Below are 115,343 nucleotides of genomic sequence, written 5' to 3' on the forward strand. Positions count from 1 at the left end.
CTGGACGAGTTTTAATTTCTTTTAGCGATTCTTCAAATAATTGAGCAAAAGATTCATTCATATTAATAATTTTAAGAAATTTTTATTAAACGTTCATTTTAACTTCATGTTAAAATGAGCCTATTTTATATATCTTGTAATAATCCTTATCAAAGAGTGTAGTTTTTAAAATATTAAATTAATTTTTAAGTATATTTTTATTGTTTTCAATAATACATTCCATTAACTTTTTTATAACTTCTGATAAACTCATATAAGTCGAATCTAATATTATAGCATTTTTTGCTATGCATAAAGGAGAAATTAATCGATTTTGATCACGTTGATCACGATTTTTCATTTGTTTAAATAATTTCTTAAAATCAATATCATGACCATTGCTTTTTAATTCTAACATTCTTCTTTTTACACGTGTTTCTAAATTAGCATCTAAAAAAAATTTAAGCACAGCATCTGGAAATACTACTGTACCCATGTCCCGTCCTTCTGCTACCAAACCAGGCGAACGTCTCATTAATCTTTGTTTTTTTAATAAAATTTTTCTAACACGAGGATAAACTGATAGTTGAGAAGAAACCTCACTTATTATCTCAAGATTTTTTGATTTATAAAAACAATTGATAGTTTTTTTTTAATTAATGAAAAATCTAAATTTTTTAACAATCTAATGATATTATTTTCAATAATAGTAATATTTTTATTTAATGCTAAAAATGCAACTAATCGATATATTTTACCTGATTCCAATAAAGACCAATTCAACTTATATGCTATTATTTTAGAAATTGTGCTTTTACCAACACCACTAGGACCATCAATAGTAATAACAGGAATTTTATTTTTCATATTTTATCTTTCTAATGTGCAAAAAGTTCTATTAAAAAAATTTTATAAAATTTATCAGATATTACTGATAGACAAAAAATCTTTAAAATAAGATGGAAAAGTTTTTGAAATACAATTAGGATTAAGTATGTTTACACCTATTCCAGATAAAGATATAAGAGAAAAACACATCGCCATACGATGATCGTTATAAGTTTCAATATTTGAATATTTAAAAATGACAGGAGGGGTAATAGATAAAAAATCTTTTCCTTCTTCAACTTTAGCACCAATTTTTCTTAACTCGATAGTCATTGCAGATAAACGATCAGTTTCTTTGACTCGCCAGTTGTATATATTTCTAATAGTCGTAGTACCTTTAGAAAAAAGAGCTACTATAGCAATCGTCATTGCTGCATCAGGAATATGATTCATATCTAAATCTATTGCATTTAATTCATTGCGAGTACAAGTAATAGAATAATCTTCCCAATAAATTATCGCGCCCATTTTTTTAAGAATATTTGCAAACTCTATATCGCCTTGAATACTTTTTTTACCAACACCAGTAACTTTAATTGAACCACCTTTAATAGCAGCAGCAGCTAAAAAATAAGAAGCTGAAGAAGCATCTCCTTCAATTATATAGTTTCCAGGTGTTTTATATTCTTGTTGACCCTTGATATAAAATACAGTATAAGAATCATGTTTAATATTTACGCCAAAACATTTAATTAAATCGAGTGTAATATCAATATAAGGTTTAGAAACTAAATTTCCTTTAATAAAAATAGTAGTATTTTTTAGAGCAAGCGGAGCACTTATTAATAATGATGTTAAAAATTGACTAGAAATATTACCGTTTAAAAAAATAGATCCACCAATAAAACCACCTCTTGTTAGTATTGGAGGATATCCTTTATTTTCCTCATATTCTATAACAGCACCTCCTTGTTTTAAAGCATCAACAAGATGTTCAATAGGTCTTTCACGCATTCTATCATCTCCACTTAATAAAACCTTATTTTTATGTAAAGATAATACAGAAAGAAGAGGTCGTATAGCAGTACCTGCATTACCTAAATATAATGAAATAGGCTGAGATAAATGAAAAGCTTGACCGATACCTTGAATACAACATGCTTTTTTATCATCTGATAAAGAATACTTCACACCTAATTTTTTTAAAGCATTTAACATGTGTTGTGTATCATGACTATCTAATAAATTATCTAAATATGTTATACCCTTAGCTATTGAAGAAAGCAACAAAACTCTATTCGAAATACTTTTTGAACCTGGCAAAAAAACGGTTCCATTAACATAAGATATTGGTTTTAAATTAAAAGAATCTTGCATAATAAATATACGCTCTATTTAATTAAAGTTAAAATAGCATTTTAAAAATTAAATTAGATATAATCTATCCATATCGATTTTCAAAATAGGACATAAATTTTATTAAAGATTTAATACCTTCTAACGGCATAGCATTATAAATAGATGCACGCATCCCACCTACTATACTATGTCCTTTTAAATAATTTAAACCTAATTCAGAAGCTTCTTTCAAAAAAATTTCATTTAATTTAGGATCAATTAAATGAAATACAACATTCATTTGCGATCTATTTTTACTATCTATCTTATTAATATAAAAATCACTATCATCTATTTTTTTATATAGCAAGTCTGATTTTTTTTGGTTTAATTTTTCAATTTCTTTTAATCCTCCTTGTTTTTTCAACCATTTAAAAACTAATCCTGACAAATACCAGGAAAATGTCGGGGGCGTATTAAACATAGAATTATTTTCTGATATTTTTTGATAATCTAAAATAGAAGGAACAATATTAGACGAATATCTTATAAGTTTTTCTCGTATAATAATTATTGTTATACCTGCAGGACCAATATTTTTTTGAGCACCTGCATAAATAAGATCATAATTTTTAACATTAATTACACGTGATAAAATAAAAGAAGAAAAATCTCCGATAATAATTTTATCTTTAAACACTGGTTCTTCATAAATAGATAATCCATCTATTGTTTCATTGGGACAATAATGAACATATGCTGCATTTTTGTTGATATTCCACTGATTCATGGGTAAAAGAGATTCTTTTTCATTATAATTTTTTTTAATAAATACAGATCGAGGAGTACAATATTTTTTAGCTTCTATAAATGCACAATTTGACCAATAACCACTATTTATATAATCTGCTGTTCCTGAATTATTTAATAAATTCATGGGAATAGCAGAAAATTGTCCTCTGGCACCGCCTTGACAAAATAATACTTTAAAAGAATCAGGTATTTTTAATAAATCTCTTAAATCTTTTTCAGCCTCTAAAGCAACCTGGATAAATTCTTCACTACGATGACTGATTTCCATTATAGAACAACCTATTTTTTTCCAGTTTTGCAACTCTTTTTTAGCTTGATAAATGACATCTTTTGGAATCATAGCTGGACCGGCACTAAAATTATAAACTTTATTCATTCTTTCACCAATTATATTAATGTTATACTTATAAACTAGTTTATAAATTTTAAGCCTTGCATATATTTTTTTTGAAGAATTTTAGGAATCTCTACACGACCATCAGAATGTTGATAATTTTCTAGAATAGCTGCTAATGTTCTACCTATTGCTAAACCTGAGCCATTTAGTGTATGTACAAAAAAATTTTTTTGTTTAGATTTGTTTTTATAACGAGCTTTCATACGACGCGCTTGAAAATCATTCATATTAGAACAAGAAGAAACTTCTCTGTATTTTTCTTGAGAAGGAAACCAAACTTCTAAATCATATGTTTTTACAGCTGAAAAACCTATTTCTCCTGTACATAAAAGCATTTTTCTATATGGTAAATCTAAAAGTTGTAAAACTTTTTCAGCATGATTAGTTAGGTTTTCTAATGCTTCCATAGATTTTTCTGGTGCAACGATTTGAACTAATTCTACTTTATCAAATTGATGCAACCGAATTAATCCTTTAGTATCACGTCCATAAGAAGATGCTTCTGATCGGAAACAAGGAGTATGCGCGGTCAACATAATAGGTAAATCTTTCTCATCTATTATTTGATTATAAACTAAATTAGTTAATGGAACTTCTCCAGTAGGAATTAATATATAATTTTTTTTATCCGAAAAATTTATATGGAATAAATCATCACTAAATTTTGGCAATTGTCCTGTTCCATATAAAGCTTCAGAATGAACTAAATAGGGGACGTAAGATTCAATGTAACCATGATCTATAGTATGCAGATCCAACATAAACTGACTGAGTGCACGATGTAAAAGTGCAATTTTTCCTTTCATAAAAACAAAACGTGATCCTGACATTTTTGCTGAAGATTTCCAATCTAATTCATTAAATTTTTTTCCTATTTCCACATGATCTTGGACTATGAAATTATACTTCTTTTTTTGACCCCAATATTTAATTTCTTTATTATTAATACAGGTTTTTCCTTCTGGAACATCATCAGAAGGAATATTTGGAATACACATAGAAAAATGATGTATTTTTTCTTTTAAAGCGTTAAGTTCAATTTTAGAAGCATCTAAATCTTTACCTAACTGTATAACTTTATTTTTTAATAATTCATGTTCATTTTTAATAATCTTAGCTTCTTTAATAAGATTAGATAAGGAATTGCGCTTAAATTGTAAATTTTCAGTTTGTATTTGCAATCTTTTTCTCTTATCTTCCATATGAGATATTTTAGAAATATCTAATTTATAACCTTTTTTTAATAGCTTTCTAGCTGTTAAATGCAATTCATTTCGTAATAAATAAGGATTTAACATAGAATTTTTTTGCTCTTTTTAATTATCAATAAATATTATTATTTAATAAAGTTTATAAAATATTTTATCAGTGAATAATACAAACAGTAAAAATTTTAGATTTTTTTATTTAGATTTTTAATATATATAAAACAAATATTTTTTTAATCAAGACATGTAATTTACATATATTAAGACGTATTTTATAAAATTAAAACAAATATAATAGTATTGTGAGAAAAATTTTTATCAAAAATAATCTTACTTATTTTTTGAAAATATCTTATATAAAATATACCATATAAAAAATATTTGATTGTTAGTAATGTATAAAAAATATAATATTTATTATATTCTTCGATTAAATTAATTGCAGAGATATTTATTTTAAGGAAATTCAAAATGCATAATGTTAAACATAGCAAAATAATTATTCTAGGGTCTGGTCCAGCAGGATACACTGCGGCAATATATGCTTCAAGAGCTAATTTAAATCCTATTTTAATTACTGGAAAAAATAAAGGAGGACAACTAATGAACACTAGTGAGATTGAAAATTGGCCAGGAGATGGAGGTAAAATCAGTGGTTCAGAATTAATGAACCGTATGCATAAACATGCTATTCAACTCAAGACTAAAATCATTTCTGATACTATAACTTCAGTGGATTTTAAAAAAAAACCTTTTTATTTAATAGGGGAAAACAATAAATATACTGCTGATTCAATTGTTATTGCAACTGGAGCAAATCCTCGTTATTTAGGACTAAAATCAGAGGATGATTTTAAAGGAAAAGGCGTTTCCACATGTGCTGTATGTGATGGTTTTTTTTATAAAAATAAAGAAGTTGCAGTTGTAGGGGGAGGAAATACAGCTATAGAAGAAACTTTATATTTGTCAAACTTTGTTAAAAAAGTTTATTTAATACATCGTGGTGTTAATTTTAGTGCTGAAAAAATTTTATTGAACAGATTAGAAAAAAAAATAAAAACTCAGAAAATCATAATTTATTTAAATTCTACTGTAAAAAACATATTAGGAAATTCTTCTGGTGTTACCAGTTTATTGGTTGAAAAAAAAAATTCACAAGAAAAAATAGAACTAAAAATCCAGGTTTCTGGACTATTTGTTGCTATTGGATACACTCCTAATACAAATATATTTGTTAATAAATTAAAAATGAAAGATGGTTATATTGAAGTAATACATGAAACACATGGAAATTACACTCAGACAAGTATACCTGGTGTATTTGCTGCTGGAGACGTAATAGATCATGTATACAGACAAGCAATTACATCGTCTGCTAGTGGTTGTATGGCAGCACTAGATAGCGAACGCTATCTTAATTCCTTAACATAAAAAAAGTTGTATAAGAAACATTGTATCATAAAAACATACTAGTCAAAATGACTAGTATCTGATATAATAATCCTAAAATTTTTCAATATATTATTGATGAGGATAAAATGGCTAAAGAAGAAAATATTGAAATGCAAGGAATTGTAATAGACACATTGCCAAATACCATGTTTCGTGTTGAACTAGAAAATAAACACATTATTACAGCACATATTTCAGGAAAAATGAGAAAAAATTATATTAGGATATTAACTGGAGACAAAGTAACTATAGAGCTAACACCTTATGATTTAACCAAAGGAAGAATTATTTTTAGAAGTCGCTAATAAAAATTTAGATAAAAAATAAAATTAAAAAACATAAAAAATCATAAAAATCAATTACTTCTAAAAAATAAAATTCATTTCCTAAAAACTTATCTAAATTAATAAATCTTCTAAAAAAATAAAACGAAATAAATTTTTTTGTTTTTTAAAAATAAAAAAATTTTAAAGAGAATTTATGCGTACTAAATATTGTGGAAATATTCGAATAATTCATTTAAATAAAATAGTAAAATTATGTGGTTGGGTAAATAAAATCAGAAATTTTGGTCAATTTATTTTTATTGATATGAGAGATTATACTGGTCTTGTTCAAGTCATTTTTGAATTAAAAAATAATATAGTTTTTAAAAAAGCTTTAACTTTAAGAAATGAATTTTGTATTCAAGTTTCTGGTATAGTTCAAAAGCGAGAAGAAAAAAATAAAAATACAAAAATGAATACTGGAGAAATAGAAATTGTAGCAAAGGAAATAAATATTTTAAATACTTCAAAATCATTACCATTAAATTATACACAAAAAAATAATGATGACTCAAGATTGAAATACAGATATTTAGATCTACGTTCTTTAAATATTTTAGAAAATCTTAAAATTAGAAATAAAATCACTTATTTAATAAGAAATTTTATGATGAAAAGAAATTTTCTAGATATTGAAACTCCCATTCTTACGAAATCTACACCAGAAGGTGCAAGAGATTATTTAGTACCAAGTCGCAATCATCTTGGAAAATTTTATGCGTTACCTCAATCTCCTCAACTATTTAAACAAATGTTGATGATTGGAGGTATAGACAGATATTATCAAATAGTAAAATGTTTTCGTGATGAGGATTTACGTTCAGATCGACAACCAGAATTTACACAAATTGATATTGAAGTTTCTTTTATGAATGCCCAAAAAGTTCGTAATTTAATAGAAAAACTTGTAGTAACAATTTGGTCAAAAATAATAAACTTTAATTTAATTAAATTTCCTAAATTATCTTTTTATGAATCAATGAAAAAATATGGATCGGATAAACCAGATTTACGAAATCCAATAAAAATTATTGACATTTCTGATATTTTTAAAGATGAAAAATTTATATTATTTTTTAATTTAGATTCAAAAAAAAATAATCGAATAGCATTGCTATGCATTTCTAGAGGCGCAGATATAAGTCGAAAAAAAATTGATGCTTATACTAAATATATACAGAAATTTAATGCAAAAAAATTATTTTATATAAAAATAATAGAAAGCAATTTTGGATGCAGAAGTATTTATAGTTCTATAAAACATATCTTAGATGAAATTACTTTAAAAAAAATAATAGAAAAAAGTAAAGCTAAAAATGGAGATATATTATTTTTAATTGCTGATCAAGAATCTATTGTTAATAAATCTCTTGGTATGTTACGTTTAAAATTAGGAACTGATCTTAATATTACTAAAAAAAATAGTTGGAAACCAGTTTGGATAGTTAATTTTCCTATGTTTAGTAAAGATGTTCATGGAAATTTTTCTTCTGTTCACCATCCATTTACTGCCGTCAAAAACATGAATATAAAAAATTTAAATAATTCACCTGAACTTGCTGTGTCAGATAGTTATGATCTTGTGATAAATGGCTATGAAATTGGTGGAGGTTCAGTACGTATTCATGATGTTAATATACAGAGAAAAGTATTTGATATTATTGGAATAAAAAAATCAGTACAAAATGAAAAATTTGGATTTTTGATAGAAGCATTAAAATATGGAGCTCCTCCACATGCGGGAATAGCTTTAGGATTAGATAGAATAGTCATGCTTTTAACCAATAGTGCAAATATTAGAGATGTTATTGCATTTCCAAAAACAACATCAGCAACTTGTTTAATGACTAATTCTCCTAGTAAAATAAGTAATTCAATATTACAAGAATTGGCTATAAAACTTTTAAAAAATAAATGTTAAAAAATTTTATTTTTAATAAAAACATTTTTTATTTTGCTTAATAAGAAAAGGATAAAAGAACACAAAACAATAGATGGACTAGATGGTGTATTGTAAAAAAAAGATAAAAATATTCCTCCTGTAACAGATAAAATACTTACTATTATAGCAATAATAACCATTTTTTCTGGAGAACCTGAAAAATGCTGTGCGGTTGCAGGTGGAATGATTAATAAAGAAGTAATCAATAAAGCACCTACAAATTTCATTGCTATAGAAATAGTAAAAGCAGTCATTAACATAATAGCTAAACGAGCATAAAAAACGTTTATACCGTCTATTTGAGCTAATTCTTCATTGATGGTTGCCGATAAAATCATATTCCACTGACAAAGTAAAATGCTAAGTATTATTATACTACTTATTGAGATAACAATTAAATCATGTTCTGTAACAGATAGTAAATCACCAAATAAATAATGTGTGATGTTTACTTCTTTATTATTAGAAATTAAACTAATAAAGACCATTCCTAAAGATAACGAGCTATGTGATACTATACTTAATATAGTTTCTAATGAAACAGGTAATAATTCTTCTAACCATGCTAAAATAATGGCAATTAAACTCATAAGAAGAAAAAGAGCACAAAACGAGTTAATATTAAATGCAATAGATATTGCTATACCAAGCAAAGAAGAATGTGATAAGGTATCACCAAAAGATGACATCCGCCGCCAAACTACAAATGAGCCTAATGGACCAGTTGTTAAAGATAGAATAACACCTGCTAACCATCCTGGAAAAATTAGTTCGAACATAAAAACCACTCTATAATTACATTGTTGTATATTTAAAAATTATGTACATGATTATGGTCATGATGATAAACTGCTAATTCTTGGACACGTTTAAATCCAAATATAGAAATAAATTCTAAATTATTACAAACAGTTTCTGGTGTTCCAGAACAACAAATATGATTATTTAAACAAATTACATCATCTGTTTTAGCCATAACAAAATCTAGATCATGAGATACGATTAAAATGGAACATTTTAACTCATGTCGAATTTCATTAATTAGTTTGTATAAAGCTAATTGTCCCATTGTATCAACTCCTTGTATAGGTTCATCTAGAACCAAGAGATTAGGATTATTTAATAAAGCTTTAGCTAAGAGAATGCGTTGCATTTCTCCACCCGACAATTTTTGTAATTGGTAAGTTTTTAAAGATTCTGCATTAACACGTTTTAACATTTCTGATATTTTTTTGTTATTTGTTCTTTGCGATAATTGCATAAATCGTTCTACTGTAACAGGTAATAAAGTATTAAGATTTAATTTTTGAGGAACATAGCCAACAGATAAATTATATGAGCGGATAATTGAGCCTGAACTAGGCTTGATTAATCCTAAAATAATACGTACTAGAGTAGATTTTCCAGCTCCGTTAGGTCCAATTAAAGTAAGAACGCGATTAGGAATTAAAGATAATGATATATTAGTGAGAATAGAACGATTAGATAAATTGACATAAACATTGTTTAATTTTACTAATTGCAACATAGTTTTATGAATTATTTTTTTTAATCCTAGTATTATAAGATATATTTTTTAAGTTGAATATAAATATTATATTAATTATCAATTTATTTTTTTAAATTCTAATATGCATATAAATATAATTAAAATGTCAGAATTCTGAACATGTATTTTAAACAAATCATTCTTGAAAAGATTGACTAAAATTGACTGTACTAAATAACTTTATACGTATAAGGGTAGTTCTTAACATAAATCACATATTCTAAAAAAAAAATCTATTTTTTTAAATTAAAGTAAAAAAAACAATGCTAAATATTTTTTAAAGAAGTATATCTTAGGAAAGCTTTATTGATAAATATAACTGTATTAATTTAAAAAAATAACTCTCTTTGAAAATCGATTTACATGTAAGTAAAAACGAATCTAAGATAAATAATAGTATATAAACTATTCAATGATAAATATATTTTTAAAAATTTAAAATAAGAACTGTTATAATTTAGTTTATTCATAAATTCTTAAAAAATAAAGCTACATATAAAAACTAATAATTTTGTAAAAATATTATTACATCTATAAATTTAATGATAATTTAAAATGATACTAATAGTTTGAGCAAAGTATTTTTTTAACTTTTATTCTTTTAAAATACAGAATTTCTTCTGAATTAAATTTATATCATCTCAATCTAGTAGATCATTATAATTATCAATCATTTAAAAGTAGATTCAGATATATTTTGAGATAGTTTTATATCTTAATACTAGTGATAAAAAACATAAAATTATTTTTTAAGAAAAAAACTTATTTTTATATCTAATTAAAAAATAAAAATCAATATTGCAACTCAATATATATTTAAAAAAAATTTTATAAAACTTTTAAAATTCTACTCGTGTTAGTTTTTCCTATTCTTCCCATAATATCACCTTGAGTTATAATAACTAATTCACCACTACACAAAAAACCTTGATTATATAAAAGAATAATTGCTTCGTTAGCAGCTTCAAAACCGTTTTTTTTGCTATCGAAATATATGGGAGTAACACCTCTATAAAGAGTTGCTAAATTTAAAGTTTTTCTATTTTTTGATAAAGCAAAAATAGGTAATCCAGATGTAATTCTTGATGTCATAAGTGCAGTTTTTCCCGATTCTGTCATCGTTATAATTGCAGTAACTCCTTTTAAATGATTAGCAACATACATAGCTGACATAGCAATTGCTTCTTCAATATCATTAAATTTTGCATTAAGGCGATGTCTTGATACATTAATACTAGGTACTTTTTCTGCACCTTTACAAATTTTTGCCATTTTTATAACAGTTTCAGCTGGATATTTTCCAGATGCTGTTTCAGCAGAAAGCATAACTGCATCACTACCATCTAAAACAGCATTAGCTACATCCATAACTTCTGCACGAGTAGGTAGTGGGTTTATAATCATAGATTCCATCATCTGTGTTGCAGTAATTACTATTCTATTTAATTGTCTAGCAGTTCTAATTAATTTTTTTTGAATTCCTGCTAGTTCAGAATCTCCGATTTCTACACCTAAATCACCTCTTGCTATCATAATTGCATCTGATGATAAGATTATATCTTCTATAATATTTTGATTTATTACAGCTTCAGCACGTTCTATTTTTGCAATAATTTTAGCATTACTACCAGATTTTTTAGCTAATTCTCTTGCTTGTTTTAAGTCATTACTGCATCGTGGAAAAGATATTGCTAAATAATCAACATCAATTTCAGCTGCAAGAATTATATCTTTTTTATCTTTTTCAGTTAATGCGTTTGCAGATAGACCACCACCTAATTTATTAATACCTTTATTATCAGAAAGAATTCCGCCTATAACAACTTTTGTTAATATTTCAGGATAAGTTGATTTTATAACCTTTAATTGTATTCTTCCATCATCTAATAATAATATATCACCTATTTTTAGGTCATATGGTAAATGTTTATAATCAATACCTACGCGTTCTTCATTTCCATCATTTTGTCCTAAATTTGCATCTAATATAAAAAATTCACTAATATTTAAAAAAATATTATTTTTTCTAAATTTAGAAATACGAATTTTAGGACCTTGTAAATCACCAAGTAATGCAATATGACAATTTAAATTTGCCATTATTTCCCTTGCTTTATTTGCCCTGAATTTATGTTCATGTTCTAAACCATGAGAAAAATTAAATCGAAGAACATTTGCTCCAGAACGAATTATTTTTTCTAAATTATTATTAATATCTGTAGAAGGCCCTAAAGTAGCTACAATTTTTGTTCTTCTTAATCGATTTAACATAAAAACACACCTTGTTAAAAGTTTTTAAAAGATTTTATACTGCTAAATATTAGTAAATATAAAATATTTATTTGTATTTATTGAGTTATTTAGTAAAATTAATAAAGACAATTTTATTATTGATAATATATTATAAAAAATAAAAAATCTTAAATAATAGTACATTTTAAAGAATTTTGTGTATACATCTAAAAATTTTTATGAAATTCTTATACGAATATTACTATTTAAATTATTGCATTAAAATTTTAAATTTTATATGTAAATTTTAAAAAAGAGAAGATTATGATTATAGAAACAAATCAAGCTTGTGATTTAGTCATTTTTGGTGCAAAAGGAGATTTAACGAAAAGAAAACTATTACCTGCTTTATATAAATTAGAAAAATCTAAAAAAATACATGAACATACACGCATAATTGCTACTGGTCGTGCTGATTGGAATACACAAAAATATATAAAAATAGTACAAAAAGAAATAACACATTTTTTAAATGAAGAAATTAACAATTTTGTTTGGAAAAAACTTAGTTCTCGTATATTTTTTTGTAATATCGATGTCTATAAATCATCAGATTTTTTTAGATTAAAAGACATACTAAATGAAAAAAAAAATATAATTATTTATTATTGTGCCGTACCTCCTAATACATTAGATTCTATTTTTATAGGCTTGGGAAATGCAAATTTAAATCTTATTTCATCACGTATAGTTTTAGAAAAACCATTAGGAATTTGTTTAAAAACATCTAAAAAAATTAACAATCAACTTTCTAAATATTTTCTAGAATCACAAATTTTTCGTATTGATCATTATCTCGGAAAAGAATCAATACTTAATCTGCTTGCTTTACGATTTGCTAATTCATTTTTTTCTTGTAATTGGAACAATAAAACAATTGATCATATTCAAATTACTGTATCTGAAGAAGTCGGAATTGAAGATCGATGGAATTATTTTGATACGATGGGTCAAATGAGAGACATGGTACAAAACCATCTTTTGCAAATATTAACAATACTTACAATGGATGAACCAAAAGATATTACTTCTGAAAGTATTCGGCATGAAAAAGTAAAAATACTACGTGCTCTAAATCCTATTGATATTAGTAATATAAATAAAAACACTGTTCGAGGACAATATTGTTCCGGATTTATTAAAGGGAAAAAAGTACCTTCTTACTCAGAAGAAAATGGTGCAAATAAAAATAGTCAAACTGAAACTTTTATTGCTATAAAAGTCAATCTCAATAATAATAAATGGTCTGGTGTTCCATTTTATCTAAGAACAGGAAAACGTTTAGCACATAAATATTCTGAAATAGTAGTTTTTTTTAAGAAAAATCCTATAAATTTATTTAAAAGTTCTAAATTAGAATTATTACAAAATAAATTAATTATACGTTTAGAACCAAATACAAATATTAAATTCGATTTTATACATAAAATACCAGGATTAGAACAAGAATATAAATTAGAAAATTCTCAAATGAAATCTAATGATTTTTATCAAAAATATTCTCAAAATGTAATTGATGCTTATGAAAGATTATTATTTGAAAGTATGAGAGGTATACAATCTTTGTTTGTATGTCGAGATGAAGTAGAAGAGGCATGGAAATGGATAGATCCAATTATAGAAGGATGGGAAAACACTAAAAATAATCCTCCTCAATTATATATGTCTGGAACTTGGGGTCCTAAAAATTCAGATTTATTACTTGCTCATGACAATCGTTATTGGCATGAATTTAATTAAAAAAATCTTAAAAAATTTATCTATCTTGACTTGATTAAGATAATTATGATAGCTTAAAAATTAATTTTTTAATATTTTTATAAACAAAAAACAATATAAAAAAAACTTATATATTTTAACATAAAAAAATATTTAATTTTACAAAATATTTAATTTTACATTGATGCAAAATACCCATTTTGCTAATCGAGGAAGATAATATCTTATGATGCGTATTATTCTTTTCTTATTAACTAATTTAGCGGTTATGTTAATATTTAGTCTGATTCTTATCTTGACAGGTATTCAGTCTGATAATGTTTACGGTTTATTAATTATGTCAAGTCTATTTGGTTTCAGTGGTTCTATTTTATCTTTAATTCTCTCAAAATGGATTGCATTGCGATCAGTGAATGGTGAAATTTTAACTCATCCTCGAAATGAAATAGAAAATTGGCTCATCAATACAGTTCGAAAACAATCTATTCAAAAAGGTATTATTATGCCTCAAATTGCAGTATATCAGGCAACTGATATTAATGCATTTGCAACTGGTGCGCGTCGTAATTCTGCTTTAATTGCCGTTTCAACAGGATTGTTAGAAAACATGACTCGTCATGAAGCAGAAGCAGTAATTGCTCATGAAATTAGTCATATTGCAAATGGTGATATGATTACTATGACCTTAGTTCAAGGTGTCGTTAATACTTTCGTAATTTTTATATCTCGTATTCTTTCACAAGTTATAAGTAGTGTTCTATCAAGCAATCGAAATGAAAATAACACAGAAATAAAAAATCCATTTATATATTTTTTAATTTCTACATTTTTAGAATTAGTTTTTGGTATTTTAGCTAGTATTATTACAATGTGGTTTTCTAGACATCGAGAGTTTTATGCTGATGCTAGTTCTGCAAAAATGGTAGGACGTGAAAAAATGATTTCTGCTCTAAATCGTTTAAAAACAAGTCATGAACCTCAAGAATCTGATTGCATGATTGCATTTTGTATAAACGGAAAATCTAACTCTTTTTTAAGTTTGTTTGCATCTCATCCTTCTTTAGACAAAAGAATACAAGCACTACATAATAAAGAATATATGTAGTAAAAACACACTCTTTCTTAATAGAAATATATTTTCTTGTTTCTATTAAGAAAATTTAAAATCGAAAATATAAAACCATTTTTTAAGTAAATTTAAACTTGCTTTTGTCATAAAAAAATGATATATATATAAAAATATCGTGCTTTTTATTATTAATTAAATTTTTTAGGTAAAATAAGTTACAGTTCTGTTTATGCATAGAATGTTAAATTTAAAAAAGTTTAGAGTAAAGACGTTGACACAGCTTCTCTTGCCAAATCTTAAATTCATGCCGCATACAGTGATGTTTCTTTTTTCTACATAAATTAGCAATAAGACTGATAAAATATTCTTAAGGAAGTTACGAAATGGCTAAGATTAAAGGTCAAGTTAAGTGGTTCAACGAATCTAAAGGTTTTGGTTTTATTACGCCATCAGACGGAAGCAAAGATGTTTTTGTTCATTTTTCTTCAATTCAAGGAAATGGATTTAAAACATTAACTGAAGGGCAAAATGTTGAATTTGAGATTCAAGATGGACAAAAAGGTCCTGCCGCAGTAAATGTTTTTTCTATATAAAACACACAAGCATTAACAAGAAAAATTTTTAAAAGCCCTCTGTTAAAAAATCAGAGGACTTCGTTTTTTAAAAATTAAAAAATTATAAAATTTTTTTATTAAAATACTTATTTTTAACCTCTAAAAAATCTATTATTTTACTATAATTTTAAATAAATACTAACTCACAAATTAATTCTTCAAAATATATTCATTCACATGACCTGTTTTTATCAAAAATATTTTTAATCTTCTAGATATAATAAATCGATACATCCTATTTTTTATGGAGTTTTTCTGATGGAGTTTTTTTTAGACCCGTCAACTTGGGCCGGCTTATTAACACTAGTTATACTAGAAGTAGTATTAGGAATAGATAATCTGATATTTGTAGCAATTTTATCAGAAAAACTGCCACCTAATCAAAGAGATAAAGCACGTTTAATCGGTTTGGGATTAGCTCTAATAATGCGTTTAGCATTATTATCATTAATATCTTGGGTTGTTACACTCAATTCTCCTATTATTCATAATAAGTTTTTTTCTTTATCAATACGTGATGTCATTCTTTTAGTTGGTGGTTTTTTTTTATTATTTAAAACTACAATGGAACTACATGAAAGATTAGAAAATAATCATCATGAAAATTCAGAAAATAAGAATTATGCAGGTTTTTGGGCTGTAGTCATTCAAATAGTTGTATTAGATGCAGTTTTTTCTTTAGATGCCATAATAACAGCTGTAGGAATGGTTAATCAATTATTAATCATGATGATAGCAGTTGTAATAGCAACTCTGCTAATGTTATTAGCATCGAAAGCATTAACTAATTTTATTAACGTACACCAAACAGTAGTAGTACTATGTCTTAGTTTTTTATTAATGATTGGTTTTAGTTTAGTTACAGAAGCATTAAGATTTTGTATTCCAAAAGGATATTTATATGCTGCAATAGGATTTTCAATCCTAATCGAAATTTTTAATCAAATAGCACGCCATAATTTTATGAAAAATCAATCTAGAAGACCTATGCGACAAAGAGCTGCTGAAACTATCCTACGTTTGATGGTAGGAGAACAAAATAAAAAAGAACAAACAAAAAACATAGTAAATGATAATAAAAAAACTACTTCCATTCACGCTTCAAAAGAAATGGAAACATTTAAAGATGAAGAAAGATACATGATTAATGGTGTTCTTACATTGGCTGGAAGATCTATTAGAAGTATTATGACTCCACGAAGCAATATTTCCTGGGTAAATACAGAAAAAAATACTGATGAAATTCGCATGCAATTATTGGATACACCACATAGTTTATTTCCGGTATGTAAAGGAGAGTTAGATGAAATAATAGGTATTGTACGTGCTAAAGAATTGTTAGTAGCTATTGAAAAAAAAATAGATGTATCTACCTTTTCAAGCAAAATCTTACCAATTATTATACCAGATACGCTTGATCCAATTAATCTTCTTGGTGTACTACGTCGTGCTCAAGGTAGTTTTGTAATTGTTAGTAATGAATTTGGAGTAGTCCAAGGATTAATTACTCCTTTAGATGTTTTAGAAGCTATAGCAGGAGAATTTCCAGATGCTGATGAAACACCCGATATTATCAAAGAAAATAACAGCTGGTTAGTAAAAGGTGAGACTGATTTACATTCATTACAACAATTACTTAATACCGAAGAACTTATTAAAGAAAATAATTATGCATCCTTAGGAGGTTTATTAATTGCTCAAAAAGGTCAATTACCTCTTCCTGGAGAAATAATTTATATTTATCCTTTTCATTTTCATATTGTTAAAGCAACAGAATATCGCATTGATTTAGTAAGAATCATTAAAAATCAAGATGAAAACCAAGAAACGTCTAAAATAATGTAGGAATAATTAAAAAAATATATACTTTTTTAAAATAAAAAAAATTAATTTTTTGAGAAAAACATGTCTAATATAATCTTAGCAATTGATAGTTCAATTGATTGTTGTTCAGTTGCTATATATAAAAAAAAACACATTTATTCTCTATCAGAGAAATGCGAAAAAAAGCATACCAAACGAATATTGCCCATAATTCAAAAGATATTGTTTCAAACACAAACAGAATTTAAGGAATTAGATTATGTTTGTTTTGCTAAAGGACCTGGAAATTTTACAAGCATACGTATTGCAGCAAGTATTGTACAAAGTTTATCTCTTAGTTTAAATATTCCCATAATAAGTATTTCTACTTTAGCAATTATGGCCGAAAAAGCATGGCGAAAATATCAAAAAAAACAAATAATAGTTGCAATCAATGCAAAAAAAAAAGAAATATATTGGGCTAAATATATAAGAAACAAGGAATCTATTTGGATAGGAGGACACACTGAATGTTTAATGAAAAAAAAATTAATTATAAATGAAATTAATAATCTAAAAAATGAATGGATTCTTGTAGGTGATGCATTTAAATTAATTGAATTTGAAAATATTTCACATATAAACCAGACGAAAATTTTTTTTCCTAACGCAAAAGATATAATTCCATTTGCTTTATTAAAAATAAAAAATAAAAAATTGCTCCTCTCTAAAGAGAATAGTATTAACTATTTATATAATAAATTTTAGAAAGAAAGTTTTCATTTATATAATATAAAAAGCAATCAATGCTGAAATATTTAGTATACTTCAGTATTGATTGAACTAAATTAGCAAGAAGCTATAAAATATAAATTAACATATTAATATTAATGTTGGTGTTTTTATTTAAAAAAAACATATTTTAGTTTAAAAAATTTAATCAGGTAAAATAATATTTAATTCTAATATAGAAATATCTTGATTTTTTTGGTCTAACTGAACAGTTACCATATTTGGTTCTATATTTACATATTTACAAATTACAGATAATATTTCACGTTTTAATTGTGGGAAATAATCTGGTTCATCATTATATTTTCTTTGTTCTGCAACAATGATTTGCAATCTCTCTTTTGCAACATTGGCAGTATTTTTTTTCCGGGATAAAAAGAAATCTAATAAAGCCATACCTATCTCCCGAATAAACGTTGTAAAAAACTTTTTTTTTCTTCTTCAATAAAACGAAATCGATGTTCTTCACCTAATAATCGATTTACAGTATCACTGTAAGCATGTCCTGCCTTTGAGTTGATATCTAATATTATAGATTCACCTTGATTAGATGCACGAAGAACAGACCCATCTTCAGGTATCACACCTATTATAGGTATTTGAAGAATATCTAAAACATCTGTCATACTTAACATTTCCCCTTTTTTAACACGTCTAGGATTATAACGTGTTAATAAAAGATATTCTTTTATAGGAGTTATATTTTGTTCTGCTCTCTTTGATTTAGATGCAATTATTCCCAAGATTCGATCAGAATCTCGTACTGAAGAAACTTCGGGGTTAGTAGTAATAATAGCTTCATCTGCAAAATATATCGCTAAAATAGCACCAGCTTCAATTCCAGCTGGTGAATCACAAATAATAAAATCAAATTCCATTTTTATCAGCTCTGTTAAAACTTTTTCGACTCCTATTCTCGTCAAAGCATCTTTATCGCGAGTTTGTGATGCAGGAAGTATGAATAAATTAATTATTTTTTTATCTTTAATAATAGCTTGATTTAGTGTTGCATCACCTTGAATAACATTAATAAAATCATATACCACTCTACGTTCACATCCCATAATTAAATCTAAATTTCTTAATCCTATATCAAAGTCTATAACAATCGTTTTCTTGCCTTTCTGTGCTAAACCGGTTGCAATAGCTGCGCTTGAAGTAGTTTTACCTACACCTCCTTTCCCTGAAGTTACTACAATAATCCGTGCCATATAAAAATGTCCTTAAAAAAACACACTTAACTGAGAGAATTGATAGTTAAAAATTTATTTTTTAAGTAAATTTGAGCTGATTTCCCAATAAATTCTGATGGTATCTGGTCTGATAACCAATATTCACCAGATATAGAAACTAATTCAGCAAATAATCCTGTGCAAAATATTTTTCTTGATGTATCTCCATTAGCACCTGCAAGAACTCTACCACGAACTATACCATAAATATGAATATTTCCGTCTGCTACTAATTCAGCTCCTGCACTGACATTATTAATAACTATTAAATCAGCATGTTTAGCATAAATTTTTTGACCTGAACGTACAGGTATATCGATAATATGAGTTTTTTCTACTTTATTAAAAATTTCTGTTTTTTTATTTTTGGTGGAATTAATAAAAAAATTAGCAACAAAATTAGATTTGTTCTTTTTTCTTTCTGACAAAATAGGTAATCCTGAGTCAATGATATTTTTTTTTAATATACTATCTTGACAACCACTTACGCCTACAACAAAAAAACCATGAGAAATTATAATTTCTTGTATTTTTTTCCAATTTACTGTATTGCATAATTTTGAAACATTAACAATAACAGGTGCATTCTTAAAAAATTTTGGACATTCTTGAGTTTTTTTATATAATGATTGATCAATTAAATCTATATTCTGATTGTTTAAATACAGTACTAATAATGTAAAATTGTTGCTTTTAAGTTCGATATATTTTTTTTGCATATTTATTGCTCAATAATATTGACTTATATGCACATAAAATTTACATGTCAATATAAATTTTATTTTTATATTTTATAGAAATTAATAAAATTTTATGCAATGAAATTATAATATAAATACTATATGATAACAATTTCTATTTTTATATTAAAAAAAATATATAAAACAATCTTATTAAATCAATAAAACATATATTTATTAAACTTTATAAGGAAGAGTATTATTTTGTTACTATCTAAAAATAGTCAACTCATACTGCGTCATAGTAAAATATTTCAAACAAAAAAAGTTTTTTTTTCAGGAAATATACAAGATGAATTTCCTTTACATTTAGATACTATTAGTACAAAAATAAACATTCAAAGATATGATGATTATATTAATTTAAAAAAAAAAATATTAAAAATATTAAAATTTATAATAATATACTAGTTTCTAAAGAAATGATCAAAAACTGTAATACAATAATTTATTATTGGCCCAAAGATAAATCTGAGGCAAAATTTCAATTAATGAATATTATTTCATATTTTTCTATTAAAACTGAAATTTTTATTGTAGGAAATAATTCTAGCGGAGTAAGAAGTGCTCCAGCAATTTTAAAAAAATGGATTAAATTAGATAAAGTAGATAATGCAAAACATTCTATTTTAATTTCAGGGTTTATTCAAAATAAGATAGTTTTTATGTTAGAAAATTTTTTTAAAATACATACATGGAAAAACTTAATTATAAAATCATTACCAGGAGTTTTTGGTCATAAAAAAATAGATCCAGGCAGTAAATTACTTGCTTCTACTTTTTCAAATCAGATAACTGGAAAAGTTTTAGATATTGGTTGTGGAACAGGTTTTTTATCAGCATCTCTACTATATTCTTCACCTAATGCAATTTTAACATTAGTTGATAACAATATATTTGCATTAAAATGTAGTTATTCTACACTTGATTCTAATAAATTAAAAGGGGAAATAATATGTAGTGATTTATATTCGAATATTTTTAAAAAATTCGATTTAATTATTTCTAATCCGCCTTTGCATTATGACTTAAAAATGAATTTTAATATAATAGAAAAAATCATACGTTGTTCAATAAAATATTTGAAATCAAAAGGAGAATTAAGATTTGTAACAAATAGTTGTTTTAACTATGATGGTTTATTAAAAAAAATTTTTAAAAAATATTGTGTTCTAAAAAAAACAAACAGATATAAGGTGTATCAAGCTTTTTTATAAAGTCGTTTTTCAAACTTTATTTATTACCCGGAGCGGGACTTGAACCCGCAAAGCTATAAAGCCGAGGGATTTTAAGTCCCTTGTGTCTACCAATTTCACCATCCGGGCGTAAAAGTTTTAGAGGCGTATCCCGGAATCGAACCGGGTTATACGGATTTGCAATCCGCTACATATCCAATCTGTCAACACGCCTATAACATTATTATAGAAAAAAAAAATAAAAATTACAAACAAAAAAATAATTATTTTAAAAAATATACTTAAAATAATTATTTACGTAAAAAAAAATAAAATTACCTTTGCAATAAATAATATAATGATTTATTATAAAATTAATATTTTGTTTAAATTATTTTTTATATATTTATATCGGAGAGGTGGCCGAGCGGTTTAAGGCAGCGGTCTTGAAAACCGCCGACGAGAAATCGTCCGAGAGTTCGAATCTCTCTCTCTCCGAAAATTAATACATTATGATATTTTTGATCAATTTAACTTAAAAAATTTGATATATTAAAAACGATTTATTGAATATCAGATAATACTTCAATTTCTACACGACGATCCGGAGCTAAACAACTAACTAGTAAAGGCTTGTTTTCTATATCTTTACATACTTCATTAGTTAACGGATATAAATTCCCCAAACCCTTGACAGTTATTTTATCTCTAGAAAAACCTCGTGATGTTAAGTAATTTTTAACACTATAAGCACGATCTTCAGATAATTTTTGATTATATTCTTGATTACCTATTTTATCAGAATGTCCTAACAGAATAATAGAAATATTTTTTAGTTTCATATCTTTTATATCATCATCTAACTTATTAAGTTTGTCACAAGCGATTGGTTTTAATTCTGTACTATTAAAAGGAAAATTTATATTTTCATTTAATACAGTATATTGTGAATTAAACAATTCAGAATCATTAGATGAAAAAATATTACTTATATTCGATGTCCCAAACTTCCATCCAATAGATAAAGTCGCATCTCCTAAAGAAGGTTTAATAGATGAATTTAATATATTTTTAACACTATTTTTCCAATTGTAATCTAATCTAGTAATAAATTTTTCATTAAAAACATACTCAGCACCTAAAGAAACACTAGGAAGTAATGGACTTTTTTTGCTAAAAAAATTTTTTAAACTATTTTGAGAAGAGAGATCATCCCATAAAACTATTCCACCTAATTTAGTATAAAGATGAAAATTATCTGTTAATGGATATGATAACTTAGTTGTTAGTTGAACACTATTAGACTGCATATGTTCTTTATTTTTTTGAAACATGAAATGAGGGAAAAAACCATTAGTATCATTTGCTATTTCAAAACCAAAATACGGATTAAATTCATAACCTAAAAATAATCCAATAATTGGAGCACTAAAATTCTCTGTTACAAAATCATCATCACTAACTTCGGAATTATTAATATCATATTTTAAAGGATTAAAATGAGACCATCCCATCTTTGTACCTAGATACCATCCATTTTTTTCTTCAGCTTGAACATAGGTAACTAAGCTTGCTAATAAAAATACGATAGCAAGAGCTCGTTTTTTCATTTGAAACTCCATTTTTTTAGATGAATTATAAGAAACATGAAATTTATATAATATTATATAATAAATATTATATTAATCATATATCAATGATCATATATGAGTGATATATGATCAATACAATATTACTATCCTTAAGAATTTTTATAAGAAAAATTTAATAGACGTATTCCTAAAATATTTAACATAAACAAATATGTAATTCCAGACACTAATAAAACAAAAGATAAACGAATAATTTTGTTAAAAAATGAACCAACATTCCAAAGTGGCATTATATGTAATGTAAAAAATAAAATTAAAATCATTACTGACGTTGATAAAATTACACAAATGATAAAAATTAGTTCGCTATATTTAAAATATATAATTTTTCTTTTATATAATTTCCAATAAAGTAAAGAAAAATTTATCCATCCAGATATACTTGAAGACAAAGCAAGACCAGCATGTTGAAAATAGAAAATTAAAATTGGATTCATTAATTGAGTTAAAAAAAGCGTGAATAATGAAACCTTCATAGGAAAATTTATTTCTTCACAAGCATAAAAAGCAGAAGATAAGACCTTTACTAAAATAAAAGAAACTAAACCAAAAGCATATAATTTCAATACTTTTTCTGTCATTAAAACATCAAAATTTGTAAATTTACCATATTGAAAAAGAACTATAATTATTGGTTTAGCAAGAAAAAACAATATTACTGAACTTGGCAAAGACAAAATTAAACTAATACGGAATCCCCAATTAAGCAATTTTTTGTATTCTGATAGTGTTCTATTTTTGTAATTTTTAGCTAAAGACGTAAATAAAATAGTACTTAATGATACACCTAATATACCGACTGGAAATTCTATTAATCGATCAGCATAATATATCCAAGATATTGATCCAGAATTAAGTAATGAACTAAAAATAGTATTAATAATTAAAGAAATTTGATTAGCAGAAGCCCCTAAAATAGCAGGTCCTATTTTTCTTAAAATTCTTAAAAGACCAATATTATTCCAATTAAAACTCGGCATAACTAACATGTTTATTCTATATAAAAACGGAAATTGATAAAATAGTTGAATAAAACCACCTATAATAACTGCCCATGCTAAAGAAATAATCGAAGGATGAAAAAAAGAACTAAAAAATATAGAAAAAATAATAATGCTAATATTTAAAAAAATTGGAGAAAAAGCTGGAATAGAAAAATAATTCCAACTATTTAAGATAGATGAAAACAATGAAGATAAAGAAACTAATAAAATATAAGGAAACATTATTGTTAACAAATTTGACGATAATATTAGTTTTTCAGGTGAATTTCTAAAACCTGGTGCACTTATTATAATTATAGATCGAGAAAAAAATATCCCTAAAATAGTTAATCCAAATAAAAAAAAGATCATAAAACCAAATGTAGAAGAAATAAAAACTTGTATATCTTTCTCGTTTTTATTAGTTTTGTATTCCATTAATACAGGTACAAAAGCTTGAGAAAACGTGCCATCAGAAAAAATACGACGTAATAAATTAGGGATTTTAAAAGATATAAAAAAAGCATCGGTAAAAATAGAAGCGCCAAAAATACTAGCAATTAAAATATCTCGAATAAAACCTAATACACGAGAGATAAAAGTCATCAAACTCACTGATATTAAAGATTTTACAAGATTCATGCCAAACTAACCTGCTAACTATAAAAAAAATTTTTTACTCTTTCAAAGAAAGAAAGTAAAAATTAGATTTAATTTTTTAAATTACTTAAAAAATATTGAAGTATATAAATTATAAAAATCAACTTAATTATTAATAAAAATTTTTTATATTAAATATGTATTTAAAAAAACAAACCAATTAAAAATCAAAATAATTTGTTTGAAATAGTTTAAAAAAATTTTATTAATACTTAAAATAAGATAAATAATTACAACTAATAAAAAAAGAAAATGTCTAAATTTATAAAAAAAATAAAAATTAAAAAGCCTGATGATTGGCATGTTCATTTAAGAGACAATGAAATTTTAAATAAAGTTATTAAATATACTGGTAAATTTTATAAAAGAGCTGTTATTATGCCAAATCTTGATAATCCTATTACAAATTGCTCAAAAAGTATTGCTTATCGTGATAAAATTTTAAAATCAATGCATGTAAATTATAAATTTCAACCACTGATGACTTGTTATTTAACTAATTTTACAACACCTAAAGAATTAGAAATTGGTTTTTCTAAGAAAATATTTATAGCAGCTAAATTTTATCCTAATTTCTGTACAACTAATTCCAAAACAGGCATAAAAACAATTAACGATATTACTTCTGTTCTAGCATGTATGGAAAGCATAGGAATGCCGTTATTGATTCATGGTGAAGAGATTAATCAAAATATTGATATATATGATAGAGAAGCAAAATTTATCGAAACAACATTAGATCCCTTACGAAAAAAATTTCCAAAATTAAAGATAGTTTTAGAACATATTACCACTAAAGAATCTGTCGAATATATTAAAAAAAATGATTTTAATTATTTATCAGCAACTATTACGCCACATCATTTAATGCTAAACCGAAATGATATGTTTTCTGGTGGAATTCAACCATATCTTTATTGTCTGCCAATTTTAAAAAAAAACATACATCAAACAGCATTAAGAAAAGCTATATCTAACGGAGATAAGCATTTTTTTTTAGGAAGCGATACAGCGCCACATCTTCATAAAAATAAAATTAATATTCTTGGTTGTGCTGGTATATTTAATGCTCCATCTTCTTTATTATCTTATGTTAAAGTTTTTGAAGAAATGAATGCTTTGAAACATTTAGAGTCTTTTTGTTCTGAAAATGGTCCTAAATTTTATAATATGCCTATCAATAAAGAAACTATAACAATAGTAAAAAAACCATATAAAATTATAAAAAAAATTAAAGTTGGAAGAGACGCAATTATTCCATTTTTATCAGGTGAAACTTTAAATTGGTCTCTTGAAAAATAAACGCTAATCCAGTATTTTTTATACTAAATTTTTAGATCACCCTGGAAATTATAGGTAATTGCTTTGTTATGTGTTGCAAATAATTCTAAGAAATATTGATTTAAATACAGTCTTTTATTAATAAGAATTTTATTTTTAAGGTTGAATTTTCGCAATAAAAAAATTTTTTCTGTAATTTTGCTCCAGCAATCATGTAACTCATTAACATTTTTATAAGGTGCAAATATACTATATTTTTTTTCAAGAGATAATCTATCTTTATTTAAAATTACAAATTTTTTAAGTAATGTTGTTTTTTTTTCAATTGGCTTCAAAATAATACTTATATTATTACAAGTTTCAGGATTTAATAAATTATTATATTCTTCCTGCAGTATAAATTCTAAAGAAATTAAAACATTTTTTATTTCTTTTATTGTTTCTATTAATTTTTTCATTTTAATATAAAATGTATACAAATGTATATAACATATTTACATAAAAACGGGATTACATCAACAAAAAAACAATTTTTTTATAGAGAAACTAAAACTTCACCATTTTTATTAATAACGCCATGAATAATTTTTCCAGTTTTAGTTTTAACACGTATAATATCGTTTTTAGCACCATTGCTTAATGATTTTGCTTCAGAAGAAATCATAAAATTTTTGTTATTGATAATAACTGTAACTTTCTGATTAACTGTAACTAACCAAAATGGTCGCGTCATAAAAGATGTTATTGGTTGTAATGGAACAAAATCACGTAAATTTATTCTATTTATGACATCTTTCTTTTTACGATATGTATTATTAGGCAACATATCTAAACGTCCTATTAAAATTTTTAAATCTGATTCTGTTATTTTAGTACCCCTAGGAATTGGTCTATTGGCTACAATATATTCGCCTTCAAGTTGAATTTCTACTTTTAGATAATAATGTTCTTGATTACAAGTTAAAAGAACATCAATCAAACCAAAAGCATGAACATTTCTTAAAAGAGAAAAAACAGGTTTTTTACAATACATATTTTTTTTTAATGGAGTACGTATTATGATACTGATATTATCTTTATTAAAGGGATATTCCTTTTTAAAAAAAATATTTAATTGTTTGCTTAAATCAAAAAAATTAAATTTTTTTATATTTGAACTGGTAGCATTAACTGCAAAAGATATAAATAATAAAAAAAAATAAATCATCATCTTCATTATTATCATTCTTTTCCTTGATTTATGTTCATTAAATGATTTATAAATGTAGAATTTTAAGAACATTTTCTTGATAGAAAATGTTTAATAAAGGTATAATATAAATATATATTTACATTTTTAAAATTTTTCATTTGTAATTTTATTAAAATTTTTCATAAAAAAATAGATATTCTAAAAAAAACAAAATAAGATGTTATTTATTACTAACGATATTTTCTTTAAAATAATTTTTTATATGTAAAATTAAAGGATAAAAATATGTTTGATAAAATAAATCAAATTTTTAATTTCAATCAAAAAGCATTAAGCCTTTATTCTAAAAGACAGGAAATACTATCTGCTAATATCGCTAATTCTGATACACCTGGATATAAATCAATAGATATTAATTTTAAAGATGAATTAAGAAAAATGTTAGATAAAAAAAATACAAAAGATACAAGTATTTTTTTAAAAAAAACGTCTCCTTACCATTTAGATGCAAAAAATAAAAATGCATTTTTATTAAAAATGGTTCCTGTAATTACTCATCAAATCAAGGAAGACGGCAATACAGTAAACATGGATAGAGAAAGAATTGAATTCATAAATAATAGTTTAAAATATCAATCAAGTTTAGCATTCATAAAAAACGAAATTAAAAATATGATGCATGTTTTAAAAGGATAATATAGATTATGTCTCTGCTAAACATATTTAATATTGCAGGTTCGGCAATGACTGCTCAGTCACAAAAAATAAATGTAATTGCTAGTAACTTAGCTAACATGGATAGTACAATATATAAAAATGGAAAATTTTATCCATATGTCGCAAAAAAAGTTGTTTTTGAATTAGATACATTAAAAAATTCAAAAATAGGTGGAGTAAAAATATCTGGTATAGTAGATGATCCCAGTCCTATGAAGTTGATATACGACCCGAATAACCCTATGGCTAATAATAAAGGATATTTTTTAACATCAAATGTAAATCCTATTACAGAAATGGTAAATAATATCTCGGCAGCAAGAAGTTATCAAGCTAATATAGAAGTATTAAAGACAGCTAAAACTATGATAATAAAAACATTAACAATCGGTGAATAAGGAAAAAAAAATGAGCACTATTGATATTAATTCACCAATAAATTTTATCGAAACAAATGATAATAATTTACAAAATAACACTAATTCATTAAATTTACAAAAAAACTTTTTAAACTTATTAGTTGCACAAATTAAAAATCAAGATCCTACTAATCCTATTAAAAATTCTGATTTAACATCACAATTAGCTCAAATTAATACAACAAATGGAATTGAAAGACTAAACAGCATTGCACTTCAATTTTCGAACCAAATTAGCAAAAATCAAAGTATTCAATTATCTTCATTAATTGGGCGTCATATTATAATACCTAATAAAAAAATAATACATACTAAAGACACTGAAACAAAATTTGGAATACAATTGTTTGAAAATGCAACTTCAGTAAAAATAAAAATTACAGACGAAAATAATAAAGTTTTACATATAAAAGAAATAAAAGATATAAAATCCGGTATATATACTTTTGCATGGGATGGAAAAGATTTAGATAATAAAAGTGTGATAACTGGAAAATATAATATATCAGTAATAGCTAAAAATAAAGATAAAGATGTTCCTGTTAAAAGTTTAAGTGAAGTGGTAGTTAATAGTATTATTATGTCTGCTAATGATCCTATTATTGATTTAGGAGACGCAGGAAAAATAAAAGCTTCAAATATTCGCGAAATTCTTAAATAAAAAATATTTTATTTAAAACAAATAAAAGGGGTAAATTTATGTCTACTATGGCAGCTGTAAGTGGCTTACTAATTAGCAGTGACTATATCAATATTATATCAAATAATATTGCTAACGCATCTACTATAGGATATAAATCTAGTAGACCTATTTTTTTTGACATGTTCACTCATTCATTTTATTCAAATATTGGCAACGGGTATGGTGTTGGAATTTCAAATATTGTACAGAACTTTAATAATGGAATGTTAGTTGAAACTGGTAGAGATTTAGATTTAGGAATCACACGAGACGGGTTTTTCCGTGTTTTGGATAGTCAAGGTCATGTATATTATACAAGAGATGGTCAATTTTCGATCGATAAAAATCAGAATATTATTAATATGCAAGGAATGTATCTCACTGGAAAAAATAAATCTCATTCAAAGAGTACTTCCAATAGCAAATCTAACTCAGAACCTATTAATTTACGAAATACTTTTATACTAAAAAAAAAACCTACTTCTGAAATAAAATTAAAAGCTATTTTAAACAGTAATTTTGATCTAAATAATATAGATGGTCCTGATAATAAATTGTCTAAATCAGGAGAATACGTCAAGTATATTAATATATATAATAAAAAGGGTGAACAAGAAGAAATTAAAATTTCTTTTAGTAAAACAGAAAAAAACAAATGGAAAATGAATCTAGAATCAAATGATTCTAATGATGAAAAAAGAATAAATGACAGTTTTGATTTAACGTTCAACTCTAATGGTGAATTAACTTCTAATACTAGTTTAAAAATTCAATCCAAAAACCCTGAAAAATATGAAAATATTACTCTTGATTTAGCTGATACTACAGAACAATTCAATACTAATAGTTCTTTTGAAAACACCTCTCAAAATGGATATCCTCAAGGCACTTTAAAAACATTTAATGTTTTCCCAAATGGTGACATTATTGCAACTTATTCAAATCACCAAAAACAAAGAGTAGGTCAAATATTATTATCAAAATTTATTAACCCTGAAAAATTACAACCTGAAAGTGGTAATCTATGGTCTGCTACTGTAGAATCAGGCGAAGAAATTATAGGAATAGCTGGTGATCAAGGATTGGGAAATCTAAATAATAAAGTTTTAGAAACATCAAACGTAGATTTAAATAAAGAATTAATAAATATGATCATAGCACAACGTAATTATCAATCCAATGCTCAATCTTTTAAAATGGAAGACAAAATAATTAACACATTAATAAATTTACGATAATCTATATAAATAGGATTAAAGAATATAATGGAGAGCGCAGTATATAAATCTATGATTGCTGCTAATCAATTATTAGAAAAACAAAGTATTATTTCTAATAATTTAGCAAATATTTCAACTACTGGTTTTAAAGAAAAATTTATTTTTGCAATACAAAACCAAAATGTAAAAAATTTATACAATAATTATAATAAAATTACAAAGGAATATCACAATCTTTCTTCAGGAACATTAAATCATACAAAAAGAAATTTAGATGTGTTTGTTAAAAATGACGGTTGGTTAACAGTTAAAGATCTTAATGGTCAAGAAGCATACACTAAAAATGGTCATTTAAAAGTCAATTCAAATAGAAAGCTAACTATTCAAGAAAATGAAGTAGTAGGAAATAATTGTAATATAGAAATACCGAATAATATCACTTTAAAAATTTTATCTAATGGAACAATTACATCAACAATAAAAAAAAATAAGCATATTATTGAAAATAAAATAGGGGCATTAAAATTAGTCCGTCTTCCTTCACAAGATCTTGTGCAAAAAGAAAATGGATTATTTTATATAAGAAAAAATAATGACCTACTTAATAAATATAGTCACACGATAAATCATGATAATGAAATACGTATACAATCAGGCATGTTAGAAGAAAGTAATGTGAATGCTTCTCAAAATATGATAGAAATGATATCAAATGCTAGACAGTTTGAAATGCAAATGAAAATGATATCTATGTGCGATCAAAACGCAGAATATGCAAATCATCTAATCAATATTAACAATTGATAATAAATAGGATAAAAACATGATTCCTTCTTTGTGGATTTCTAAAACTGGTCTTGATGCTCAACAAATTAATATGAATGTTATTTCTAACAATTTAGCTAATGTTAGTACAAATGGATTTAAACGATCCAGAGCAGTTTTTGAAGATTTAATGTATCAAACAATACGAGAAGCAGGAACAAATTCATCACTTGAAACAAATTTACCATCAGGATTGCAGTTAGGAACTGGAGTAAGACCTGTGTCTACTGAAAGAATTCATAGTCAAGGTAATCTTTCGAAAACAGAGGCTGAAAAAGATATAGCTATTCACGGATCGGGATTTTTTCAAGTGCAATTACCAGATGGAAATATGGGATATACGAGAGACGGATGTTTTCAATTAGATCAAAACGGTCAACTAGTAACGAATAGTGGCTTTCCTATTATACCTGAAATTATCATTCCGCCTAATTCTACAAATATTAGTATAGCAAGAGATGGTGTTATTAGTGTTGCTGTTCAGGGACAAACACAACCTGTTTTACTTGGCCAATTAAATTTAATTACTTTTGTTAATGATGCTGGATTAGAAAGTTTAGGCGAAAATTTATATCAAGAAACTCAAGCATCAGGAGCTCCGATTGATACTGTTCCAGGTTTAAATGGTTCAGGATTATTATATCAAGGATATATTGAAACTTCTAATGTCAATGTAGCCGAAGAATTAGTGAATATGATTCAAACACAAAGAGCATATGAAATTAACAGTAAATCTATTAGTACATCAGATCAAATGTTACAAAAACTATCACAATTATAATAATTAAATTTTATAATATGTTTATAAAAATATTTTAAGAAAATTTTATATATTAAACGTCTATTATCAAAGGTAACTTTTTCGTGATAAAGTTATTTATTAGTCAAATAAAATACTATTTAACTGCTATTTTTTTATTAACAATTCAGAGTTGTGCTAATGTTGAATACAAACCTTTAGTAGAAGGCAACACAACTGCTGTAGCACCTAATATATGGCCTAAAGTAATAAATGGTTCTTTATTTCAAGAAAAAATACCTCTAAATTATGGGTATCAACCATTATTTGAAGATCATCGACCACACAATATTGGAGATACAATAACTATTGTATTACAAGAAAATATCAGTGCTAGTAATAGTTCTGCTTCAGACATGAGTAGGAATGGAACTACTAATCTAGGAATAAAAATGACACCTGGGCAATTAAATCCTATGTTAGATATTGATGTAAAAGATAATACAACGAGTTTAGATAGTACGGGAAGGAATAATTTTTCTGGGAAAGGTAGCAACTCAGCTAAAAATAAATTTACTGGTCTTATTACCGTTACTGTCAAAAAAGTATTTTCCAATGGAAATTTAAAAGTTGTCGGAGAAAAACAAGTTGCTATTAATGAGGGTACAGAGTTTATTCGTTTTTCAGGTGTAATAAATCCTAACAACATTAATAAAAATAATTTAATTGCATCCACTCACATCGCTGATGCACGTATTGAATATTTAAGTCATGGACGTATTAACGATGTTCAAAAAATGGGTTGGCTGCAAAGATTTTTATTAAAAATTTCTCCTATATAAATGTATATTTTGAAATGGAATAATTTAAAAAAAACTATCAGGAAATTATATTTCTTCTAAATTTAATTAAATCTCATAAAGAATGTTTTTTATTCTTTATGAGAAAAAATTATTTTTTTTAAAAAACAATTAAAAAATAAAAAAATTTTTTATAATTATAATGTTTTTCGAAAAATAACATATTTATATATACTATAACACTTTTTCAAAAGCACATGGATAAAGGTTTTTATGTCTAAAAAAATATTATTATTGATGAAATTAATTATGTTTATATTTATAATTTTTTCATCACCTTCTTTATATGCTGAAAAAATACGCGATTTAACTAGTATTCAAGGAATTCGAGATAATCCGCTTATTGGTTATGGTTTAATAGTTGGTTTAGATGGAACTGGTGATCAATCAACACAGGCTCCATTTACTAATCAATCATTAAATAATATGTTATCACAATTAGGTGTTAGTATTCCTTCAAATACTAATATGCATCTAAAAAATGTAGCAGCAGTAATAGTTACAGCAAACTTGCCACCATTCAGTCATACAGGTGAAAAAATAGATGTAGTGGTCTCATCTATGGGCAATGCAAAAAGTCTTAAAGGAGGAACACTTTTAATGACTCCTTTAAAAGGTACTGATAATCAAATTTATGCTATTGCTCAAGGTAATATATTAGTATCTGAAAAAAATAATCAAAAAAACAGAATCCGTTATCTTTATGCAAATCAAGTTAATTCCGGAAAAATTCATCATGGTGCAACAATTGAGCGTGAAATAATCAATAACTTTGGAAAACAAAAAACAATAAATTTACAGTTAAATCAAGAAAACTTTAGTACAGCACAACGCATTAGCGATATGATTAATATAAAATATCCGGATACAGCTACTCCTGTTAATTCTAAAACAGTGCAATTAAATACTTCAGCCAATAATGATGTGCAAGTACATATGCTTTCTAACATTCAAGATATAGATATTTCATTACCATCACAAGAGGCTAAAGTTGTAGTGAACTCTCGTACTGGTTCCATTGTTATTAATCAATCAGTAAAATTAGGATCATGTGTAGTTTCAAATGGAAATACGTCTATAATAGTACATGAAATTATAAATAAAAAAAGAGATTTAAATTTTTTAAAATCATTTAAAGAAGTCGAAAAAAAAAATAAATCTAAAGAAGATATAGTCGATAAAAATTATATGGACGATATTTCTAAAAATAGAGAAAATTTACATAATATAGTTAGAGCTTTAAACACATTAGGTACTAAACCTGATGAATTAATGTCTATTTTACAATTAATGAAAAGTGCTGGTTGTCTTAACGCGAAATTGGAAATTGTTTAAATGAACGATAATTTATTATTATTTAAAACATCAAATTATAACATGCAATTTATTAACGAACTCAAGTATCAAGTTCGTCTTAATCCAAAAAAATATGAATTACAAACGGCTAAGGAAGTAGAAGGTGTCTTTATTCAATTGCTACTCAAAAACATGAGAAATTCTTTATCAAAAGATAATTTATTAGATAATAATCAAAGTCGTCTCTACACTGATTTTTATGATCAACAGTTGTCTCAAGAAATGAGTAAAAAAGGTATAGGATTATCCGATATCATTTTAAAACAAATTCAACTACAAAAAAATGTTATATAATAATAAAATATATTTTAAGATAAATATCTTATGAAAATAAGGAAAAAAAATGGGTTCTATATTCAATACTGCTATTGCTGGAATTAATGCAATGAAAGTTATGATTGATAACACTGTTAATAAAATTAATAATCCTACTGGAAAAAACTCAGGGAAACGTCTTGTTTTAGAAAATACTGTTCAAGATTCAAATATAAATACTACAGTAAAAGTAAAAGAAATATATGATAATTATAATGATTTTATTGCAGAAGAAAAACGTAAAACTGATGTACAAGTTCAAGATGAACAAACTAAAATTGAACAATTATTAAAACTTGAAGATTTATTATGTGAAAAATCAAATATTTTTAATGAACTAATAAATGATTTATATCGGCAAATAGACAAAGATATCGTTTTAGATAAAAAAAATTTTTTCAATGAAAATATACAAAATAAATTAAGCAATATAGTTGATCAAATACAAGATTTTGACAAAAAATTAAAATTTTTAGAACAAGATATTAAAAAGTCGGTTATAAATAAAATAGAAAAAGTTAATACTTTAATTGATGAAATTCATAATATTACTATAGATATTCATCATTTTCCTATTTTAAAATTTTCTGATAAAGCTGATAATTTCATAGAAAAAAGAGATAATCTAGTAGATGAATTAAATAATTTAATTGGTATAAAAGTTGTCAAAGATCATGATAATTATCAACTTTATTTAAATAATGGAATAGCTGTTATAGATAACAATAAAAAACAAAACTTAATTCCACTAACATCTAAATCAGACGATAGATATATTAGTATAGGATATATTGATCATCATGATAAAATAGTAAAAAAAATAGAAGATATGATCCCAAGTGCTACTTTAGGAGCGCTTCTTAAATTTCGCAGGGAAGAACTAACAAATGCAAGAAATAAAATTGGACAGTTAACAATTAATTTTGCTGATAGTATAAATTCATATCATAAAATAGGATATGACATGTTTGGACATATTGGTAGACAAATTTTTAATATTAGTTGTCCAGAAGTAATATCTAGTTCCAGTAATCATTCATCTCCTACAATATCTGCAAAATGGTTTTCTACTAGTAATGCAAAAGATACTAATTATGTTATATTTTTTAAAAACAATAATTGGACAGTAACAAGACTGTCAGATCATACTACAATTCAGCCTGATATAGATAAAAAAAATAATAATCTATCAATCAATTTTGATGGGATTAAACTTTCAATACAAGGCGAAATTTCTGATGGTGATATTTATATGGTTAAACCATATTCTAAAACATTAGAAGAATTGCAATTACTAATCAATAAAAATGAATTATTTGCATTTTCATCAACAAATGACGTAAATTATTCAAATAGAAATAACGCCATGATAATAGATAAATTGCATCAAGACTTGCTTGTTGATAATAAAGACACACTTGATCAAGCTTATCAAAAATTTTCTCAATCTATAGCTCACAAATGTAATGCACTAGAAGAAGAACTCCCTTTCAAGAGAAATATGATTAATATACTTCAAAATAAAAAAATATCTATGTCTAATAACATTGAAAAAGACTATCAAGATTTAAACTATCAACAAGAATGTTATCTTGCAAATGTTAAAGTTTTACAAACAGCAGAAAAAATTTTTAATGAAATAATCGAACGTTATAGTTAAGCGTATTTTATTAAAAATTTATAAAAAATAAAAACTTACTTTAAAAGTAAGTTTTTATTTTTTATTTTAATAGATTATTTAATGAATATAAAATATTACATATTTTAAAAAGATTTAATAGTTAAATTTTTTTACTAAAAATGCTTTTTTATATAAAAAAATGTTTTATTTAGGTTTTGAAACAGGTGAATTGGAAAAATTTGTTGCAGAATGTGCTCCTGCAGATTTTTTTTTTCTAAAATTTAATTTCATAATTAATAAATTTAAATTAAACGTTTTTTCTTTTTTATTGAAATATAAATTTTCAGAAATTTGTGTTATAGGTGCACTTGATTGATTTTTTTGATTTTCTCTAACATGTATTTTTTTGTAAAGAAAATTTTTCTTATCTGAAATAAATAAATCTTTTTTTTCGTTTCTTTTTGGGAATTTAGGTTTTGCAATTTTTTGGATTTGAAGATTACTATTTATAGATTTTTTGAATAAACACATTTTATTTTTAGTCTTTTTGATATCAAAATAATCATTTTTTTTAAGGATCTTATTTTTTTCAATAATAGAAAATGTATATAATTTTTTCTTTTTTATGATTTTTTTTTGGTTTTTTATTTCATCTGATATAACTGGTGGATACTTAATCCAAACTTTTCCTGATGCTAATTCTAATGAAAATACTGAAGATAATATTAATGTTGGAGATTTAACAGAATAACAATGTAAAAAACTATTATGTAAATTTCTATTTTTACAAATTTTAGAACTATTAAAAAATTTATGAAATATTGAATTGTTTTCAATAATGTTGATAGAATTATGTTTGTGTATTAAAATATTTTTTAAAGAAGTATTATCATCTATTTTTTTTTGTGTTAATTGAAATTTTTTTATAATGTTTTTCTTATAAAAATAATTAGATTTTGTTGAGGAAACATCATAATAGTTTTTAACTAATTCTAAATTAGTATTTTTTAAAGGTGTATTTTCAATCTTTTTTTTAAAAATTTTAGATAAATCTGTTGTCTTTTTTTGATCAGAATTTTTTTTATGTGAAGAACAATGTTTTTTTTTTAAAAAAATATTACTTTTATTTTTAAAAGTATTCTTTTTAATGATTTCACTTCGAATCAAAATATGTTTAATTAAAAAAGAGTTTTTAAACCAATCTATCATTTTAAATATAAAGTTACTATTATTTGATAAAAGTTTTAAAAACACATTATGACAGTTATTTTTTTTAAAAATATTTTCTTCTTTTTTTATTTTTTTGCGATTGTTATCAGATAAACTAAAATTAGTAAATTCTAATTTTTTTTTCGGTTTTTTTTTCAATATATTTTCTTTTAGAAAATTTCGAATTTTGCTTTTTCGGATATTAGAAAGACCATAACTTGTAGAATTTATACTTTCACCTCTTCTGATCCTAGAAACAGAATAATGCGGAGTTTTCATTTTTTTACTTGGAACAATAATAGTTTTTCCACCAGCTTGACGTTTTTCAATAGCATGAACTGCCTCTCTTTTTTCATTTAATAAATAACAAGCTATTTCTACAGGCACAATAGCACGTACTTCATATGTATTTTCTTTTAAAGCTTCTTCTTCAATCAAACGTAAAATAGATAAAGATAAGGATTCATTATCTCTAATCGTTCCTGTTCCTGTACATCTTGGACAAACATGATGACTAGATTCCCCTAAAGATGAACTCAGTCTTTGTCGAGACATTTCTAACAAACCAAATCTAGAAATCTGGCCAATTTGAATACGTGCTCTATCATCACGTGCAATTTCACGTAATCTATTTTCAATAGCTCGTTGATGATGAATATCTGACATATCTATAAAATCAATTACTATTAAACCCCCTAAATCTCGTAAACGCAATTGACGAGAAATTTCTTCTACTGCTTCAAGATTGGTGTTAAATGCTGTAGATGCAATATCTGTTCCACTTGTGGAACGAGAAGAATTAATATCAATGGCAGTTAAAGCTTCAGTACTATCCACCATAATTGAACCGCCAGAAGGTAATCTCACTTTTCTTTGGAAAGCGGAATTAATTTGTGTTTCAATTTGAAAATAACTAAACAATGGAATTTCTCCACTATATAGCTTAATTTTATTAGCAAAATCTGGACGACCTAAAAAGGTAATATGTTTCCGCGCTAAATCTAATACATTAGGGTTATCAATTAAAATTTCTCCAATATCTTGACGTAAATAGTCTCTGAAAGCACGAAAAATTATATTGCTTTCTTGATGAATTAAAAATGGTGCAGTTCGACTTTTTGCTATTATCTGAATTGTATTCCAATGCTGTAATCTAAGAGATAAATCCCATTTTAATGATTCTATAGATTTTCCAGCACCAGCAGTTCGAATAATTAAACTCATATCTTCAGGTAATTTTAACAACGTTAGCAACTCTTTTAGTACTATTCTGTCATTTCCTTCGATTCTTCTTGATATACCACCAGATTTAGGATTATTAGGCATAAGAACCAAATAACTTCCTGCTAAGCTGATAAACGTTGTTAAAGCAGCACCTTTAGTACCTCGTTCTTCTTTACTTATTTGAACGATAACTTCTTGTCCTTCTTTTAAAATATCTTTGATATTAAGATCTAAAGGATAGATATTGTTTTCTGGAAAATAATTTTTAGAGATTTCTTTTAACGGTAAAAAACCGTTTTTTTCTTCACCATAATCTACAAAAGCAGCTTCTAAGCTAGGTTCTATACGGGTAATCTTTCCTTTGTATATATTTGATTTTTTTTGTTCTGATCCAGAATTTTCTATGTCAAGATCATATAAGCGTTGACCATCAACAAGAGCAACACGCAACTCTTCCTGCTGAGTTGCATTAATTAACATTCTTTTCATTATAACTTTTTCTCTCTTATTTTTATAAATAAGTAAATACATCAACAGGAAATATAAACTATTAAAAAATGAATTTTTTATGATCATATTATGATTTTTATTTAAAATATCTATAAAAATAATTTTTTTTAAAAATTTCAAATTTAAATAAACTTAAAAATATAAATATATAATCAATTATTATATATAAATATATATAAAAATATTTAAAATTGTTATATAAAATACAATACAAAATTTATTTGTATTATATATTTTAACAAATAATTTATTTAATATATTTATGTAAATAATTATATTATAATAAATAAAAATTAAAAAAATTACTTAAAATAGAGATTTTTTTAATGAAACACAAAATACTACCTATATCTATTATATACATTAATAAAGATATGCTAAATCAACGAATAGATAATTTTATACATAGTAAGTTCAAAAATGTACCTAAAAGTATGATCTATCGCATTATAAGAACAGGAAAGATTCGAGTTAATAAAAAAAGAATCAGACCACATTATAAATTAAAAATTGGAGATATGCTGAAAATTCCACCAATAAAAATTTCATGTAATGTAAAAAATAATTTCTTCCCCTTAAATCATGCCAAAAATTTACTAAATAGTATTTTATATGAAGATAATCATTTGTTAATTATTAATAAACCTTCAGGAATCGCGGTACATGGTGGAAGTGGATTAAGTTTTGGAGTTATAGAATATTTTCGAAAATTACGTCCACTAGATAAATTTCTTGAACTTGTACATCGTATTGATCGTGAAACATCAGGTGTTTTAATATTAGCAAAAAAACGAACCTCTTTAGCATCACTACACGAACAATTGCGAGAAAAAAAAATTAAAAAAGAGTATATAGCATTAGTTCATGGATTATGGCCTATTAGTATAAAAAAAATTTCAGAACCTCTTTTAAAAGTTAGATTAAAAAATCAAAAAAAAATAGTTTTAATCGATCAAAAAGGCAAACCTTCAGAAACTCGTTTTCAAATCAAAAAAAAATTTTCCTCTTCAACTTTGCTATCAATTATACCTAAAACTGGTCGGACACATCAAATTCGCGTGCATGCTTTATATGCAGGACATCCAATATTATTTGATAAACGTTACGGGAAAAGTGATTTAGATACTAATATAAAAAATAAAAAAAATATTAATAGACTCTTACTTCATTCTTCTGGAGTTCATTTTATCCATCCAAAAAATGGCAATAAAATTTATATACAAGCGCCATTAGATATAGATTTTAAAAATTATTTAAATAATATGATATAGTTTATTTAAAACACAAGTTAATAGAAAAAATATTATTTTTATTAAACTACTTTTTAACATATTAAATAGAGACATGTGATATGGCCGTTCAAAAAAATAAACCTACTCGTTCTAAAAGAGGAATGAGACGTTCTCATGACTCTTTATCAGTACCAACTTTATCCATAGATAGATTTTCTGGAGAAACACATATCCGACACCATATTACTACGAATGGTTATTATAAAGGAAAGAAAGTTATTTAAAAAAAATTCCACAAAAAATGGTGCTTTCGCAAGTACCATTTTATAAAAAACAATATAAATATGAAATTTATTCAATAAATAAAAAAATTATTATAAAAACTAAGAAAAATATACCACACAAAAAATCTTATTTCATTAATACAATTATTTATTAAAAATTTAATTTTTTATATATGTCAAATAAATATAATATATTTATATTAATTAAAAAAAATAAATTTAATATGAAATAATTAATATAAAAATATTTAAAAATAATACACATCTATTATATTAAAGATATTTATAAAATGTAAAAATTAACGAAATAAAAAAAAATAATAAAACAAGTTAAAAAATATTTCATAAAAATATTGCAAGATTTCATTTTAAAAAGAAGGTGATTATAATGACTTTATTCGCAATGTTATTTCCAGGACAAGGTTCTCAATATGTAGGTATGTTATCTTCATTTTTCTATAAAAGTAATAATATTATTCAAAAAACTTTTAATGAAGCATCAGAACATATTCATATTAATTTGCTTAAATTAATACAAGAAGGACCTAAAATAAAACTAAATCAAAGCCAATATACACAAGCAGCAATATTAACTGCATCAGTTTCAATTTATCGTTTTTGGAAGGAAAAAAATGGAAGAAATCCATCATTTATGTTAGGGCATAGCCTTGGTGAATATTCTGCTTTAGTATGTTCTGGTGCAATAGAATTTTCTGATGCATTAAAGATTGTTTTTTTACGTGGTCAACTTATGGAAGAAGCAACTACAAATAGACCTACTTCAATGCAAGCGATTATTGGTATAGACAAAAAACAAGTTCAAATGGCATGTTTAGTAAAACATCAAAAAAAAAATTGTTTCTTTAGCAAGTATAAATTCTCATAATCAAATTGTAATTTCAGGAGATAAATCTGCTGTATACAAGGCTAGTCTAAATTGCAAAAAAATGGGTGCTAAACATATCTTTAAACTTAAGAATAAAATACCAGCACACTCTGAATTAATGAAACCAATATCTGAAAAACTAAAAAAAATATTAAAAATTGTTACTATAAACCCACCAAAAATTCCAGTTATCAATAACGTTGATGTAAAATTTGAAAATACTAGCAAAAACATTAAAAAAGCATTAATTAGACAAATCTATAATACTGTAAGATGGAAAGAAATCATAGATTTTATAAAATTAAAAAAAATTTTTGTAATGTTAGAAATTGGGCCTAACAAAATACTAACTAATTTAAATAAAAAAGATAAAAATATTATCTCATTTAGTACAAATAATTTAAAAAATTTTTTAATAGCATTCAAAAAAATCAATAAAGGAAAAAATGAAAAAGAATAAAAAAACTGCATTAATAACAGGTGCAAATCGTGGAATAGGAAAAGCGATTGCTAAAAAATTAATAAAAAAAGGGATTCAAGTTATTGGGACATCTACTACTAAACATGGAGTAGATGCTATTAATTCTTATTTAAAAGAAAATGGATTTGGTATAATTTTAAATTTAAATAATACTGATTCCATTACAGAAAAAATTCAAGAAATTTATAAAAAAAAAATATCTATTGATATATTAATTAACAATGCTGGAGTTAAAGAAGATAATTTATTAATAAAAATGAAAAACAAAGAATGGGAAGATGTAATAAAAATTAATTTATCATCAGTGTTTTATCTTGTAAAATCTGTTATTCGATCAATGATTAAAAAACGACAAGGTAGGATTATTACTATCAGTTCAATAATTGCTTATACAGGTAATAAAGGACAAGTGAATTATAGTGCTTCAAAATCAGGACTGGTTGGATTTCATAAATCACTAGCATTAGAAGTAGCATCTAAAGGTATTACTGTTAATATTGTATCTCCAGGTTTTATTAAAACAGATTTCACTAACACATTAAATTTAATTCAACATAAAAAATATATATCTAATATTCCTATGAAAAGATTAGGAAAAACAGAAGAAATAGCAGACGCTGTTATTTTTTTAACTTCAAATAAATCATCATACATAACAGGTCATACATTGCATGTAAATGGTGGCATGTATATGATATAATATATTGTATTATATAAATTTTTGAAATACCAAGGAAATAATAAAAATGAAAAATATCGAAAAACGCATAAAAAAAATAATTATTGAAAAACTAGATATAAAAGAAGAGATGATTTTTAATGAAGCATCTTTTATAGATGATCTTGGTGCAGATTCGCTTGATACAGTAGAATTAATTATGGCTTTAGAAGAAGAATTTGATATTGAAATATCAGATGAAGAAGCAGAAAAAATTAACACAATACAAAAATCAATTGATTATGTTAAAAATCACTATTCAAAAAAATAAATAATATTAATATTGTTTTAAGAAATAAACATTAAATACTTCGATTTTTTATAAATATAAATTTAATATAAATTACACATCACCATAATTGAATAATAAAAATTTTACAAAATAATGATAAAAAATAAATTTATTGCAATCGAAGGCTTAGAAGGTGCAGGTAAAACTAATGCATGTATATGTGTTAAAAATATATTAAAAAAATATAATATTAAAAATATACTGTTAGTACGTCAACCAGGCAGTACCCCTATTGCTGAAGATATAAGAAAATTAATAAAAAAACAATTTAATACTGATAATCTTATTAAAGAAACTGAATTATTATTAATGTATGCTGCAAGAATACAATTGGTTGAAAAAAAAATAAAACCTGCATTAAAAAATGGAGCATGGGTAATTTCTGATCGTCATGATTTATCTTCTTTAGCTTACCAAGGCGGAGGTTTAGGTATTAAAAAAACAAAAATTACTAAATTAAAATCTTTATTTTTAAATAATTTTATTCCAGATTTAACTATTTACTTAGATGTATCTCCAAAAATCGGTTTAGCAAGAGCATCAAAACGCAATACATTAGACTTAATTGAAAAAAGATCTTTGAAATTTTTTAATCAAACTAGAAAATGTTATTTAAAAAATGCAAAATTAGATAACAAAATTATAACAATCAATGCTAATTTAAATATTAAAAAAGTGACTCAAAATATCAAAAAAAAAATATTAGATTGGCTTAATAAACAAGTGATATGAAATTATACCCCTGGTTAATAAAACCATATAATAGTATTATACGACAATATCAAACAAAAAAAGCTCACCATGCAATCTTGATAAATACTCAAAGAGGCATAGGAGCATCATTATTAGTTTGGTTTATTAGTAAGTGGCTATTATGTCTAAAACGTGTAGGAATAAATTTTTGTAATAAATGTCATGGGTGTAAATTAATGTTATCAAATAATCATCCGGATTGGCATAATTTTATAGCTGAAAAAAATAATATATTTAGTGTCGAAAATATAAGAAAAATTAATAAAAAAATATTTAAATGTGCTCAACAGGGTGGTTCTAAAATCATTTTTTTATCAGATACTGAAAAATTAACAGAATCAGCGATTAATGCTTTTTTAAAAACATTAGAAGAACCACCTAAAAAAACTTGGTTTTTTCTTGTAAATTATAAAAAATTAACTTTACATTCTACACTTAATAGTCGTTGTCTTATCTATAAATTATTTACTCCAACAGAAAAAGATAGTTTAAAGTGGTTAGAAACAGAAAACATAAAAAAAACTAGATCAAATTTAACGGCACTACGTATAAATCAAGGTTCTCCTCTATTTGCAAAAAAATTTCTTAATAGCAATTTATGGGTGGATAGAATAAATTTTTATAAATACTTATATAATGCTTTTAAAAATAAAGATTTATTAAACATTTTACCACTACTACAAGAAAAAAATAATACAATTAAAATTGATTGGATATGTTTTATATTATTCGATTCTATTAAATTTAATTTTAATGAAAAAAACCATTTAACTAATTTTGATCAAATAGAATTTATTAAATTTCTTGCTTGCAATTATACAAACATTATTTTAGATGTTAGCATTCGGACTTGGATGCATTGTAAATATAGATTATTAAATATACCCGGAATCAATCATGAATTATTATTATTAGAACAATTGCTAAAATGGGAAAAAATTTTAAATTTGACATTAGAAATTTAATTTTTATATAAAAGAGAGAAGATTATGTTCTTAATTGACTCACATTGTCATCTTGATAGATTAAATTATCATTTATTACATAAAAATATAGATGATGTAATAAAAAAATCTTATAAAAATTATGTAAAAAATTTCTTAACGGTATCAACTTCTATAAATAATTTTTATAGAATTACAAAATTATTTAAAAAATACAAAGTTATTTTTTATTCTTGTGGTATACATCCCTTAAATTGTCAAAAAGAACTTGATACTTTTCATAGAATAGAGAACTTATCTGATAAAATAAAAGAATTATCTTTAATAAAACGTGTAATAGCTATAGGTGAAACTGGTTTAGATTATTATTATTCATCTGAAACTAAAAAAATACAAAAAGATTTTTTTCGAGAACATATTAGAATTGCAATAAAATTAAAAAAACCCATTATAGTGCATTCTCGTGATGCTATAAATGACACTATAAAAATATTAAAAGAAGAAAATGCAGATAAATGCATCGGAATATTACATTCCTTTACCGGAAATTGTGATGCTGCATTTAAATTATTAGATATCGGTTTTTATATTTCTTTTTCTGGCATAATTACGTTTAAAAATTCTATAGAACTTTGCGATACAATAAAAAAAATACCATTAGATCGTTTATTAATAGAAACAGATTCACCATATTTATCACCAGTGCCTTATCGAGGCAAAGAAAACCAACCTGCATATTTATTTAATATAGCAAAAAAAATTTCTATATTAAAAAAAATAGATGTAAATATACTCGCAAAAATCACAACAAATAATTTTTATACATTATTTAATGTATAGTAAATTTAATATTTAATCTTACACTTAATATAAAATAAGTTTTTCAAAAAAAATATAATATATATTATTTACAATTCATCTTAACAATTTTATATATAATTAGGAGTTTTTTTTATATGTTTAAAAATGTATTTGCAAACCTTCAAAAGGTTGGTAAATCACTTATGTTACCTGTTTCAGTATTACCTATTGCAGGAATACTTCTGGGAATAGGATCTGCACATTTTAGTTTATTACCAGAGATTCTTTCTCAAATTATGGCTCAAACAGGAGGTTCTGTTTTTAGCAACATGCCGTTAATTTTTGCAATTGGTGTAGCTCTCGGCTTTACTAAAAATGATGGTGTTGCAGCATTAGCTGCAGTTGTATCTTATGGAATTTTAATACAAACATTAACTTCAGTTGAACCAATTATTTTGAATACAACTATTGATGTCATCAAAGATAAACATCTTTCTGATACTGGTATATTAGGAGGTATTATTGCAGGTGCAATTTCAGCATATATGTTTAATAAATTTTATCGTATTCAATTACCTGAATATTTAGGGTTTTTTGCTGGAAAAAGATTTGTTCCTATTATTTCAGGATTATCTGCGATATTAATAGGTATAATATTATCTATAATCTGGCCTCCAATAGGTCATGGAATTCAAATTTTTTCTGAATGGGCTGCTTATCAAAATCCTATCCTTGCTTTTGCTCTATATGGATTAGTAGAAAGAGCACTGGTACCATTTGGATTGCATCATATATGGAATGTTCCATTTCAAATGCAAATTGGAGAATATACTAATTCTATAGGGCAAGTATTTCATGGAGATATTGCTAGATACATGGCAGGTGATGCTACAGCTGGAAATTTATCAGGAGGTTTCATTTTTAAAATGTACGGTCTTCCCGGTGCTGCATTAGCAATTTGGCATACAGCTAAAAAAGAAAACAAAACTAAAATAGGTAGTATTATGATTTCAGCTGCATTAACTGCTTTTTTAACTGGAATCACTGAACCGATTGAATTTTCATTTATTATTGTTGCACCAGTACTATATATTATCCATGCATTTTTAGCTGGATTATCTTTTCCATTATGTATTTTTTTAGATATGCGCGCAGGAACTAGTTTTTCACATGGTTTTATAGACTTTGTAGTGTTAAGTGGAAATAGTAATCATATATTTCTTTTTCCAATTATTGGTATACTTTATGGATTATTATACTACATTTTATTTTATTTATTAATTATTAATTTTAATTTAAACACACCAGGACGAGAAAATATTAAAAATAATATACTAGAAAAAAATGATAATGAAATTGCACCGTATATTATCACGGCATTAGGTGGAAAAAATAATATTAAAAATCTAGATGCCTGTATTACCAGATTAAGAATTACAATTCTAGAAATATCAAAAGTAAATCAAAAAGATTTAAAAAATATTGGGGCAGCAGGAGTAATAATTGCAGGTTCAGGAATACAAGTTGTTTTTGGAACAAGATCTGAAAACATTAAAACAGCAATGGATGAATATATAAAGAAAGTGTAAAAATAAGGAATTTTAATTATGCAAGATCATTTGATTTTTAAAAATATTATAGAAAAAAAAACACCAGCAAATATTATTTATCAAGATGAAACAATTACTGCCTTCAAAGATATACAACCAAAAGCACCAGTACACATATTAATTGTACCTAATGTTTTTATTGCATCATCAAATGATATTCACAAGAAAAATAAATGGGTTATAGCGCATATGTTTGATATTGCTGTTCAAATTGCAAAAAAAGAAAATATTAGTCAAGAAGGATATAGAATTGTTATTAATTGCAATAAAAATGGAGGTCAAGAAATCAATTATCTTCATATGCATTTACTAGGAGGTGCAAAACTTAAATCGTTTTCTTGATTTTTATATTTTAAAACTTCTTAAAATGCTATTTATTTTATAAATTGAAGGATAAAATTTGAGTAAAAATTTACTATCTATATTATTTTTTATATTTTTTATACATGGTTGTGATTTTTCTAAAGAAATCAAGAAAGATTTTAAAAAAACAAAAACATCAAATTTTTCTCTTTTAAACTTTGATTCAACTATAGAAAATATTGTTTTAGAAATATTAAAATCTAAAAATATATTTATTGTTAATAATACATTATTTTTTATTGATTTACTAAAAAATGAAACTAACATGTTTATAGATACAAACAAACTAACAGATTCAATCAAAAATAAAATTACTGAAAAAAATCATAAAATTAATTTGCTTAAAACAGAAATAATTGAAAATTATAAAAAAGAATTAGGTGTATTGCAAATAAAAAATACACTAGATACCAGTACTGCACTATTATTATCTCGTAATAATCACGTAAAATATTATCTTCATAGCTGTATTTCCGGTAAAAATAAACTTTTTTCATTAAAAATAGAATTAATACTAGTTGAAACAGGAGAAATAGTATTTATGAAAAAAGAAAGATTGTACTTATAAAAATATTATATATAGAAAAATATTTTTTATATCCTAAAAATTAATTTTCTTGCTATATAAAAAAATTGAAAACTAGTTTTTTTTAATAAGAAAAAGTGTTTTATTGTCAAGAAGAGTAGCCCTTTCTACTGAAATTTATATAATTCAAAAAATTAATTATTTTTTGAATATAAAAAAATAGATTTCTCTATTTTTATGCCAGTAGAAAGTTCTAACTCTTAATTGTTATTAAAAATTTTTAAATTAATTTTAAAAAAATATATATTCTCAAAAAATTAGAAATGATAAACTATTCCAGCACCAATAGTGTTATCTATAGGATTCTTAGTTTTTTTACTAGGATCATCACTCTTTAACAAATTAATTTTATAATTCATATATGTGGAAATATTTTTATTAAACTCATAGCGAGTAGAAATATTAATTTGTCTTGCTAATTCCAAATCTGAATTATTAGATGAATCTTTTGTATTTGAATTTTGTCCCTTAGAATCTAAATAACTTAAGGAAGGATGAAAGCCGGAATGAAAATCATATTCTGCAATAGCTTCAATATTTTGTGTTTTATTGATATATGGTTGTTCATTAGGCGCATTATTTTGATCAATAGATGGTGTTGTTAAGTTACGTGCTTCACCATAAAAAGCTGCGATATATATATCATTAGCATCATATTTAAAACCCAATCCATATGCTCCTGCAGAAGGAAGCTTTTCGTCTTGATTACCTTTATCAGATGGAGATCTTTCAGAAGAAAAACAGGAACCAATAGCAGTCAGTCCAACATCAGTTTCATACTTTAAAGAAGCACCCCAGCCAGTACCATTTTGCTGAAGTTCTGCTCTATTTTTATCTTGATTTTGATACTGTAATGCAAAACTGACTCCATTAACTAAACCAAAAAGATCATTATTTCTGTAAGTAAGTAAGCTATTATTTCTTCCTATCATATAATTATCATTATAAGAAAATACACTGTCTTTATTAATATATGGCGTATGATTAGTTAATGATTGTACATCATGAAAAATACCATAATTACGACCATAATCTATCGAACCCCAATTACCATATTTAAAACCAGCATATCCTAACCGTACAGTATTAGACTGTTGTTTATTTAATAGTTCCTCTGGTGCGGAAAAATCAGTTTTATATTCAATAGTAGCATAACTTAATAATTCATCAGTAATATTTATTTCTCCTGAAAGACCTAAAATAGCATTTGTATCATCGTTATGAGATGTAATTTTAGTCGATAAAAAACCATGAGATAACTCATGATTAGGATTAATACTACCGTATAATTTAAGTTTATTACCGTTTTTATTAAATATATCTAAAGCATTAACTCCATTACTGGCAGCTAATAACATTGGTATTACAATTGCTAAAGATTTATGATTTGTCATAATTTTTTATACTACCTTTTAGTAAAAATAATTTAAATCAATATCAATATATTATTAAAAAATAACTATGAATTTTATATATTTTTTATATTTATATAAATACTTAAATAAAAAAATTATTTAGTAAATATTAAATATTTTAGTTAAAAATGAGCATTATTAACAGTACGTGGAAATGGAATAAGATCTCTTATATTTGTTACTCCAGTGACATAAGAGATTAATCGTTCAAAACCCATTCCGAAACCTGAGTGGGGTACTGTACCGTATCGACGAAGATCTCGATACCACCAATAATCTTCTTTTTTTAATCCTAATTCTAACAAACGTTCGTCTAAAATTGAAATACGTTCTTCACGTTGAGAACCACCTATTAGCTCACCAATATTAGGAACTAATAAATCTATTGCTGCAACAGTTTTTTTATCGTCATTCAATCTCATATAAAATGCTTTTAATTCTTTTGGATAGTTTTTTATTATTACTGGAATTTTAAAATACTTTTCTACAAGAAAACGCTCGTGCTCAGAAGACAGATCAACACCTAAAAAAACAGAATTATTAAATTGCATCTTAGAATCAAGTAAAATGTTCACAGCATCTGCATAATCTATACGCACAAAATCTACTGACAATAGTTGTTCTAGACGATTAACTATATCATTATTAATATACGTTTTAAGAAAATTAATATCTGACATACAATTTTTTAAAAGAGATTTGCAAACATATTTTAACATAGACTCAGCAAAATCTGATATATCATTTAAATTAGTAAAAGCTGATTCTACTTCTAGCATCCAAAATTCTGCTAAATGACGACTAGTATTAGAGTTTTCAGCTCGGAATGTAGGACCAAAAGTATAAACTTTAGATAAAGCACAAGCATATGTTTCTATGTTTAACTGTCCCGAAACAGTTAAAAAAGACTCTTTTCCAAAAAAATCTTTTTTAAAATCAACGGATCCATCTTTATTCTTAGGAACATTTTTCATGTCTAATGTTGAAACACGAAACATTTCTCCAGCACCTTCAGTATTTAAACTAGTTATAATAGGTGTTGGAACCCAAAAATAATCTCTCTTATAAAAAAAACGGTGTAACGATTGTAATGTATGATTTCTTATTCGCGTTATTACGCCTATTAAATTTGTTCTAGATCTCAGATGTGCTACTTCTCTTAAATATTCTGCACTGTGTTTTTTAGCAGATATCGGATAAGTCTCTGGATTTTCAATCCAACCTAAAACCTCAATTTTTGTTAACTGAATTTCATATTTTTGTTTATCTCCAATTGATAATATTAATGTACCAGTTAGTATAACAGAGCATCCAATAGTTAAATGCAATATTTCTTTGTGATAATTAGGTAAATTATCATTCGCAATCGCTTGTATCGAATCAAAACACGAACCATCATAAATTGTAATAAAAGAGAAGCCAGATTTTGAGCTTCTGCGGCTCCGGACCCATCCACATACAGTAATAAAACTATTTACTATAATATCATCTTTATATATATCTGATATTGATACTGTACTCATAAATTCTTCCCTTTTATACTTATTACTTATTTTTAAAAATAGACTATTATAGAAATAAAATTTTAAAATAGTAAAAATTTTTTTATATTTTAAAAAAATGTTAATCGATAATAAAAAAATTATAGTTTACCTATTTTTTAATGGTACATTAAACACTTCACATAAATGCTTTAAAAAATTACGATCTAAACAAAATGTTTTTCCTGGACTATCAGATATTTTAGCAACAGGTTTTCCATTGCATTTTACTAATTTAACAACAATGTTCAGTGGTTTTACATATGGAATATCACAAGTTAATTTTGTTCCCATTCCAAAAATAACATTAATTCTCTTATTAAACTTTTTATATAAAAATATAATCTTATTAAAATTTAAATTGTCAGAAAATAGTAACGTTTTAGTACAAGGGTCTATTCCTAATTTTTCATAATGCTTAAGAGCTTTTTCACCCCATTCTACAGGATCTCCTGAATCATGTCTGATTCCCTGATAAGCAGAAGTAAAATGTAAGTTAAAATCTTGTAAAAAAGCATCCATAGTAATCGAATCTGTAAGAGCAATACTCAAATGATTCTTGTATTGATATAACCATGTTTGTAATGCTAAAATTTGACTATCTTGTAAGTTTTTTCCAATTTGTTGATGCGCTTGAAACCATTCATGAGCTTGTGTTCCAACTGGTTTAATCTTTAATACACGAGCTATATGATAATTACTAGATCCAATTAAAAAAGGAAAATTCTTTTTTAACCTTTTAACAATAGAATACTGCACATTATAAGAAAATCTTCTTCTTGTACCAAAATCAACAATTTTCAAACGAGATAAATCTATATATTTAGTATGCTTAAAAAATTTTATCAGTTTATTATCTAAATATTGTACAGCAGATTTAGAACTAATTTCTGGAGAAAAATTTCCATGAAAAACCTCACTAATTAAAGCTAAAATCGGGACTTCCCATAATATTACTTCTTTCCATAGCCCACTTATGCGAATATGTAATTGACCTTGATAGTTATTGATTTTTACTTGTGAAACATTATAACGAAATTTTCTTAACCAATGTAAATATTCTTTCTTAAAAAATGGGAAAGAGGTCATATAAGTATATTCTTCATGACTTAAAGATAAAGATCTCATCATGTTAATCTGTTCTAATAAAATATTTGCATAACAACCTAAAAAATTATCTCCTCTACAAAGAAATTCAGCAACTACATCTACATTTTTATAATGATAAAAAACAGCTTGTTGCATATGAAGTTTATATGCATCAGTATCGAGCAATGTTTTTACTATTGGATAATCATATCTTTTCATAATATTCGTTTATTTTTTATTCTATTATTTTTTCATCTGCAATAACCATATATACGACAATCATCATGCTCATTTTATGTTTTAATAAAATATGTTTTAATAAAATATGTTTTAATAAAATATGTTTTAATAAAATAAAAGAATTCAAAAGAAATATTATTTAGGTCTTTTATAAAAATATAACATAAATAAAAAAGTTATCAATTTTTCAAAAAAATAATATCTTTAAAAAAAATAGTATATAAAATAAAATTATTCTAATTTATATATTTATAGAATATGTTTATTATAATTTTTTTAGAATTTTATCCTACACCAAAAAGGAATTATAATGTTTTATTATTTAATTCGTAAACTGTTATTTTTAATAGAACCTGAAAAAGCTCATTTTTTAACATTAAAATATCTCAATATTAAAAATATTCTGCTATTTAATTTTTTTTTTGTAAAACTAGAATACCATCAAAAAATATTCAATGCATGGGTTTAACTTTTAAAAATAAACTTGGTACTGCAGCAGGAATAGATAAAAATGGAGAATATATACATTCTTTATCAAAATTAGGATTTGGTTTCATTGAAGTAGGTACTGTTACTCCTTTACCTCAAATTGGAAATCCAAAACCTAGAGTTTTTAGAGTAATTCCTATGGAAGGTATAATTAATAGAATGGGATTTAATAATCTGGGGATAGACAATTTAATTAATAATATAAAAAAATCAAATTTCAAAGGAATCATAGGTGTTAATATTGGAAAAAATAAAAATACTAGGATTGAAAATGCAATTCATGATTATTTAATATGTATAGAAAAAATTTACTGTTATGCTAGCTATATCGCAATTAATATTTCTTCACCTAATACTATAAATTTAAGAAATTTACAATATGGAATTCTTTTTAAGAATTTATTATATCAAATAAAAAAAAAACAAAAAGAACTTCATAAAAAATATTTAAAATATGTTCCTATAGCAATTAAAATCTCACCAGACCTATCAACAAAAGAATTGATTTATATTTCAAAACAATTAATTAAATATAAAATAGATGCAGTGATCGCAACTAATACAACAGTAGATCACTCATCAGTATCTGGATTAGAAAACAGTTTACAAAAAGGAGGTTTAAGTGGATTTCCTTTGCAAAAAAAAAGCACTGAGATAATTTCAATATTATCAAAAAATTTACAAAAAAAAATCCCTATTATTGGAGTCGGTGGTATTAATTCTATAAAATCAGCTAAAGAAAAAATTGCATCAGGAGCTACTCTAATACAAATTTATTCTGGATTAATATATCATGGTCCTAAACTAATAAAAAAAATTATTAATAAAATATAAAATTTCTATTGGTAATTTCTTAAAATTAAGTTTTTTAAATCTAAAGAATCAATTAAATTTTATAAAAAACTTAAAATAAATATAATTATTAATTTAACTATATAGTTAGCGTATATTATATATCTAAAAATATTAAATATGTCATCAAAATAGTTTTTAATTTTATATAACTAATAATAAAAAATAAAAATGAATAATTTATTTGCAAGTACAAATTTTGGAACTGAAAAATTGCTAGAAAAAGAGCTTTTATCTTTAGGCGCTAAAAATATAAAGATAATAAATGGAGGAATTTATTATGAATCTAATGATTTATTATTATATAAAAGTTTAATGTGGAGTCGAATTGCTTCACGTATTTATTTATGCATAAGAAAATTTACTATAAAAAATAGCGATGATCTTTATCAGAATGTATATAATATTAGTTGGACTGAAATTTTTCATATAAACAATACTTTTTTAGTTAATTTTAAAGGAACTAATGATACTATTCGCAATAGTTTATTCGGAGCACTAATAACTAAAGATGCAATTGTTGACCAATTCCAAAAAAAATATTCTTCTCGTCCGAGTGTAAACCTTATCAAACCTGATATTCGAGTCAAAGTATTATTAAACAATAATATATTACATATTATGTTAGATCTAAGTGGAGAATCTTTAAATAAAAGAGGATATCGTGAATTTTGCAATTCTACTCCTATTAAAGAAAACTTAGGAACAGCGATTGTATTAAGTTCAGGTTGGAAAAAAAATACACCCATGATAGATCCTATGTGTGGTTCAGGAACACTTTTAATTGAAGCAGCTATGATAGCTTCTGATAGAGCTCCTGGATTAAAAAGATTAAAATGGGGATTTCAATCATGGAAAAAATATGATAAAAATATATGGAAAGAAGTTGTCAAAGAAGCAGAAGAAAGATTTAAAATTGGAATAAAAAAATATTTTAAAAATTATTTTATAGGATATGATTATAACTCTGAAATTATAAAAAAAGCTAAAATAAATGCATCAAATGCAGGCGTGTTAAAAATAATTCAATTTTCAACAAAAAATTTAAATAATTTAAAAAATATTTATAATAAAGAGCAAGTAGGAATTATATTAAGTAATCCACCGTATGGAGAAAGATCTCAAACTGAAAGTCAATTAGTCGGTTTATATATACAATTAGGCATAGCATCAAAAAAATATTTTAAAAATTGGAAATTATCGATATTTAGTTCATCAATATTTTTGTTAAAATTTTTGCAAATGCAATCATATGAAGAATATTGTTTTAGAAACGGACCATTAAATTGTTTTCAAAGAAATTTTTCAATTTTCTTGAAAAACTCAAATATTAAAAACAATGAATTTAAAGATAGATTAAATAAAAACTTTAAAAAATTAAAAAAATGGGCTAATCTAGAAAAATTAGAGTGTTTTCGTGTTTATAACGCAGATTTACCAAATTACAATATAATAATAGATATTTATCATCAATGGATAGTAATTCAAGAGTATAAAGCACCAAAACTAATCAATTATAATAAAGCATTCAAAAGACTATGCCATGCTATTTATTATACTAAAAAAATATTATCTATTCCTATAAATAATATTATATTAAAAACTAGACAAAAGAACAAAAATAAAACACAGTATAAAAAATTATTTAATAGTAATAATTTTATTACTATTCAAGAATATCATGCGAAATTTTTAGTAAATTTGACAGATTATTTAGATACTGGTTTATTTTCAGATAAACGACTCGTGAGAAAATTATTAGGAACAATGGCTAAGGGAAAAGATTTTCTTAATTTATTTTCATATACTGGAACTGCCACTGTTTATGCTGGATTAGGAGAAGCAAATAGCACAACTAGTGTAGATATTTCTAATACTTATATAAAATGGTCTATGCGTAATATGTCTCTTAATAATTTAACAGGTTCTCAACATCGTTTTATTCAATCAGATTGTTTAACATGGATCAAAAAAACTAATCAAAAATTTGATTTAATATTTATAAATCCACCTACTTTTTCTAATTCTAAAAAAATGCAACAAGATTTTGATTTAACAAGAGATTATCTAGATATAATCATTAACTTAAAAAAAATTTTACGTTATGATGGTTATATTATCTTTTCAAGTTCTACACGAAATTTTGAAGTTAATTTTAATTATATTAAAAAAATAAAATTACATATACAAAAAATTACGAAAAAAATACAATCAAAAGATTTTTTAAAAAATTCCAATATTTACCATTCCTGGTTAATAAAACATGTAAAATAAATTCAAGGATAGAAAAATTTATGTCTTTAATTAATATTCAAGATGCTTGTCTATCATTTAGTAATTTAGAAATATTAAAAAATAGCACACTATATATCAATGAAAATGAGAGAGTATGCTTGATTGGTAAAAATGGTGCTGGAAAATCTACTTTATTAAAAATTATTAATAAAAAACAAGAATTAGATCATGGAAATATTATTTATAAAAAAAATATAAAAACAGCTTATTTGCCACAAGAAAATCCTAAAAATCTTAATATTTCTATATATGATTTCATTAGTTCAGGATTAAGCAAATATAAAATAAGTAAAAAAAAAAATATAAAAGAAGCTGTGAAAATAGAAAAAATGATTGAAATGATTAAATTAAATAAAAATACTTTATTATCTCATCTATCAGGAGGTCTATTAAGAAAAGCCGCATTAGGTCGTATTTTAATAAAAGAACCTGATATACTACTACTTGATGAACCTACAAATCATTTAGACATTAACACAGTTAAATGGCTTGAAAAATTTTTAAAAAAATTTTCTGGAAGCATATTGTTTATATCACATGATAGAAATTTTATTCAAAATATATGTACACGTATTGTAGATCTTGATCGAGGAAAACTAATTTCTTGGCCAGGTAATTATAAAAATTTTATAAAGCTAAAAAATGAAAGTAATCGTATTGAAAAAATACAAAAAAAATTATTTGATAAAAATCTAGAAAAAGAAGAAGAATGGATTAGAAAAGGTATTAAAGCACGTTCTACTCGTAATGAAGGAAGAGTCAAAAACTTAAAAATATTGCGAAGAAAATATGAAAATTATACAAAAATAGAGAAACTAAATGATATCAAAATTAATCAATCTAAAAATTATTTAGGAAAAATACTGTTTAAATTAGAAAATATAGATTTTTTAATTAAAAATAAAGTCATTATAAAAAATTTTTCATCAATTATTCAACATGGTGATAAATTAGGATTAATTGGTGATAATGGGTGTGGAAAAAGTACATTAATCAAGATTATTATAGGGGAACATAAACCCTATAAAGGTAAAATTTACACAGGTACAGGATTAAAAATATCATATTTTGATCAAAATAGATCTATATTGAATCCAAACAAATCTATTTTAGAAAATATAGCTTGCGGAAAAGAAAAAATCATATTAAATGGAAAAGAGCAACATATAATAGGATATTTGAAAAACTTTCTTTTTAAACCTAATCAATTACAATCTTTAGTAAAAACATTATCAGGTGGTGAGTGTAATAGATTACTTTTAGCTAGATTGTTTTTAAAACCAAGTAATGTTTTAATTCTTGATGAACCTACAAATGATTTAGACTTAGAAACTCTACAGTTATTAGAAAAAATTATTATTGATTATCAAGGTACTGTTATAATTGTTAGTCATGATGAAACATTTATCAATAACACAGTAAAAAAATGTTGGTATTTTGAAGGAAATGGATTAATCAAGACCTATTTTGGAAATTATACTGATTTAAAAAAAGAAAAAAACAATTTAAAAAAAGAAAAAATACAAAAAAATAAATTAAAAACAAATCTAAATATCAAAATTAAAAATAATTTTAAAAAAGAAATTGATATGATATTATATAGGATAGAAACAATTGAAATTAACATTAAAAAATTACAAAAACAAGTGAATGAACCTAATTTTTTTAAAAAAAAATTAGAAGAAAAATTACCAATGCTAAAAATGTTAGCTCAACAAGAAAAAAAATTAGAAAAAGAAATACTATTTTGGGAAAATTTAGAAAAAAGTATTATAAATACTAAAATGTAAAAACTAGTTTTTAACATGTATAAAATATATTAAATACATTATTAGAGGCATTAGTTTATAAAATAATACCTTTCTCAAAATTATGCATGCATAGATCGCAATTATATTTTTTCCATACAGTTTGAAGAACAGCAATTTTTAAAATTAATAGAACATTTTTCACATTGAATAAATAGAAGATGACACGAATTATACTTGCAATTAACATAAGTATCAGAAAGTTGATTACATTGTTTACAAAATGATATAATTTCATCTGAAATTTTTTCACCCATTCGATTATCAAAAACAAAATTCTTTCCTTTGAAAAGAACTGGTAATCCATTTTTTCGAGCATCATGCACATAACCAATAATACCTCCTTTTATATGGTAAATATGTTTAAAACCATTAAAACGCATCCAAGCACTAGCTTTTTCGCATCGAATACCACCTGTACAGTACATAACAATTTTTTTATTTTTAGCATATTTCATCAATGGTATTAATTTTTTTAATTGTTCTCTAAAAGTTAAGCTTTTAATTTCTATCGCATTCTCGAAATGACCAATAGCATATTCATAAGAATTTCTCATATCAATAAATATTATTTTTTTATCACTTAACATTGAATTAACTGTTTTTGATTTAATATAAGTTCCAACATTTTTTGGGTTAAAAAAATCCTGTTTAATTCCATCTTGTACAATTTTCTCTCTAACTTTGACTGAAAGAAACCAGAAAGATTTTTCATTATTTAATGATTTATTAATACGTAAATTCTTTAACTCTAAATTAAAATTATATAAAAAATTCTTTAGAAGAAAATAGTTTTTTTTTGGAATACTAATTTGCGCATTAATACCTTCAGTAGCTATATAAATTCTTCCTAAAACATTATATTTATTGAAATTTTTATAAAATTCATCACGATATTCTTGAGTGTTTTCAATAGAAAAATACTTATAAAAAGATAATGTTAAACGCGGTTCTGTTTCAGAAAAAATACGTTTTTTTAGTTCTTTTTTAGAAATCAGATTATATAAAATCGACATGTTAAATTTCCTATAATTACTATAAATAAAAAATAATATAGACACGAAAATACTACAAACATTATTTTTTTCAAAATGAATCTGCTAATATTTTTATTTGTTCAGATAATTTTACGTGTGTTTCATTTAATTTTAATAACTTGTTTTTTTCTTGAATTACTATATTTTTTGGAGCGTAATCTAAAAAATCTTTATTTAATATTTTATTTTTAAGTTTTAATATATTAATTTGAATTTTTTTTTCTTCTTTTAATAATCGTTTTAATTCTACCTCTCTATCTATTAATTTTAGTATAGGAATTAAAATTTCTGCTCCATCTATTATCTCTTTTATGCATAAATCTTTATCATATTTTTGATACAGTATTGTAACACTATCTAAAAAAGATATGTTTTTTATCAGTAAAATATTTTCTTTAATAATCTTATTTTGTTCGGAAGTAGTATTGTATAAAAATAACGGTAACAATTTTTTAGAACTAATATTCATATTAATTCTAATATTCCTTAAGAAAGTAACTATTTTTTTAATCCAATTCATATTAATCAATGTTTTTTTATCAAACAATTCCGAGTTATATTTCGGAAAAGATTGCAACATAATTGTATTTTCTTGAATATTTTTAACTAATTTGACACGTTGCCAAATTATTTCTGTGATAAAAGGAATAATAGGATGAGCTAATCTCAGAAGCAATTCTAGAATATGCAAAAGCATATTTTTAGTAAAATGTATCTCTTCAGAAGAACCTGTTTTAATAACTATTTTTACAAATTCTAAATACCAATCACAAAACACACTCCAAATGAAATCATACAAAATATTTGCTGCAATATCAAAACGATAGGTATCTAATGACTCACGATATAATTTTACCGTGTCATTAAATTCTATTAAAATCCATTTATTTATTAACAACATCTTATCTTTCACATCAAACTTTGAAAAATTATGATGTTCTGTATTAATTAAAACAAAGCGACTAGCATTCCAAAGTTTATTGCAAAAATTACGATACCCTTTTAATCTATTCATATCCCATTGTATATCGCGTGTACTGGATGCTAATGCAGAAAAAGTAAACCGTAATGCATCTGTACCAGTAGATTTAATGCCTTCAGGAAATTGCTGAATAGTTCGTTGAATAATTTTACTTGATAAATTTGGTTGTAATAAATTATTTGTTCTTTTTTTGATTAAGTCATTTAAAGAAATTCCATCTATCATATCTAAAGGATCAATTACATTTCCTTTTGATTTAGACATTTTTTTCCCGTATTCATCTCGAATTAATCCTGTTATATAAACATTTTTAAAAGGTACTTCAGGATTATTATGTATATCTTTAACAAAATACATTGTTAACATAATCATTCTAGCAATCCAAAAGAAAATAATATCAAAACCACTTACTAAAACATCAGTAGGATGAAAAAGTTTTAAAAATGTAGTTTTTTTAGGCCATCCTAATGAAGAAAAAGTCCATAATCCAGAAGAAAACCAAGTATCTAATACATCACTTTCTTGTTTTAATAATGTATTTTCTGATATAGAGTATTCCTGACGTATTTCTTTTTCATTTTGTCCGATATATATATTTTTTTTATTGTCATACCATACTGGGATACGATGACCCCACCATAATTGACGAGAAATACACCAATCTTCAATATTATTCATCCAAGATGTATACATACTTTCATACTGTTCTGGTATAAATTTAATTTTTTTATCTTTTACAGCATGTAAAGCTACTTTAGCTAATTTTGACGTTTTTAAATACCATTGATTTGTAAGCATTGGTTCAATAATAACACCACTTCTGTCACTATAAGGAATAGTGATATTACATTCTTCTATTTTTTCTAATAACCCTAATTTTTTAATTTCTTTAACAATTTCAATACGTGCAGAAAAAATATCTAATTTTTGAAATTGATATGGAATAAATGTACTATATTCATCAGATTTCTCGCCTTTATAATTATAAATTTCAAAAATAGAATTAATTCGTCCATCAAAAGTAAAAATATTAATCATTGGCAATTTATGATACAATCCTACTTTGTAATCATTGAAATCATGTGCCGGAGTAATTTTTACACAACCAGTTCCTTTTTCTGTATCAGCATATTTGTCTCCAATAACAGGAATTTTTCTATTCGTTAAAGGACATATAACAGACCGTCCAATATATTTATTATATCTATTATCTTTAGGATTTATAGCAATAGCTGTATCGCCTAACAAGGTTTCAGGTCGAGTTGTAGCAACTACTAAATGTTTTAATTCATTTTTTACATAACTATTATTTTCAAGAATGGGATAACGAATAAACCATTTTTTCCCTTTTATTAAACGATGTTCAACTTCTAAATCTGAAATTACAGTTTCTAATTTTGAATCCCAATGTACTAATCTTTTTTTCTGATAAATTAAGTTGTTTCTATAAAATATAATAAAAGCTTCTCTAACAGCAACAGAAATATCAGGATCTAATGTGAATTTTTCATGATCCCAATCAACAGATACTCCTAAACGTCGCATTTGTTTTGTAATAATATTACTAGATTTTTTTTTCCATAACCAAATTTTTTTGATAAAATCATCTCTACTATAATCTTTTTTAGTTTTTTTTTCTTCTAAAAAAATTTGACGTTCAACTAAAATTTGTGTCGCAATTCCTGCATGATCTGTTCCAACTTGCCAAAACGTATTCTTACCCTGCATTCTATGATAGCGAATTAATATATCCATAATCGTTTGTTGAAATGCATGACCCATATGCAAGCTTCCTGTAATATTAGGCGGAGGCATCATCATGCAAAAAGTTGATTTCCCTAAATTGTTAGGTTTAAAGTACCCATTTTCTTCCCAAAAACTATATAAAGATTGTTCAATATTTTTAGGGTTATAAGTTTTTTCCATTTTATTTGACTATTTTTTAATAAAAAAAGGCGATATTGCCATGTTACAAAGATAGTATTTTAATTAAAAAAAATTTTATTTGATAAAATTAAGAATAAATGTAATTTGACTGATTTAATAAAAACTGACATAACAATTCAACAGGACGTCCTGTTGATCCTCCATTTTTTCCAGATTTCCATGCAGTTCCAGCGATATCTAAATGTGCCCAATTATATTTTTTTGTAAATTTAGAAAGAAAACAAGCAGCAGTTATAGCACCTGCTTGGCCTTGTCCTACATTAGAAAAATCTGCAATATTAGAAATTAATTTTTTTTGATATTCTTCAAACAATGGCAAAGACCATATTTTATCATCTGTTTCTTCTGAAGCATAATGCAATTGATTTGCAAGTTCTTGATTATTGCTAAAAAGTCCACTCACTGATTCTCCTAACGCTGTAACACAAGCTCCAGTTAATGTAGCAATGTCAATTACTATGTTTGGAGAAAAACGTTCTAAATATGTTAACGAATCACATAAAACTAAACGTCCTTCAGCATCAGTATTTAATATTTCTACTGTTTTACCGGACATAGTAGTTAAAACATCTCCAGGTCTAAAGGCATAGCCTCCTGGCATATTTTCACAACCAGATAGAATTCCTATTATTTTCAAAGGCAAATTTAATTCAGCTGCCATAATTAAAACTCCATATACTGCTGCAGCACCACACATATCATACTTCATTTCATGCATGTTAAATGAAGGTTTAATAGATATACCACCAGAATCAAATGTTAAACCTTTCCCTACAAAAGCGATTGTTTTATTATTAATAATATTATTTCCAGAATATTTTATTACAGACATAAATGGTTTATTTTTTGCACCATCGCCCACTGCTGCATAAGCATTCATTCCTAATTCTTTCATTTTTTTTATATCAATTACTTCAACAATAATGTTATTTTTATATTTTTCAGAAAGTTCTTTAGCCTTACGAGATAAATACAGAGGATTACAAATATTAGGTGGCAAATTACTTAAATTTTTTGCTGATGTAATGGCATAATCAATTGCCAAAGCATGTTTTAAAGCTATTTCTGCTATAAATAAATTATTTTTTTTTGAAATATCTAATGTAATATAATCTATATTAATATTATCTACATTAGTGTTATTTATTTTAATAACTTTATATAAAAATTCTTTTATTGAAAGTACAGCTATTCTAATCATCCAATATATATTATTATTAATGTTTAGTTCAGACAAAGAATAGATAACATTTTTTATAGAAAGTTTTTTTAAAATATTTATAGTATTTTTGAATATTTTTTTTAAATGTACTTTATTTATTTCATCTTTTTTTCCACAACCTACTAGCAATATTCTTTTTGAAAAAATTTTAGGAATTTTATATAACATCAATGTATCTCCTATTTTTCCTTGAATATCACCTAATTTTATTAAGGAAGTTATATAACCATTACTGCATTTATCTAAATAACAACCAGAATGAGAAAGTTCACATAGATCAAAAACGGGAACTACTATACAATCAGTTTTCTCTTTATCTAATTTGCAATTTTTTATAAAAAAATTCATAATGCTTTCTCTATTTTTAATAAAATTGATTAATTAATGTAATAAAAAACATTTAATATAAAAAAATATTTTTGAATTACTATATTTTTATCAAATGAACAACATTTATTTATCTATATTGCTATATATTCTAGATTTTTAAAAATATAATTTTTATTTTTGTATTAACAATTATGATAATTTTAAGTTTAGTTAAAAATATTATATACTATAAAAATACTTTTTCTTCAATTTCAAGTTGTGAGAAATATATTTTTATTTGATGCCGAGACTTTAATATGAATGATCTTTATCAACGCGATTTTTTGAGACTACTAGATTTTACTTCTTTAGAACTACAAAACATAATTATATTAGCTCAAAAACTTAAAAAATATAAAAAAAATAATCAAGAAATTCAATTTCTTAATAAAAAAAATATTGCTTTAATTTTTGAAAAAGAATCAACTCGTACAAGGTGTTCTTTTGAAGTAGCCGCATTTGATCAAGGAGCTAATGTTACGTATCTTGGTCCTGGCAGTACACACCTTGGAACTAAAGAGTCAATCGAAGATACAGCAAAAATACTCGGACGTTTATATGATGGTATTCAATATCGAGGTCATAATCATAGAACAGTAGAAATTTTAGCTAAATATTCAAAAGCGCCAGTATGGAATGGTTTAACTGAAAAATTTCATCCCACACAATTACTTGCTGATCTACTTACTATAAAAGAAATTTTTCCAGAAAAAAAATTCCATAAAATAAAATGCGCCTATGTTGGAGATGCACATAATAACATGGGAAATAGTTTATTAGAAGCTGCATCATTAGTTGGATTAGATCTACGTTTAGTTGCTCCTAAAGAATGTTGGCCAGAAAAAAATCTATTTAAACTTTGTCAAGAACAAACAAAAAAGAAAAAAGGAAATATAATATGTACTGAAAATATTATTGAAGGAGTTAATAATGTAGATTTTATCTACACTGACGTTTGGGTTTCTATGGGAGAATCTCAAAAAGTATGGGAAAAAAGAATTAATTTATTAAGTTCTTATCAAGTAAATCCTTCAATGTTAGACATGACTAATAATCCACAAGTAAAGGTGTTACATTGCCTTCCAGCTTTACATGATCAAAAAACTTATGTTGGTAAATCTATATTAAGAAAATATGGTTTTGAAAACGGCATGGAAATAACAGATGAAGTCTTTCAAAAAAACCAAAAAATTATTTTTGAACAAGCGGAAAATAGATTGCATACTATAAAAGCTATCCTTGTATCTAGTTTATTAAAAACGGTTAATTTTTAAACAAATATAATAAATTATTTAAAATAATTATAAAAAACTCAATATTTTTTAGTTTCTTTATACTGTTGAGAAGCATTTAATATTATGTTTTCTTCAATAATCAAGGAAAATAAAATTTGAGAAATTCTCTATATAAAAAAAATATTATCTCAATTAATGATCTTCAACGTAATGAATTAGAATTAGTGTTAAATAAATCTGCAATGCTTAAGAAAAAACCACAACCTCATTTATTGAAAAACAAAATTATTGCTAGCTGTTTCTTTGAAGCCTCAACTCGTACTCGTTTATCATTTGAAACTGCAATTTATCGATTGGGAGCTTCAATAGTAGGGTTTTCTGATGGAAATAATATTTCTTTAGAAAAAAAAGGTGAAACATTAGCAGATACTATTTCAGTCATTAGTTCTTATGTAGATGCAATTATTATTCGACATCCTCAAGAAGGATCCGCACGTCTAGCTGTAGAGTTTTCTAATAAAATACCAATATTTAATGCAGGAGATGGAGCAAATCAACATCCTACACAAACACTTTTAGATTTATTTACTATACAAGAAACTCAAGATAGACTTACCCATTTAAACATAGCTATAGTCGGAGATCTTAAATATGGAAGAACAGTACATTCATTGACACAAGCATTAGCTAAATTTAATAATAATAAATTTTATTTTATTTCACCTGATGCTTTAAAAATGCCGAATTATATTAACAATATGCTTGATAAAAAAGAAATTTACTGGAAAAGACATAAAAATATTGAAGAGATAATTTCTGAAATAGATATTCTTTATATGACTCGAATTCAAAAAGAAAGATTAGATTCTACTGAGTATGCAAATGCAAAATCAAAGTTTGTACTACATGCTAAAATTTTAAAAAATGCACGTAGTAATATGAAGATATTACATCCTCTTCCTCGTATAGACGAAATAGACCGTGATGTTGACTACACACCTTATGCTTGGTATTTTAAACAAGCAGCAAATGGTATTTATGCACGTCAGGCACTGTTATCTCTAGTACTAATAGAAAAACACTTATAAAAAATGGAAATAAACAAACTTCAAGTAGAAGCCATAAAATCTGGTAGCGTTATTGATCATATTCCTGCACACATTGGTTTCAAATTACTATCTTTATTTAGATTTACTGAAACAGAAAAACGTATTACTATAGGTTTAAATTTACCTTCTAAAAAATTAGGAAAAAAAGATATTATAAAAATTGAGAATACTTTTCTCAGTGATGATCAAATTAATCAATTAGCAATTTATTCTCCACATGCTACTGTAAATTATATTAATGGGTATAATCTAGTAAGAAAAGTATTTCCAACTTTACCTGAGAAAATTGATAGAATTTTAATTTGTCCAAATAGTAATTGTGTTAGTAATCATAATCTTATAGCTTCTAGTTTTATTTTTAAAAAAGATCAATTTTGTAATATGAACTTAAAATGCAAATATTGTGAAAAAGAATTTTCTAAAAACATAGTTTTATCATATCAATAATATTTTTAACTATACCAGTTATTAAACATATAAGCGACACTCTATGAATCATATAATTAACACTAAAAATTCTCCTAAACCTATTGGACCCTATTCACAAGCTATTCAAATTGACAATTTTATTATATTATCAGGACAAATACCTATTGATGTTGTGTCTAATCATATACCAGAGAATATTGCGGAACAAACATATCTTGTATTAAAAAATATAAAATCAATTTTAGTTCATTCAGGATTTGAAGTGCAAAACATTATAAAAACTACAGTTTTTACTACTAATTTAAAAAAAATTGATATTATTAATGAAGTTTATAAAAAATTTTTTATCGATCATAAGTCAAAATTTCCGGCTCGATCTTGTATTGAAGTTCAAGCACTACCTAAAAATGTAAAAATAGAAATTGAGGCTATCGCATCCAAGAAATAATCTTATGGATATTATTTATTTTATAAGTTATTTGATTTTAGATAAAAATCTATTTAATATGCCGCAAAGCGGCATAAAAACTAAAAAATTAAATATTTCTACGACGAAAAAAAGATGACTTAAGTTCATTTTTTTTAGATACATGAGATTTATTCAAACTATTTTCAGAAACACGACGATTACTATTTTTATCTCTATTAAATGCAGAACGATTGGATATCTTAGTTTCATAGCTTCTTGAATCTCGTAATAGTTTCATACTAATTGGTTTATTTAAAATTCTAGTACGAGTGAAGATTTGCAATAAATCTTTAGAAATTCCTTTAGGTAATTCAATCGTTGAATAAGAAGAAAAAAGTTTTATATTACCAATATTACGACTATTAATGTTGCCTTCATTAGCAATTGCACCAACAATATGACGTACTTCAACTCCATCATTGCGACCCACTTCAATACGATATAAGTCTATTTCTTTATTATCACGACGTTCACGACGTGGTCGATTATTTCGATTATCTTCACGTCGACGGTCATCTTTAAATAATGAATCTCGAGATTGACGCTTTATTAAATCTGGTTTAATAATTAACGGACGTTCGCCTTGAGCCATTTTTAGTAAAGCAGCAGCTAAAGTTTTTATATCTAAATCATCTGTAGAATATAACTTGTCTAATAAAGCACTATATTCATCTAAATCACGACTTTCTAATTGTTGTTGTACTTTTTTGGCAAATTGTTCAAGACGTCTTCGACATAATAATTCTATTTTAGGTAATTGAACTTCTGGGATAGACTGTTTAATAGTGCGCTCTATATTACGCAACAAACGACGTTCACGGTTTTCAACAAATAATAGTGCTCGACCTGCTCGACCTGCTCGACCTGTACGACCTATACGATGAACATAAGATTCTGAGTCCATAGGAATATCATAATTAATAACAAAACTAATACGATCAACATCTAAACCACGTGCTGCAACATCTGTAGCAATCAGGATATCTAATCTACCATTTTTTAATCTTTCTAAAGTTTGTTCTCGTAATGCTTGATTCATATCTCCATTTAATGCTGCACTATTGTATCCGTTACGTTCTAATGCTTCAGAAACTTCTAAAGTTGCATTTTTCGTTCTAACAAAAATAATTGTGGCGGAAAAATCTTCTGCTTCTAAAAAACGAATTAATGCATCAGTTTTTCGACCATATACCATCCAATAACTTTGTTTAATATCTGGTCGTGTAGTAATATTAGACTGTATTTTTATTTCTTGGGGATTTTTCATAAATCGTTTTGAAATACGCCGGATTGCTTCAGGCATTGTTGCTGAAAATAATGCAGTTTGATGTTCCTTTGGAATTTGGGCCATAATTGTTTCTACATCTTCTATAAACCCCATGCGTAACATTTCATCAGCTTCATCTAAAACTAATCCATGTAAATTTGAAAGATTAAGTGTCCCTCTTTTTAAATGATCTAACAATCGACCTGGTGTTCCTACAACAATTTGAGGTCCTTGTCGTAATGCACGTAATTGAAGTTCATATCTTTGACCACCATACAAAGGTAAAACATGTATTCCAATCATATATTTAGAAAAGTCTGAAAATGCTTCCGCTACTTGAACTGCTAATTCTCTTGTGGGAGCTAATACTAATATTTGAGGCGCTTTTAAATTAATATTAAGATTATGTAATAGTGGTAATGAAAAAGCAGCTGTTTTACCACTTCCAGTTTGCGCCATTCCTAATACATCTCGTCCTTCTAAAAGTAAAGGAATACAAGCTGCTTGAATAGGAGAAGGTTTAACATATCCCATTTCAGTTAAAGATTGAATAAGAAAAGGATTTAAACCAAGAAAAGAAAATGTGCTTTCAATATGAGTCATGCAGTAGATATGCCTTTTAAGTTACAGCAGCCAGTCTACATAGCTCATTATGAAAATATTTATTTATTCTCATTGAAAAGTGTGAACCGGCTCAAATTAAATGATCTAAAAAATAAAATAATTGAAATTTTTAAAAATCAATAATAATATTTATTAGTTATTGCTAATGATTTTTTATATATTAAAATGTTTATAAAAAACAACATTAGCAACTTATTGAAGTTTATTTTTTTAAAAATTATATATCTATATTATATAATGATTATAGTAAAATAAAATGAATTAATTTTTATATTGTTTCTATTCATATGGTACTATTTGAAAAGATATAAATCTATATTTTATTAAAAAAATATAAATAATATTAAACTAAAATAATTATATCAGATAATAGTATTATTTATTGATTTATTAGAAACAATTGAATCATCTATTTCTTTAATACTCAATCTTAAACGACCTTGACGATCTATTTCTAAGACTTTTACAGATATTATTTGATCAATTTTTAAATGATTAGATACTTTATCCACTCTTTTATTAGAAATTTGTGAAATATGCACTAAACCTTCTTTTCCTAAACCAATAGAGACAAAAGCACCAAAATCAACAATTCGAGTAACTTTTCCAGAATAAATACGACCTACTTCAATTTCCGCTGTAATTTCTTCAATTCTGCGGATAGCATTTTTTGCTTTTTCTCTAACAGAAGATGATATTTTTACTGTCCCATCATCTTCGATTTCAATGATAGTTCCAGTTTCTTCAGTCAGCATACGAATGACAGAACCTCCTTTTCCTATAACATCTTTAATTTTTTCAGGATTTATTTTTATAGTATGAATGCGCGGTGCAAATTCAGAAATTTCACTTCTAGATTGATTTAATGCTTGATTCATTACATTTAAAATATGTAATCTAGCTAATCTCGCTTCATTTAAAGCTGAATGTATAATTTCATTAGTAATTCCTTCTATCTTCATATCCATCTGTAAAGCTGTAATTCCTTCTTCTGTACCAGCAACTTTAAAATCCATATCACCTAAATGATCTTCATCACCTAAAATATCTGAAAGTAATACATATTTATCCCCTTCTTTGACTAAACCCATCGCTATTCCAGCAACAGCAGATTTTATCGGAACTCCTGCATCCATTAAGGCTAAAGAAGCACCACAAACAGAAGCCATAGAAGAAGAACCATTAGATTCAGTAATCTCAGATACCACTCGAATAGTATAAGGGAAACTATCTAAGTTAGGCATTACAGCTAAAATACTCCTTTTTGCAAGTCGACCATGACCAATTTCTCGTCTTTTAGGTGAACCTACCATTCCTATTTCTCCAACAGAATAAGGTGGAAAATTATAATGAAATAAAAAATTATCTATTCTATCTCCTAATAATTCATCTAAGTTTTGTGCATCTCGAGATGTTCCTAAAGTTACAGAAACTAAAGATTGAGTTTCTCCTCTAGTAAATAGAGCAGAACCATGTGTTCGAGGTAAAATACCAGTACGAACATCTAAAGCACGAATCATATCTTTTTCACGTCCATCAATACGTGTTTGATTACTTAATATACGTTTGCGCACAATTTTTTTTTCAATTTTTTGAAAAATATCTTCTATTTCTAATGTATCTATATTTGAATTTTCTTCTAAAAACAATTTAATTATATTGTCTTTAAGATTATTTAATTTTTCAACTCTTTCTTGCTTATCAAAAATAAAGTAAGCATTGCTTATGTCTTTTTCAGATAAATCAATTATTTTTGATTCTAATGTTTTATTTATTTCTGGATAAGATACAACCCAAGGCAACTTGCTAGCTTCATTTGATAAAGAACGAATATTATTAATTACTACTTGTTGTTGTTGATGACCGAATACAATAGCCCCAAGAATTTTTTCTTCACTAAGTATTTTAGACTCAGCTTCTACCATAATAATAGCATTTTGTGTCCCTGAAACTACTAAATCTAAAGAACTATTTTTCATGTCATCACTAATAGGATTTAAAATATATTGGTTGTTAATACAACCTACTCTAGCAGCACCTACTGGACCATAAAATGGAATTCCTGATAAGCTAAGAGCTGCAGATGCACCTATAATTGAAATTATATCGGGATTAATCTGAGGATTAACTGATACTACTGTAGCAATTATTTGGATTTCATTAAAAAAATTTTTAGGAAATAATGGACGAATAGGTCGATCTATTAATCGAGCTGTTAATATTTCATTTTCACTTGGTCGTCCTTCTCTTCTAAAAAAACCACCAGGTATACGACCTGCTGCATATGTACGTTCTTGATAATTAACAGTAAGTGGAAAAAATTTTTGTCCTGCATGTATTTTTTTTTGTCCTACAACAGTTACAAAAACAGCTGTATCATCCATGCTAGCCATGACAGCCGCTGTAGCCTGTCGAGCGATCACCCCTGTCTCTAAAGTGATTGTATGTTGCCCATATTGAAATTTACGTACAATTGGATTTAGCAAAATAATATCCTTAACATGAAACTAATTTTTCAATAAAATAAACTACATTCTTAAAATTTTTTTATGAACGACAAAAAAATTAGTGTTTAACCAGAAAATTTAAATAAAAATGTAAAAAAAGGGCTAATAAAGCCCTTTGTAAAAAATCTATTTTTTATTAATATAAAATTTTTAATTTTATCATTTTTATAAAAATTATTTATCGTCTTAAATGTAGATCTTCAATTAAAGCAGTATAACGAGATATATTTTTTTTCTTTAAATAATCTAATAACTTACGACGTTTTGAAACCATGTTTAAAAGACCTCTACGACTACAATGGTCTTTTTTATGTTCAGAAAAATGTGTTTGAAGATGATTGATTTGATTTGTTAACAATGCAACTTGTACTTCTGTCACTCCACTATTATGCTCGGATTTACCATATTTTAAAATAATTTTTTTTGTGTCTATTGTAGATAAAGACATATAATAACACTCCATGATATTTAAAACTCTATTAAATCACTCTTAACTTGATTAAGTTATTTTAAAATAATATCATGCTAATCTTAAATTTAATAGTGAATAACTTAATTAGTAAATTCAGAAACCAATCGGTATGGAATTAATAATTTTCCCATATTAATTTTTCCTAAACCAATAAATTTTTTATTTTCTTCTTCTATTACACGCACTAAACTGTTTTCTGTAGTAGAACAAAAATTTACTATTTGTCCTAATCTAAAATTATATGATTGTTTGCAAGAAAGATATACTTTAGGCAAAAAAGATACAGGACTATCTACTGGCATTAATAAATTATCTATATTTTCAAAAGAATTAAAATTATTTATATTTTTTTCATTTAATAATTTATATAAATCAGAAATTGTTACTAATTGAGTATAAGGATATGAAGCTACTTGTAAGCGCCTCAAGAAAATAACATGAGCACCGCAACCTAATTTTTCTCCTAAATCATCAATTAATGTACGAATATATGTTCCTTTTGAACAGAATATTTTAAATTCAATTAAATTATTTTCTTGACATATAGAATATATATCATAAACTGTCACTTTTCTGCTATTACGTTTAATAATCAAGCCTTTACGTGCATATTTATATAACGGTATGCCATTATATTTAATAGCTGAATACATTGAAGGAATTTGTTCAATTGAGCCAATTAATTCCTTAATAGATAAATCAAGTTTATAAGAATTAAATAAAATAGGACGCTTTTTTATGATAATTCCATCAGAATCAGATGTAGATGTTTTTTCACCTAATTTAGCAATGACATGATATCGTTTATTAGATTCAGTCAAGTAATGTGCAAATTTTGTACATTCTCCGAAACAAATTGGCAACATACCTGTAGCTAAAGGATCTAGAGTACCAATATAGCCTGCTTTTTTTGCATTAAAAATAATTTTAACTTTCTGTAAAGCGTTATTAGAAGAAATACCTTGAGGTTTATCTAGTAAAAATAACCCATGAACACTGCGTTTTTTATAAAAAAACATCTATTTTCCTTTTATTTTATTGATACAAAATATATTTTTTACTCTTTTTTTTCTAAATTTTCTAAAATAAAAGAAATTTTACTACCTTTTAAAAAGGAATCATCATGATAAAAAATAATATTTGGAATAATTCTCAATCTCATTTTTTTGCATAATAACCTACGAATATAACTAGAAGATTTATTTAAGATCATTATTTTTTTTTTTATATTTAATTTATTATCACTTTGTAAAAAACTGACAAATATTTGAGCATGAGATAAGTCTTTAGAAACTTGCACATCAGAAACTGTTATAATCGTTTTAATACGCGGATCTTTAAGTGAATACTGTATAATTAAAGCTATTTTTTTTTGCAATTCTTGAGCAATACGAAGAGATCGATTAAACACTTTTTCCATAACTATATTACCAAATTAAATATTTTATAAAATATACATCATAGTTTATAATATTCTTTTAACTTCTTTAACCTCAAAAACTTCTATAATATCTCCAATGCGTATATCATTATAATTTTTTATCCCAATTCCGCATTCTAGTCCATTACGTATTTCATTTAAATCTTCTTTAAAACGACGTAATGATTCTAATTCACCTTCATATATTACTATATTATCTCTTAGTATATGAACAGGATTGCTACGCTTAATTATTCCCTCTGTAACCATGCAACCAGCAATCAAACCAAATTTAGGAGATTTAAATGTATTTCTTACTTCAGCTAAACCAATAATATTTTCTTTGTATTCAGGTGATAAAAGACCTGTCATAGCAGATTTCACTTCATCAAGCAAATCATAAATCACTGAATAATATCGAAGATCTAAATGTTCGGAATTAATTATTTTTTTGGCAGAAGAATCTGCACGAACATTAAATCCTAAAATAATAGCATTTGAAGCTAATGCTAAAGAAGCATCTGTCTCTGTAATGCCTCCAATACCTAATCCTATTATTTTTATTTTTACTTCTTTAGTAGATAATTTTAATAAAGCTCCTGAAATCGCTTCTAAAGAACCTTGTATATCAGATTTAAGAATAATTTTTAATTCAGAATTATTATCTTTTTTTATATTATCAAACATATTTTCTGACTTTATTCTATTCTGATTCGATAATTTTATTTCACGTGATTTTTCTTTACGATAAGAAGCTACTTCTCTCGCCTTTTTTTCATCGCGAACCACAGTAACTACATCTCCTGAAAAAGGTACTTTAGATAATCCTAGAATTTCTACTGGTATAGATGGTCCAGCACTTAAAACTTCTTCTCCATTTGCGTCACGTAAAACTTTAATACGACCATATTCAAAACCACATAATATTATGTCTCCTTTGTTTAATTTTCCTTTTTTTACTAACACAGTAGCTATTGGTCCTCGACCTTTATCAAGAAAAGACTCTATAACAACACCTTCGGCCATACCGGTAGGCACTGCTTTTAATTCTAACATTTCTGCTTGTAATAAAATCACATTTAATAGTTTATTGATACCTTTTCCTGTTTTAGCGGAAACAGAGACAAATATATTTTCACCACCCCATTCTTCTGAAAGAATATTATATTTTGTTAAATCATTTTTTACCTTATCAATGTCAGAATCTATTTTATCAGTTTTATTAATAGCAACTATGACTGGTACACTAGCTTCTCTTGCATGTTGAATAGCTTCAATTGTTTGTGGCATTACTCCATCATCTGCTGCTACAACTAAAACAACAATATCAGTCACTTGAACACCACGAGACCTCATTGCAGTGAATGCTGAATGTCCAGGTGTATCTAAGAAAGTAATTGAACCCAAATCAGTCTTTACATGATAAGCACCAATATTTTGTGTAATTCCACCGGCTTCATGAAACGCTGTTTTTGTTGAACGGATATAATCTAACAACGATGTCTTTCCATGATCAACATGTCCCATTATAGTTACCACTGGTGCTCTAATAACAGAAACATTGTTTCCTGTATCACGATCTTTCATGATTAATTCTTCTAATGCGTTTTCTCGATGTATAATGACTTTATGACCCATTTCTTCTGCAATAAGTTGAGCTGTATCCTGATCAAGAATATGATTAATCGTACCTGTAATTCCCATGTTCATCATATTTTTAACAACTTCAGCGCTTTTAATAGCCATTTTATTTGCTAAATCAGATACAGAAATTGCATTGCCAATAACAACATCTCTATTCACAATAGATTCAGGTTTTTGAAAAACTTGTCGTAATAAAACAGGTTTATTTTTTTGTTTGTTATTTTTTTTATTTCGATTAGAAATGCGTATTTCTTCTTTATAGTATTTTCCATTATGAAAATTTTTATTACTTTTTCTTTGACGATGATTTTTTAAAACTCGACCATGATTTCTTTTATCTGTTTCTACTTCTCTATCGTTGTCATCTTCAGCTTGACGTGCATGTAAAAATGTTGTTAAATGATAATCTTTTTTTCCTTCTTGATGAGAAGACCAGGTCTCTGTATTTTCTTTAGTTCTTTTTTTATTGTTTAATTCAAAAGAATTAGATTCTACCTGTCTTTTAAATTTCTTATTTTTTTCATCTTTGTTTAAAATTTTTTCTTTATTCAATTTTTTTAAGTTGAAAGATTTTAAATCAGTTGTATTTGATTCTATCTTTTCAGGATTGTTTATATGTTTTTTATCTACATCATTATTTATAGCATTTTTCTTGAAAAATTTTTTTTCTTTATCTTTGATAGGTAATGTTTTTTTTATCGAAGGTTTAATTTCTCTTTTCATATTCAATAAAGATTGAGTTTCAAATTTATTATTTTTTATATAAGTTCTGTTTTTTCTGACTTCGACTTGTATAGACTTATTTTTTCCTCCAATAGTTGAAACGTTTAAGGTACTACGTGTTTTTCTCTGTAGAATTAAAGTATCTAAAGAATATTTTTTTTTAGATTCTAAATGTTTTAATAAAAGATTTTTTTCAATTGTATTAATATAATTATCTTGAGTTTTTACTATACCAATATTAGATAGTTCTTTTATTAATTCATTAATTGAAATTTTTATTTCATTAGATAAAACTTTTAAACTTATATCTGGCATACTATTCTTCCTATTATTAAACTTTATTACTACCAAACCAACAAATATTACGAGCAGTCATGATTAATAAACCAGCTTGTTCAGCATTTAAATTCTTAATATCAGTTAAATCATCTATTCCTTGATCAGCTAATTCTTCTAAAGTAAATATGTTTTTTTCAGCTAATTGTAAAGCTAGTGCCGTATTCATACCATTAATTTTTAATAGATCATCTGCCGTTTTTCTTTCTTTAACTATGCTAGTTTTTTTACTCAATTCTATTAAAAGCAATCTATTTTTTGCTCTTTCACGTACTAATTTTGCTTGATCCTCAGTTAAATTTTTAATTTCTAATAATTCATTAAATGGTATATAAGCTAATTCTTCAAGAGAAGAAAAACCTTCTTTTACTAAAATATTAATAATATTTTCATTTATATTTAAGTTTTCTTTGAAAATATTAAAAGCAGCATGAGCTTCTTCTTGGTGTTTAGAATGAAGATCTTCTGTAGTCATAACATTCAATTCCCAACCACTAATTTGAGATGCTAAACGAACATTTTGACCATTTCGACCAATAGCTTGTGCTAAATTATTTGTATCTACCGCTATATCCATAGTATGATGATCTTCATCTACAATAATAGAAGCTACATCAGCTGGAGCCATAGCGTTTATAACAAATTGAGCGGGATTATCATCCCATAAAATAATATCAATACGTTCTCCACATAATTCGCTGGACACTGCTTGTACTCGAGCTCCTCTCATACCTACACAAGCTCCTACAGGATCAATACGCTTATCATTAGTTTTTACTGCAATTTTAGCACGAGAACCTGGATCACGTGCTGCAGCTTTTATTTCAATAACTTCTTCTCCAATCTCAGGAACTTCTATTCGAAATAATTCAATAAGCATTTCAGTTTTTGAACGACTTATAAACAATTGAGCACCACGAGCTTCTGGATATACTCCATATAAAATACCACGAATACGATCACCAGGACGAAAGTTTTCTCTAGGTAACATACCTTCACGTAAAATTAATGCTTCAGCATTATTGCCTAAATCTAACATTATATTATCTCGATTAATTTTTTTGACTATACCAGTAATAATTTGACCGAGATATTTGCGAAATTGTTCAACTAACATTGCACGTTCTGCTTCACGTACTTTTTGTACAATTACTTGTTTGGCAGTTTGAGTTGTTATTCTATCAAAATCAACAGATTTAATCTGTTCTTCTACATAATCATTAAGATAAACTTTTTCACCTTCAAAACATGCTGCTTCCAAAGTAATTTCTCTTGTTGGTTGAGTAACTGTTTCTACCACCATCCAACGTCGAAAAGTAGTAAAACTACCAGTCTTGCGATTAATACTCACTCTTATATCAATTTCTTGTTCATGTTTTTTTTTAGTTGCTGTTGCCAATGCAATTTCTAAAGCTTCAAAAATTTTTTCACGTGGGAGAGATTTTTCATTAGAAACAGCTTCGACAACAGCTAAGATTTCTTTGTTCATCTTAGAGAACCTCAAAATAAAAATTTTTAAAATGAGTAATTACAACTCATTTTACATGTATTAATTACAAAAAAATTTAATTATGAAATTAGATAATTAATACACTAATTTTTATTAATCAAGAGTTTATATAATTAATTATTATTTAATATTTAAAGACGAATTAAGCTATATAATTTAGAATAAATATTCTAATAAAAAACCCCGAAAATTCGGGGTTTCAGGCGCTATCACCCTGTATATAAAATTATTATTGATAAATTTTTTATATATTAAATACTTGAGTATTATCAATTTAAAAGTTGATACAATTATTAAAAAAAACCAATGGCACCTTAGTACCGAGAATGGGATTTGAACCCATACGCCTATTCGGCACTATCCCCTCAAGATAGCGTGTCTACCAATTTCACCACCTCGGTAAAAATTTGTTATACGATGATATATTTTTTTACACTAAAAATTCGATAATTAATTAGGTATGTCTGAACTTAAAAAGTTTTTATTTAACAGATGTTTTTTTGTGACAGTTTTTTGATGATTATTTTCCCAAAAAAAATCTGAATTAATTTTTTTACTGTTAATATTACATAAGATAATACTTGTTGCTAAAAATAAAAAAGACAGAATTCTAATAATATTAGTTATAAAATTATTTGTTCCTGCACCACTGAAAAACTTACTATTATTTTTTGTATTTAAATGAATTGTATTATTCAGACTCTTTCCTGGCTGCAGTAAAATAAAAAAAATTAAAGAAATTGAAATGAAAATAAAAAAGATTAAAAAAAACAAATACATAAAAAATTATTTCCTTATTTTATATAATATTATTATTTGTAATACATTCATGTTTTAATTTAATACATAATCTTTATTTATTAAAAAAAATTTTATTTCTGATAAAAAATTTATATATAAACTTTTACATATAAATTATCTATTTTAAAAATCTATCATAACTAGCATTTTTATGAAATACATAAATTAAAGTAATTTAATAGTTTCTTTAATATCATGAGCTAACTTGTAAGTTTTTAAATAATTTTCACCTTCTACCATAATTCTAACACACGGTTCTGTACCGGATTTACGAACTAAAACACGACTATTTTTACCTAAAATATTTTTATATTGTAAAAGAATATTTTTTATTTTTAAATCTTGTTCTAAATTTTTATCTTCTTTTAAAAAAATATTTAACAAGACTTGAGGAAAAAGTTTTATTTGATTTGATAAATTATATAAAGTCGTATTATTATTAATCATACTCAATAAAACTTGTAAACTAGCAATAATTCCATCACCAGTAGAATGTTTATCTAACAAAATAATATGGCCGGATTGTTCAGCTCCTAATATCCATTTTTTTTCTTTAATCTTTTTATATATATTACGATCTCCGACTTCCGTAGCATAAAAAGGAATTCCAAGTTTTTTTAAAGCTAAAATCACACCCATATTAGTCATTAAAGTACCTACCACACCACCTTTTAATTTTTTTTCTTTTAAATATTCTTTTGCAATAATGTAAATTATTTGGTCTCCATCGACTTTATTTCCCAAATGATCTACCATAATCACACGATCCCCATCACCATCAAATGCTAAACCAATATCAGCTTTTTCTAATAAAACTATTTTTTTTAATTTTTCAATATCAGTAGATCCTGAATTTTTATTTATATTAACTCCATTGGGATGAATAGAAACTGTAATTACTTTCGCACCTAAATCTTTAAAAATTTTAGGTGCTATATTAAAAGTTGAACCATTAGCACAATCTAAAATAATAGTGAATTTTGATAAATTTAAATCTTTAGGAAAAGTATCTTTACAAAATTCAATATATTTATTTTCAGGATCTATGATGTTATTAGAACAACCATAATTTGTATAATGAGAATAAAAAAAAGTATGTTGTATTTGTTGTTCAATAGAAAGTTCTATTTTTTTAGTAATTTTAATTCCATTTTTATAAAAAATTTTTATTCCATTATCATAAAAAAGATTGTGAGAACCTGAAATGACAATTCCTGCAGAAGCATTTAAAAATTTAGTAAGATATGCAATTGCTGGAGTAGGTATGCAGTTAGCTAATAAAGTAGATACACCTGTAGATAAAATACCAAATTCTAAAATAGACTGTAACATAGATCCAGAAACACGTGTATCTCTTCCAATAATAATTTTTTTTGTTTTATCTTTACCTAAAACTGTTCCAATAGACCAGCCTAATTTTAATAAAAAATTTGGTTTAATTGGATTTATACCTACTTTCCCACGTATACCATCTGTTTTAAAATATTGCAAAAAAGTCATAATGATTTCATTCCTATATTATTTGAAAATAATTATATTTTGCAATAGATTGTAATACATTTTATTTTCTATTAAAAACAAGATGAAGTTATAATAATTTTATCACTTCATCTTATTTTAAGATACACTAAATGAAGGAATGTTAAACATTATAAAATTAATATTTTTTTTTAAAATAAAATTTTGGCAAAACATATAAAAATATATTTATATTTCTAAATTAAAGAAATTATTTATTTATATCTGTTTCAATCCATCCCTTTGGTTTGCGTACTTCTTTTCTTTTCATTAAATCATCAATTTGAAATGCATCAATAGTCTCATATTTTATTAATGCTTCTTTCATAGCATGTAATATATCAATATTTTCATTCAAAATATTTTTAGCTCTACTATAATTAATTTCAATTAATAATTTTACTTCTTCATCAATAATTCTCGCTGTTTCATCAGACATATGTTTTGCTTTAGCTACTGATCGTCCTAAAAACACTTCCCCTTCTTCTTCAGCGTACAATAAAGGACCTAATTTTTCTGAAAAACCCCATTGAGTGACCATATTTCGCGCTAAGCTTGTAGCTATTTTAATATCATTATAAGCACCAGTAGAAACATTTTTAGCACCATAAATAATTTCTTCTGCTAAACGACCACCATATAAAGTGGATATCTGACTTTCTAACTTTTGACGACTGATGCTAAGTGTGTCTGATTCCGGTAAAAAAAACGTAACACCCAATGCTCGTCCTCTAGGAATAATAGTTACTTTATGTGCCGGATCATGATCAGGTACTAATCTTCCAATAATAACGTGGCCAGCTTCATGATATGCTGTAGATTCTTTTTGAAAATCACTCATAACCATCGATCTTCTTTCAGAACCCATCATCATTTTATCTTTAGCTCTTTCAAATTCCAACATGGAAACTACACGATTATCAAGTCTAGCTGCAAAAAGGGCTGCTTCATTAACTAAATTAGCTAAATCGGCACCTGAAAACCCTGGTGTACCACGTGCAATAATCATAGGATCTACATCTTTAGACAAAGGCACTTTTCTCATGTGTACTTTTAAAATTTGTTCTCTTCCCCGAATATCTGGTAGTGCTACAATAACTTGACGATCAAAACGACCAGGACGCAAAAGAGCTGGATCTAAAACATCAGGTCTATTAGTAGCAGCTATTAAAATAATACCTTCATTACCGTCAAAACCATCCATTTCCACTAACATTTGGTTAAGTGTTTGTTCTCTCTCATCATGTCCTCCACCCAATCCAGTACCCCTTTGACGTCCTACAGCATCAATCTCGTCAATAAAAATTATACATGGTGCAGATTTTCTCGAATGTTCAAACATATCTCTTACTCTTGAAGCACCTACTCCGACAAACATTTCAACAAAATCAGATCCAGAAATAGTAAAAAAAGGAACTTTAGCTTCTCCAGCTATTGCTTTAGCAAGTAATGTTTTACCAGTACCAGGTGGTCCAACCATTAATATACCTTTAGGAATTTTTCCTCCTAATTTCTGAAAACGACTAGGTTCTTTAAGATATTCTACTAATTCACTAACTTCTTCTTTTGCTTCATCACATCCCGCAACATCTGCAAAGGTAGTTTGAATTTGATCTTCTGATAGCATACGCGCTTTGCTTTTTCCAAATGACATTGCACCTTTTCCACCACCCATTTGCATTTGACGCATAAAGAAAATCCAAACACCAATAAGTAATAACATCGGAAACCAAGATATAAGAATTGAAATTAGAAGACTCGGTTCTTCAGGTGTTGCTCCAATAATTTTAACTCTTTTTATCAAAAGATTATCTAAAAGTTTAGGATCATTAATAGGAATATACGTAGTGTATTTACTACTATCTTTTTTAGTAACACTAATCATACGTCCATTAATATATGCTTCACGGACCTGATCCTGATTTACTTCTGATAAAAAAGTCGAATAATCAACTCTATGATTATTTATATCATTAGTATTAAAATTTTGGAAAACAGACATTAATACAACTGTGATAACTAACCAGAAGATCAGGTTTTTAACCATGTCACTCAAAGGAACAACCTCTCATTGAATCTATATTTTAAAAACAACACAGACTATTATAATTTTTATCTGGTTGCTAGAATGAATATCTCTCGAGATCTTGTTCGAGAAGTTTTAGGTTTGCAAATTTTAATTTTTGTAAATAACATTTTAATTTCTTTATATAATTCATTAAAACCTTCTCCCTGAAATGATTTCAACAAAAAAATACCATTTTTAGATAACACATAATTTGATATTTTTAATGCCAACTCACACAAGTCAATAATTCGCGGCATATCAATAGAAAAAATTCCTGTTATATTAGGGGCCATATCTGACATTACCAAGTGAAATGTAGTATTACTTAAAGAACTTAGCATTGAATTTAATGTTTTTTTATTACGAAAATCTCCTTGAAAAACATTAACACCTTTTATAGGTCTTATAGGTAATATATCACAAGCTATAACACGTCCTTTTTTTCCTATTCTACTAATAGCATATTGTGACCAACTTCCAGGAGCAGCACCCAAATCAATAACATTCATACCAGTTTTGAATAATTTATTACTTTTATCTAATTGTTCTAATTTAAACCAAGCTCTTGAACGTATATTATTTTTTTTCGCATCCTTGACATATTGATCTTTAAAATGTTCTAATAACCAACGATTAGAACTACTTGTTTTTTTTTTAGAAATCATATTTTCACTATTTTAAAATTAATTTTTTAATCAAAAACTTTACAAAACTTTCAATTATCTTAAATTTTTAAAATTATATATAATCTATCTTTAAAATCTTATATTTAACATCACCGCCCGGTGTATGTATAATTACAATGTCATTATTTTTTTTTCCAATGAGACCTCTTGCTATTGGAGAATTAATAGAAATTAAACTTTTTTTAAAATCAGATTCATCATCACCTACAATTTGATAAATAAATTTTTCATTATTTTTTATATTTAAAATTTCAACAGTAGAACCAAAAATTACTCGACCATCATTAGATATTTTTGTTATGTCTATAATTTGAGAATTAGATAACTTGGACTCAATTTCTTTAATACGTCCTTCACAAAAACTTTGTTCTTCACGAGCAGAATGATATTCAGCATTTTCTTTTAAATCACCATGTTCTCTAGCTTCTGCTATTGCTGTAATAATACGAGGACGTTTTATGCTTTTTAATTTCTTAAGTTCTTTACGAAGTTTTTCTGCCCCTCTTACAGTCATTGGAATTAAATTAATCATATAAATACTCCACTATTTTATTGTATAATTTTTAAAAATAACTCTTAAAAAAATAAAAAATATTTTTTAAAATTAAAAAAAATGTTAAATTATATTTTTATGAAATTTCTTAACTATCAATATTTTCATATTATATCTCTTGCTAAAAATTTTAAATTAAAGATTCCAAAAAAGAAGCTTTTCTTAATAAAATTTAATTGAATTTTATAGATAATAAAAATATATAAAAAATAAAAATATTAAATTTATTTAGCTAATTGTTTAAAAAAATTTTTTTTATTCAATCTGATGTTTTTTTAAAATATATATTTTTATATTAAAATATATTCATCTATTTTAAAGTAAAAAATAAAATTTATCAAAATTTTAAAGATTTAGTTGTATATATTTGTATATTCTTAATTAACTTAATTACTAAGATTTTCAATTAATAGAAAATATTAATTCTTATTTAAAATTTTAATACAACATTACCTATTCAATTAAAAGTAAATTAAAAAATGGATAATCAAGATATAAAATTATTACTTTCTACAACATTAAATCTAAAAGAAACTTATATTACAGGAGATAGCAATTTTATTAAGATAATTGCTATAGGAAATATTTTTAAAGGCGCGACTCAAGTAAAACGACAACAAATAGTTTACACACCTTTAATAAGCATGATCAAAGAAAAACATATTCATGCCGTATCTATCATGGCTTATACACCTGAAGAATGGGAAAATAATAATAAGAAAAGTAATTCTGATTATCAATTAAAATAAAAAATTATATTAATACAATAGAGATTGATTAATTTATGGGAACACTATACGTAGAAGGAAATAAAATTTTAAATGGCAATGTTATTATCTCAGGTTCCAAAAATGCAGCGTTACCTATTTTATTTATGACTATATTGACAGAAGAAAAAGTTAAAATTAGTAATGTTCCAAATTTAACCGATATTAATATAGCACTCAAATTACTCGTATATTTAGGCGTAAAAATAAAATATAAAAAAATATTATGTATTGATGCAAGCTCAATAAATATTTTTTATGCTCCATATCATTTAATTAAAAAAATTAGAGCATCTATCTGGATATTGGGTCCTCTTTTAGCACGTTTTGGAAAAGCTAAAATATTTTTACCAGGAGGATGTAAAATTGGAAGCAGACCTATAGATTTGCATTTAAATGGTTTAATAAAGTTAGGTGCAAAAATTAATTTAAAAGATGATTGTATTAATGCTTCTGTTAAAGGTCGTTTACAGGGAAAATATATTTTAATGGAAAAAATTAGTGTCGGTGCTACTATTACAATTATGAGTGCTGCTACTTTAGCTCAGGGTTCTACAGTAATTGATAACGCCGCTTGTGAACCAGAAATCGTTGATATTGCAAAGTTTTTGAATACTATAGGAGCCAATATTATTGGTGCAGGTAGCAACAAAATATATATTAAAGGGGTTTTAAAATTAACTGGTGGTGCACATCGAGTAATTCCAGATAGAATTGAAACAGGAACTTTTTTAGTCGGTGCAGCAGCTTCTCAAGGCCATATCATTTGTCATAAAACTGAACCTAAACACTTAGAAAATGTACTGATAAAATTAACTGAAGCTGGAGCAAAAATTAACACAGGAAACGACTGGATTAAATTAGATATGAGAGGAAAAAGACCTAAATCTTTGAATATTTGTACTTCTCCTTATCCAGGATTTCCAACAGACATGCAGGCTCAATTTGCTTTATTGAATACGATTTCTGATGGAATAGGCACTATAACTGAAACTATATTTGAAAATCGTTTTATTTACATATCTGAATTAATTAATATGGGTGCTAAAATAAAAATTAAAAATAATACTATTATATGTTATGGAATACCTAAATTAATATCTTCTCATGTTTTTTGTAGTGATTTAAGAGCATCAGCAACATTAATATTAGCAGGATGTATTGCTGCAGGTTTAACAACAGTAAATCATACTTATCATCTTATTAGAGGATACGAATCATTTCCTACTAAATTAAATAAATTAGGAGCTAATATTAAAATTATATAATTTTAATTAATTTTTTCTGTAATATAGAATTAATTCTTATTAAAAGAAAATTTTATAAAATTCAATTCTTTTTTATAAAAAATCATAAAAATAGTAAATTTTAAACAACTGGAGTGTTTTATGTATGCAGTTTTTGTAAGCGGTGGAAAACAATATCGAGCAATTAAAAATCAAGTGATCAGATTAGAGAAATTAAATAATTCACTTGGGGAAACTGTAGAATTTGATAAAATTCTAATGGTTTCTGATAAAGATTCGATAAAAATTGGAACTCCTTTTATCACAGGTGGGGTAATAAAAGCTCACATTCAAAATCATGGTCGTCTTAAAAAGATCAAAATTATTAAATTTAATCGTCGTAAACATTATAAAAAACAGCAAGGTCATCGTCAATATTTTACTGATGTAAAAATTATAGATATTACTAATATCACAGGAGAAATTTAAACAAATGGCACATAAAAAAGCTGGTGGTTCTACTAGAAATGGACGCGATTCTAACGCTCAAAGACTGGGAGTTAAATGTTTTGGCGGTCAATTAATTTCAGCAGGAAGTATAATTGTTAAACAACGTGGAACAAAATTTCATCCAGGTAAAAATGTGGGTTGTGGAAAAGATCATACAATTTTTGCTATTGTAAAAGGAAAGGTGGAATTCAAAAAAAGAGGATTAAAAAAAAGAACATACATAAATATTATTAATTAAATAATAAATCATTTATATATGAAAAACCCCTTTTCCAGGGGTTCTACCTTTTATTAAAAAATACATAATATATTTAACAAATTAATTAATCTTATCAAAAAAACTGTAAAATATTAAAATACTTGCTAATAATAAAAAAATATTATACATGGATTAAAAAATGAAATTTATCGATGAAACTATAATACAAGTTATTGCTGGTAATGGTGGAAATGGTTGTGTAAATTTTAGAAGAGAAAAATACGTTCCTAAAGGAGGTCCAGATGGCGGAGATGGTGGAGACGGTGGGAACGTTTGGTTAGAAGCTAATAATAATCTAAATACTCTTATAGATCTTAGATTCAAAAAAAAATTTCAAGCACAAAATGGACAAAATGGATCAAGTAGAAAATGTTCTGGAAAAAAAGGGAATGATATAAAAATAGACGTGCCTATAGGAACAAGAGTAATAAACTATCAAACGAGAGAAATAATAGGTGATCTAATTCGAGATAAACAAAAAATATTAATTGCTAAGGGAGGTTGGCATGGATTAGGTAACACTAGATTTAAATCTTCAACAAATAGAAGTCCTAGAAAAAGCACATTAGGTACAATAGGAGAAAAAAGAGATATACAATTAGAACTGATTTTAATTGCTGATGTTGGAACATTAGGAATGCCTAACGTTGGAAAGTCTACTTTAGTTACAAAAATATCCGGAGCTAAAACAAAAATTGCAAATTATCCATTTACAACATTAAACCCAATTTTAGGAAGTGTGACTATTCAAAACAACAAAAAATTTATTATAGCAGATATTCCAGGTATAATTAAAGGTGCATCTAATGGTTCTGGATTAGGAATCCATTTTTTAAAACATTTAGAAAGATGCAAATTATTACTACATATTGTTGATTTAGTTCCTCAAAACAATTTCCACCCAGCAAATAATATAGATATTGTGTTAAATGAATTAAAAAAATATAGTCTAAAATTATACCAAAAACCAAGATGGTTAGTCTTTAATAAAATAGACTTATTAAGTCCAAAAAGATTAAATCAAATCATTAGTGAGCTCAAACACCAATTCAAAATAGATGAAAAATGCTACTTTATTTCTTCAATAAACAAAACTGGTATAAAAAAATTATGTTTTGATATAAGCAAGTATTTAGTAAAATAAAAAAGAACTCGGTTCATTAAAAAACCAAGTTCTTTCAAATTAAAATTAATTATACTTAGTTTGGGTTTAACGTTTAGAAAATTGTGGACGTTTTCTAGCTTTTCGAAAACCAACTTTTTTACGTTCAACTTGACGCGAATCACGTGTTACAAATCCAGATTTTCTTAATTCAAAACGTAATAGTTGATTATATTTAATCAAAGCACGAGTAATACCTTGACGAATTGCACCTGCTTGACCAGAAATACCTCCGCCTTTTACTGTGATATAAATATTAAATTTATCTACCATATCAACTAATTCTAATGGTTGACGAACAATCATACAAGAAGTTTCACGACCAAAATACTCATTTAAAGAACGTTTATTTACTATAATCTCTCCATTACCAGATCTAAGAAATACTCTAGCAGAAGAACTTTTACGACGACCAGTACCATAGTTTTGAGTCTGAATCATTTATTTTATATACCTTTTATTAAATATTTAAAAATTGAGGACATTGTGCTACATGTTCATGATGTTCATTAGAAAAAACTTTTAATTTTTTAAACATAGAACGTCCTAAAGGACCTTTTGGTAGCATACCTTTTACTGCAATTTCTATTACTCTTTCTGGATGACGAGAAATCATTTCCTCAAATCTAGATTGTTTTATACCACCGACGTAACCTGTATGATGATAATAAATTTTATCAGTTTTTTTATTTCCTGTGACTAATATTTTTGAAGCGTTTATAACAATAATATAATCACCAGTATCAAGATGCGGTGTATATTCAACTTTATGTTTTCCTCGAAGACGAAATGATAATACACTTGCTAATCTGCCTAGTATTTTATTAGTTGCATCTACATAATACCAATTTCTTTTAATACTACCTGATTTAACTGAAAAAGTTTTCATATAAAACCTATTTAAAAATAATTATTTTATACAGAAAATAATACTATGATTAGGATTAATAAGATATAGTAAACATATTTTGCTAAAAATATATTTTAAAGTATTTTTTACATTTTTTATAAAATTAACTTGATTGCATCAATCATATTTTTTGAGAATTATATGTAATTTGCTATATTTATTTTATATAAAATTTTTTAAAAAATTCTATTTTATATTCATAAAAATTATATCTTTTATAGGTAATAAATTATGCCTACTCAAAATTCTTTGTTAATATTTCGTAACGAAATCAATAATATCGATAAAAAAATAGTAAAATTATTAGCAGAAAGAAAAAAATTAGTCTTAAAAATAGCTCAATCTAAAATAAAAAATAATCAAGCAATACGAGATCTAGAACGTGAAAAAAAAATGTTACAAAAATTAACAATTTTAGGCAAAAAAAATCATCTCACATCTGAGTATATAACTAGATTATTCCAATTAATAATTGAAGAATCTGTTTCAACTCAAAAGAAGTTATTAGAAAAATTTTGCGATAATCATAAATTAGTTCCTGCTAATTTTTCATTTCTCGGACCTAAGGGGTCTTACTCACATATTGCTGCTTGTGAATACGCAGATCGAAATTTTCAAAAATGTATTACAAATGAATGTTCAACATTTGAGGAAGTGATTCTATCAGTTGAAAACAATGAATCAGATTATGCTGTTTTACCCATTGAAAATACTTGTTCTGGCTCTATTCACGAAGTTTTTAATCTTTTAAAAAATACTAATTTATTTATTATTGGAGAAATTAATATTTTTATCAATCATTGTTTACTTGCTCTTGAAAAAATTGAATTAAATAAGATTAAAACAGTATATAGTCATCCTCAACCCTTTCAACAATGTAGTAATTTTATTAAACAATTTCCAGAATGGAAAATTAAATATACTAAAAGCACTGCAGACGCAATGAAAAAAATTACTAAATATCACGAGATAACTAATGCAGCATTAGGAAGTGAAATAGGGAGTAAAATTTATGGGTTAAAAATTTTAACTAAAAATTTAGCAAATAAAGAAAAAAATATTACAAGATTTGTTATATTGAATCGAAATTCAATAAAAATTTCTGAAAAAATACCAACTAAAACAACATTAATATTTAGAACAGGACAAGAATCAGGAGCACTTGCTAAAGTTTTGTTAATATTAAAAGAAAAAAAATTGATTATGAAAAAATTAACTTCCCAAACATTATATAAAAACCCATGGGAAGAAATGTTTTATATTGATATTCAAGTCAATATATCATCAGTATTGATGCAAGATGTTATTAAGAAAATTAAAAAGATTACTAAATTTATAAAAATTTTAGGCTGTTATCCAAGTGAAAATATCACTCCAATAATACAGTAAAAATTTTTTAAAATTTATTATTTTTAAAGATAGAACTTATACGTTTCATATTTAAAAGTAAAAAATAATTAGTTTTTAATTAATAAATATTATATTTTAAACGTAATTATTATCTTCAATAAGTTTTTAAGTAATTTAATGTGAGTAATAAATAATGTTTGAAAATTTAACTCAACGTCTTTCAAATAGTTTAAAGAAAATTATAAATAAAGGAAGACTTACAGAAGAAAATATTAAAGATACTATAAGAGAAGTTCGAAAAGCTTTATTAGAAGCAGATGTAACATTATCAGTCATCAAAAAATTTATAGAAAATGTTAAAAAAAAATCAATTGGTAAACAAATAAATAAAAGTTTAACTCCTGGACAAGAATTTATAAAAATAGTTAAACATGAATTAATCTTAGCAATGGGTGAAAAAAACAATTCTTTAAATTTATCTATTAAACCACCAGCAATTATATTAGTAGTTGGTTTACAGGGATCGGGCAAAACTACTAGTTTAGCAAAACTAGGAAAATGGATTAAAGATAAATACAAAAAAAAAATATTAATTATATCTACTGATATTTATCGTTCAGCTGCTATTACACAACTCCAAATATTATCTCAGCAAATTGAGGTAGATTTTTTTGTACCTAGTGAAAATCAAGAACCAATAGAAATAACTAAAAAAGCAATAAAATATGCAAAATTAAAATTATATGACATTTTATTAATTGATACAGCGGGGCGTTTACATATTGATAAAAAGATGATGAATGAAATCCATCAAATACAAAATTTATCACAACCCATTGAGACACTATTGGTAGTAGATTCAATGATGGGTCAAGATGCCATAAATATGGCAAAAATATTCAATGATCATTTATTAATATCTGGTATTATATTAACTAAAACAGATGGTGATTCCAGGAGCGGAATTGCTTTATCTATGAGATATATCACTGGAAAACCTATCAAATTTATAGGAACAGGAGAAAAAATAACATCTTTAGAAGCATTTTATCCTGAAAGAATAGTTGATAGAATTCTAGGAATGAATGATATCATATCTCTTATTGAAGATATTGAAGAAAAAATAGATCAATCACAACTTCAAAAGTTAACAAAAAAATTAAAAAAAGGTCATGATTTTAATCTAAATGATTTTTTAGAACAAATTAAACAAATGAAAAAAATAGGAGGTTTAAGTTATTTTATAGACAAATTTTCTATAAATCATCAATTATCTAATAATATATCATTATTAAATACAGATAAAAATACTTTAAATAAAGCAGAAGCAATGATATGTTCTATGACGCCTAAAGAAAGAAAAAAACCAATGATTATAAAAGGTTCAAGAAAACGTAGAATAGCTTTAGGATCTGGAACAAAAATACAAGATGTAAATAAACTATTAAAAAATTTTGATGACATACGAAGAATTATGAAAAAAATTAAAACTGATGGAATAACAAAAGTAATGCGTGGAATAAAAAATATACTACCTAAAAAATTTTAAAAAATTATATTATAAAAATATAGATTTAGTAAATTTTTTATACTTTTTAATACAAAAAATATAAATTTATTTTTTAATTGATTTTAAATAATCCTTTTAATTTAACAACTTTTAAGAAGAAAAAGATATGGTAAAAATTCGTTTAGCTAAATATGGGACAAAAAAATGTCCTTTTTATAAGATGGTGGTAGCAGATAGTCGTTTTTCTAGAAACGGTCGTTTTATTGAACGTTTAGGATATTTTAATCCTATTGCTAGAGGAAAATCTGAAGAACTAAAATTAGATCTAGACCGTATTAAATACTGGACTAATCAAGGTGCTCAAATGTCAGAAAGAACTAAAAAACTAATAAAATTACTAAACAAAAAGAGGTAAGATTATAAATATCAGTATTAATATACCAGAAAAACCATTATTAATAGGAAAAGTTGGAAAATCTTACGGCGTATTAGGCTGGATAAATATTTTTTCTTTTACAGAAAAAAAAGACGCTATATTTAATTATCTTCCGTGGTTTTTTTTTAAAGAGAAAAAATGGAAAAGAGTTCAAATTGAAAATTGGAAAAAATATAAAAACCATTTCATTGTTAATATAAAAGGCATTTCTGATCGCTCAATAACTGAAAAATTTACTAATTCAGATATAATCATTAGTAAAAATGCATTACCTTTATTAAAAAAAAATGATTATTACTGGCATGATATTATCAAATATAAAGTATTTAATACAGATCAGCGTTATTTAGGAAATGTAATTAATTTGATAAGGACAAAAAATAACGATATTCTTGTAGTAAAAAATAAATCAGATGTATTTAAAAAAAATATATTAATTCCGTTTATTGAGAACAAAATAATAAAAAATGTAGATACTAAAAATAAATTTATATTTGTTCAATGGAACTAAATTATGTATTCTAAATGAAAAAAAAATATAATGATACTATAATATGTTTTAATGTTATTACTATTTTCCCAGAAATGTTCAGTGCAATTATTAATTACGGCATCATAGGACAAGCAATTAAAAAAAAAATTATTAATATTAATTTTCTTAACCCAAGAAACTTTAGTAAAAATAAACATAAATCTATAGACGATCGTCCTTATGGAGGAGGACCTGGAATGTTGATGAGTGTCGAACCATTATATCTAGCTATTCAAGAAGCTAAATCTAGATTAAAAAATGCAACGGTTATTTATTTGTCTCCTCAAGGCAAAGAATTGAAACAAAATAACATAGAAAAATTGATTGCGAAAAAACAAATCATCTTTATATGTGGTCGATATGAAGGAATAGACCAAAGGATTATTGATAATCAAGTAGATGAAGAATGGTCTATCGGAAGTTATATACTTACCGGAGGAGAATTAGCTGCAATGGTTATGATTGACTCTATTTCTCGATTAATTCCAGGTGTTATTAAAAAAAAATCAATAGAAGAAGATTCTTTTTCTAATAATTTACTTGATTATCCCAGTTATACTCGACCTAAGATTATAAAAAACATGTCAGTGCCTCAGATATTATTATCTGGCAATCATGATCAAATTCGCATTTGGCGTTTAAAACAGTCACTTGGAAAAACATGGATTAAACGTCCTGATCTTTTAAAAAAAAAAAATTAACAGCAGAAGAAATAATTCTGTTAGATGAATTTAAAAAAAAATTTAGAGAAAAAAATAACTATTAATTTCTTTATTTTTCTGAATTAAAGAGGAAATTATGCTCAGTATAATTCAAGAAATTGAAAAAGAACAAATAAAAAAAAATATACCTATTTTTAGGCCTGGAGATACTGTAGAAGTTAAAGTATGGGTTATTGAAGGTTCTAAAAAACGTCTGCAATCTTTTGAAGGAATAGTAATAGCAATAAAAAATCGTTATTTAAATTCATCTTTTACTGTACGTAAAATTTCTAATGGAGAAGGTATTGAACGAGTTTTTCAAACACATTCTCATAGTATTGATGAAATCATTATAAAAAGAAAAGGTTTAGTTAGAAAAGCCAAATTATATTATTTAAGAACTCGAACTGGAAAAGCTGCACGTATTAAAGAAAGATTGAATTAATTTTAATATGCAGTCATAATAGAATTCTTGACTGCATTATTTTTTATAACATGTAAATTATAATAAATTTTTATTTCTAAAAATTATAAAGTTCCACCTATAGTTAATTTTTCTAATTTCATAGATGGCTGACCAATTCCAACTGGAATATTTTGACCATCCTTTCCACATATACCCATTCCCTGATCCATTTTTAAATCATCACCAACCATAGATATTTGTTGCATTACTTCTAAACCTGATCCTATTAGAGTCGTGTTTTTAATTGGTGTAAAAATTTTTCCTTTCTTAATTAAATAAGCTTCCGAAGTAGAAAATACAAATTTTCCAGAAGTAATATCAACTTGACCTCCGGAAAAATTTACAGCATATATTCCATAATCAACACTTTTAATTATATCATCTATTTTAGATGTTCCAGATAACATATAAGTATTAGTCATACGGGGCATAGGTAAATATGAATAAGATTCACGACGTCCATTTCCAGTAGATTTCGTTCCCATTAAACGTGCATTCATTTTATCCTGCATATACTTTTTCAGTATTCCATTTTTAATTAAAACATTATATTGACCTGGAGTACCTTCATCATCAATACTCAATGATCCGCGTTGATCTTTAATTGTTCCATCATCAATGATAGTACATAATTCTGATGCAACTTTTTTACCAATCATATTAGTAAATATTGAAGTACCTCTTCTATTAAAATCACCTTCTAAACCATGACCTACTGCTTCATGCAAAAGAACACCTGGCCATCCAGAACCTAAAACTACTGGAAATGTTCCTGAAGGAGCTTCTTTTGAAGATAAATTTAACAGAGCTATGCGAACAGCTTCTTTAGACCAATAATCAATTCTAATTTCTTTTGAAAAATCATCTTTATTTAAAAAAAAGTTATAATCAGTACGACTTCCTCCACCACTGCGACCACGCTCTCTTTTCCCATGATCTTCAACTAACACGCTAATCGAAAATTGTACTGATGGTCTTATATCTGTTGCTAAATCCCCATCAGTAGAAGCAATTAAAATTTGCTCATACGATCCTGTTAAAGTTGCGTTTACTTCTATAACACGAGGATCAAGACTGCGTGCTATATCATTTACTCTATAAAGAAGATCGATTTTTTCTCTAGAAGAGAATGTTAGTAAAGGATTTGTAGTACTATAAAAAGGTTGTATTTTTTTTCTTGATAAAGTTTTTGCTTTTCCTGAACCTTGTATAAAAATAATACTACGTGCTTTATTAGTACTAGTTCTTAAAGAATCTATTGATATTTGATCTGCATAGGCAAATCCTGTACTTTCTCCCTTGATGGCTCTAACTCCAATACCTTGGTCGGAATGATAATTTCCTTCTTTTATAATACCATTCTCTAATGACCAAGATTCATTAATGTGAGATTGAAAATAAAGATCTCCATAATCTAACTTACGTGTACAAAGTTCTTCTAAAGAAACAAAAATATCTTGAGAATTTATTTTATTTGCAGATAACAAATTTTCAGCAACTAATTCAAATGTCATTTAAACTCACTTAATTTATGATAATATTATAAATATCTATTATAAAAGATAAAACAACAAAACAAAAAATATTTTTTCTAAAAATATTATACAATTTTTTAAAGAGATTAATATGAAAAATATTATAAATATATTATTAATAAATGGACCTAATTTAAATCTTTTAGGAACAAGAGAAACTGAAATTTATGGTAATATTACCTTATCTAACTTATTAAAAAATTTAGAAATAAAAGCAAAAAAACTTAATATATCTTTAAAACACATACAATCTAATGCAGAACATGTTTTAATTGATAAAATTCATTCTTCAAGAAAAAATATTGATTACATAATTATTAATCCAGCAGCATTTACACATACTAGTATAGCTATTCGAGACGCGTTAATTGCAGTTAATATTCCCTTTATTGAAGTTCATATTTCAAACATTTATTCTAGAGAAAATTTTCGTTCTCATTCGTGGTTATCTGATATTTCTAAAGGTGTAATTTGCGGACTAGGTCTAGATGGTTACTATTGGGCATTAGAGACAATATCTAATAGACTTATTAGTTCAAAAGATAATAAGATTCATAAATAAAATATTCAGAATACTAAAAAGAAAGATTTAATAAATGTCAATTATTTATAAAAAATAAAATTAAGTTATTTAAATTTAGATTATTAAAAAAAATTTTTAACAATAAAAAATATACTTTTGCACTCTCTTAAATTTTTATTAAAATAGAAAGTGCAATTAAAAAAGAACATAAAAAATATTTAAAATAATTAATTCATATTGTATTTTTTTAATTTTTTACGTAATGTACTACGATTAATTCCCATCATCAAAGCAGCACGTGTTTGATTTCCTCTAGTATACTGCATTATCATATCTAAAAGCGGCTGTTCTAATTCAGCTAATACTAATTCATATAAATTATCTACATCTTTACCATTTAAATTTAATAAGTAATATTTTAAAGATTTTTTTACTAATTCACGTAAAGGTATTTTTATATTTTTATCTTGAGCATTTGTAGTAGATAAAAACATAAATTCAGTATTAATTTTTTTTTCTAGCATAATACCATTAACTCTTAATTTTTTTATATTGTATATATTATTTCAAAAAAATTGCGCTTAAAAAATAAATTTTTCATATATGGAATAATATATCTTAAAATTATTGATGAAATAAATAATATGTTTTATTAAGAATAAATACAATAAATAAAAAACTTTATTTAATATTTTATATTTGCAAAATAAGTTCTTGCATATCGTTAGGAAGAGGTATTGTCCAAGATACTAAATTATTATTGGCAGGATGGTGAAAAGAAAGATGGCTAGCATGCAATGCTTGACGAGAAAATTGATAGATTTTATTAAGCTTTTTATCTTTTATATAATCAAGTTGGATTTTGGAACCACCATAATAAGGATCTCCAACTAATGGGTGTTTAATATATAACATATGAACACGTATTTGATGAGTACGTCCAGTTTCTAATCCTATCGCTATATGTGTATGAAATTTAAAACGATTAATTATTTTATAATGCGTAACTGATTTTTTCCCTAAATGATGTACCATCATACACGTTCTTTTAGTACGATGACGCATGATAGGCTGATTGATAGTTCCACCTGAAATCATTTTCCCTTTAACAATCGCTTCATATTCTCGAGTAATTTTTCTTTTTTTTAATTCTGATAATAAATAATGATAAGAAAATACAGTTTTTGCAATTACCATTAATCCGCTAGTATCTTTATCTAAACGATGAACTATGCCAGCACGAGGCAAATCTTTGATATTTTTATAATGATATAATAAAGCATTTAAAATTGTTCCTTTTTCATTTCCAGAACCTGGATGAACAACTAAACCTGCAGGTTTATTAATAACTAATATTTCATTATCTTCATAAATAATATTTAAAAAAATATTTTCTGGAATATTAAATAATACATCTTTAGGAAAAGGATAAATCGTAATTATTTCTCCTCCTAAAATTTTTTTATCCGGTTGATTGAGAACATTTTTATTAACTAAAACTCGGTTCATAATAATTAAATTTTTTAAATAAGAACGAGAATATTCTTTAAATAATTTAGATAAAACTAGATCTAATCTCTGTCCTAATAATGACAAACATGACACAACAGCACTTAGTTCTATTTTTTTCAATACAATCATCCTTATATTTTAATGAATATTATTATAACTTTAAAAGTGAATTTTTAATATTTATAGAATATGATATTCTATATAATTACAAACATAAATATTTTTAATAAAAAATTTTATTAAATTAAATCAAATACATAATAATGAAAAAAAAGAACAGTATTATATTTATTTTTATAATTTTATTTTTAAGCTTAACAGTTCATTCTAAATCTTTAAAAAATAATTATTTTATAGAAACATATATTCTGTATGAAAAATCTAAAAAAGAATTAAGAAAAGAACATTTTGATAATACTATATGTATATTAGAAAAAATAAAAAAAAATAATATTACAAATTTTAATAATGATAAAATTCTAATGCATTTAATTTATGCTTACTATAAAAATTTAGATTTTAATATGGCTCAAAAAAATATAGAGGAATTTATATATTATTATCCAAACCATCCAAATTTAGATTACGTGATATATATACAATGCTTAATTAGCATGACTCTAGATAAAAATATATTTTTTAAAATCTTACCTATAGATTATCATAAAAATGATCTTAATCATGCAATACATTCATTCTTTCAATTAAAATATTTTATTTATCAATATCCTAAAAGTCGATATCTTGTAAATGCTAAAAAAAATTTAATATATCTAAAAAATCGTTTATCTGAATATGATCTTGAAATCTTAAAGTTTTATTTTCTTCATAAAAAATATATAGCCGTGATAAATAGAGGAGACGAAATAATTCAAAAATATTCAGAAACACCAGCTGCACGAAAAGCTCTTGTATATATAGAAAAATCTTATAACGCATTAAAAATTTTTGATACAGCAAAAAAAATATCAAAAATAATTTTATTAAATAAAGTTCAAGAAACTTAAAAATTAATATAAAAAATATTTGTTTTATACAAATATTATAAAATATTTTCTACTAATATTCTTTTTTAATTATTTTAAAAATAAAATGATGTAATGGATTCTGTTTTTAGAATACCTTATTCATATCATATTTATTTTTATATTAACAAGACAAATAATGAATAAAACAACAAATAAAATACGTCAAGATTTTTTAAAATTTTTTAAAGAAAAAGGACATGTAATTATTCCAAGTAGTTCTTTGATTCCTCATAATGACTCTACATTATTATTTACTAATGCAGGTATGAATCAATTTAAAGAAATCTTTTTAGGCGAAAAAAAAAGCCACCACCCACGTGTAGCTACTGTTCAACGGTGTTTGAGAACCGGAGGAAAACACAATGATTTAGAAAATGTAGGATACACTTCAAAACATCATACATTTTTCGAAATGCTTGGAAATTTTAGTTTTGGAGATTATTTTAAACAAAAAGCAATTGAGTATGCTTGGGAATTATTAACATCAAAAAAATGGTTTGAAATACCGAAAAATAAATTATGGGTTTCAGTATATAAAGATGATCATGAAACATATAAAATCTGGAATAATATCATAAAAATACCTTCTGAACGTATTATAAGAATAGGTGATAAAAATAACATTCAATACAATTCTGAAAATTTTTGGCAAATGGGTGATAGTGGGCCATGTGGTCCTTGTACTGAAATATTTTATGATTATGAAAACAAAATTATAGATAATCCATTAGATTTTTTAGAAAATAAAAACGGTCGGTTTGTTGAAATTTGGAATATTGTTTTTATAGAATTTAATCGTATATCAAATACAAAAATTATTTCTTTGAAAAATAAATCTATAGATACAGGTATGGGATTAGAAAGAATATCTGCTGTTTTACAAAATGTTTATTCTAATTATAATATCGATATATTTCAAGAATTAATACAAAATATATCTAAATTTAGCCCTCTAAATAATTTAAATAATGTTTCTTTGCAAGTTATAGCAGATCATATTAGATCTTGCGTATATATTATTGCAGATAATATTACTCCGTCAAATGAACACAGAGGTTATGTTTTAAGAAGAATTATCAGACGCGCATTAAGACATGGACATAAAATTGGAATTAAAAAAAATTTTTTTTACAAACTAGTATCCAGTGTAATTCAAATCATGGGAAAAACTAGTGATTTTTTAAAAGAAAAACAAGAAAAAATAGAAGAAATTTTAAAAATAGAAGAAATGCAATTTTCTTATACACTTGATAAAGGTTTGAAAATATTAAATAACGAAATAAAAAAAATAAATAATAATATACTTTCCGGTAAAACTGCATTTTATCTTTATGATACTTTTGGATTTCCAATTGATTTAACAGCAGATGTTTGTCGTGAAAAAAATATAAAAATAGATTACACTGAGTATGAATTATCTAAAGAAAAACAAAAAAAACAATCAAATATCAATAAAAAATTTCATAAAAATTATAACGATAAGATTATTATAAATAATACCTGTATTTTTGAAGGTTACAAAAAAAATATAACAAAATCATTAGTAAAATATATTTTTGTAAAAAATAAATCTGTTGAAAATATTAAAAAAAATGAGAATGGAATTATTTTTCTCGATAAAACAGCATTTTATGGCGAATCAGGAGGACAAATAGGTGATATAGGTTATTTATATTCTGAAAAATCATCCTTTATGGTAGAAAATACAAAAAAATATGGAAAAACAATAGGACATATCGGAAAATTAATTTCAGGAGAAATTACAGTTAATGATTCTATTTACAGTCAAATTAATGAAGATTACAGACATTCTATTCAATTAAATCATTCAGCAACACATTTACTACATGCTGCATTACGAAAAATTTTAGGAAAAAATATTAGTCAAAAAGGTTCTTTAGTAACTAATAAATATTTAAGATTTGATTTCTCTTATTTTAGAACAATAGAAACATCTCAAATACAAAAAATTGAAAATGTAATTAATATGAATATTCGTAATAATGTTAAAATTGAAACTCAGGAGTTAAGTTTAGAAGAAGCTAAAAAGAAAAATGCAATCGCTTTGTTTGATAATCAATACAGCTCTATTGTTCGAGTTGTATTTATAAATAATTTTTCAATCGAACTTTGTGGTGGAACACATGCTAAAAGAACTGGTGATATTGGATTATTTAAAATTATTTCTCAATCAAGCATAGCATCAGGAACTAAACGAATTGAAGCTGTAACAGGACAAAAAGCTATAGATTATTTACACAAAACAGACAATTACATAAAAGACATATCTTTGATATTAAATTGTAATATTTTCGATATTAAAGAAAAAACAAAAAAACTTACTATCATAATAAAAAATTTAGAAGAAAAAATAATTCAAATACAAAATAAAGAAAATACAAAAAATATAAAAAAACTACTTAAAAACATTACAGATATAAAAGGGACAAAATTTTTAGCAAATATCTTTTATAACTATGAACATAAATTATTAAGAACCATAGTTGATAAGTTAAAAGAAGAATTAAAGAATGTAATTATTATCTTAATAAATATTAAAGATAATCGTTTTACTGTTATTGTTGGAGTTACAAAAAATTTACTTAATCAAATAACAGCAATAAGAATTATAGATATGATTACAAATGAAACAAAGGGAAAAGGAGGAGGAAGAGATGAAATTGCTGAAGGAGGAGGTGTTTATACAAAAAAACTACCTATTATTTTAAATAATATAAAATCATGGATTAATAAAAAGTTACATAAAAAATGAAAATAAGAAATATTTTGGTTTTATATATTAAACATTAAATGCATTAAATACTGAAGAAATTATCAGTTCAAAATTTATTGAAAATATGTAATTAGAATATATTATCTAAATGTCTAATGGTCTACGTTTAACCCTGTATTATTCATAACGCCAGGAGCTAAAGAGGCCGAACTCTTTTAATCTTTCAAGGAACAAAGAATGCTTATTTTAACTCGTCGAGTCGGCGAAACGTTAATAATTGGCGATGAGATAACTGTAACAGTACTAGGAGTTAAAGGTAACCAAGTTCGTATTGGTGTAAATGCCCCTAAAAAAGTTTCGGTACATCGTGAAGAAATATATCAACGTATTCAAGCTGAGAAAAAACAATAAAAAAATTATTAATCAATACTGCATCTTACTAATATTAAGTAAGATGTAGTTTTTGCACTTAATAAGAAAACAAATACAAGCTGTACTTTTTATATAAAAAAAATATGTTTGACTTATATAAAAAAAAAAGTAAAATAATATCTATAAAAATTAAAAAATTTTATGAACAGGTGAGATGGCCGAGAGGATGAAGGCGCTCCCCTGCTAAGGGAGTATGCAGAAAAATCTGCATCGAGGGTTCGAATCCCTCTCTCACCGCCACTTATTAATTTTTAAATTGCATCCGTAGCTCAGTTGGATAGAGTACTCGGCTACGAACCGAGCGGTCGGAGGTTCGAATCCTTCCGGATGCAAAAATAAATAACAAAAAACAATCTCTCAATTAAAAAATAATAAAAAAAGTATGTGTAAAATATTGTATTTGAAAATATTTTCAGAAGTCTTTCAATATTTTAGATTAGGAGATAAAATTGATACAAGATATCTCGGAAAAAATTGCTTGGTTAAAAACTAACCCAAAAATGCTAGAAGGTATTTTTCGAGGCATTGAACGTGAAACCTTAAGAATTGAAAGAAATGGAAATTTTTCTAAAACAACACATCCATATTCAATCGGATCCTCTTTAACTCATAAATGGATTACTACTGATTTTGCAGAAAATTTATTAGAATTCATTACGCCTACTAGTGATAATATAGATTATTTATTATCTTTCTTAACAGATCTACATTGTTTTACAGCATCAAAAATAAAGAATGAACGTATGTGGCCTTTTAGTATACCTTATTTTTATGATAAAAAAACAAATATTCAAATAGCACAATATGGAACATCTAATCTTGGAAAAATGAAAAATATTTATAGAAAAGGTTTAAAAAATCGATATGGTGATGTTATAAATACTATTTCAGGAATACATTATAATTTTTCATTACCTTTATTTTTTTGGAAAAACTGGAAAAAAAACAAAAACAATAATACTGATTACGTTTCATCAGGATATTTAAATTTAATTAGAAATTATTATCGATTTGGTTGGATTATTCCTTATCTATTTGGATCATCACCTGCAATACCATTAGATTTTTTAAAAAATACAAAAAAAAAATATAAATTTAAGAAAAATAAAGAAAATATATTTTATTTACCATGGTCTACTTCATTAAGACTTAGCGATATTGGTTATACTAATACAAATATTTTAGATTTAAACATTATGTTTAATGATATCCATGAATATATCGAATCATTTAAAAAAGCTTTGGAAACACCATCAAAAAAATTTATTAATATAGGATTAAAAGATATAGATGGTAATTTTAAGCAATTAAACACTAATATTTTGCAAATAGAAAACGAACTTTATACTCAAATAAGACCAAAAAGAAAGACAAAAATTGGTGAATCACTTTTAGAAGCTCTAAAAAATCAAGGAATTGAATACGTTGAAATACGCTCTTTAGATATTAATCCATTTTCGCCTATAGGTATAAACAAAAAACAGATACTGTTATTAGATTTGTTCTTGATTTGGTGTGCTTTAATTGATTCACCTAAAATTGATAAAAAAGATTTTCTATTAGTTACCAAAAATTGGGAGAGAATAATTTATGAAGGAAGAAAACCTAATCAAAAAATTTATATCAATAATCAAAATGAAACAAAAACATTAATTGAAATGAGTGATGTTATATTTAAAGATTTAAATGAAATCGCATTAATACTCGATCATAACTCAAATGATGTATTGTATCAAACAGCATGTAAAGAAATTAAATCATTTTTTCAAAATCCAGATCTAACTTATTCAGCTAAATGCCTAAATTTTTTAGTTGAAAAAGGAATAAAAAAAACGGGCTTATTTTTAGCCAACAAATATCATAAAAAATTTATTAATGAAAACCGCTTAAATTTAAACCAAAATATTTTAGAAAAGGAAGCAATATATTCCCTTCAAAAACAAGAAAAAATAGAAAAACAAGATATATTATCTTTTGAGAAATATATAAAAATAAAATAATTCTCCCATGCTAGTAAACATGGGATACTTATAAAAATATTAATATATTCTTTCATATAAAATGCACTTTGCTACTTTATAAAAAAATGTTTTTAAATATTTTATCTTTAAATAACAAGATAATCCCAATAATTTTATTGAGATAATTCATCTATTTTATCAATTTTTTCCCATGGAAACTCCTCTCTACCAAAATGCCCATAAACTGCTGTTTTTAAATAAATAGGCTGAAGAAGATTTAGCATTTTAATTAATCCATATGGACGTAAATCAAAAACATTGCGAATTAAAAAAATCAAAGAACTATTACTTATTTTTCCTGTTTTAAAAGTATCTATCATAATAGAAATAGGTTCGGCTATACCAATCGCATATGAAAGTTGAATTTCACAACGATCAGCTAAACCAGAAGCAACAACATTTTTAGCTACATATCTAGCTGCATATGCTGCAGATCGATCTACTTTTGAAGGATCTTTTCCAGAAAAAGCACCTCCTCCATGTCTAGCCATGCCTCCATATGTATCAACAATAATTTTACGACCTGTTAAACCACAGTCTCCCATAGGACCTCCTATAACAAATCTACCCGTAGGGTTGATAAAAAATTTTGTATGCTTTGTCAACCATTTCTTTGGTAGTACTGGTTTAATAATTTCATCCATCACAGCTTCTTTTAAAAGATTTTGAGTAATATTTTCCTCATGTTGTGTAGAAAAAACTACAGTATCTATTCCTATTATATTTCCATTGTTATATTTAAATGTAACTTGACTTTTAGCATCAGGTCTTAACCAAGGTAGAATATTTTTTTTTCTCAGTTCAGATTGTTTTTTCATTAAAAGATGAGCATAAGTAATAGGTGCTGGCATTAAAAATTCAGTTTCATTAGTAGCATAACCAAATATAATTCCCTGATCTCCAGCTCCCTGTTTTAAAGGATCAGAACGATCTACACCCTGATTAATATCAGGTGATTGTTTTCCAATTGCACTTAAAACTGCACAAGAATTAGCATCAAATCCAGAATCAGAATTAATATAACCGATATTATTAATAGTATTTCGGGTAATTTCTTCCACATCAACCCATGCAGTTGTTGTAATCTCTCCACCAATTAAAACCATACCTGTTTTAACATAAGTTTCACAAGCAACACGTGCTTTAAGATCTTGTTTAAGTATTTCATCAAGTAATGCATCAGAAATTTGATCAGCAATCTTATCTGGATGACCTTCTGAAACTGATTCAGATGTAAAAAGATATTCAGTCATATTCTATTTACCTTATTTCAAAATAATTTTATCTCTATAGTTTTTAAAAAATTTAAAATTTTTTTAACATACAACAATCAAACATAAGATATATTGAGATTTAAATTTTTTAAATTTATAATAAAATCTTACTTCATTATAATATTTTTTAAAATAAAAAGTTATAACTAGATATTTATTGTTAATATGTCAAATATAGTATATTTTTAAAGCAAGAAAAAATAACGATATGTTTTTAATTTTTAAAAAAACATTATAAAAAATTTATTTTTTAAAAATAGAAAAAATAAAAATGATAAAGAAAATTTTAATTATTATAATTAGTATGTTTTTTTTTTATTCTCAAATAAAAAAAACAATTTAAAAAAAAATACGATAAAAAATTTCTATCAAGCGAAAATTGTATCAATAAAAATACATAAAAATGCCCCGGGTTCTTTTTATTGTGGATGTAAAATTATTTGGAAACAAAAAAAAGGTATTCCTGATCTATATTCTTGTGGATACAAAATTCGAAAAAATATAAATCGTGCAACAAGAATTGAATGGGAACATGTTGTACCAGCATGGCAATTTGGACATCATAAAAAATGCTGGAAAAAAGGAGGTCGTAAAAAATGTATTGCAGATACAACATACCAATATATTGAATCTGATCTTCATAATTTACAACCCGTTATTGGAGAAATAAATGCAGACCGTTCTAATTTTGTATATGGGCAAGTAAACCATAATATTTCACAGTATGGAAGATGCAATATGAAAATAGATTTTCAAAGAAAAATAGCAGAACCACCTGAAAGAGCTAGAGGTACTATAGCTAGAACTTATTTTTACATGAGTAAAAAATACAATATCATTTTGTCTAAAAAAGAAAAAAAAACATTTTCAATGTGGAATAAAATTTTTCCCGTTACAAAGTGGGAATGCGAAAGAGAAAAATTAATATTTAGAATACAAGGCAATCATAATAATTATATTTACAAAAAATGTTATAAAAAATAAAAAAAAAGAAAATATGAAAAAAAATATACCACGTATATACATTAAAAACTATTTAGAAATTAATAAAACTTACTTTTTATCAGAAGAAAATATACATTACATCAAAAAAGTTTTGAGAATGAAAATTCAAGATATATTAGAGTTATTCAACGATACTAACTATATTTTTTTTGCTAATATAATATATATTTCTAAGAAAATAATTCAAATTAAAATTTTTAAAAGTGAATTAAAAAATATTGAATCTCCGCTTCATATTCATTTAGGACAAGTTATTTCCAAAAATGAAAAAATGGACTTTACTATTCAAAAATCAATTGAAATGGGTGTTAATATGATCACACCATTATTTTTTGAAAACAGTTATTTTCAAAAAAAAAACATTAATATATTTAATAAAATGAAACGTTGGGAAAAAATAGCAATTTCTGCATGTCAACAGTGTAATCGTAACGTTATACCAAAGATTAAAACCCCTACAAATATTTTTTCATGGTGTGAAAAAAATGCAAGTAATGATATAAAAATTATTTTTCATCCGAGTTCTACATTAACAATGAATTACTTAAAAAAATCTATAAAATATATTCGAATAATTATTGGATCTGAAAAAGGTTTTTCAAACAATGAAATTCAAAAAATTATTAAATATGGATTTATTCCAATGAGATTAGGACCTAGAATTTTAAGAACAGAAACAGCTGCTCTCGCAGTTATTACTGCATTACAAACAAAATTTGGTGATTTAATAAAATAAAATAATATATTTTTATTTTTTATGGTATTTTAAAAAAAAGTTATTAAGCATTAAACAATTTTTTTACTAAAATTCAATTAAAATTTTTACAATTTTTTGATGAAGTAAGAGTAGTAAATTTCTTGAATTATGATTAATTTTAAACTTATTTTGTTAAAAATAATTAATTTAATAATTGAAATATCTCTACAAAACATAGAAGATAATATCTTTTTTCTAACAAAATATTTTAAATAATTTTATATATATCTACTTACATTAAATAATATTTAAGATAAAAAAACCATTTCTTAAAATTATTTTAAAAATATAAAGAACAGAATTATTTTCTACAAAAAGTTAATATTGTTCTACCTCTTTAAGAATTCATTTTTTTCTTAATAGTTTTTATTCCATTTTGTGTTCCAACTAAAACAACATCAGCACTTCTAGAAGCAAATATACCTACTGTAACTACTCCCGGTAATGAATTTATTTTTTTTTCCATAGATAAAGGATCTTTTATACATAAATTATATACATCTATAATTATGTTTCCATTATCTGTTATAAAATTTTTCCGATATTTTGGTATGCCTCCAATTTTTACCATTTCCTGTAAAATGTAAGAAAAAGCCATTGGGATAATTTCAACAGGAAGTGGAAATTTTCCAAGAACATTTACTTTTTTTGTTTTGTCAATAATACAAATAAATTTTTTTGCCATTGTAGCAATAATTTTTTCTCTCGTTAAAGCCCCTCCTCCACCTTTAATCATCTGCATACAATGATTAATTTCATCAGCACTATCAACATAAATAGTAAGTGAATTAAAATTTTTTAAGTTAAATACTTTTATACCTTGTTTTTTTAATAATGAAGTAGAAGAATTAGAACTGGACACTGCTCCATATATCAAATTTTTTATTGTACTTAAAGCTTCAATAAAATAAGAAACAGTTGTACCAGTTCCTACTCCAATAATAGTACCAGGATAAATATAATCTAATGCAGCCCATGCTGCTTTTTTTTTTAATTGATTTATATTCATAATATAAAAAACTATTTTTATTTTAAATAAAACTCTAAATTAGAAAAATAGTAGATTTTTGATCTGATTTAATTGAAATTCAATATATAATATTGAATTAATAGTTTTAAATAGCAATATTTTATTCTTTATGATTTTAATAAAACTATTTAATTGAGAAGTTAAAATAAAAGATATTTTTTAGATTGGCTGGGGTACCTGGATTCGAACCAGGGATGCCGGTATCAAAAACCGGTGCCTTAACCACTTGGCTATACCCCATTATTTTAATATTTTATTAAGTTTATGAAAAAATTTTTTTATAATATACGGGAGGCGAGATTTGAACTCGCACACCTTACGGCGCCAGAACCTAAATCTGGTGCGTCTACCAATTTCGCCACTCCCGCTTTTTGGTAAAATGGTAGCTACGACGGGAATCGAACCCATGACCCCAGCGTTATGAGTGCTGTGCTCTAACCGACTGAGCTACGTAGCCTAACAAAAATATTTTCTATAATAGAAATATATTTTATAATATATAAATTGAATAATCAACAAAATTATTTTAATTGAAAAAATTAATACTAGGAATATAATGAATACTGAGATAAAAAACAAACGTAAAAATTTTATTTGTCAAATTATCAACAATGATTTTAATGAAAATAAAAATCTATCTTTTTGCACTCGTTTTCCACCCGAACCAAATGGACATCTTCATATTGGCCATGCGAAATCAATATGTTTGAATTTTGAGCTCGCATATCTATACAAAGGACAATGTAATCTTCGATTTGATGATACAAACCCATTAAAAGAAAATATTAAATATATCAACTCTATCAAATATGACATTAATTGGCTGGGTTATAAATGGTGTGGTAATATTCGTTATTCTTCTGAATATTTTTCGCAACTATATCAATATGCACAAGAATTAATTAAAAAAGGTTTAGCTTATGTAGATCAGTTGACAAAAGAACAAATACGTGAATATAGAGGTACTTTAAATACTCCAGGAAAAAATAGCCCCTATAGAAATAGAACTATAGAAGAAAATATAGAACTTTTTAAAAAAATGAAAAAAGGAGAATTATCTGAAGGAGAAGCATGTTTACGTGCTAAAATAGATATGAAATCTGATTTTATTGTTATGCGTGATCCTGTTTTATATCGAATTATTTTCACTGAACATCATCAGACCCAAAAAAAATGGTGCATATATCCTATGTATGATTTTGCTCATTGTCTTTCTGATTCTATCGAAGGAATTACCCATTCATTATGTACACTAGAATTTCAAGATAATAAATCTTTATATAATTGGATTTTAAAGCACACCAGTGTTACACATTATCCTAAACAATACGAGTTTTCTCGACTTAATCTAGAATTTTCAATTTTATCTAAAAGAAAAATAAAAAAACTTATTGATAAAAAAATTATAGACGGCTGGAATGATCCTCGAATTCCTACACTTTCTGGTTTAAGAAGAAAAGGATATACACCATCTTCTATCAAAAATTTTTGTCAAAAAATTGGAGTGACTAGACAAAATAATCTAATAGAATTTTCTATGTTAGAACATTGTATTCGAAAAGAATTAAATGAAACTGCTATACGTACTATGGCTGTATTAGAACCAATTAAAATATTTTTATATAATTTAAATGAAAATCATAAAGAAAAATTTATAGTTCCCAATCATCCCAATCATCCTGAAATGGGTACTCATGAAATTATTTTTACTAATACTTTATATATTGAACGTTCAGATTTCAAAGAAAAATATGATAAGAAATATAAAAGATTAAAACTAGGTGAAAAAATACGTCTAAGATATGCTTACATAATTAGAGCAGAAAAAATAGAAAAAGATCAATATAATAATATTATTAATATAATATGCTATTGTGATCTAAATACTTTAGGAAAAAAACCAAAAAATAATAAAAACCCTTCAGTAATACACTGGATTTCAGAAAAAAACACGCTTCCAGTAGAATTTAGATTATATAATCAATTATTTAATATAAAAAACCCGGAACAACAAAAAAATTTTTTATCATATATTAACTCCGACTCTTTAACAACAAGATATGGATTTATAGAAAAAACAATAGGAGAAAAAATACAACAAAAAATTAATGATAACAATCTAAAATTATTTTTTCAATTTGAAAGAATTGGTTATTTTTGTATAGATTGCATAGATTCTAAAAAAGATTATTTAGTATTCAATCGCACTGTTAGCTTGCGTGACACATGGAATGTAAAAAAATTAAAATAAAAAACATTACGAATAATTAATACGAGTATATAATCTTAAATTTGTATTTTAAATCAAAATATAATAAAGAAAAAAGTAAATATATTTCTATAAAAATTTTTATCTTAATTAAGATGTTTTATAATTTAAAATTATTATAAAATATTTTAAATTAAACACTTATTCATTTTAACTAATATTTTTATATTTAGCATGACTAAAAATTATATTTTTATTACTGGTGGAGTTGTCTCGTCTTTAGGAAAGGGTATTACAGCTGCTTCATTAGGTGCAATATTAAAAGCACGAAACTTAAAAACAACAATTATAAAACTGGATCCATATATTAACGTGGACCCTGGTACAATAAGTCCTATTCAACACGGAGAAGTATTTGTTACTGAAGATGGCTCTGAAACAGATTTAGATTTAGGGCATTATGAACGTTTTATTCATACCAAAATGACATATTTGAATAATTTCACTACAGGTGCGGTTTATTCCCAAGTTTTAAAAAAAGAAAGAAGAGGTGACTACTTAGGAGCTACTATTCAAGTAATACCTCACATCACTAATGCTATTAAAGAAAGAATTATTTTAGGCTCAAAAAATAGTAATATTATTCTTGTAGAAATAGGTGGAACTGTTGGTGATATTGAATCTCTTCCATTCTTAGAAGCAATTCGTCAAATGGCAGTAGATATCGGACGCAAAAACGTTATATATATACACTTAACATTAGTACCTTATATTGCTACAGCAGGTGAAATAAAAACAAAACCTACACAACACTCAGTCAAACAATTACTTTCAATAGGAATACAACCAGATATTTTAATTTGTCGATCTGAACATACTGTACCACTTAATGAAAGAAAAAAAATAGCGTTGTTTTGCAATGTACCAGTTAATGCTGTTATATCTCTAAAAGATGTAAATTCAATATATAAAATACCAAAATTACTAAAAAATCAAAAATTAGACGATTATATTTGCGAATATTTCAAATTAAATGTTCCTGAAGCTAATTTAAGAGAATGGGAAGAAGTAATTTATGCAGAAAAAAATTATAATAATAGTGTTGTAATTGGGATTATTGGAAAATATGTTAAATTACCTGATGCATATAAATCAGTTATAGAAGCTCTTCAACATGCAGGTTTTAAAAATAAAATTAAAGTCAACATACAATTAATTGACTCTAAAAATATAGAAAATAAAAATTTTACAACCTTAAAAAACCTTAATGGAATTTTAATACCTGGAGGTTTTGGTGATCGAGGTATAACAGGAAAATTATTATCTATACAATATGCACGAGAAAATAATATTCCATATTTTGGTATTTGTTTAGGTATGCAAATAGCAATTATAGAATTCGCGCAAAATATTGTTGGAATTAAAGAAGCAAATTCAACAGAATTTGATCCTAAATGTAAGTATCCTATTATTGATTTAATAAAAAACTGGCATAATAGTACATATAAATATTATAATAAAAAGGAAAACGACATAAACTTAGGTGGTACTATGAGATTAGGGAGTCAACCTTGTAAATTAACAAAAAATAGTTTGTCTCGAAAACTATACAATCAAGAAATTATTATAGAAAGACATAGACACAGATATGAAGTAAATAATCTTCTATTAAAAAAAATAGAAGAAGCAGGATTACAGGTAACAGGACGTTCTAAAAATAATAATGTAGTAGAAATTATAGAATTATCTAATCATCCATGGTTTTTAGCGTGTCAATTTCATCCTGAATTTACTTCTACACCACGTGATGGACATCCATTGTTCATAGACTTTATAAAATCAGCAGGAAAACAGAAAGAAAATTTTAAAATATATTAAGGATAAAAATGTCTAAAATTATAAAAGTTATAGCTCGTGAAATAATAGATTCTCGAGGAAACCCTACTGTAGAATCTGAAGTACATTTAGAAAGTGGGTTTGTTGGATTAGCTTCTTCTCCTTCTGGAGCTTCAACAGGTTCCTTAGAAGCTTTAGAGTTAAGAGATAAAGATGAAAATCGATTTATGGGAAAAGGAGTAAAAAAAGCCGTTTTATTAATAAATGAAAAAATATCTAGTGCATTAAAAAATAAAAACGCTAAAAATCAAAGTGATATTGATCAGATTATGATTAACTTAGATGGAACAATTAATAAATCTAAATTAGGTGCAAATTCGATTTTATCTGTATCTTTAGCTGTTGCAAAAGCAGCTGCTGCATCGAAAAGAATACCTTTATATGAACATATTTCAGAAATGCACAATACACCAGGTATTTTTTCTATGCCACTACCAATGATAAATATCATTAATGGTGGAAAACATGCTAATAACAATATTGATATTCAAGAATTCATGATTCAACCAATTAGTGCAAAAACAATAAAAGAAGCTATACGGATAGGCTGTGAAGTATTTTATACACTGGGTCAATTACTGAAAGAAAGAGGAATGAGTACAACAGTAGGAGATGAAGGAGGATATGCACCAAATTTAAAATCTAATGAGGAAGCTTTAAATATCATTCAAGACGCGATACATAGGACTAAATATAAATTAGGAAAAGATATACGATTGGCAATAGATTGTGCTGCATCAGAATTATATCATAAAAATGAAAAAAAATATCGACTAAAAGGGGAAAATATTTCTTTTTCTTCAAGAGAATTTACTCATTATCTAGAAAAATTATCTAAAAAATACCCGATAGTTTCAATTGAAGATGGTCAAGATGAATCTGATTGGGAAGGTTTTTTATATCAAACTAATGTACTAGGCAATAAAATGCAATTAGTAGGCGATGATTTATTTGTCACAAATACAACTATTTTAAAAAATGGCATAAAAAAAGGAATTGCAAATTCTATATTAATAAAGCCAAATCAAATTGGCACGTTAACTGAGACTATTGAAGCTATAAAAATGGCAAAAAAAGCAAACTATGGTGTTATTATTTCTCATCGTTCAGGTGAAACAGAAGATGCTTCTATAGCAGATTTATCTGTAGGAACGGCAGCAGGACAAATTAAAACCGGTTCTATGAGTCGCTCTGATAGAACTGCAAAATATAATCAATTAATTAGAATTGAAGAGAATTTAGGTAAGAAAAAAGCACCTTTCTATGGTTTAAAAGAAATTAAATCTGCATTATAGTTTCCTCACGACAATATAACCTTTTCAAAAAGAATCAGGTATTTCTATAATATGCCTGCTTCTTATTTAGTAAAAAAAATTGAATCCATTTAAAATAGTATAATAATTAACATATATAAATATTTTTTATATTAAAATTTCTAACAAAAATTGTTTACAGATTTTTTTATTAAAATAAAATATTAATATAAATTCATTAATTTTTTAATAAACAATAATTAATAATTCGAAGATTTTATCAATCAAGTATTTTTTAAAAATTTATAATATAATTTATCGTTAATAATCTTATATATCACTTTAAAATTAGAATAATATATTGTTTAATTTGTACTATATAACTTTTTACTTATAAAATTATAATTACTATATAATCATCGTCATTCATATTATTTAAAATACATATAATAAAATATCAAATAGATTAATAAAAATTTTTAATATTTTTGAGTTCTAAAAAATCAGAAATTTTTATTAATTTTAGGTAAAATATTTAATGGATTTACAGATTCCCCGAGATAACGTATTTCAAAATAAAGTCGCGCTAAATCAGTATTTGATATACATCCCATCGTGGCAATTTGCTGTTTTTCATATACTTTATCTTTTTCTTTTACTAAAACCGAATCATTAAAAGCATAAATACTAAGGTAATTTTTGTTATGTCTAATAATAATTAATCGACCATATTTTTCAAATAAATCAGTTACAACTACAACTTCTCCTCTCGCTGCAGCAAAAACCGGTTGTCCTTTAAAACCGGAAATTTCTATTTTTTTATTATCTAATTTATTATTATACAAATATTGAATATTTGTATTTTTAACAGGCCAATACCAGTGATTAGAAAAATCAAAAGATTTTAAATGTGAAAAATTATTAAAAATTCTTAATTTTTTACTACAAAAAAAGCATATTTTAGTCGATTTTATATTATCTTTTAAAAAATTTGTAATATTTAATGGTTTTTTAAAAATAGATTCACAAGAACTGTATTTTTTTATAGCATTGTTTTCTGAATTTATAATAGAACAATTATTTGTATTGTCATGAATCAAAAAATCTCCCATCCATATTTTTTGACCTACAATTATTTTATAAGGTTTTTTTATAGAATTAAATTTAGATAATTCATAATAATTATAACCAGAATTTTTAGCAATAGAATACAAAGTATCTTTGAATTTCACAACATAAAATATTTTAAATCGATTTCCTTGAAAAAAACCAATAAAATTATTATTACCAATAATAATTTTATCTTGTCTTAAAGAAAATATTTTTTTAGATTTTAAAAATGAAAAACATTCATTTTTTTTTAAAAATAAAAAATCTTTTATATACTTTTTATTAGAATGAAAATTAGAATAATTTCGATAACTAATAGGAAGTCCAGACACAAAATGATTGCAAAAAAATAATAAAAGTATTAAAAAAAACAATTTAAATAAAAAAATTTTTAATTGCATTGATTTTATCTATTTGATTTAATAAGAAATAAATTTCTTACATAATGTTTTTCATATATTCAAAAAATTAAAGGAATGTCTTATCTATTTAAATGCATTTTTTATTTTTTATAATCATCGCAATTGCTTGACAAGCAATCCCTTCTTTTCTTCCAATACACCCTATTTTTTGAGAACTTGTGGATTTAATACTAATGTTGTCTATTTGAGTATTTAGGTCTAATGATAAATTTGATCTCATAAAAAATATGTAAGGTGACATTTTTGGATCTTCTGCAATAATAGTAACATCGATATTACTTATATTATAATTTCTTGATTCAATTTTTTTAAAAATTTTTTTTAATAAAATTCTACTGTCGATGTTTTTATATATTTGATTATCACTTGGGAAAAAAGTACCAATATCACCCATCGCGGCAGCACCTAATAATGAATCTATTACCGCATGTATTAATAAATCACCATTAGAATGAGCAATCAAGCCTTTATGATAAGGAATTAAAACACCACCGATAATTAATGGTTTTGTACTTCCAAAGGTATGAAGATCAAAACCGTATCCAATTCTCATAAAAATGTCCTTTTTTATTTATTTAAATTATGTTTTTTAAATAAAAATTCGCAAGAATAAGATCTTCAGGCCAAGTAATTTTAATATTTCTACAACTACCGATAACTAGCAACGGATTATATCCACAATATTCTAGTGCTGATGCTTCATCTGTTATACTGATTTTATCTTTAGTAATTTTTTTTAAACAATCTTTTAGCAAATTTATTTGAAATAACTGAGGAGTCAAGGCATGCCACAAGTGCTTTCTATGTACAGTATATAATACTTTTTCTTGCGTTAGATTACTATATTTAATAGTATCAGAAACTGGTCTTGCTAAAAGAGCACCTGCTGGATTTTTTTTAATAATAGATATTAATTTTTCTAAATCTTTATAACTTAAACATGGACGAACTGCGTCATGGACTATAACCCAATCAACATTTTTTTCTGCTGCTATCAAGCCTGATAAGACTGAATTCATTCTTTTTTTACCACCAATCACAGAAATAATACGAAGATTAGATGATATGGATAATTTATTAAAATAATGATCTTTTTTATTTAAACTTACAATTATACGAACTATGTTCGGATGTAATAATAATGTTCTTAAAGTATGCTCGAGAATAGTACGATTTCGAATTTTTATATATTGTTTAGGTAAATCCATTTTCATTCTGCTACCTATTCCAGCAGCAGGCACAATAGCTATAATTTTTGGTTCAAATGAATTAATTAAGATCATTTTATATCCAAAATAATACTATAAAAAATTTTATTTAAATATAATACAAATAAATATTTTTTTATTTTAAAAAATTTATATAAGTTTCATATTTTTTTTTATTGTTATTAATATGATTATGAAAATTTTTAATTTCTAAGATTATCTGATTGTTACGCATCTCAAGAAATTCATTATTTTTTTTTTGCATTACAACTTTTTTATATATTTTTATATAATCTATAATACCATTTTTTCCTAGCCAAAGAGAATATTGTAACCACAATAGCAAAGAAAACAAAAATATTTTTAATGTTTTCATAAATTACTCTGAAAAAATTAATTTCATATAAATAAAAATTTTTTATATTAAATACTTTTAATTAGTTCTCAAAAAAGGTATTATACTGCGATCATATAAAATCTTGATTAGTTTTTTTGAATTATCTTCTAAAAGATCTGTACCATTTAAAAGAACATCAGGGTTTTGTGGAATTTCATATACAGATTGCACACCAGTAAAATCAGATATTTTTCCAGTACGAGCTTGTTTATATAATTTTTTAGGATCTCGAGATTCACAAATACTTATAGGTGTATCAACAAATATTTCTAAAAAATTTTTTTTTCCTAACATTTGACGAATCATTTCTCTTTGATATTTGTAAGGAGAAATAACTGATACTAATATTATTATACCAGCATCTAACATTATTTTTACTACTTCTCCAATGCGTCTAATATTTTCTTCTCGGTCTATAACACTAAAACTTAAATCAGAACATAATCCAGATCTAATATTATCTCCATCTAATAAATAACTATTAATTCCATTTTTAAATAATATTTTCTCTAAAAAATTAGCAATACTTGATTTTCCTGAACCTGATAATCCAGTAAACCATACTGCAATCGATTTGTGAGCATTTTTTTTTTCACGTTTTGCACGTGTAATTGAATGTTTTTGCCAAATAATATTTTTTTTAAAGTTATCATTCATTTTAATTAGAAACCTTTTTTGTTAAAAGTTTTTGTATTTTCCAATGTGGAAAATGTCGAGAAATTAAATTATAAAAATCTGATTCAAAATCTTTTTTATTAAAAGAAGAAATTTTTTCTTGTTTTTCTAGACTATTGACAATCATTCCAGCACCAACAGTAATATTTGTTA

At 25.2% G+C, this 115,343-nt stretch carries 109 protein-coding genes and 9 tRNA genes (2 of these 118 cut by a window edge); 64 read left to right on the top strand and 54 right to left on the bottom strand.

The features are described 5' to 3' along the window. The 6 genes from rpsA to serS form a co-directional block, all read right to left on the bottom strand. Positions 1-61: the 5' end (the start) of a 30S ribosomal protein S1 gene (gene rpsA / locus D9V71_RS01565; protein WP_158340633.1), read on the bottom strand. The gene continues 1,616 nt to the left of window position 1, outside the view; only the first 61 of its 1,677 coding nucleotides appear in the window; its start codon is at positions 59-61; the stop codon falls past the left edge of the window. A gap of 117 nt (positions 62-178) precedes the next feature. Further along, positions 179-622 (bottom strand): (d)CMP kinase, encoded by a 444-nt coding sequence (gene cmk / locus D9V71_RS03170; RefSeq protein WP_347877304.1) that lies wholly within the window; start codon positions 620-622, stop codon positions 179-181. Further along, a complete protein-coding gene (locus D9V71_RS03175) occupies positions 586-846 on the bottom strand; it encodes a (d)CMP kinase (RefSeq protein ID WP_158340635.1) in 261 nt (86 codons plus the stop codon). The genes cmk and D9V71_RS03175 overlap by 37 nt, the downstream gene beginning before the upstream one ends. A gap of 54 nt (positions 847-900) precedes the next feature. Then, positions 901-2,184, bottom strand: a complete 1,284-nt coding sequence (gene aroA / locus D9V71_RS01580) for a 3-phosphoshikimate 1-carboxyvinyltransferase (protein WP_158340636.1) — start codon at positions 2,182-2,184, stop codon at positions 901-903. 64 nt (positions 2,185-2,248) lie between these two features. Beyond that, the gene (gene serC, locus D9V71_RS01585; RefSeq protein ID WP_158340637.1) at positions 2,249-3,334 is read right to left on the bottom strand and encodes a 3-phosphoserine/phosphohydroxythreonine transaminase; all 1,086 of its coding nucleotides are present in this window, start codon (positions 3,332-3,334) and stop codon (positions 2,249-2,251) included. A gap of 35 nt (positions 3,335-3,369) precedes the next feature. Beyond that, a complete protein-coding gene (gene serS / locus D9V71_RS01590; RefSeq protein WP_158340638.1) occupies positions 3,370-4,653 on the bottom strand; it encodes a serine--tRNA ligase in 1,284 nt (427 codons plus the stop codon). Between the two features lie 381 nt (positions 4,654-5,034). On the opposite strand from serS, the gene trxB reads away from it, so the two are divergent. From trxB to aspS, 3 genes are all read left to right on the top strand, one after another. Beyond that, complete coding sequence (trxB, locus tag D9V71_RS01595) at positions 5,035-5,994, top strand: thioredoxin-disulfide reductase (RefSeq protein WP_158340639.1); 960 nt, start codon at positions 5,035-5,037, stop codon at positions 5,992-5,994. Positions 5,995-6,101: 107 nt separating this feature from the next. After that, the gene (infA, locus tag D9V71_RS01600; RefSeq protein ID WP_158340640.1) at positions 6,102-6,320 is read left to right on the top strand and encodes a translation initiation factor IF-1; all 219 of its coding nucleotides are present in this window, start codon (positions 6,102-6,104) and stop codon (positions 6,318-6,320) included. A 175-nt stretch (positions 6,321-6,495) separates the two neighbouring features. Beyond that, a complete protein-coding gene (gene aspS / locus D9V71_RS01605; protein WP_158340641.1) occupies positions 6,496-8,262 on the top strand; it encodes an aspartate--tRNA ligase in 1,767 nt (588 codons plus the stop codon). Here the strand turns inward: aspS and znuB are convergent. From znuB to pyk, 3 genes are all read right to left on the bottom strand, one after another. Continuing rightward, the gene (gene znuB / locus D9V71_RS01610; protein ID WP_158340642.1) at positions 8,259-9,062 is read right to left on the bottom strand and encodes a zinc ABC transporter permease subunit ZnuB; all 804 of its coding nucleotides are present in this window, start codon (positions 9,060-9,062) and stop codon (positions 8,259-8,261) included. The genes aspS and znuB overlap by 4 nt on opposite strands. A gap of 32 nt (positions 9,063-9,094) precedes the next feature. Further along, complete coding sequence (gene znuC, locus D9V71_RS01615) at positions 9,095-9,811, bottom strand: zinc ABC transporter ATP-binding protein ZnuC (protein ID WP_158340643.1); 717 nt, start codon at positions 9,809-9,811, stop codon at positions 9,095-9,097. Positions 9,812-10,660: 849 nt separating this feature from the next. Next, on the bottom strand, positions 10,661-12,103 hold the full coding sequence (gene pyk, locus D9V71_RS01620) for a pyruvate kinase (RefSeq protein ID WP_158340644.1): 1,443 nt from the start codon (positions 12,101-12,103) through the stop codon (positions 10,661-10,663). A gap of 285 nt (positions 12,104-12,388) precedes the next feature. Here pyk and zwf point away from each other — a divergent pair, with 285 nt between their 5' ends. The 5 genes from zwf to tsaB all read left to right on the top strand — a co-directional run bounded on the left by zwf (position 12,389) and on the right by tsaB (position 18,097). After that, positions 12,389-13,864: a glucose-6-phosphate dehydrogenase gene (gene zwf, locus D9V71_RS01625; RefSeq protein ID WP_158340645.1), complete on the top strand. Its 1,476-nt coding sequence runs from the start codon at positions 12,389-12,391 to the stop codon at positions 13,862-13,864. Between the two features lie 205 nt (positions 13,865-14,069). After that, entirely contained in the window at positions 14,070-14,948 is an 879-nt protein-coding gene (gene htpX / locus D9V71_RS01630) for a protease HtpX (protein ID WP_158340646.1), read from the top strand. Between the two features lie 347 nt (positions 14,949-15,295). Then, the gene (gene cspE / locus D9V71_RS01635; RefSeq protein WP_158340647.1) at positions 15,296-15,505 is read left to right on the top strand and encodes a transcription antiterminator/RNA stability regulator CspE; all 210 of its coding nucleotides are present in this window, start codon (positions 15,296-15,298) and stop codon (positions 15,503-15,505) included. 279 nt (positions 15,506-15,784) lie between these two features. Continuing rightward, positions 15,785-17,371: a TerC family protein gene (locus D9V71_RS01640; protein ID WP_158340648.1), complete on the top strand. Its 1,587-nt coding sequence runs from the start codon at positions 15,785-15,787 to the stop codon at positions 17,369-17,371. A 60-nt stretch (positions 17,372-17,431) separates the two neighbouring features. Next, entirely contained in the window at positions 17,432-18,097 is a 666-nt protein-coding gene (tsaB, locus tag D9V71_RS01645; RefSeq protein ID WP_158340649.1) for a tRNA (adenosine(37)-N6)-threonylcarbamoyltransferase complex dimerization subunit type 1 TsaB, read from the top strand. 168 nt (positions 18,098-18,265) lie between these two features. Here the strand turns inward: tsaB and minE are convergent, their stop codons facing one another. The 3 genes from minE to minC are packed head-to-tail and all read right to left on the bottom strand — an operon-like array spanning position 18,266 to position 20,072. After that, the gene (gene minE, locus D9V71_RS01650) at positions 18,266-18,517 is read right to left on the bottom strand and encodes a cell division topological specificity factor MinE (protein ID WP_158340650.1); all 252 of its coding nucleotides are present in this window, start codon (positions 18,515-18,517) and stop codon (positions 18,266-18,268) included. Positions 18,518-18,519: 2 nt separating this feature from the next. Then, positions 18,520-19,332, bottom strand: a complete 813-nt coding sequence (minD, locus tag D9V71_RS01655; RefSeq protein WP_158340651.1) for a septum site-determining protein MinD — start codon at positions 19,330-19,332, stop codon at positions 18,520-18,522. 26 nt (positions 19,333-19,358) lie between these two features. Next, positions 19,359-20,072, bottom strand: coding sequence for a septum site-determining protein MinC (gene minC / locus D9V71_RS01660; RefSeq protein ID WP_158340652.1), 714 nt, complete (start codon positions 20,070-20,072; stop codon positions 19,359-19,361). Positions 20,073-20,297: 225 nt separating this feature from the next. Here minC and D9V71_RS03180 point away from each other — a divergent pair, with 225 nt between their 5' ends. Together D9V71_RS03180 and rsmC are read left to right on the top strand one after the other, a co-directional pair. Continuing rightward, positions 20,298-20,504 (top strand): hypothetical protein, encoded by a 207-nt coding sequence (locus tag D9V71_RS03180; RefSeq protein WP_280094070.1) that lies wholly within the window; start codon positions 20,298-20,300, stop codon positions 20,502-20,504. Positions 20,505-20,515: 11 nt separating this feature from the next. Continuing rightward, complete coding sequence (gene rsmC, locus D9V71_RS01665; protein ID WP_280094071.1) at positions 20,516-21,310, top strand: 16S rRNA (guanine(1207)-N(2))-methyltransferase RsmC; 795 nt, start codon at positions 20,516-20,518, stop codon at positions 21,308-21,310. A gap of 24 nt (positions 21,311-21,334) precedes the next feature. Here the strand turns inward: rsmC and D9V71_RS01670 are convergent. Further along, positions 21,335-21,418, bottom strand: a tRNA-Leu gene (locus D9V71_RS01670). 13 nt (positions 21,419-21,431) lie between these two features. Beyond that, positions 21,432-21,502: transfer RNA gene (locus tag D9V71_RS01675), tRNA-Cys, on the bottom strand. Positions 21,503-21,681: 179 nt separating this feature from the next. On the opposite strand from D9V71_RS01675, the gene D9V71_RS01680 reads away from it, so the two are divergent. Then, positions 21,682-21,766, top strand: a tRNA-Ser gene (locus tag D9V71_RS01680). A 65-nt stretch (positions 21,767-21,831) separates the two neighbouring features. On the opposite strand, the gene D9V71_RS01685 is transcribed toward D9V71_RS01680, so the two are convergent. Further along, positions 21,832-22,878, bottom strand: a complete 1,047-nt coding sequence (locus D9V71_RS01685; protein ID WP_158340653.1) for an OmpA family protein — start codon at positions 22,876-22,878, stop codon at positions 21,832-21,834. Between the two features lie 131 nt (positions 22,879-23,009). Further along, positions 23,010-24,545 (bottom strand): murein biosynthesis integral membrane protein MurJ, encoded by a 1,536-nt coding sequence (gene murJ, locus D9V71_RS01690; RefSeq protein ID WP_158340654.1) that lies wholly within the window; start codon positions 24,543-24,545, stop codon positions 23,010-23,012. Between the two features lie 270 nt (positions 24,546-24,815). Here murJ and pyrC point away from each other — a divergent pair, with 270 nt between their 5' ends. Continuing rightward, on the top strand, positions 24,816-25,865 hold the full coding sequence (pyrC, locus tag D9V71_RS01695; RefSeq protein ID WP_158340655.1) for a dihydroorotase: 1,050 nt from the start codon (positions 24,816-24,818) through the stop codon (positions 25,863-25,865). A 23-nt stretch (positions 25,866-25,888) separates the two neighbouring features. On the opposite strand, the gene flgN is transcribed toward pyrC, so the two are convergent. Then, complete coding sequence (gene flgN / locus D9V71_RS01700) at positions 25,889-26,302, bottom strand: flagellar export chaperone FlgN (RefSeq protein ID WP_158340656.1); 414 nt, start codon at positions 26,300-26,302, stop codon at positions 25,889-25,891. Positions 26,303-26,379: 77 nt separating this feature from the next. Next, positions 26,380-27,060, bottom strand: coding sequence for a flagellar basal body P-ring formation chaperone FlgA (flgA, locus tag D9V71_RS01705; RefSeq protein ID WP_158340927.1), 681 nt, complete (start codon positions 27,058-27,060; stop codon positions 26,380-26,382). 261 nt (positions 27,061-27,321) lie between these two features. Between flgA and flgB the strand changes: the two genes are divergently transcribed. The 10 genes from flgB (at position 27,322) to D9V71_RS01755 (ending at position 35,829) form a co-directional block, all read left to right on the top strand. Further along, on the top strand, positions 27,322-27,732 hold the full coding sequence (flgB, locus tag D9V71_RS01710) for a flagellar basal body rod protein FlgB (RefSeq protein WP_158340657.1): 411 nt from the start codon (positions 27,322-27,324) through the stop codon (positions 27,730-27,732). An 8-nt stretch (positions 27,733-27,740) separates the two neighbouring features. Next, on the top strand, positions 27,741-28,151 hold the full coding sequence (gene flgC / locus D9V71_RS01715; RefSeq protein ID WP_158340658.1) for a flagellar basal body rod protein FlgC: 411 nt from the start codon (positions 27,741-27,743) through the stop codon (positions 28,149-28,151). A 10-nt stretch (positions 28,152-28,161) separates the two neighbouring features. Further along, positions 28,162-28,833: a flagellar hook assembly protein FlgD gene (locus D9V71_RS01720; protein WP_158340659.1), complete on the top strand. Its 672-nt coding sequence runs from the start codon at positions 28,162-28,164 to the stop codon at positions 28,831-28,833. Positions 28,834-28,871: 38 nt separating this feature from the next. Beyond that, entirely contained in the window at positions 28,872-30,092 is a 1,221-nt protein-coding gene (locus D9V71_RS01725) for a flagellar hook protein FlgE (protein WP_158340660.1), read from the top strand. Positions 30,093-30,119: 27 nt separating this feature from the next. Then, positions 30,120-30,878, top strand: coding sequence for a flagellar basal-body rod protein FlgF (gene flgF / locus D9V71_RS01730; protein WP_158340661.1), 759 nt, complete (start codon positions 30,120-30,122; stop codon positions 30,876-30,878). Positions 30,879-30,897: 19 nt separating this feature from the next. Next, on the top strand, positions 30,898-31,680 hold the full coding sequence (gene flgG, locus D9V71_RS01735) for a flagellar basal-body rod protein FlgG (RefSeq protein WP_158340662.1): 783 nt from the start codon (positions 30,898-30,900) through the stop codon (positions 31,678-31,680). 83 nt (positions 31,681-31,763) lie between these two features. Next, a complete protein-coding gene (locus D9V71_RS01740) occupies positions 31,764-32,480 on the top strand; it encodes a flagellar basal body L-ring protein FlgH (protein ID WP_158340663.1) in 717 nt (238 codons plus the stop codon). 231 nt (positions 32,481-32,711) lie between these two features. Beyond that, a complete protein-coding gene (locus D9V71_RS01745) occupies positions 32,712-33,833 on the top strand; it encodes a flagellar basal body P-ring protein FlgI (RefSeq protein ID WP_158340664.1) in 1,122 nt (373 codons plus the stop codon). Continuing rightward, positions 33,834-34,148 carry a rod-binding protein gene (locus tag D9V71_RS01750; protein WP_158340665.1) on the top strand — a complete coding sequence of 105 codons (315 nt, stop codon included), beginning with the start codon at positions 33,834-33,836 and terminating at the stop codon, positions 34,146-34,148. Between the two features lie 49 nt (positions 34,149-34,197). Next, the gene (locus D9V71_RS01755) at positions 34,198-35,829 is read left to right on the top strand and encodes a flagellar hook-associated protein FlgK (RefSeq protein ID WP_158340666.1); all 1,632 of its coding nucleotides are present in this window, start codon (positions 34,198-34,200) and stop codon (positions 35,827-35,829) included. Positions 35,830-35,994: 165 nt separating this feature from the next. Here D9V71_RS01755 and rne read toward each other — a convergent pair whose 3' ends face one another. Next, positions 35,995-38,712 carry a ribonuclease E gene (gene rne / locus D9V71_RS01760; protein WP_158340667.1) on the bottom strand — a complete coding sequence of 906 codons (2,718 nt, stop codon included), beginning with the start codon at positions 38,710-38,712 and terminating at the stop codon, positions 35,995-35,997. A gap of 347 nt (positions 38,713-39,059) precedes the next feature. Here rne and rluC point away from each other — a divergent pair, with 347 nt between their 5' ends. The 12 genes from rluC (at position 39,060) to D9V71_RS01820 (ending at position 47,665) form a co-directional block, all read left to right on the top strand. Further along, on the top strand, positions 39,060-40,004 hold the full coding sequence (rluC, locus tag D9V71_RS01765) for a 23S rRNA pseudouridine(955/2504/2580) synthase RluC (RefSeq protein ID WP_158340668.1): 945 nt from the start codon (positions 39,060-39,062) through the stop codon (positions 40,002-40,004). 80 nt (positions 40,005-40,084) lie between these two features. Further along, a complete protein-coding gene (gene rpmF / locus D9V71_RS01770) occupies positions 40,085-40,249 on the top strand; it encodes a 50S ribosomal protein L32 (RefSeq protein ID WP_158340669.1) in 165 nt (54 codons plus the stop codon). A gap of 388 nt (positions 40,250-40,637) precedes the next feature. Further along, entirely contained in the window at positions 40,638-41,135 is a 498-nt protein-coding gene (locus D9V71_RS01775) for an ACP S-malonyltransferase (RefSeq protein WP_158340670.1), read from the top strand. Positions 41,136-41,196: 61 nt separating this feature from the next. Beyond that, positions 41,197-41,595: an ACP S-malonyltransferase gene (locus D9V71_RS01780; RefSeq protein WP_158340671.1), complete on the top strand. Its 399-nt coding sequence runs from the start codon at positions 41,197-41,199 to the stop codon at positions 41,593-41,595. Continuing rightward, positions 41,582-42,316 (top strand): 3-oxoacyl-[acyl-carrier-protein] reductase, encoded by a 735-nt coding sequence (gene fabG, locus D9V71_RS01785; protein ID WP_158340672.1) that lies wholly within the window; start codon positions 41,582-41,584, stop codon positions 42,314-42,316. Before D9V71_RS01780 ends, fabG begins: the two co-directional genes overlap by 14 nt. Before the next feature lie 46 nt (positions 42,317-42,362). Next, complete coding sequence (acpP, locus tag D9V71_RS01790) at positions 42,363-42,605, top strand: acyl carrier protein (RefSeq protein WP_158340673.1); 243 nt, start codon at positions 42,363-42,365, stop codon at positions 42,603-42,605. A 114-nt stretch (positions 42,606-42,719) separates the two neighbouring features. Further along, entirely contained in the window at positions 42,720-43,358 is a 639-nt protein-coding gene (gene tmk / locus D9V71_RS01795) for a dTMP kinase (RefSeq protein WP_158340674.1), read from the top strand. After that, positions 43,355-44,344 (top strand): DNA polymerase III subunit delta' C-terminal domain-containing protein, encoded by a 990-nt coding sequence (locus D9V71_RS01800; RefSeq protein WP_158340675.1) that lies wholly within the window; start codon positions 43,355-43,357, stop codon positions 44,342-44,344. The genes tmk and D9V71_RS01800 overlap by 4 nt, the downstream gene beginning before the upstream one ends. Positions 44,345-44,368: 24 nt before the next feature. Beyond that, positions 44,369-45,163, top strand: coding sequence for a TatD family hydrolase (locus D9V71_RS01805; RefSeq protein WP_158340676.1), 795 nt, complete (start codon positions 44,369-44,371; stop codon positions 45,161-45,163). 116 nt (positions 45,164-45,279) lie between these two features. After that, complete coding sequence (gene ptsG, locus D9V71_RS01810; protein WP_158340677.1) at positions 45,280-46,713, top strand: PTS glucose transporter subunit IIBC; 1,434 nt, start codon at positions 45,280-45,282, stop codon at positions 46,711-46,713. Between the two features lie 18 nt (positions 46,714-46,731). Next, positions 46,732-47,076: a histidine triad nucleotide-binding protein gene (locus D9V71_RS01815; protein WP_158340678.1), complete on the top strand. Its 345-nt coding sequence runs from the start codon at positions 46,732-46,734 to the stop codon at positions 47,074-47,076. A gap of 58 nt (positions 47,077-47,134) precedes the next feature. Next, the gene (locus D9V71_RS01820) at positions 47,135-47,665 is read left to right on the top strand and encodes a hypothetical protein (protein WP_158340679.1); all 531 of its coding nucleotides are present in this window, start codon (positions 47,135-47,137) and stop codon (positions 47,663-47,665) included. Between the two features lie 275 nt (positions 47,666-47,940). On the opposite strand, the gene D9V71_RS01825 is transcribed toward D9V71_RS01820, so the two are convergent. The 3 genes from D9V71_RS01825 to pncB form a co-directional block, all read right to left on the bottom strand. Then, positions 47,941-49,077, bottom strand: coding sequence for a porin (locus D9V71_RS01825; RefSeq protein WP_158340680.1), 1,137 nt, complete (start codon positions 49,075-49,077; stop codon positions 47,941-47,943). A 143-nt stretch (positions 49,078-49,220) separates the two neighbouring features. Continuing rightward, a complete protein-coding gene (gene asnS, locus D9V71_RS01830; RefSeq protein WP_158340681.1) occupies positions 49,221-50,621 on the bottom strand; it encodes an asparagine--tRNA ligase in 1,401 nt (466 codons plus the stop codon). Positions 50,622-50,747: 126 nt separating this feature from the next. Next, a complete protein-coding gene (gene pncB, locus D9V71_RS01835) occupies positions 50,748-51,947 on the bottom strand; it encodes a nicotinate phosphoribosyltransferase (protein ID WP_158340682.1) in 1,200 nt (399 codons plus the stop codon). A 480-nt stretch (positions 51,948-52,427) separates the two neighbouring features. Between pncB and pyrD the strand changes: the two genes are divergently transcribed. From pyrD to abc-f, 3 genes are all read left to right on the top strand, one after another. Next, positions 52,428-53,291, top strand: a complete 864-nt coding sequence (gene pyrD / locus D9V71_RS01845; RefSeq protein ID WP_158340684.1) for a quinone-dependent dihydroorotate dehydrogenase — start codon at positions 52,428-52,430, stop codon at positions 53,289-53,291. A gap of 189 nt (positions 53,292-53,480) precedes the next feature. Continuing rightward, the gene (rlmKL, locus tag D9V71_RS01850; RefSeq protein WP_158340685.1) at positions 53,481-55,583 is read left to right on the top strand and encodes a bifunctional 23S rRNA (guanine(2069)-N(7))-methyltransferase RlmK/23S rRNA (guanine(2445)-N(2))-methyltransferase RlmL; all 2,103 of its coding nucleotides are present in this window, start codon (positions 53,481-53,483) and stop codon (positions 55,581-55,583) included. A gap of 20 nt (positions 55,584-55,603) precedes the next feature. Further along, positions 55,604-57,394 carry a ribosomal protection-like ABC-F family protein gene (gene abc-f, locus D9V71_RS01855; RefSeq protein ID WP_158340686.1) on the top strand — a complete coding sequence of 597 codons (1,791 nt, stop codon included), beginning with the start codon at positions 55,604-55,606 and terminating at the stop codon, positions 57,392-57,394. Between the two features lie 101 nt (positions 57,395-57,495). Here the strand turns inward: abc-f and D9V71_RS01860 are convergent, their stop codons facing one another. The 3 genes from D9V71_RS01860 to D9V71_RS01870 all read right to left on the bottom strand — a co-directional run bounded on the left by D9V71_RS01860 (position 57,496) and on the right by D9V71_RS01870 (position 62,948). Beyond that, positions 57,496-58,428, bottom strand: a complete 933-nt coding sequence (locus tag D9V71_RS01860) for a rhodanese-related sulfurtransferase (RefSeq protein ID WP_158340687.1) — start codon at positions 58,426-58,428, stop codon at positions 57,496-57,498. 70 nt (positions 58,429-58,498) lie between these two features. After that, positions 58,499-61,357, bottom strand: coding sequence for a valine--tRNA ligase (locus D9V71_RS01865; RefSeq protein WP_158340688.1), 2,859 nt, complete (start codon positions 61,355-61,357; stop codon positions 58,499-58,501). 88 nt (positions 61,358-61,445) lie between these two features. Next, positions 61,446-62,948: a leucyl aminopeptidase gene (locus tag D9V71_RS01870; RefSeq protein ID WP_158340689.1), complete on the bottom strand. Its 1,503-nt coding sequence runs from the start codon at positions 62,946-62,948 to the stop codon at positions 61,446-61,448. 278 nt (positions 62,949-63,226) lie between these two features. On the opposite strand from D9V71_RS01870, the gene argF reads away from it, so the two are divergent. From argF to D9V71_RS01890, 4 genes are all read left to right on the top strand, one after another. Continuing rightward, positions 63,227-64,243, top strand: a complete 1,017-nt coding sequence (argF, locus tag D9V71_RS01875) for an ornithine carbamoyltransferase (RefSeq protein WP_158340690.1) — start codon at positions 63,227-63,229, stop codon at positions 64,241-64,243. Positions 64,244-64,359: 116 nt separating this feature from the next. Then, the gene (gene pyrB / locus D9V71_RS01880) at positions 64,360-65,292 is read left to right on the top strand and encodes an aspartate carbamoyltransferase (protein ID WP_158340691.1); all 933 of its coding nucleotides are present in this window, start codon (positions 64,360-64,362) and stop codon (positions 65,290-65,292) included. A 3-nt stretch (positions 65,293-65,295) separates the two neighbouring features. Next, on the top strand, positions 65,296-65,760 hold the full coding sequence (gene pyrI, locus D9V71_RS01885; RefSeq protein ID WP_158340692.1) for an aspartate carbamoyltransferase regulatory subunit: 465 nt from the start codon (positions 65,296-65,298) through the stop codon (positions 65,758-65,760). A gap of 43 nt (positions 65,761-65,803) precedes the next feature. After that, the gene (locus tag D9V71_RS01890; RefSeq protein WP_158340693.1) at positions 65,804-66,190 is read left to right on the top strand and encodes a Rid family detoxifying hydrolase; all 387 of its coding nucleotides are present in this window, start codon (positions 65,804-65,806) and stop codon (positions 66,188-66,190) included. Between the two features lie 88 nt (positions 66,191-66,278). Here D9V71_RS01890 and D9V71_RS01895 read toward each other — a convergent pair whose 3' ends face one another. The 13 genes from D9V71_RS01895 to greA all read right to left on the bottom strand — a co-directional run bounded on the left by D9V71_RS01895 (position 66,279) and on the right by greA (position 82,316). Then, on the bottom strand, positions 66,279-68,081 hold the full coding sequence (locus tag D9V71_RS01895; protein WP_158340694.1) for a DEAD/DEAH family ATP-dependent RNA helicase: 1,803 nt from the start codon (positions 68,079-68,081) through the stop codon (positions 66,279-66,281). 383 nt (positions 68,082-68,464) lie between these two features. Next, the gene (pnp, locus tag D9V71_RS01900; RefSeq protein ID WP_158340695.1) at positions 68,465-70,588 is read right to left on the bottom strand and encodes a polyribonucleotide nucleotidyltransferase; all 2,124 of its coding nucleotides are present in this window, start codon (positions 70,586-70,588) and stop codon (positions 68,465-68,467) included. A 199-nt stretch (positions 70,589-70,787) separates the two neighbouring features. After that, complete coding sequence (gene rpsO, locus D9V71_RS01905) at positions 70,788-71,057, bottom strand: 30S ribosomal protein S15 (protein WP_158340928.1); 270 nt, start codon at positions 71,055-71,057, stop codon at positions 70,788-70,790. Between the two features lie 104 nt (positions 71,058-71,161). Continuing rightward, a complete protein-coding gene (gene truB, locus D9V71_RS01910; protein WP_158340696.1) occupies positions 71,162-72,100 on the bottom strand; it encodes a tRNA pseudouridine(55) synthase TruB in 939 nt (312 codons plus the stop codon). Between the two features lie 38 nt (positions 72,101-72,138). After that, positions 72,139-72,501, bottom strand: coding sequence for a 30S ribosome-binding factor RbfA (gene rbfA / locus D9V71_RS01915; RefSeq protein WP_158340697.1), 363 nt, complete (start codon positions 72,499-72,501; stop codon positions 72,139-72,141). A gap of 45 nt (positions 72,502-72,546) precedes the next feature. Continuing rightward, positions 72,547-75,183, bottom strand: a complete 2,637-nt coding sequence (gene infB / locus D9V71_RS01920) for a translation initiation factor IF-2 (RefSeq protein ID WP_158340698.1) — start codon at positions 75,181-75,183, stop codon at positions 72,547-72,549. Positions 75,184-75,199: 16 nt separating this feature from the next. Next, positions 75,200-76,693, bottom strand: a complete 1,494-nt coding sequence (gene nusA / locus D9V71_RS01925; RefSeq protein WP_158340699.1) for a transcription termination factor NusA — start codon at positions 76,691-76,693, stop codon at positions 75,200-75,202. 339 nt (positions 76,694-77,032) lie between these two features. Then, a tRNA-Leu gene (locus D9V71_RS01930) sits at positions 77,033-77,115 on the bottom strand. Positions 77,116-77,164: 49 nt separating this feature from the next. Continuing rightward, a complete protein-coding gene (gene secG, locus D9V71_RS01935) occupies positions 77,165-77,494 on the bottom strand; it encodes a preprotein translocase subunit SecG (RefSeq protein ID WP_158340700.1) in 330 nt (109 codons plus the stop codon). Positions 77,495-77,680: 186 nt separating this feature from the next. Further along, positions 77,681-79,015, bottom strand: a complete 1,335-nt coding sequence (gene glmM, locus D9V71_RS01940) for a phosphoglucosamine mutase (RefSeq protein ID WP_158340701.1) — start codon at positions 79,013-79,015, stop codon at positions 77,681-77,683. A 229-nt stretch (positions 79,016-79,244) separates the two neighbouring features. After that, positions 79,245-81,080 carry an ATP-dependent zinc metalloprotease FtsH gene (gene ftsH / locus D9V71_RS01945; RefSeq protein ID WP_158340702.1) on the bottom strand — a complete coding sequence of 612 codons (1,836 nt, stop codon included), beginning with the start codon at positions 81,078-81,080 and terminating at the stop codon, positions 79,245-79,247. Between the two features lie 65 nt (positions 81,081-81,145). Then, positions 81,146-81,766, bottom strand: coding sequence for a 23S rRNA (uridine(2552)-2'-O)-methyltransferase RlmE (rlmE, locus tag D9V71_RS01950; RefSeq protein WP_158340703.1), 621 nt, complete (start codon positions 81,764-81,766; stop codon positions 81,146-81,148). Between the two features lie 73 nt (positions 81,767-81,839). After that, the gene (gene greA / locus D9V71_RS01955) at positions 81,840-82,316 is read right to left on the bottom strand and encodes a transcription elongation factor GreA (RefSeq protein ID WP_244278924.1); all 477 of its coding nucleotides are present in this window, start codon (positions 82,314-82,316) and stop codon (positions 81,840-81,842) included. Positions 82,317-82,819: 503 nt separating this feature from the next. Between greA and D9V71_RS01960 the strand changes: the two genes are divergently transcribed. The 5 genes from D9V71_RS01960 (at position 82,820) to cgtA (ending at position 86,246) form a co-directional block, all read left to right on the top strand. After that, positions 82,820-83,089 (top strand): BolA family protein, encoded by a 270-nt coding sequence (locus tag D9V71_RS01960; RefSeq protein WP_158340705.1) that lies wholly within the window; start codon positions 82,820-82,822, stop codon positions 83,087-83,089. Positions 83,090-83,124: 35 nt separating this feature from the next. Continuing rightward, positions 83,125-84,375 carry a UDP-N-acetylglucosamine 1-carboxyvinyltransferase gene (murA, locus tag D9V71_RS01965; protein ID WP_158340706.1) on the top strand — a complete coding sequence of 417 codons (1,251 nt, stop codon included), beginning with the start codon at positions 83,125-83,127 and terminating at the stop codon, positions 84,373-84,375. Positions 84,376-84,495: 120 nt separating this feature from the next. Then, positions 84,496-84,822 (top strand): 50S ribosomal protein L21, encoded by a 327-nt coding sequence (gene rplU, locus D9V71_RS01970; RefSeq protein ID WP_158340707.1) that lies wholly within the window; start codon positions 84,496-84,498, stop codon positions 84,820-84,822. Positions 84,823-84,826: 4 nt separating this feature from the next. Beyond that, a complete protein-coding gene (gene rpmA / locus D9V71_RS01975) occupies positions 84,827-85,081 on the top strand; it encodes a 50S ribosomal protein L27 (RefSeq protein ID WP_158340708.1) in 255 nt (84 codons plus the stop codon). A gap of 160 nt (positions 85,082-85,241) precedes the next feature. After that, on the top strand, positions 85,242-86,246 hold the full coding sequence (cgtA, locus tag D9V71_RS01980; RefSeq protein WP_158340709.1) for an Obg family GTPase CgtA: 1,005 nt from the start codon (positions 85,242-85,244) through the stop codon (positions 86,244-86,246). 66 nt (positions 86,247-86,312) lie between these two features. On the opposite strand, the gene rpsI is transcribed toward cgtA, so the two are convergent. Then, positions 86,313-86,705, bottom strand: coding sequence for a 30S ribosomal protein S9 (gene rpsI / locus D9V71_RS01985; RefSeq protein ID WP_158340710.1), 393 nt, complete (start codon positions 86,703-86,705; stop codon positions 86,313-86,315). Positions 86,706-86,724: 19 nt separating this feature from the next. Then, a complete protein-coding gene (rplM, locus tag D9V71_RS01990; protein WP_158340711.1) occupies positions 86,725-87,153 on the bottom strand; it encodes a 50S ribosomal protein L13 in 429 nt (142 codons plus the stop codon). 252 nt (positions 87,154-87,405) lie between these two features. Between rplM and D9V71_RS01995 the strand changes: the two genes are divergently transcribed. The 6 genes from D9V71_RS01995 to rplS all read left to right on the top strand — a co-directional run bounded on the left by D9V71_RS01995 (position 87,406) and on the right by rplS (position 92,148). Continuing rightward, positions 87,406-88,563, top strand: coding sequence for a chorismate mutase (locus D9V71_RS01995; protein WP_158340712.1), 1,158 nt, complete (start codon positions 87,406-87,408; stop codon positions 88,561-88,563). A gap of 154 nt (positions 88,564-88,717) precedes the next feature. After that, positions 88,718-90,073 carry a signal recognition particle protein gene (gene ffh, locus D9V71_RS02000; protein ID WP_158340713.1) on the top strand — a complete coding sequence of 452 codons (1,356 nt, stop codon included), beginning with the start codon at positions 88,718-88,720 and terminating at the stop codon, positions 90,071-90,073. 127 nt (positions 90,074-90,200) lie between these two features. Continuing rightward, entirely contained in the window at positions 90,201-90,449 is a 249-nt protein-coding gene (gene rpsP / locus D9V71_RS02005; RefSeq protein WP_158340714.1) for a 30S ribosomal protein S16, read from the top strand. Position 90,450: 1 nt separating this feature from the next. Beyond that, the gene (gene rimM / locus D9V71_RS02010; RefSeq protein WP_158340930.1) at positions 90,451-90,981 is read left to right on the top strand and encodes a ribosome maturation factor RimM; all 531 of its coding nucleotides are present in this window, start codon (positions 90,451-90,453) and stop codon (positions 90,979-90,981) included. Between the two features lie 14 nt (positions 90,982-90,995). Next, positions 90,996-91,703: a tRNA (guanosine(37)-N1)-methyltransferase TrmD gene (gene trmD / locus D9V71_RS02015; protein ID WP_158340715.1), complete on the top strand. Its 708-nt coding sequence runs from the start codon at positions 90,996-90,998 to the stop codon at positions 91,701-91,703. A 97-nt stretch (positions 91,704-91,800) separates the two neighbouring features. Then, the gene (gene rplS, locus D9V71_RS02020) at positions 91,801-92,148 is read left to right on the top strand and encodes a 50S ribosomal protein L19 (protein ID WP_158340716.1); all 348 of its coding nucleotides are present in this window, start codon (positions 91,801-91,803) and stop codon (positions 92,146-92,148) included. 83 nt (positions 92,149-92,231) lie between these two features. On the opposite strand, the gene tldD is transcribed toward rplS, so the two are convergent. Next, on the bottom strand, positions 92,232-93,683 hold the full coding sequence (tldD, locus tag D9V71_RS02025) for a metalloprotease TldD (RefSeq protein WP_158340717.1): 1,452 nt from the start codon (positions 93,681-93,683) through the stop codon (positions 92,232-92,234). A 112-nt stretch (positions 93,684-93,795) separates the two neighbouring features. Between tldD and aroQ the strand changes: the two genes are divergently transcribed. Continuing rightward, the gene (gene aroQ / locus D9V71_RS02030; RefSeq protein ID WP_158340718.1) at positions 93,796-94,266 is read left to right on the top strand and encodes a type II 3-dehydroquinate dehydratase; all 471 of its coding nucleotides are present in this window, start codon (positions 93,796-93,798) and stop codon (positions 94,264-94,266) included. A 188-nt stretch (positions 94,267-94,454) separates the two neighbouring features. Here the strand turns inward: aroQ and fis are convergent, their stop codons facing one another. Further along, entirely contained in the window at positions 94,455-94,751 is a 297-nt protein-coding gene (fis, locus tag D9V71_RS02035; RefSeq protein WP_158340719.1) for a DNA-binding transcriptional regulator Fis, read from the bottom strand. A gap of 169 nt (positions 94,752-94,920) precedes the next feature. After that, on the bottom strand, positions 94,921-95,868 hold the full coding sequence (rluD, locus tag D9V71_RS02040) for a 23S rRNA pseudouridine(1911/1915/1917) synthase RluD (RefSeq protein ID WP_167553836.1): 948 nt from the start codon (positions 95,866-95,868) through the stop codon (positions 94,921-94,923). Positions 95,869-96,002: 134 nt separating this feature from the next. Here rluD and D9V71_RS02045 point away from each other — a divergent pair, with 134 nt between their 5' ends. The 6 genes from D9V71_RS02045 to gshA all read left to right on the top strand — a co-directional run bounded on the left by D9V71_RS02045 (position 96,003) and on the right by gshA (position 101,933). Then, positions 96,003-96,746, top strand: coding sequence for an outer membrane protein assembly factor BamD (locus D9V71_RS02045; RefSeq protein ID WP_158340721.1), 744 nt, complete (start codon positions 96,003-96,005; stop codon positions 96,744-96,746). 157 nt (positions 96,747-96,903) lie between these two features. Beyond that, positions 96,904-99,540: an alanine--tRNA ligase gene (gene alaS / locus D9V71_RS02050; RefSeq protein WP_158340722.1), complete on the top strand. Its 2,637-nt coding sequence runs from the start codon at positions 96,904-96,906 to the stop codon at positions 99,538-99,540. Positions 99,541-99,738: 198 nt separating this feature from the next. Further along, a complete protein-coding gene (gene csrA, locus D9V71_RS02055) occupies positions 99,739-99,912 on the top strand; it encodes a carbon storage regulator CsrA (protein WP_158340723.1) in 174 nt (57 codons plus the stop codon). A gap of 169 nt (positions 99,913-100,081) precedes the next feature. Next, positions 100,082-100,173, top strand: a tRNA-Ser gene (locus D9V71_RS02060). An 18-nt stretch (positions 100,174-100,191) separates the two neighbouring features. Next, a tRNA-Arg gene (locus tag D9V71_RS02065) sits at positions 100,192-100,265 on the top strand. Positions 100,266-100,382: 117 nt separating this feature from the next. Next, entirely contained in the window at positions 100,383-101,933 is a 1,551-nt protein-coding gene (gshA, locus tag D9V71_RS02070; protein WP_158340724.1) for a glutamate--cysteine ligase, read from the top strand. A gap of 134 nt (positions 101,934-102,067) precedes the next feature. On the opposite strand, the gene metK is transcribed toward gshA, so the two are convergent. Beyond that, positions 102,068-103,207, bottom strand: a complete 1,140-nt coding sequence (metK, locus tag D9V71_RS02075) for a methionine adenosyltransferase (protein ID WP_158340725.1) — start codon at positions 103,205-103,207, stop codon at positions 102,068-102,070. A 375-nt stretch (positions 103,208-103,582) separates the two neighbouring features. Here metK and D9V71_RS02080 point away from each other — a divergent pair, with 375 nt between their 5' ends. Beyond that, on the top strand, positions 103,583-104,212 hold the full coding sequence (locus D9V71_RS02080) for an endonuclease (protein WP_167553845.1): 630 nt from the start codon (positions 103,583-103,585) through the stop codon (positions 104,210-104,212). Further along, a complete protein-coding gene (locus D9V71_RS02085; protein WP_432207085.1) occupies positions 104,184-104,969 on the top strand; it encodes a 16S rRNA (uracil(1498)-N(3))-methyltransferase in 786 nt (261 codons plus the stop codon). The genes D9V71_RS02080 and D9V71_RS02085 overlap by 29 nt, the downstream gene beginning before the upstream one ends. A gap of 358 nt (positions 104,970-105,327) precedes the next feature. On the opposite strand, the gene rpiA is transcribed toward D9V71_RS02085, so the two are convergent. The 4 genes from rpiA to D9V71_RS02105 all read right to left on the bottom strand — a co-directional run bounded on the left by rpiA (position 105,328) and on the right by D9V71_RS02105 (position 106,477). Continuing rightward, on the bottom strand, positions 105,328-105,999 hold the full coding sequence (gene rpiA, locus D9V71_RS02090) for a ribose-5-phosphate isomerase RpiA (protein WP_158340727.1): 672 nt from the start codon (positions 105,997-105,999) through the stop codon (positions 105,328-105,330). Between the two features lie 186 nt (positions 106,000-106,185). Then, positions 106,186-106,260, bottom strand: a tRNA-Gln gene (locus D9V71_RS02095). A gap of 46 nt (positions 106,261-106,306) precedes the next feature. Further along, a tRNA-Leu gene (locus D9V71_RS02100) sits at positions 106,307-106,388 on the bottom strand. A gap of 12 nt (positions 106,389-106,400) precedes the next feature. After that, positions 106,401-106,477: transfer RNA gene (locus D9V71_RS02105), tRNA-Met, on the bottom strand. Positions 106,478-106,576: 99 nt separating this feature from the next. Here D9V71_RS02105 and glnS point away from each other — a divergent pair. The 3 genes from glnS to eno all read left to right on the top strand — a co-directional run bounded on the left by glnS (position 106,577) and on the right by eno (position 111,420). After that, complete coding sequence (gene glnS, locus D9V71_RS02110) at positions 106,577-108,271, top strand: glutamine--tRNA ligase (protein ID WP_158340728.1); 1,695 nt, start codon at positions 106,577-106,579, stop codon at positions 108,269-108,271. 192 nt (positions 108,272-108,463) lie between these two features. Then, positions 108,464-110,107: a CTP synthase gene (locus D9V71_RS02115; RefSeq protein ID WP_158340729.1), complete on the top strand. Its 1,644-nt coding sequence runs from the start codon at positions 108,464-108,466 to the stop codon at positions 110,105-110,107. An 8-nt stretch (positions 110,108-110,115) separates the two neighbouring features. Further along, positions 110,116-111,420 (top strand): phosphopyruvate hydratase, encoded by a 1,305-nt coding sequence (eno, locus tag D9V71_RS02120; protein ID WP_158340730.1) that lies wholly within the window; start codon positions 110,116-110,118, stop codon positions 111,418-111,420. A 461-nt stretch (positions 111,421-111,881) separates the two neighbouring features. Here eno and D9V71_RS02125 read toward each other — a convergent pair whose 3' ends face one another. From D9V71_RS02125 to cysN, 6 genes are all read right to left on the bottom strand, one after another. After that, positions 111,882-112,820, bottom strand: coding sequence for a peptidoglycan DD-metalloendopeptidase family protein (locus tag D9V71_RS02125; protein ID WP_244278908.1), 939 nt, complete (start codon positions 112,818-112,820; stop codon positions 111,882-111,884). 157 nt (positions 112,821-112,977) lie between these two features. Beyond that, positions 112,978-113,463 carry a 2-C-methyl-D-erythritol 2,4-cyclodiphosphate synthase gene (gene ispF / locus D9V71_RS02130; RefSeq protein WP_158340732.1) on the bottom strand — a complete coding sequence of 162 codons (486 nt, stop codon included), beginning with the start codon at positions 113,461-113,463 and terminating at the stop codon, positions 112,978-112,980. 22 nt (positions 113,464-113,485) lie between these two features. Beyond that, positions 113,486-114,193 carry a 2-C-methyl-D-erythritol 4-phosphate cytidylyltransferase gene (gene ispD / locus D9V71_RS02135; protein WP_158340733.1) on the bottom strand — a complete coding sequence of 236 codons (708 nt, stop codon included), beginning with the start codon at positions 114,191-114,193 and terminating at the stop codon, positions 113,486-113,488. Positions 114,194-114,254: 61 nt separating this feature from the next. Next, complete coding sequence (locus D9V71_RS02140) at positions 114,255-114,494, bottom strand: septum formation initiator family protein (RefSeq protein WP_158340734.1); 240 nt, start codon at positions 114,492-114,494, stop codon at positions 114,255-114,257. A gap of 57 nt (positions 114,495-114,551) precedes the next feature. Then, positions 114,552-115,172 carry an adenylyl-sulfate kinase gene (cysC, locus tag D9V71_RS02145; protein ID WP_158340735.1) on the bottom strand — a complete coding sequence of 207 codons (621 nt, stop codon included), beginning with the start codon at positions 115,170-115,172 and terminating at the stop codon, positions 114,552-114,554. A 1-nt stretch (position 115,173) separates the two neighbouring features. Further along, positions 115,174-115,343, bottom strand: partial view of a sulfate adenylyltransferase subunit CysN gene (cysN, locus tag D9V71_RS02150; RefSeq protein WP_158340736.1) — the end only. Its footprint extends 1,252 nt past the window's final position; the window shows 170 of its 1,422 coding nt (coding positions 1,253-1,422); the start codon falls outside the window, past its right edge; it ends in the stop codon at positions 115,174-115,176.

The sequence above is a fragment of the Buchnera aphidicola (Macrosiphum euphorbiae) genome, assembly GCF_005237295.1.
Classification (GTDB): Bacteria; Pseudomonadota; Gammaproteobacteria; order Enterobacterales; family Enterobacteriaceae; genus Buchnera; species Buchnera aphidicola_AP.

Excerpts from the sequence above, each read along its gene's own strand:
- alaS (WP_158340722.1), top strand. The coding sequence starts at position 96,904 with ATGAATAAAACAACAAATAAAATACGTCAAGATTTTTTAAAATTTTTT.
- D9V71_RS01685 (WP_158340653.1), bottom strand. The coding sequence starts at position 22,878 with ATGAAAAAACGAGCTCTTGCTATCGTATTTTTATTAGCAAGCTTAGTT.
- D9V71_RS01895 (WP_158340694.1), bottom strand. The coding sequence starts at position 68,081 with ATGACTCATATTGAAAGCACATTTTCTTTTCTTGGTTTAAATCCTTTT.
- D9V71_RS01815 (WP_158340678.1), top strand. The coding sequence starts at position 46,732 with ATGCAAGATCATTTGATTTTTAAAAATATTATAGAAAAAAAAACACCA.
- pyrD (WP_158340684.1), top strand. The coding sequence starts at position 52,428 with ATGGGTTTAACTTTTAAAAATAAACTTGGTACTGCAGCAGGAATAGAT.
- flgA (WP_158340927.1), bottom strand. The coding sequence starts at position 27,060 with ATGAAGATGATGATTTATTTTTTTTTATTATTTATATCTTTTGCAGTT.
- rne (WP_158340667.1), bottom strand. The coding sequence starts at position 38,712 with ATGAAAAGAATGTTAATTAATGCAACTCAGCAGGAAGAGTTGCGTGTT.
- rbfA (WP_158340697.1), bottom strand. The coding sequence starts at position 72,501 with ATGGAAAAAGTGTTTAATCGATCTCTTCGTATTGCTCAAGAATTGCAA.
- tmk (WP_158340674.1), top strand. The coding sequence starts at position 42,720 with ATGATAAAAAATAAATTTATTGCAATCGAAGGCTTAGAAGGTGCAGGT.
- flgC (WP_158340658.1), top strand. The coding sequence starts at position 27,741 with ATGTCTCTGCTAAACATATTTAATATTGCAGGTTCGGCAATGACTGCT.
- argF (WP_158340690.1), top strand. The coding sequence starts at position 63,227 with ATGAATGATCTTTATCAACGCGATTTTTTGAGACTACTAGATTTTACT.
- D9V71_RS01960 (WP_158340705.1), top strand. The coding sequence starts at position 82,820 with ATGGATAATCAAGATATAAAATTATTACTTTCTACAACATTAAATCTA.
- abc-f (WP_158340686.1), top strand. The coding sequence starts at position 55,604 with ATGTCTTTAATTAATATTCAAGATGCTTGTCTATCATTTAGTAATTTA.
- tsaB (WP_158340649.1), top strand. The coding sequence starts at position 17,432 with ATGTCTAATATAATCTTAGCAATTGATAGTTCAATTGATTGTTGTTCA.
- flgG (WP_158340662.1), top strand. The coding sequence starts at position 30,898 with ATGATTCCTTCTTTGTGGATTTCTAAAACTGGTCTTGATGCTCAACAA.
- rpsI (WP_158340710.1), bottom strand. The coding sequence starts at position 86,705 with ATGATTCAGACTCAAAACTATGGTACTGGTCGTCGTAAAAGTTCTTCT.
- D9V71_RS01745 (WP_158340664.1), top strand. The coding sequence starts at position 32,712 with ATGTCTAAAAAAATATTATTATTGATGAAATTAATTATGTTTATATTT.
- D9V71_RS01725 (WP_158340660.1), top strand. The coding sequence starts at position 28,872 with ATGTCTACTATGGCAGCTGTAAGTGGCTTACTAATTAGCAGTGACTAT.
- D9V71_RS01805 (WP_158340676.1), top strand. The coding sequence starts at position 44,369 with ATGTTCTTAATTGACTCACATTGTCATCTTGATAGATTAAATTATCAT.
- D9V71_RS01750 (WP_158340665.1), top strand. The coding sequence starts at position 33,834 with ATGAACGATAATTTATTATTATTTAAAACATCAAATTATAACATGCAA.
- rplS (WP_158340716.1), top strand. The coding sequence starts at position 91,801 with ATGCTCAGTATAATTCAAGAAATTGAAAAAGAACAAATAAAAAAAAAT.
- D9V71_RS03175 (WP_158340635.1), bottom strand. The coding sequence starts at position 846 with ATGAAAAATAAAATTCCTGTTATTACTATTGATGGTCCTAGTGGTGTT.
- D9V71_RS01870 (WP_158340689.1), bottom strand. The coding sequence starts at position 62,948 with ATGAATTTTTTTATAAAAAATTGCAAATTAGATAAAGAGAAAACTGAT.
- acpP (WP_158340673.1), top strand. The coding sequence starts at position 42,363 with ATGAAAAATATCGAAAAACGCATAAAAAAAATAATTATTGAAAAACTA.
- minC (WP_158340652.1), bottom strand. The coding sequence starts at position 20,072 with ATGCAAAAAAAATATATCGAACTTAAAAGCAACAATTTTACATTATTA.
- secG (WP_158340700.1), bottom strand. The coding sequence starts at position 77,494 with ATGTATTTGTTTTTTTTAATCTTTTTTATTTTCATTTCAATTTCTTTA.
- zwf (WP_158340645.1), top strand. The coding sequence starts at position 12,389 with ATGATTATAGAAACAAATCAAGCTTGTGATTTAGTCATTTTTGGTGCA.
- serC (WP_158340637.1), bottom strand. The coding sequence starts at position 3,334 with ATGAATAAAGTTTATAATTTTAGTGCCGGTCCAGCTATGATTCCAAAA.
- rlmKL (WP_158340685.1), top strand. The coding sequence starts at position 53,481 with ATGAATAATTTATTTGCAAGTACAAATTTTGGAACTGAAAAATTGCTA.
- pyrI (WP_158340692.1), top strand. The coding sequence starts at position 65,296 with ATGGAAATAAACAAACTTCAAGTAGAAGCCATAAAATCTGGTAGCGTT.
- rplM (WP_158340711.1), bottom strand. The coding sequence starts at position 87,153 with ATGAAAACTTTTTCAGTTAAATCAGGTAGTATTAAAAGAAATTGGTAT.
- ispF (WP_158340732.1), bottom strand. The coding sequence starts at position 113,463 with ATGAGAATTGGATACGGTTTTGATCTTCATACCTTTGGAAGTACAAAA.
- truB (WP_158340696.1), bottom strand. The coding sequence starts at position 72,100 with ATGTTTTTTTATAAAAAACGCAGTGTTCATGGGTTATTTTTACTAGAT.
- rsmC (WP_280094071.1), top strand. The coding sequence starts at position 20,516 with ATGATCAAAAACTGTAATACAATAATTTATTATTGGCCCAAAGATAAA.
- pyk (WP_158340644.1), bottom strand. The coding sequence starts at position 12,103 with ATGTTAAATCGATTAAGAAGAACAAAAATTGTAGCTACTTTAGGGCCT.
- rpmF (WP_158340669.1), top strand. The coding sequence starts at position 40,085 with ATGGCCGTTCAAAAAAATAAACCTACTCGTTCTAAAAGAGGAATGAGA.
- rpsP (WP_158340714.1), top strand. The coding sequence starts at position 90,201 with ATGGTAAAAATTCGTTTAGCTAAATATGGGACAAAAAAATGTCCTTTT.
- csrA (WP_158340723.1), top strand. The coding sequence starts at position 99,739 with ATGCTTATTTTAACTCGTCGAGTCGGCGAAACGTTAATAATTGGCGAT.
- D9V71_RS01995 (WP_158340712.1), top strand. The coding sequence starts at position 87,406 with ATGCCTACTCAAAATTCTTTGTTAATATTTCGTAACGAAATCAATAAT.
- D9V71_RS02115 (WP_158340729.1), top strand. The coding sequence starts at position 108,464 with ATGACTAAAAATTATATTTTTATTACTGGTGGAGTTGTCTCGTCTTTA.
- rlmE (WP_158340703.1), bottom strand. The coding sequence starts at position 81,766 with ATGATTTCTAAAAAAAAAACAAGTAGTTCTAATCGTTGGTTATTAGAA.
- serS (WP_158340638.1), bottom strand. The coding sequence starts at position 4,653 with ATGTTAAATCCTTATTTATTACGAAATGAATTGCATTTAACAGCTAGA.
- minE (WP_158340650.1), bottom strand. The coding sequence starts at position 18,517 with ATGGCTTTATTAGATTTCTTTTTATCCCGGAAAAAAAATACTGCCAAT.
- aroA (WP_158340636.1), bottom strand. The coding sequence starts at position 2,184 with ATGCAAGATTCTTTTAATTTAAAACCAATATCTTATGTTAATGGAACC.
- znuB (WP_158340642.1), bottom strand. The coding sequence starts at position 9,062 with ATGTTCGAACTAATTTTTCCAGGATGGTTAGCAGGTGTTATTCTATCT.
- trmD (WP_158340715.1), top strand. The coding sequence starts at position 90,996 with ATGAAAAAAAAATATAATGATACTATAATATGTTTTAATGTTATTACT.
- rpiA (WP_158340727.1), bottom strand. The coding sequence starts at position 105,999 with ATGAATATAAATCAATTAAAAAAAAAAGCAGCATGGGCTGCATTAGAT.
- flgB (WP_158340657.1), top strand. The coding sequence starts at position 27,322 with ATGTTTGATAAAATAAATCAAATTTTTAATTTCAATCAAAAAGCATTA.
- cysC (WP_158340735.1), bottom strand. The coding sequence starts at position 115,172 with ATGAATGATAACTTTAAAAAAAATATTATTTGGCAAAAACATTCAATT.
- aspS (WP_158340641.1), top strand. The coding sequence starts at position 6,496 with ATGCGTACTAAATATTGTGGAAATATTCGAATAATTCATTTAAATAAA.
- ptsG (WP_158340677.1), top strand. The coding sequence starts at position 45,280 with ATGTTTAAAAATGTATTTGCAAACCTTCAAAAGGTTGGTAAATCACTT.
- fabG (WP_158340672.1), top strand. The coding sequence starts at position 41,582 with ATGAAAAAGAATAAAAAAACTGCATTAATAACAGGTGCAAATCGTGGA.
- eno (WP_158340730.1), top strand. The coding sequence starts at position 110,116 with ATGTCTAAAATTATAAAAGTTATAGCTCGTGAAATAATAGATTCTCGA.
- rpsO (WP_158340928.1), bottom strand. The coding sequence starts at position 71,057 with ATGTCTTTATCTACAATAGACACAAAAAAAATTATTTTAAAATATGGT.
- fis (WP_158340719.1), bottom strand. The coding sequence starts at position 94,751 with ATGCTAGAAAAAAAAATTAATACTGAATTTATGTTTTTATCTACTACA.
- D9V71_RS01720 (WP_158340659.1), top strand. The coding sequence starts at position 28,162 with ATGAGCACTATTGATATTAATTCACCAATAAATTTTATCGAAACAAAT.
- pyrC (WP_158340655.1), top strand. The coding sequence starts at position 24,816 with ATGTCTAAATTTATAAAAAAAATAAAAATTAAAAAGCCTGATGATTGG.
- flgF (WP_158340661.1), top strand. The coding sequence starts at position 30,120 with ATGGAGAGCGCAGTATATAAATCTATGATTGCTGCTAATCAATTATTA.
- aroQ (WP_158340718.1), top strand. The coding sequence starts at position 93,796 with ATGAAAAATATTATAAATATATTATTAATAAATGGACCTAATTTAAAT.
- glnS (WP_158340728.1), top strand. The coding sequence starts at position 106,577 with ATGAATACTGAGATAAAAAACAAACGTAAAAATTTTATTTGTCAAATT.
- rpmA (WP_158340708.1), top strand. The coding sequence starts at position 84,827 with ATGGCACATAAAAAAGCTGGTGGTTCTACTAGAAATGGACGCGATTCT.
- htpX (WP_158340646.1), top strand. The coding sequence starts at position 14,070 with ATGATGCGTATTATTCTTTTCTTATTAACTAATTTAGCGGTTATGTTA.
- trxB (WP_158340639.1), top strand. The coding sequence starts at position 5,035 with ATGCATAATGTTAAACATAGCAAAATAATTATTCTAGGGTCTGGTCCA.
- minD (WP_158340651.1), bottom strand. The coding sequence starts at position 19,332 with ATGGCACGGATTATTGTAGTAACTTCAGGGAAAGGAGGTGTAGGTAAA.
- D9V71_RS01825 (WP_158340680.1), bottom strand. The coding sequence starts at position 49,077 with ATGACAAATCATAAATCTTTAGCAATTGTAATACCAATGTTATTAGCT.
- pncB (WP_158340682.1), bottom strand. The coding sequence starts at position 51,947 with ATGAAAAGATATGATTATCCAATAGTAAAAACATTGCTCGATACTGAT.
- D9V71_RS01860 (WP_158340687.1), bottom strand. The coding sequence starts at position 58,428 with ATGTCGATTTTATATAATCTGATTTCTAAAAAAGAACTAAAAAAACGT.
- D9V71_RS02045 (WP_158340721.1), top strand. The coding sequence starts at position 96,003 with ATGAAAAAAAAGAACAGTATTATATTTATTTTTATAATTTTATTTTTA.
- cgtA (WP_158340709.1), top strand. The coding sequence starts at position 85,242 with ATGAAATTTATCGATGAAACTATAATACAAGTTATTGCTGGTAATGGT.
- D9V71_RS01640 (WP_158340648.1), top strand. The coding sequence starts at position 15,785 with ATGGAGTTTTTTTTAGACCCGTCAACTTGGGCCGGCTTATTAACACTA.
- ispD (WP_158340733.1), bottom strand. The coding sequence starts at position 114,193 with ATGATCTTAATTAATTCATTTGAACCAAAAATTATAGCTATTGTGCCT.
- D9V71_RS01890 (WP_158340693.1), top strand. The coding sequence starts at position 65,804 with ATGAATCATATAATTAACACTAAAAATTCTCCTAAACCTATTGGACCC.
- cspE (WP_158340647.1), top strand. The coding sequence starts at position 15,296 with ATGGCTAAGATTAAAGGTCAAGTTAAGTGGTTCAACGAATCTAAAGGT.
- infB (WP_158340698.1), bottom strand. The coding sequence starts at position 75,183 with ATGCCAGATATAAGTTTAAAAGTTTTATCTAATGAAATAAAAATTTCA.
- D9V71_RS02140 (WP_158340734.1), bottom strand. The coding sequence starts at position 114,494 with ATGAAAACATTAAAAATATTTTTGTTTTCTTTGCTATTGTGGTTACAA.
- D9V71_RS01775 (WP_158340670.1), top strand. The coding sequence starts at position 40,638 with ATGACTTTATTCGCAATGTTATTTCCAGGACAAGGTTCTCAATATGTA.
- znuC (WP_158340643.1), bottom strand. The coding sequence starts at position 9,811 with ATGTTGCAATTAGTAAAATTAAACAATGTTTATGTCAATTTATCTAAT.
- D9V71_RS01780 (WP_158340671.1), top strand. The coding sequence starts at position 41,197 with ATGGGTGCTAAACATATCTTTAAACTTAAGAATAAAATACCAGCACAC.
- murJ (WP_158340654.1), bottom strand. The coding sequence starts at position 24,545 with ATGAATCTTGTAAAATCTTTAATATCAGTGAGTTTGATGACTTTTATC.
- rplU (WP_158340707.1), top strand. The coding sequence starts at position 84,496 with ATGTATGCAGTTTTTGTAAGCGGTGGAAAACAATATCGAGCAATTAAA.
- infA (WP_158340640.1), top strand. The coding sequence starts at position 6,102 with ATGGCTAAAGAAGAAAATATTGAAATGCAAGGAATTGTAATAGACACA.
- ffh (WP_158340713.1), top strand. The coding sequence starts at position 88,718 with ATGTTTGAAAATTTAACTCAACGTCTTTCAAATAGTTTAAAGAAAATT.
- tldD (WP_158340717.1), bottom strand. The coding sequence starts at position 93,683 with ATGACATTTGAATTAGTTGCTGAAAATTTGTTATCTGCAAATAAAATA.
- D9V71_RS01755 (WP_158340666.1), top strand. The coding sequence starts at position 34,198 with ATGGGTTCTATATTCAATACTGCTATTGCTGGAATTAATGCAATGAAA.
- nusA (WP_158340699.1), bottom strand. The coding sequence starts at position 76,693 with ATGAACAAAGAAATCTTAGCTGTTGTCGAAGCTGTTTCTAATGAAAAA.
- asnS (WP_158340681.1), bottom strand. The coding sequence starts at position 50,621 with ATGAGTACAGTATCAATATCAGATATATATAAAGATGATATTATAGTA.
- murA (WP_158340706.1), top strand. The coding sequence starts at position 83,125 with ATGGGAACACTATACGTAGAAGGAAATAAAATTTTAAATGGCAATGTT.
- rluD (WP_167553836.1), bottom strand. The coding sequence starts at position 95,868 with ATGATTGTATTGAAAAAAATAGAACTAAGTGCTGTTGTGTCATGTTTG.
- flgN (WP_158340656.1), bottom strand. The coding sequence starts at position 26,302 with ATGAAAAAATTAATAGAAACAATAAAAGAAATAAAAAATGTTTTAATT.
- glmM (WP_158340701.1), bottom strand. The coding sequence starts at position 79,015 with ATGACTTTTTTGCAATATTTTAAAACAGATGGTATACGTGGGAAAGTA.
- ftsH (WP_158340702.1), bottom strand. The coding sequence starts at position 81,080 with ATGGTTAAAAACCTGATCTTCTGGTTAGTTATCACAGTTGTATTAATG.
- D9V71_RS01865 (WP_158340688.1), bottom strand. The coding sequence starts at position 61,357 with ATGGAAAAAACTTATAACCCTAAAAATATTGAACAATCTTTATATAGT.
- metK (WP_158340725.1), bottom strand. The coding sequence starts at position 103,207 with ATGACTGAATATCTTTTTACATCTGAATCAGTTTCAGAAGGTCATCCA.
- rluC (WP_158340668.1), top strand. The coding sequence starts at position 39,060 with ATGAAACACAAAATACTACCTATATCTATTATATACATTAATAAAGAT.
- D9V71_RS01800 (WP_158340675.1), top strand. The coding sequence starts at position 43,355 with ATGAAATTATACCCCTGGTTAATAAAACCATATAATAGTATTATACGA.